The organism is Jiangella muralis, from assembly GCF_001270745.1.
GTDB classification, from domain to species: Bacteria; Actinomycetota; Actinomycetes; order Jiangellales; family Jiangellaceae; genus Jiangella; species Jiangella muralis.
Window position 1 is genome coordinate 1 of the sequence record NZ_KQ434753.1, and the last position, 113562, is coordinate 113562.

108 protein-coding genes, 1 tRNA gene and 2 pseudogenes (1 of these 111 only partly in view) are annotated in these 113562 nt (G+C 73.0%); 47 read left to right on the forward strand and 64 right to left on the reverse strand.

Going from position 1 to position 113562, the window contains the following annotated elements; genetic code table 11:
* The 3 genes from ACW62_RS05755 to ACW62_RS05765 all read left to right on the forward strand — a co-directional run.
* Positions 1-286 (forward strand): DeoR/GlpR transcriptional regulator (locus ACW62_RS05755; protein WP_169791998.1); only part of this gene is annotated, 286 nt, incomplete at its 5' end.
* Positions 287-301: 15 nt separating this feature from the next.
* The gene (locus tag ACW62_RS05760) at positions 302-1756 is read left to right on the forward strand and encodes an FGGY-family carbohydrate kinase (protein WP_053203150.1); all 1455 of its coding nucleotides are present in this window, start codon (positions 302-304) and stop codon (positions 1754-1756) included.
* Positions 1753-2787: a 2-hydroxyacid dehydrogenase gene (locus ACW62_RS05765; protein ID WP_053203151.1), complete on the forward strand. Its 1035-nt coding sequence runs from the start codon at positions 1753-1755 to the stop codon at positions 2785-2787. Before ACW62_RS05760 ends, ACW62_RS05765 begins: the two co-directional genes overlap by 4 nt.
* A 40-nt stretch (positions 2788-2827) precedes the next feature.
* Here ACW62_RS05765 and ACW62_RS05770 read toward each other — a convergent pair whose 3' ends face one another.
* The gene (locus tag ACW62_RS05770) at positions 2828-3094 is read right to left on the reverse strand and encodes a helix-turn-helix domain-containing protein (protein ID WP_053203152.1); all 267 of its coding nucleotides are present in this window, start codon (positions 3092-3094) and stop codon (positions 2828-2830) included.
* A complete protein-coding gene (locus ACW62_RS05775; protein ID WP_053203153.1) occupies positions 3084-3551 on the reverse strand; it encodes a type II toxin-antitoxin system RelE/ParE family toxin in 468 nt (155 codons plus the stop codon). Before ACW62_RS05775 ends, ACW62_RS05770 begins: the two co-directional genes overlap by 11 nt.
* 79 nt (positions 3552-3630) lie before the next feature.
* On the opposite strand from ACW62_RS05775, the gene ACW62_RS05780 reads away from it, so the two are divergent.
* A complete protein-coding gene (locus tag ACW62_RS05780) occupies positions 3631-4332 on the forward strand; it encodes a DNA alkylation repair protein (protein ID WP_053203154.1) in 702 nt (233 codons plus the stop codon).
* Between the two features lie 3 nt (positions 4333-4335).
* Here the strand turns inward: ACW62_RS05780 and ACW62_RS05785 are convergent, their stop codons facing one another.
* Entirely contained in the window at positions 4336-5178 is an 843-nt protein-coding gene (locus ACW62_RS05785) for a phosphoribosylaminoimidazolesuccinocarboxamide synthase (protein ID WP_053203155.1), read from the reverse strand.
* A gap of 81 nt (positions 5179-5259) precedes the next feature.
* On the opposite strand from ACW62_RS05785, the gene ACW62_RS05790 reads away from it, so the two are divergent.
* Genes ACW62_RS05790 through ACW62_RS05800 form a run of 3 tightly spaced genes read left to right on the forward strand, consistent with a single transcriptional unit; the run spans position 5260 to position 7484 of the window.
* On the forward strand, positions 5260-5835 hold the full coding sequence (locus ACW62_RS05790; protein ID WP_083459433.1) for an RNA polymerase sigma factor: 576 nt from the start codon (positions 5260-5262) through the stop codon (positions 5833-5835).
* Complete coding sequence (locus tag ACW62_RS05795; protein ID WP_053203156.1) at positions 5828-6664, forward strand: hypothetical protein; 837 nt, start codon at positions 5828-5830, stop codon at positions 6662-6664. Before ACW62_RS05790 ends, ACW62_RS05795 begins: the two co-directional genes overlap by 8 nt.
* 49 nt (positions 6665-6713) lie before the next feature.
* Positions 6714-7484 carry a hypothetical protein gene (locus ACW62_RS05800; protein WP_053203157.1) on the forward strand — a complete coding sequence of 257 codons (771 nt, stop codon included), beginning with the start codon at positions 6714-6716 and terminating at the stop codon, positions 7482-7484.
* 67 nt (positions 7485-7551) lie between these two features.
* On the opposite strand, the gene ACW62_RS05805 is transcribed toward ACW62_RS05800, so the two are convergent.
* The 3 genes from ACW62_RS05805 to ACW62_RS05815 form a co-directional block, all read right to left on the reverse strand.
* On the reverse strand, positions 7552-8841 hold the full coding sequence (locus tag ACW62_RS05805; protein ID WP_157574513.1) for an RNA polymerase sigma factor: 1290 nt from the start codon (positions 8839-8841) through the stop codon (positions 7552-7554).
* Positions 8838-9191, reverse strand: a complete 354-nt coding sequence (locus tag ACW62_RS33810) for a YciI family protein (RefSeq protein WP_053203159.1) — start codon at positions 9189-9191, stop codon at positions 8838-8840. The genes ACW62_RS05805 and ACW62_RS33810 overlap by 4 nt, the downstream gene beginning before the upstream one ends.
* A gap of 121 nt (positions 9192-9312) precedes the next feature.
* Positions 9313-9708 carry a cupin domain-containing protein gene (locus tag ACW62_RS05815; protein ID WP_053203160.1) on the reverse strand — a complete coding sequence of 132 codons (396 nt, stop codon included), beginning with the start codon at positions 9706-9708 and terminating at the stop codon, positions 9313-9315.
* Between the two features lie 98 nt (positions 9709-9806).
* Here ACW62_RS05815 and ACW62_RS05820 point away from each other — a divergent pair, with 98 nt between their 5' ends.
* The 3 genes from ACW62_RS05820 to ACW62_RS05830 all read left to right on the forward strand — a co-directional run bounded on the left by ACW62_RS05820 (position 9807) and on the right by ACW62_RS05830 (position 12872).
* Positions 9807-10409 (forward strand): TetR/AcrR family transcriptional regulator, encoded by a 603-nt coding sequence (locus ACW62_RS05820; protein ID WP_053203161.1) that lies wholly within the window; start codon positions 9807-9809, stop codon positions 10407-10409.
* A 185-nt stretch (positions 10410-10594) separates the two neighbouring features.
* A complete protein-coding gene (locus tag ACW62_RS05825) occupies positions 10595-12211 on the forward strand; it encodes a flavin monoamine oxidase family protein (RefSeq protein WP_053203162.1) in 1617 nt (538 codons plus the stop codon).
* A 13-nt stretch (positions 12212-12224) separates the two neighbouring features.
* Positions 12225-12872, forward strand: a complete 648-nt coding sequence (locus ACW62_RS05830; RefSeq protein WP_053203163.1) for a Rid family hydrolase — start codon at positions 12225-12227, stop codon at positions 12870-12872.
* On the opposite strand, the gene ACW62_RS05835 is transcribed toward ACW62_RS05830, so the two are convergent.
* Positions 12869-13975 (reverse strand): PP2C family protein-serine/threonine phosphatase, encoded by a 1107-nt coding sequence (locus tag ACW62_RS05835; protein WP_053203164.1) that lies wholly within the window; start codon positions 13973-13975, stop codon positions 12869-12871. The two genes, ACW62_RS05830 and ACW62_RS05835, sit on opposite strands and share 4 nt — an antisense overlap.
* A 65-nt stretch (positions 13976-14040) precedes the next feature.
* Entirely contained in the window at positions 14041-14844 is an 804-nt protein-coding gene (locus tag ACW62_RS05840) for an Fpg/Nei family DNA glycosylase (protein ID WP_053203165.1), read from the reverse strand.
* A 14-nt stretch (positions 14845-14858) separates the two neighbouring features.
* Here ACW62_RS05840 and ACW62_RS05845 point away from each other — a divergent pair, with 14 nt between their 5' ends.
* Positions 14859-15137 carry a hypothetical protein gene (locus ACW62_RS05845; protein ID WP_053203166.1) on the forward strand — a complete coding sequence of 93 codons (279 nt, stop codon included), beginning with the start codon at positions 14859-14861 and terminating at the stop codon, positions 15135-15137.
* Here ACW62_RS05845 and ACW62_RS05850 read toward each other — a convergent pair.
* Positions 15082-15561, reverse strand: coding sequence for a ribose-5-phosphate isomerase (locus ACW62_RS05850; protein ID WP_053203167.1), 480 nt, complete (start codon positions 15559-15561; stop codon positions 15082-15084). The two genes, ACW62_RS05845 and ACW62_RS05850, sit on opposite strands and share 56 nt — an antisense overlap.
* Positions 15562-15581: 20 nt before the next feature.
* Positions 15582-16190 (reverse strand): DsbA family protein, encoded by a 609-nt coding sequence (locus tag ACW62_RS05855; protein ID WP_053203168.1) that lies wholly within the window; start codon positions 16188-16190, stop codon positions 15582-15584.
* A gap of 168 nt (positions 16191-16358) precedes the next feature.
* Between ACW62_RS05855 and pepN the strand changes: the two genes are divergently transcribed.
* Together pepN and ACW62_RS05865 are read left to right on the forward strand one after the other, a co-directional pair.
* On the forward strand, positions 16359-18911 hold the full coding sequence (gene pepN, locus ACW62_RS05860; protein WP_053203169.1) for an aminopeptidase N: 2553 nt from the start codon (positions 16359-16361) through the stop codon (positions 18909-18911).
* 67 nt (positions 18912-18978) lie between these two features.
* Positions 18979-19782 carry an IclR family transcriptional regulator gene (locus ACW62_RS05865; RefSeq protein WP_053203170.1) on the forward strand — a complete coding sequence of 268 codons (804 nt, stop codon included), beginning with the start codon at positions 18979-18981 and terminating at the stop codon, positions 19780-19782.
* Here ACW62_RS05865 and ACW62_RS05870 read toward each other — a convergent pair whose 3' ends face one another.
* Positions 19783-20619 (reverse strand): LLM class flavin-dependent oxidoreductase, encoded by an 837-nt coding sequence (locus ACW62_RS05870; protein WP_053203560.1) that lies wholly within the window; start codon positions 20617-20619, stop codon positions 19783-19785.
* A complete protein-coding gene (locus ACW62_RS05875; RefSeq protein WP_053203171.1) occupies positions 20613-22046 on the reverse strand; it encodes an amidase in 1434 nt (477 codons plus the stop codon). The genes ACW62_RS05870 and ACW62_RS05875 overlap by 7 nt, the downstream gene beginning before the upstream one ends.
* Positions 22047-22164: 118 nt before the next feature.
* On the opposite strand from ACW62_RS05875, the gene ACW62_RS05880 reads away from it, so the two are divergent.
* From ACW62_RS05880 to ACW62_RS05890, 3 genes are all read left to right on the forward strand, one after another.
* Positions 22165-23274, forward strand: a complete 1110-nt coding sequence (locus ACW62_RS05880) for a M48 family metalloprotease (RefSeq protein ID WP_053203172.1) — start codon at positions 22165-22167, stop codon at positions 23272-23274.
* Between the two features lie 8 nt (positions 23275-23282).
* Positions 23283-24881 (forward strand): type IV secretory system conjugative DNA transfer family protein, encoded by a 1599-nt coding sequence (locus ACW62_RS05885; protein WP_157574439.1) that lies wholly within the window; start codon positions 23283-23285, stop codon positions 24879-24881.
* Positions 24882-25099: 218 nt separating this feature from the next.
* Positions 25100-26173, forward strand: a complete 1074-nt coding sequence (locus tag ACW62_RS05890) for a 3-deoxy-7-phosphoheptulonate synthase (RefSeq protein ID WP_053203174.1) — start codon at positions 25100-25102, stop codon at positions 26171-26173.
* Positions 26174-26362: 189 nt separating this feature from the next.
* Here the strand turns inward: ACW62_RS05890 and ACW62_RS05895 are convergent, their stop codons facing one another.
* Genes ACW62_RS05895 through ACW62_RS05905 form a run of 3 tightly spaced genes read right to left on the reverse strand, consistent with a single transcriptional unit; the run spans position 26363 to position 29042 of the window.
* Positions 26363-26956: a DUF624 domain-containing protein gene (locus ACW62_RS05895; protein WP_053203175.1), complete on the reverse strand. Its 594-nt coding sequence runs from the start codon at positions 26954-26956 to the stop codon at positions 26363-26365.
* Positions 26957-26970: 14 nt separating this feature from the next.
* Positions 26971-27876 (reverse strand): dihydrodipicolinate synthase family protein, encoded by a 906-nt coding sequence (locus ACW62_RS05900; RefSeq protein ID WP_053203176.1) that lies wholly within the window; start codon positions 27874-27876, stop codon positions 26971-26973.
* Positions 27873-29042 carry a mandelate racemase/muconate lactonizing enzyme family protein gene (locus ACW62_RS05905; RefSeq protein WP_053203177.1) on the reverse strand — a complete coding sequence of 390 codons (1170 nt, stop codon included), beginning with the start codon at positions 29040-29042 and terminating at the stop codon, positions 27873-27875. The genes ACW62_RS05900 and ACW62_RS05905 overlap by 4 nt, the downstream gene beginning before the upstream one ends.
* 86 nt (positions 29043-29128) lie before the next feature.
* On the opposite strand from ACW62_RS05905, the gene ACW62_RS05910 reads away from it, so the two are divergent.
* From ACW62_RS05910 to ACW62_RS05935, 6 genes are read left to right on the forward strand one after another with little or no spacing between them, the layout of a single operon-like run.
* Complete coding sequence (locus tag ACW62_RS05910; RefSeq protein ID WP_083459323.1) at positions 29129-29920, forward strand: IclR family transcriptional regulator; 792 nt, start codon at positions 29129-29131, stop codon at positions 29918-29920.
* Between the two features lie 34 nt (positions 29921-29954).
* Entirely contained in the window at positions 29955-31406 is a 1452-nt protein-coding gene (locus ACW62_RS05915; RefSeq protein ID WP_053203179.1) for an ABC transporter substrate-binding protein, read from the forward strand.
* Between the two features lie 3 nt (positions 31407-31409).
* Positions 31410-32366: a carbohydrate ABC transporter permease gene (locus ACW62_RS05920; RefSeq protein WP_053203180.1), complete on the forward strand. Its 957-nt coding sequence runs from the start codon at positions 31410-31412 to the stop codon at positions 32364-32366.
* A complete protein-coding gene (locus ACW62_RS05925) occupies positions 32363-33259 on the forward strand; it encodes a carbohydrate ABC transporter permease (protein WP_083459327.1) in 897 nt (298 codons plus the stop codon). The genes ACW62_RS05920 and ACW62_RS05925 overlap by 4 nt, the downstream gene beginning before the upstream one ends.
* Before the next feature lie 28 nt (positions 33260-33287).
* The gene (locus ACW62_RS05930; protein ID WP_053203181.1) at positions 33288-38006 is read left to right on the forward strand and encodes a golvesin C-terminal-like domain-containing protein; all 4719 of its coding nucleotides are present in this window, start codon (positions 33288-33290) and stop codon (positions 38004-38006) included.
* 22 nt (positions 38007-38028) lie between these two features.
* Positions 38029-39159: a mandelate racemase/muconate lactonizing enzyme family protein gene (locus ACW62_RS05935; RefSeq protein ID WP_205629166.1), complete on the forward strand. Its 1131-nt coding sequence runs from the start codon at positions 38029-38031 to the stop codon at positions 39157-39159.
* A gap of 13 nt (positions 39160-39172) precedes the next feature.
* Here the strand turns inward: ACW62_RS05935 and map (ACW62_RS05940) are convergent, their stop codons facing one another.
* Positions 39173-39937 (reverse strand): type I methionyl aminopeptidase, encoded by a 765-nt coding sequence (gene map, locus ACW62_RS05940; RefSeq protein ID WP_053203183.1) that lies wholly within the window; start codon positions 39935-39937, stop codon positions 39173-39175.
* Between the two features lie 18 nt (positions 39938-39955).
* Positions 39956-40708, reverse strand: coding sequence for an SDR family NAD(P)-dependent oxidoreductase (locus tag ACW62_RS05945; protein WP_053203184.1), 753 nt, complete (start codon positions 40706-40708; stop codon positions 39956-39958).
* Positions 40709-40763: 55 nt separating this feature from the next.
* Between ACW62_RS05945 and ACW62_RS05950 the strand changes: the two genes are divergently transcribed.
* Both ACW62_RS05950 and ACW62_RS05955 read left to right on the forward strand, forming a co-directional pair.
* Positions 40764-41924, forward strand: coding sequence for a mandelate racemase/muconate lactonizing enzyme family protein (locus ACW62_RS05950; RefSeq protein ID WP_053203185.1), 1161 nt, complete (start codon positions 40764-40766; stop codon positions 41922-41924).
* A gap of 7 nt (positions 41925-41931) precedes the next feature.
* A complete protein-coding gene (locus ACW62_RS05955) occupies positions 41932-42702 on the forward strand; it encodes an NAD-dependent epimerase/dehydratase family protein (protein ID WP_157574441.1) in 771 nt (256 codons plus the stop codon).
* Positions 42703-42733: 31 nt separating this feature from the next.
* Here ACW62_RS05955 and ACW62_RS36140 read toward each other — a convergent pair whose 3' ends face one another.
* Complete coding sequence (locus ACW62_RS36140; RefSeq protein ID WP_169792000.1) at positions 42734-45655, reverse strand: ATP-binding protein; 2922 nt, start codon at positions 45653-45655, stop codon at positions 42734-42736.
* A gap of 66 nt (positions 45656-45721) precedes the next feature.
* Complete coding sequence (locus tag ACW62_RS33815; protein WP_157574443.1) at positions 45722-45895, reverse strand: hypothetical protein; 174 nt, start codon at positions 45893-45895, stop codon at positions 45722-45724.
* Between the two features lie 671 nt (positions 45896-46566).
* On the opposite strand from ACW62_RS33815, the gene ACW62_RS05965 reads away from it, so the two are divergent.
* The 3 genes from ACW62_RS05965 to ACW62_RS05975 are packed head-to-tail and all read left to right on the forward strand — an operon-like array spanning position 46567 to position 49477.
* Positions 46567-47433: an ABC transporter ATP-binding protein gene (locus tag ACW62_RS05965; RefSeq protein WP_053203188.1), complete on the forward strand. Its 867-nt coding sequence runs from the start codon at positions 46567-46569 to the stop codon at positions 47431-47433.
* Complete coding sequence (locus ACW62_RS05970; protein WP_053203189.1) at positions 47430-48248, forward strand: ABC transporter permease; 819 nt, start codon at positions 47430-47432, stop codon at positions 48246-48248. The genes ACW62_RS05965 and ACW62_RS05970 overlap by 4 nt, the downstream gene beginning before the upstream one ends.
* Positions 48224-49477, forward strand: coding sequence for a sensor histidine kinase (locus tag ACW62_RS05975; protein ID WP_053203190.1), 1254 nt, complete (start codon positions 48224-48226; stop codon positions 49475-49477). The genes ACW62_RS05970 and ACW62_RS05975 overlap by 25 nt, the downstream gene beginning before the upstream one ends.
* A gap of 12 nt (positions 49478-49489) precedes the next feature.
* Here ACW62_RS05975 and ACW62_RS05980 read toward each other — a convergent pair whose 3' ends face one another.
* A complete protein-coding gene (locus tag ACW62_RS05980; RefSeq protein ID WP_083459331.1) occupies positions 49490-50176 on the reverse strand; it encodes an alpha/beta hydrolase in 687 nt (228 codons plus the stop codon).
* Between the two features lie 30 nt (positions 50177-50206).
* On the opposite strand from ACW62_RS05980, the gene ACW62_RS05985 reads away from it, so the two are divergent.
* A complete protein-coding gene (locus ACW62_RS05985; protein ID WP_053203563.1) occupies positions 50207-50851 on the forward strand; it encodes a response regulator in 645 nt (214 codons plus the stop codon).
* A gap of 23 nt (positions 50852-50874) precedes the next feature.
* Positions 50875-52035: an ROK family glucokinase gene (locus ACW62_RS05990; protein WP_053203564.1), complete on the forward strand. Its 1161-nt coding sequence runs from the start codon at positions 50875-50877 to the stop codon at positions 52033-52035.
* Positions 52036-52182: 147 nt separating this feature from the next.
* Here the strand turns inward: ACW62_RS05990 and ACW62_RS05995 are convergent, their stop codons facing one another.
* The 23 genes from ACW62_RS05995 to ACW62_RS06105 form a co-directional block, all read right to left on the reverse strand.
* Positions 52183-53031, reverse strand: a complete 849-nt coding sequence (locus ACW62_RS05995; RefSeq protein ID WP_053203191.1) for a 3-hydroxyacyl-CoA dehydrogenase family protein — start codon at positions 53029-53031, stop codon at positions 52183-52185.
* A gap of 5 nt (positions 53032-53036) precedes the next feature.
* Complete coding sequence (locus ACW62_RS06000; protein ID WP_083459333.1) at positions 53037-54080, reverse strand: phosphatase PAP2 family protein; 1044 nt, start codon at positions 54078-54080, stop codon at positions 53037-53039.
* Positions 54073-55347 carry a UDP-N-acetylglucosamine 1-carboxyvinyltransferase gene (gene murA, locus ACW62_RS06005; protein WP_053203192.1) on the reverse strand — a complete coding sequence of 425 codons (1275 nt, stop codon included), beginning with the start codon at positions 55345-55347 and terminating at the stop codon, positions 54073-54075. The genes ACW62_RS06000 and murA overlap by 8 nt, the downstream gene beginning before the upstream one ends.
* Positions 55348-55396: 49 nt before the next feature.
* Positions 55397-55837 (reverse strand): DUF2550 domain-containing protein, encoded by a 441-nt coding sequence (locus tag ACW62_RS06010; protein WP_205629167.1) that lies wholly within the window; start codon positions 55835-55837, stop codon positions 55397-55399.
* A 39-nt stretch (positions 55838-55876) separates the two neighbouring features.
* Positions 55877-56248 carry a F0F1 ATP synthase subunit epsilon gene (locus tag ACW62_RS06015; RefSeq protein WP_053203566.1) on the reverse strand — a complete coding sequence of 124 codons (372 nt, stop codon included), beginning with the start codon at positions 56246-56248 and terminating at the stop codon, positions 55877-55879.
* Between the two features lie 83 nt (positions 56249-56331).
* The gene (atpD, locus tag ACW62_RS06020) at positions 56332-57783 is read right to left on the reverse strand and encodes a F0F1 ATP synthase subunit beta (RefSeq protein WP_053203193.1); all 1452 of its coding nucleotides are present in this window, start codon (positions 57781-57783) and stop codon (positions 56332-56334) included.
* A 6-nt stretch (positions 57784-57789) separates the two neighbouring features.
* Positions 57790-58764: a F0F1 ATP synthase subunit gamma gene (locus tag ACW62_RS06025; RefSeq protein ID WP_053203194.1), complete on the reverse strand. Its 975-nt coding sequence runs from the start codon at positions 58762-58764 to the stop codon at positions 57790-57792.
* A gap of 49 nt (positions 58765-58813) precedes the next feature.
* Positions 58814-60493, reverse strand: coding sequence for a F0F1 ATP synthase subunit alpha (atpA, locus tag ACW62_RS06030; RefSeq protein WP_053203195.1), 1680 nt, complete (start codon positions 60491-60493; stop codon positions 58814-58816).
* Positions 60494-60548: 55 nt separating this feature from the next.
* On the reverse strand, positions 60549-61370 hold the full coding sequence (locus tag ACW62_RS06035) for a F0F1 ATP synthase subunit delta (protein WP_053203196.1): 822 nt from the start codon (positions 61368-61370) through the stop codon (positions 60549-60551).
* A gap of 2 nt (positions 61371-61372) precedes the next feature.
* Entirely contained in the window at positions 61373-61942 is a 570-nt protein-coding gene (locus ACW62_RS06040) for a F0F1 ATP synthase subunit B (RefSeq protein WP_053203567.1), read from the reverse strand.
* 14 nt (positions 61943-61956) lie between these two features.
* The gene (gene atpE / locus ACW62_RS06045; protein WP_053203197.1) at positions 61957-62160 is read right to left on the reverse strand and encodes an ATP synthase F0 subunit C; all 204 of its coding nucleotides are present in this window, start codon (positions 62158-62160) and stop codon (positions 61957-61959) included.
* A gap of 28 nt (positions 62161-62188) precedes the next feature.
* Complete coding sequence (gene atpB, locus ACW62_RS06050; protein WP_053203198.1) at positions 62189-62974, reverse strand: F0F1 ATP synthase subunit A; 786 nt, start codon at positions 62972-62974, stop codon at positions 62189-62191.
* A gap of 347 nt (positions 62975-63321) precedes the next feature.
* Complete coding sequence (locus ACW62_RS06055) at positions 63322-63771, reverse strand: hypothetical protein (RefSeq protein ID WP_053203199.1); 450 nt, start codon at positions 63769-63771, stop codon at positions 63322-63324.
* Between the two features lie 40 nt (positions 63772-63811).
* Entirely contained in the window at positions 63812-64927 is a 1116-nt protein-coding gene (locus tag ACW62_RS06060) for a glycosyltransferase family 4 protein (RefSeq protein WP_053203200.1), read from the reverse strand.
* A 14-nt stretch (positions 64928-64941) separates the two neighbouring features.
* Positions 64942-65589, reverse strand: a complete 648-nt coding sequence (locus ACW62_RS06065; protein ID WP_053203201.1) for an L-threonylcarbamoyladenylate synthase — start codon at positions 65587-65589, stop codon at positions 64942-64944.
* Between the two features lie 7 nt (positions 65590-65596).
* On the reverse strand, positions 65597-66466 hold the full coding sequence (locus tag ACW62_RS06070; protein WP_240477247.1) for a N5-glutamine methyltransferase family protein: 870 nt from the start codon (positions 66464-66466) through the stop codon (positions 65597-65599).
* Positions 66463-67554 (reverse strand): peptide chain release factor 1, encoded by a 1092-nt coding sequence (gene prfA, locus ACW62_RS06075; RefSeq protein WP_053203202.1) that lies wholly within the window; start codon positions 67552-67554, stop codon positions 66463-66465. Before prfA ends, ACW62_RS06070 begins: the two co-directional genes overlap by 4 nt.
* An 81-nt stretch (positions 67555-67635) precedes the next feature.
* Positions 67636-67857: a 50S ribosomal protein L31 gene (rpmE, locus tag ACW62_RS06080; protein WP_053203203.1), complete on the reverse strand. Its 222-nt coding sequence runs from the start codon at positions 67855-67857 to the stop codon at positions 67636-67638.
* 740 nt (positions 67858-68597) lie between these two features.
* Positions 68598-70637 (reverse strand): transcription termination factor Rho, encoded by a 2040-nt coding sequence (gene rho, locus ACW62_RS06085; protein ID WP_053203204.1) that lies wholly within the window; start codon positions 70635-70637, stop codon positions 68598-68600.
* 260 nt (positions 70638-70897) lie between these two features.
* Positions 70898-71800, reverse strand: coding sequence for a homoserine kinase (gene thrB / locus ACW62_RS06090; RefSeq protein ID WP_053203205.1), 903 nt, complete (start codon positions 71798-71800; stop codon positions 70898-70900).
* Positions 71797-72867, reverse strand: a complete 1071-nt coding sequence (thrC, locus tag ACW62_RS06095) for a threonine synthase (protein WP_240477248.1) — start codon at positions 72865-72867, stop codon at positions 71797-71799. The genes thrB and thrC overlap by 4 nt, the downstream gene beginning before the upstream one ends.
* Before the next feature lie 14 nt (positions 72868-72881).
* A complete protein-coding gene (locus ACW62_RS06100) occupies positions 72882-74174 on the reverse strand; it encodes a homoserine dehydrogenase (RefSeq protein WP_053203207.1) in 1293 nt (430 codons plus the stop codon).
* Between the two features lie 133 nt (positions 74175-74307).
* Entirely contained in the window at positions 74308-74682 is a 375-nt protein-coding gene (locus tag ACW62_RS06105; RefSeq protein WP_053203208.1) for a VOC family protein, read from the reverse strand.
* 36 nt (positions 74683-74718) lie between these two features.
* On the opposite strand from ACW62_RS06105, the gene ACW62_RS06110 reads away from it, so the two are divergent.
* Positions 74719-77001 carry an ATP-binding cassette domain-containing protein gene (locus ACW62_RS06110; RefSeq protein WP_053203209.1) on the forward strand — a complete coding sequence of 761 codons (2283 nt, stop codon included), beginning with the start codon at positions 74719-74721 and terminating at the stop codon, positions 76999-77001.
* A 32-nt stretch (positions 77002-77033) separates the two neighbouring features.
* On the opposite strand, the pseudogene ACW62_RS36355 reads toward ACW62_RS06110, so the two are convergent.
* A pseudogene (locus tag ACW62_RS36355) lies at positions 77034-77615 on the reverse strand (nitroreductase/quinone reductase family protein); the annotation flags it as partial.
* A 20-nt stretch (positions 77616-77635) separates the two neighbouring features.
* Between ACW62_RS36355 and ACW62_RS06115 the strand changes: the two are divergent.
* Entirely contained in the window at positions 77636-78217 is a 582-nt protein-coding gene (locus tag ACW62_RS06115) for a TetR/AcrR family transcriptional regulator (RefSeq protein WP_053203210.1), read from the forward strand.
* Positions 78218-78221: 4 nt separating this feature from the next.
* Here ACW62_RS06115 and ACW62_RS06120 read toward each other — a convergent pair whose 3' ends face one another.
* The 10 genes from ACW62_RS06120 to ACW62_RS06165 all read right to left on the reverse strand — a co-directional run bounded on the left by ACW62_RS06120 (position 78222) and on the right by ACW62_RS06165 (position 88332).
* The gene (locus ACW62_RS06120) at positions 78222-78809 is read right to left on the reverse strand and encodes a response regulator transcription factor (RefSeq protein ID WP_083459338.1); all 588 of its coding nucleotides are present in this window, start codon (positions 78807-78809) and stop codon (positions 78222-78224) included.
* Positions 78806-79936 (reverse strand): sensor histidine kinase, encoded by a 1131-nt coding sequence (locus ACW62_RS06125; RefSeq protein WP_053203211.1) that lies wholly within the window; start codon positions 79934-79936, stop codon positions 78806-78808. Before ACW62_RS06125 ends, ACW62_RS06120 begins: the two co-directional genes overlap by 4 nt.
* A gap of 17 nt (positions 79937-79953) precedes the next feature.
* Positions 79954-80667: an ABC transporter permease gene (locus ACW62_RS06130; RefSeq protein ID WP_053203212.1), complete on the reverse strand. Its 714-nt coding sequence runs from the start codon at positions 80665-80667 to the stop codon at positions 79954-79956.
* On the reverse strand, positions 80664-81572 hold the full coding sequence (locus ACW62_RS06135) for an ABC transporter ATP-binding protein (protein WP_053203213.1): 909 nt from the start codon (positions 81570-81572) through the stop codon (positions 80664-80666). The genes ACW62_RS06130 and ACW62_RS06135 overlap by 4 nt, the downstream gene beginning before the upstream one ends.
* Before the next feature lie 68 nt (positions 81573-81640).
* Entirely contained in the window at positions 81641-82585 is a 945-nt protein-coding gene (locus ACW62_RS06140; protein WP_053203214.1) for a S1C family serine protease, read from the reverse strand.
* Between the two features lie 418 nt (positions 82586-83003).
* Positions 83004-83996, reverse strand: coding sequence for an Abi family protein (locus ACW62_RS06145; RefSeq protein WP_053203215.1), 993 nt, complete (start codon positions 83994-83996; stop codon positions 83004-83006).
* A gap of 20 nt (positions 83997-84016) precedes the next feature.
* Positions 84017-84400, reverse strand: coding sequence for a DEAD/DEAH box helicase family protein (locus tag ACW62_RS06150; protein WP_053203216.1), 384 nt, complete (start codon positions 84398-84400; stop codon positions 84017-84019).
* 589 nt (positions 84401-84989) lie between these two features.
* The gene (lysA, locus tag ACW62_RS06155; RefSeq protein WP_053203217.1) at positions 84990-86399 is read right to left on the reverse strand and encodes a diaminopimelate decarboxylase; all 1410 of its coding nucleotides are present in this window, start codon (positions 86397-86399) and stop codon (positions 84990-84992) included.
* 2 nt (positions 86400-86401) lie between these two features.
* On the reverse strand, positions 86402-88060 hold the full coding sequence (argS, locus tag ACW62_RS06160) for an arginine--tRNA ligase (protein WP_053203218.1): 1659 nt from the start codon (positions 88058-88060) through the stop codon (positions 86402-86404).
* The gene (locus ACW62_RS06165; RefSeq protein WP_053203219.1) at positions 88057-88332 is read right to left on the reverse strand and encodes a helix-turn-helix domain-containing protein; all 276 of its coding nucleotides are present in this window, start codon (positions 88330-88332) and stop codon (positions 88057-88059) included. The genes argS and ACW62_RS06165 overlap by 4 nt, the downstream gene beginning before the upstream one ends.
* Between ACW62_RS06165 and ACW62_RS35100 the strand changes: the two genes are divergently transcribed.
* Together ACW62_RS35100 and ACW62_RS06175 are read left to right on the forward strand one after the other, a co-directional pair.
* Positions 88331-88654 (forward strand): helix-turn-helix domain-containing protein, encoded by a 324-nt coding sequence (locus ACW62_RS35100; RefSeq protein ID WP_053203220.1) that lies wholly within the window; start codon positions 88331-88333, stop codon positions 88652-88654. The two genes, ACW62_RS06165 and ACW62_RS35100, sit on opposite strands and share 2 nt — an antisense overlap.
* Before the next feature lie 69 nt (positions 88655-88723).
* On the forward strand, positions 88724-89878 hold the full coding sequence (locus ACW62_RS06175) for a DUF418 domain-containing protein (protein ID WP_053203221.1): 1155 nt from the start codon (positions 88724-88726) through the stop codon (positions 89876-89878).
* 879 nt (positions 89879-90757) lie between these two features.
* Here the strand turns inward: ACW62_RS06175 and ACW62_RS06180 are convergent.
* Positions 90758-91315 carry a dihydrofolate reductase family protein gene (locus tag ACW62_RS06180; protein ID WP_053203222.1) on the reverse strand — a complete coding sequence of 186 codons (558 nt, stop codon included), beginning with the start codon at positions 91313-91315 and terminating at the stop codon, positions 90758-90760.
* 100 nt (positions 91316-91415) lie between these two features.
* Here ACW62_RS06180 and ACW62_RS06185 point away from each other — a divergent pair, with 100 nt between their 5' ends.
* Both ACW62_RS06185 and ACW62_RS06190 read left to right on the forward strand, forming a co-directional pair.
* Positions 91416-92231 (forward strand): discoidin domain-containing protein, encoded by an 816-nt coding sequence (locus ACW62_RS06185; protein WP_053203223.1) that lies wholly within the window; start codon positions 91416-91418, stop codon positions 92229-92231.
* A 303-nt stretch (positions 92232-92534) separates the two neighbouring features.
* The gene (locus tag ACW62_RS06190; protein WP_053203224.1) at positions 92535-95354 is read left to right on the forward strand and encodes an AfsR/SARP family transcriptional regulator; all 2820 of its coding nucleotides are present in this window, start codon (positions 92535-92537) and stop codon (positions 95352-95354) included.
* Between the two features lie 6 nt (positions 95355-95360).
* Here ACW62_RS06190 and ACW62_RS06195 read toward each other — a convergent pair whose 3' ends face one another.
* Entirely contained in the window at positions 95361-95882 is a 522-nt protein-coding gene (locus ACW62_RS06195) for a hypothetical protein (RefSeq protein ID WP_053203225.1), read from the reverse strand.
* A 187-nt stretch (positions 95883-96069) separates the two neighbouring features.
* On the opposite strand from ACW62_RS06195, the gene pdxR reads away from it, so the two are divergent.
* Positions 96070-97494: a MocR-like pyridoxine biosynthesis transcription factor PdxR gene (pdxR, locus tag ACW62_RS06200; RefSeq protein WP_053203226.1), complete on the forward strand. Its 1425-nt coding sequence runs from the start codon at positions 96070-96072 to the stop codon at positions 97492-97494.
* A 256-nt stretch (positions 97495-97750) separates the two neighbouring features.
* Here pdxR and ACW62_RS06205 read toward each other — a convergent pair whose 3' ends face one another.
* Positions 97751-98305 (reverse strand): hypothetical protein, encoded by a 555-nt coding sequence (locus ACW62_RS06205; protein ID WP_053203227.1) that lies wholly within the window; start codon positions 98303-98305, stop codon positions 97751-97753.
* Between the two features lie 136 nt (positions 98306-98441).
* On the opposite strand from ACW62_RS06205, the gene map (ACW62_RS06210) reads away from it, so the two are divergent.
* Together map (ACW62_RS06210) and ACW62_RS06215 are read left to right on the forward strand one after the other, a co-directional pair.
* The gene (gene map / locus ACW62_RS06210) at positions 98442-99209 is read left to right on the forward strand and encodes a type I methionyl aminopeptidase (RefSeq protein ID WP_053203228.1); all 768 of its coding nucleotides are present in this window, start codon (positions 98442-98444) and stop codon (positions 99207-99209) included.
* Positions 99210-99262: 53 nt separating this feature from the next.
* Positions 99263-99338, forward strand: a tRNA-Arg gene (locus tag ACW62_RS06215).
* Between the two features lie 45 nt (positions 99339-99383).
* On the opposite strand, the gene ACW62_RS06220 is transcribed toward ACW62_RS06215, so the two are convergent.
* From ACW62_RS06220 to ACW62_RS36465, 5 genes and pseudogenes are all read right to left on the reverse strand, one after another.
* The gene (locus ACW62_RS06220) at positions 99384-99962 is read right to left on the reverse strand and encodes a hypothetical protein (protein WP_053203229.1); all 579 of its coding nucleotides are present in this window, start codon (positions 99960-99962) and stop codon (positions 99384-99386) included.
* A gap of 47 nt (positions 99963-100009) precedes the next feature.
* Positions 100010-100522, reverse strand: coding sequence for a hypothetical protein (locus ACW62_RS06225; protein WP_053203230.1), 513 nt, complete (start codon positions 100520-100522; stop codon positions 100010-100012).
* Positions 100519-102096 carry a C2 family cysteine protease gene (locus tag ACW62_RS06230; protein WP_053203231.1) on the reverse strand — a complete coding sequence of 526 codons (1578 nt, stop codon included), beginning with the start codon at positions 102094-102096 and terminating at the stop codon, positions 100519-100521. The genes ACW62_RS06225 and ACW62_RS06230 overlap by 4 nt, the downstream gene beginning before the upstream one ends.
* 4 nt (positions 102097-102100) lie before the next feature.
* On the reverse strand, positions 102101-102346 hold the full coding sequence (locus tag ACW62_RS06235) for a hypothetical protein (RefSeq protein WP_053203232.1): 246 nt from the start codon (positions 102344-102346) through the stop codon (positions 102101-102103).
* A gap of 103 nt (positions 102347-102449) precedes the next feature.
* Positions 102450-102878: pseudogene (locus ACW62_RS36465) on the reverse strand (LuxR C-terminal-related transcriptional regulator); the annotation flags it as partial.
* A 44-nt stretch (positions 102879-102922) separates the two neighbouring features.
* On the opposite strand from ACW62_RS36465, the gene ACW62_RS06245 reads away from it, so the two are divergent.
* The 4 genes from ACW62_RS06245 (at position 102923) to ACW62_RS06260 (ending at position 105101) form a co-directional block, all read left to right on the forward strand.
* Positions 102923-103762: an FtsX-like permease family protein gene (locus ACW62_RS06245; RefSeq protein WP_053203233.1), complete on the forward strand. Its 840-nt coding sequence runs from the start codon at positions 102923-102925 to the stop codon at positions 103760-103762.
* Positions 103763-103844: 82 nt separating this feature from the next.
* The gene (locus tag ACW62_RS06250; RefSeq protein WP_053203234.1) at positions 103845-104033 is read left to right on the forward strand and encodes a hypothetical protein; all 189 of its coding nucleotides are present in this window, start codon (positions 103845-103847) and stop codon (positions 104031-104033) included.
* Between the two features lie 52 nt (positions 104034-104085).
* Positions 104086-104553 carry a MarR family winged helix-turn-helix transcriptional regulator gene (locus ACW62_RS06255; RefSeq protein ID WP_053203235.1) on the forward strand — a complete coding sequence of 156 codons (468 nt, stop codon included), beginning with the start codon at positions 104086-104088 and terminating at the stop codon, positions 104551-104553.
* The gene (locus ACW62_RS06260) at positions 104538-105101 is read left to right on the forward strand and encodes a GNAT family N-acetyltransferase (protein ID WP_205629169.1); all 564 of its coding nucleotides are present in this window, start codon (positions 104538-104540) and stop codon (positions 105099-105101) included. Before ACW62_RS06255 ends, ACW62_RS06260 begins: the two co-directional genes overlap by 16 nt.
* Here the strand turns inward: ACW62_RS06260 and ACW62_RS06265 are convergent.
* On the reverse strand, positions 105085-106023 hold the full coding sequence (locus ACW62_RS06265; protein WP_053203236.1) for a beta-ketoacyl-ACP synthase III: 939 nt from the start codon (positions 106021-106023) through the stop codon (positions 105085-105087). The two genes, ACW62_RS06260 and ACW62_RS06265, sit on opposite strands and share 17 nt — an antisense overlap.
* Before the next feature lie 33 nt (positions 106024-106056).
* On the opposite strand from ACW62_RS06265, the gene ACW62_RS06270 reads away from it, so the two are divergent.
* The 5 genes from ACW62_RS06270 to ACW62_RS06290 all read left to right on the forward strand — a co-directional run bounded on the left by ACW62_RS06270 (position 106057) and on the right by ACW62_RS06290 (position 112907).
* Positions 106057-106524: an OsmC family protein gene (locus ACW62_RS06270; RefSeq protein ID WP_053203237.1), complete on the forward strand. Its 468-nt coding sequence runs from the start codon at positions 106057-106059 to the stop codon at positions 106522-106524.
* On the forward strand, positions 106521-107516 hold the full coding sequence (locus ACW62_RS06275; RefSeq protein WP_053203238.1) for an aminoglycoside phosphotransferase family protein: 996 nt from the start codon (positions 106521-106523) through the stop codon (positions 107514-107516). Before ACW62_RS06270 ends, ACW62_RS06275 begins: the two co-directional genes overlap by 4 nt.
* A 5-nt stretch (positions 107517-107521) precedes the next feature.
* Positions 107522-107815 carry a UBP-type zinc finger domain-containing protein gene (locus ACW62_RS06280; RefSeq protein ID WP_053203239.1) on the forward strand — a complete coding sequence of 98 codons (294 nt, stop codon included), beginning with the start codon at positions 107522-107524 and terminating at the stop codon, positions 107813-107815.
* A gap of 178 nt (positions 107816-107993) precedes the next feature.
* Positions 107994-110276 (forward strand): S1 family peptidase, encoded by a 2283-nt coding sequence (locus tag ACW62_RS06285; protein ID WP_053203240.1) that lies wholly within the window; start codon positions 107994-107996, stop codon positions 110274-110276.
* 318 nt (positions 110277-110594) lie between these two features.
* The gene (locus ACW62_RS06290) at positions 110595-112907 is read left to right on the forward strand and encodes an Ig-like domain-containing protein (RefSeq protein WP_157574445.1); all 2313 of its coding nucleotides are present in this window, start codon (positions 110595-110597) and stop codon (positions 112905-112907) included.
* 129 nt (positions 112908-113036) lie between these two features.
* Here the strand turns inward: ACW62_RS06290 and ACW62_RS06295 are convergent, their stop codons facing one another.
* Positions 113037-113562, reverse strand: the 3' end of a protein-coding gene (locus ACW62_RS06295) for an ATP-binding protein (protein ID WP_053203242.1). 746 nt of this gene lie beyond the right edge of the window; 526 of the gene's 1272 nt are visible here — the last part of the coding sequence; its start codon lies off the right edge, out of view; its stop codon occupies positions 113037-113039.

Here is a 113562-nt window from a genome sequence, read left to right on the forward strand (position 1 = left end):
GCTGCGCGCCGACGTGCTGCTGACGTCGACCTCGGCGGCGTCGGGCGGGCTGACCTACCACCAGGAGCAGGAGATCGTGCTGGTCAAGCGGGCGATGATGCGCTCGGCGACCCGCAAGGTGCTGCTCATGGACCACACCAAGCTCGGCGGCACCGCGCTGCACCAGCTGGCGCCGCTCACCGACTTCGACGACGTCGTGGTCGACGACGGCACGCCCGCGGACGTCGTCCGGGCGCTGCGCGACCGCCGGGTCAACGTCCACGTAGCACCACTCGACACCCCCTGACCGCGAGGAGGCGGCATGTACATCGGCGTCGACATCGGCACCACGCTGACCAAGGCCGTCGGCTACGGCGACGACGGCACCGAGCTGTGCGTGCACAGCGTCCCGACCGAGCTGGCGCACGGCGACGGCGGCCGGGTCGAGCAGGACGCCGACGCCGTCGTCAGTTCCGTGACCAGCGTGATCCGGGCCGTCGCCGACGAGCTGCCCGGCCCGCCGGAGCTGGTCGCGCTCACCGGCCAGGGCGACGGCTGCTGGCTGTCCGACGCCGACGGCGTCCCGGTGCGGCCGGCCGCGTCCTGGCTGGACGGCCGCGCCGCCGACGTCGTCCGCCGGTGGGACCGCGACGGTACCGCCGACGCCGTCCTCGCCCGCAACGGCGGCATGATCTTCCCCGGCGCGTCGGCCGCGATCCTGGCCGCCCTCGACCGCGACGAGCCGGACGTCCTCGACCGCGCCGCGACCGCCACGCACTGCGTCGGCACCGTGTTCCGGCGGCTCACCGGCGTCCGCGCCGTCGACCTGTCCGACGCGTCGTACCCGTTCCTCGACCCGCGGACGCGGGACTGGTCCGACGACGTCCTGCGGCTCACCGGGCTGGAGCACCGGCGCGACCTGCTGCCGCCGGTCGTCGGGCCGGGCGGTCCCGCTGCCGGGCTGACGGCGGCCGCTGCGGCGACGCTCGGGCTGCCGGCCGGGACGACGGTGAGCGCCGGGCCGTACGACCTGCTGGCGTCGGCCCGCGGCAGCGGCACAGTCGAGCCCGGCGACGGCCTGCTGATCGTCGGGACGACACTGGCCTGCCAGGTCGTGACGGCGGATCCCGGACCGATCCCGCACCGCGCCGGCCTGCTGCTGGCGACCTGGCAGCCGGACCGGTGGATCCGGGCGATGCCGGCGATGGTCGGCACCGCGTCGCTGGACTGGCTGCTGCAGCTGATCGGGGCGCCGGTGTCGGCGCTGGCCGGGCTGCTGGCCGAGTCGCCGCCGGGCGCCCGCGGCGTGACGGTGCTGCCGTACTGGTCCGCGTCGGGCGAACGGGCGCCGTTCGTCGAGGCGTCCGCGCGCGGCCGGCTCGACGGCCTGCACCTGGCGACGTCGCGGGCCGACCTCGTCCGCGGCCTGTGCGAAGGGCTGGCGTACGCGGCGCGGCACTGCTTCGACGCGGCCGGGCTGACCGGGCGGCTGGCCGTCTGCGGCGGCGGCGCCCAGAGCGCGGCGTGGACGCAGCTCTTCGCCGACGTGCTCGGCCGCCCGCTGGACGTCGTCGACGTGCCGCAGGCCGGCGCGTACGGCGCGGTGCTGTCGGCGCTGGAGGCCCGCGGCGAGACGCCCGGCTGGCCGGTCCCCGCGCACACCGTCGAGCCGTCCGCCACCCACCGCGCGCACTACGACGACGGGTTCGCCGCCTACCTCGACCGGGTCGCCGCCGCGCGAGAGACCTGGTCGCACCCATCGGAAGGGAACGCATGAGCCGGATCCTGCTGGCCGGGGACCACTTCGTCCGGAACGACCTGCTGGCGGACCGGCTGCGCGCCGCCGTCGCCGGGCCGGACCTGGACGTCCGGACGCTCGAGCTGCCCTGGCCGCTCGTCCCGTTCGGCCCGGTCGCGGAGGTCGACGAAGCCTCCGACGTCGAGGAGGAACTGGCCGGCCTGGCCGGCGACGTCGAGGTGATCGTCACGCAGATGGCGCCGGTCACCGCGCGCGTGCTGGCGGCGGCGCCGTCGCTGCGGCTGGTCGTGTGCACCCGCGGCGGCCCCGTCAACGTCAACGTCGACGCGTGCACCGAGCGCGGCGTGCTGGTCTGCAACACCCCCGGCCGGAACGCCGTCGCGGCGGCCGAGCACGCGTTGACGCTGATCCTGAGCACGGTGCGGGCGATCCCGCGCATCCACGGCACCGTCGCGGCCGGCGAGTGGCGCAGCGACCTGTACGCGTACGACGAGTGCGGGCTGGAGCTGGGCGGGTCGACGGTGGGGCTGGTCGGGTACGGCGCGATCGGGTCGCGGGTCGCCCGCATGCTGCTGGCGTTCGACGCCCAGGTGCTGGTGGCCGACCCGTTCGTCGCGGCGGACTCGCTGCCCGACGGCGTCGCGCTGGTCGGCTTCGACGAGCTGCTGGCCCGCAGCGACGTCGTCAGCCTGCACGCGCGGCTGACCGCGGAGACCGCCGGGATGATCGACGCGGCCGCGCTGGCGGCCATGCGGCCGGGCGGCTACCTCGTCAACTCCGCCCGGGGCGGCCTCGTCGACTACGACGCGCTCGCGGCGGCGCTGGCCAGCGGCCACGTGGCCGGCGCCGGCTTCGACGTGTTCCCGGCCGAGCCGCCGCCCGCGGACTGGCCGCTGCTGCGGTCGGACCGGGTCGTGATGACGCCGCACCTCGCCGGCGCGACCCGCCAGACCGCGCACCGGGCCGCCGAGCTGGGCGCCGCCGCGGTGGCCGCGTTCCTGGCCGGCGACCGGCCACCCGGCCTGGTCAACCCCGCCGCGCTGGGCTGACCGGCCGGGCCCACCGGTCGCCCGGTCGCGCGGTCGCGCGTCAGCGCAGCGGGATGGCCCGGTCGCCGAACTCGGCGATCAGGCGCAGCCGGCCGCCCAGCGCGGCGACGTAGGAGTCGATGGTCGCGACTTCGGTCCGCATCAGTTTGGCGGACTCGATGTCGGACACCCGCCGCTGCCCGACGCCCATGATCTCGGCGACCTGTGCCTGCGTCTGGTGTTGCTCGCGGCGGACCTCGGCCAGCCGCCAGGCCGCCTCCTCGGCCTCACGGGCCCGGCGAGCCCTCTCGAGCCCCTCAGGCGACACGGGCCGCTTGGCTTTGGTGTCCTCCCAGCGCACCCACTTCGGCCTGCTCTCCATGGTCGTCTCCCCTCTCGGCCGCCTTGGCCAGCCACTCGTCGAATCGTCGGTCGGCCAGCGGCACTGCCGTCCGGTACCACCGCGACCAGAGGCCGGCTTTGTCGCCGGCCACAAGCAAGACCGCTTGCCGGGCCGGATCGAACGCGAATAGCACGCGGACCGAGCCGGCTCGTAGCTCCTTCAGGTTCGGATGCCGGCTCCCTTCGATCGAGTCGACCGCCGGCCGACCAAGACCGGGTCCGACTCGCTCCAGCAACTCGATCGCCTCGGCTACTCGTTCGTACGCACGCTCGTCCAACCGCAGGACCCATTGCTCGACCTCATCGAGCAGACATACCTCCCACGTCACAACCTTGCCTCCGTAGAGTATCAGGGTTCTAGAACCCCTGCACTCTTGCGTCATGCGTTAGCCCGGAAGTTTGCCCGCCACGGCCGCAGCGGCGGCGCAGCGGTTGCCCGGTGGTCAATCGGTACGATGCGGCATGGCCGACCTCGACGCCGGGGAGTTCGAACGGCGACTCCGCGAGCACCAGTCCGACGACGAGCTGCGCAAGATCCAGCGCTACTTCAAGGACGGCACCAGCGGCGTCTTCCTCGGTGTGCGCATGGGAACGGTGTTCGCGCTGGCCAAGGAGTTCATCGAGCTGCCGCCGGCTGAACTGGAGCGGCTGCTGGAGTCCGACGTCCACGAACTGCGGGCCGGCGCGTTGAGCGTCATGGACAAGCAGGCCCGCCGAAAGCGCACCTCATCGGACCGGCGCCGCGAGCTGTACGAGCTCTACCTGCGCCGTCACGATCGCATCGACAACTGGGACCTCGTCGACCTCGCCGCCCCGTACGTCGTCGGCGGGTACCTGGCCGACAGGCCGCGCGACGTGCTCTACGAGCTGGCCCGCTCGCCGAACCGGTGGGAGCGGCGCACGGCGATCACCGCGACGGCGTACTTCATCAGGACCGGCGACGTCGGCCACACGTTCGCCATCGCGGAACTGCTGCTCGACGACCCCGAGGACCTCGTACACAAGGCGACCGGCGGCTGGCTGCGCGCGGCCGGCGACCACGACCGCGACCGGCTGCTCGCCTTCCTCGACCGGCACGCCGCGACGATGCCGCGGGTGATGCTCCGCTACGCCATGGAGCACCTCGAGCCGGCGCAGCGTGAGCACTACCGGTCGCTGCGCTAGGGCCTACGTCCAGGTCCGGCCGGTGATGCGCTCGTACATCTCGATGTAGACGGCGCGGGTCTTCTCGACGATCTCGTCCGGGACGGCCGGGCCGGGCGGGGTCTTGTCCCAGGTGCCGAGGTCCTGCGCCCAGTCGCGCACGACCTGCTTGTCGTAGGAGACCTGCCGGCGGCCCGGCGCCCACTGCGGCGCCGCCCAGAACCGGGACGAGTCGGGCGTGATCACCTCATCGGCAAGCAGCAGGGTGCCGTCGGGAGCCAGGCCGAACTCGACCTTCGTGTCGACGAGCAGGATGTCGCGCCGCTCCATCAGCTCCGCCGCCCGCCGGTACAGCGTCAGCGTGAGGTCGCGCAGTTGCGCCGCCATCGGCGCGCCGACCTGCGCCTCGACCTCGGCGTACGTCATCGGCTCGTCGTGGCCCAACTCGGGCGGCGTCTTCGTCGTCGGCGTGAAGATCGGTTCCGGCAGGCGGTCGCCCTCGACCAGGCCGGGCGGCAGCCGCACCCCGGACACCGCACCGGTCTCCTGGTACGACGTCCAGCCGGAACCGGCGAGGTAGCCGCGCGCGACGCACTCCACCGGGACGATCTCGACCTGACGGCAGCGGATGGCCCGGCCGCGCCACTCGTCCGGCACGTCGTCGGCGGAGATGACGTGGTTCGGGACGACGTCGGCGAGCTGGTCGAACCACCAGAGCGAGAGCGACGTCAGCACCTTCCCCTTGTCGGGGATCGGCGTCGGCAGCACGACGTCGTAGACCGAGACGCGGTCCGACGCCACGAGGATCACCTCGCCCGGCCGGTCGGAGTAGACGTCGCGGACCTTGCCCTTGTGAAGAAGCTGCACGGCGCCGTTCTAGCACAGCCGGGAACCGCGGCGGCCCGCGCGGTGTATGAACGGCAGAACGACGACGACAGGACCGAACCCATCGCCGACGAGACCGAACAGGCCGCCATCGCCCGCGTACGCGCCGGAGACTCCGACGCGTACGCCGTCCTCGTGCGCCGGCACGCCGCCGACGCGCGCCGGCTCGCGGTCATGGCGGGCGCCGGACCGGACGCGGACGACGTCGTCCAGCAAGCGTTCGTCAAGGCGTACCGCACTATCGGCACGTTCCGCGACGGCGCCCCGTTCCGGCCGTGGCTGCTGCGGATCGTGCTCAACGAGGCCCGCAACAACGCGCGGGCGGCCCGCCGGTACCGGGCGGCGGCGGACCGGTCGTTCCTGCTCGACGCGGCGGCCGCGGGCCTGGCCGTCGACGACCCGGCGGCGACGGCGCTGACGGGCGAGCGGCGGGCGGAGTTGGTGGCGGCGCTGCGGTCGTTGCCCGAGGCGCAGCGCCGGGTCGTCGTCTGCCGGTACCTGCTCGACCTGGACGAGGAGGAGACGGCGACGGTGCTCGGCTGGCCGCGCGGCACGGTGAAGTCGCGGCTGTACCGGGCGCTGCGCCGGTTGCGGACCGAGCTGGCGCCCACGCCGGCCCAGGAGGTGGAGCATGGATGACGCCCTCGACCGGGAGCTGCGCGCCCTCGGCCGCTCGCTCGGCTCGGCCCTCGACGACGACGGTCCGGCGCCGGCCGCGGTCGCGACCGCGGTGCTGGACCGTCTCCGGACGTCCCCGGCACCGGCCGGGCTCCCGCGGTGGCGGCGGGCCGCCGGCCGCGTCGCCCGGTGGCGGCGTGCCGCCGGCCGCGTCTTGCGGTGGCGACCGGGCGCGGGCCGCCGGTGGCGACCGGCCGCCGGCCGGGGCCGCCGGATCGCCGTCGCTGCCGTCGCCGTGCTGGTGGCGCTGGGCCTGACGGCGCCGGTGCGGGCCGCCGTCGGCGAATGGCTCGGGATCGGCGCGGTCGCCGTCCGGCCCGGTCCGTCGCAGCCGTCGGCGTCGGCGCCGCCGTCTGCTCCGGCAGGGCTCTCGCTGGACGCCGCGGCGCAGCGGACCGGGCTGACGCCGGTCGTGCCGCCGGTCCTCGGCCCGCCCGACGGCGTCGAGGTGTCGGCCGACGACCGCGTGCTGTCGCTGACCTGGGGTTCCGGCGACGACACCGTCCGGCTGGACCAGGTCGCCGACCCGTTGTCGCCGGTGTACCTGAAGACGGCGGTACTCGGCTCGACGGCGGCCACGCTCACCGTCGACGGCCGGGACGCCTGGTGGTTCGGCGTGCCGCACGACCTCGTCCTGCTGGCACCGGACGGCAGCGAGCGGACCGAGTCGGCGCGCATCGCCGGCCCGACCCTCGTGTGGGTCGACGACGGCGTGACGTTCCGGCTCGAGGGCGCCGGCGACCGCGGCCGCGCCGTCGAGATCGCCGCGTCGGCACTGGGAACCGGCTGAGCCCGGCCGGTGTAGTCGAGGTAACCACCACCGACCCACCGGAGCCGTCATGCGTCTCGCCCGCCCGGCCGCCGCTCTCCTCGTCCTCGGCGCCATGCTGTTCGCCGCCGCCCCCGCCTCGGCCGGCGGGCCGACCAGCGTGCTGCTGGTGTCGCCGTCGACCGGCCGGACCGCGTCGCTGTACGCGACGAACGAGGCGTACACGACGCTGATGTCACAGCTGGGCATGGAACCGGTGGCCGCCCCCGCCCCCGGCGTCACGCCACCCGGTGTCGGCGGCGACCAGGTCGTCGTCACCTGGATGGTCCACGACATACAGCCGTGGCGGGTCGACCGCATCACCTTCGACGACGACGGCCTGCCCGAGTGGATTCACACCACCGAGGTCATGGGCGCCGGCCCGATGTCCTTCGACGACCCCGGCGTCTCGCACCAGCCGGCCGACGCGGCGGCGCTGGCGGACCTGCTGGTCGACCTCGGATTGACGGGACGGACCGGGCTGCGGCCGGCGGAGGAGGATCCGGACGCGGCGGAGGTGGAGGCCGCGGGCGCGGGCGCCTCCGGGGCCGGCTCTTCCGGGGCCGGCTCTTCCGAGGCCGGCGCGGCCGAGGCCGGCGCGGCCGAGGCCGGCGCGGCCGAGGCCGGCGCGGCCGGGAACGTGACGTCCGGCGGCACGCTCGACGCGGCGACGTGGGCGCTGCCGGCGGTGGCCGGCGGGATCGTGGTCGGCGTCCTCGGCGATCGGTGGCTGCGCCGGCGTCGCGGCGGCGAGGATGGCGGTCGTTGGGAGCTGGTCGACGCCTCCGGGCCGTCGGTCTGACGCCCCGAGGTCGCGCGGCGGCGCCCGACCGCCGTTCCACGCACGCGGTGGCACCCGACCGCGTCGGTCAGCGATCGTCGGGTGGTCCGGCGCGTGATTCGGCGGCGGCGAGGCAGCGCAGCAGGAACGCCCGTTCAGCGTCGTTCCCGCACAGCTCGATCGCGCGCCGATAGGCCACGACCGCGTCGGCCGGGCGATCGAGCCGGTCCAGCAGCCGGGCGCAGGCGGCGTGCAGTGGGTGGAACCGGTCCAGCGCGCCACCCGCCGCCAGTTCGTCCAGCAGCGCCAGCCCGGCCGCCGGGCCGTGGGCCATCGCGACGGCGACGGCGCGGTTGAGGTCGACGACCGGGGAGGGGGCGGTCGCGCGGAGGGCGTCGTACAGGCCGACGATCTGGGGCCAGTCGGTGGCGGCGGCCGTCGGGGCCTCGTCGTGGACGGCGGCGATGGCGGCCTGCAGCGCGTAGGCCCCGGGCGGCCGGTGCCGTAGCGCGTCGAGCACCAGGGCGCGGCCCTCGGCGACCTCGGCGGGATCCCAGCGGGACCGGTCCTGGTCGTCGAGCAGCACGAGGTCACCGGCGTCGTCGACCCGGGCATCTCGGCGGGCGTCGACCAGCAGGAGCAGCGCCAGCAGCCCGGTGACCTCCGGTTCGGCCGGGAGCAGCCGGTGCAGGATGCGGGCCAGCCGGATCGCCTCGTCGGCCAGTTCGGGCCGCAGCAGCGCGGCGCCGTTGCTGGCCGCGTACGCCTCGGTGAACACGACGTACACGACGCTGAGCACGGCGGGCAGCCGCCCGGGCAGCTCCGTCGCCGACGGCACGCGGTACGGGATGCCGGCCGCGCCGATCTTCTGCTTCGCCCGCACCAGCCGCTGCGCCATCGTCCCCTCGGGCACCAGGAACGCCCGCGCCACCTGCGCCGTCGACAGCCCGGCCAGGTAGCGCAGCGTCAACGCGACCCGGGCGTCGGCGGCCAGCGCGGGATGGCAGCAGGTGAAGAACAGCCGCAGCCGGTCGTCGCCGATGACGTCGGGCCCGCCGTCGTCGGCCGGCTCCGTCAGCCGGGTCAACTCGTCGCGCTCGGCCTCGACCTTCAGCACCGCCAGCTTGGCCGCGTAGTTCTGCCGCCGCCGCAGGATGTCGACCGCTCGCCGTCGCGCCGTCGTCAGCAACCACGCACCCGGCCGCTCCGGCACGCCGTCGACCGGCCAGCGCTCGACCGCCGCCGCGATGGCGTCGGCCGCGACCTCCTCGGCCAGGTCGAAGTCGCCGACCCAGCGGACGAGCGTGGCGAGCAGCCGGCCCCACTCCTCGCGGAAGACCGCCTCGGCGGGGTCGGCCGCCCACCCGTTCACCGTCAGCCCTGATCGAACACCGTGATCGGGCGGATCTCCATGGAGCCGTACCGCGCGCCGGGGCACTTGGCGGCCCAGTCGAGCGCGGTGTCGAGGTCGGGCACGTCGACCAGGTAGTAGCCGCCGAGCACCTCGCGGGTCTCCGCGAACGGCCCGTCGGTGACCACCCGCTCGCCGTCCTTCAGCCGCAGCGTGGTGGCGGTCGCCGTCGGCTGGAGCGCGTTGCCGTCGACATAGACGCCGGACTTGCGGATGGCCTCGTCGTACGCGAACCACTCGGCCATCTCGGCGTCCATCTGACTCTGGGCCGATGCCTCGGTGGCCGGCTCGCTGTAGATCAGCAGCAGGTACTGCATCACTCGGTCCCCCTTCGCGGGTCGTCGCGGGCGGCCCGGTGCCGCCCTTACCATGACGACGAACGGCGACTGCCTTCATATACAACACCTCCCCACCGACAACGGGAACGCCGTCGGGCCGTCAGCTCGCCGTTGGCTGGAACTCGGCCAGGCGATCGGCGTGCGGCGAGCTCTCGGTGGCCGCGAGCCAGTGCGGATGCGAGACGTAGACCACCTCGCTCTCCTCGACGGCGCGGTAGACCAGGTCGGTGCCGGCGCGTAGGTAGATCACCTCGCCGGCGGCCGCCGTGGTGACCGTGCCGCCGCTCTCGACGCTGAACCGGCCGCGGGTGACGACCAGCGCTTCGTCGTACGAGACCGTCCAGGGATTCGACTCCCCCGCGCCGTAGCGGGCGAAGCCGACGGTCATCGCGGCGTCGTGGCGCTGGTCGATCGCGTCGGCCAGCTGCAGGTTCTGATCGAGACGGCGGAACCATTCGAGGTCGTCGCCGCTGGTCGCCTTCGTCACGCCGGACATCTCGCGCTCCTTTTCTGTAGTGGTTGCTACACAATAAAGCAGTGGCGGAGGGTGGCGTCAAGTGGTTAATGTAGTGATCGACACAGAAAGGAGACTGGATGGGGCGCGGGCGACCACGCGGCTTCGACCGCGAGGTGGCACTCGACGACGCCATGCGGCTGTTCTGGACCCGCGGCTACCAGGACACGTCGATCGCCGACCTCACGGACGTGCTGGGCATCGGCTCGCCGAGCCTGTACGCGGCGTTCGGATCCAAGGCGTCGCTGTTCTGCGCGGCGGCCGACCGCTACCAGGACGGCGACGGCGGCCGGCCGGGCGTGGCGATGGCCGAGGCGCCGACCGCACGCGGCGGCGTCGAGGCGTTGCTGCGCGAGAACGTCACGCTGTTCACCCGGCGCGGCGGTCCCCGCGGCTGCCTGCTCACCCGGGCGACGCTGAGCTGCCCGCCGACCGACTCGACGGTGCTCGCGTACCTGGATCGCAGCCGGCGGGACCGGCTGACGGTGCTGCGAACGAGGCTCCGGACCGCCGCGGCCGACGGCGAACCGTTGCCGTCGGATGACGTCGACACGCTGGCGCAGTTCTACGACGCGCAGGTACAGGGGCTCGCGGTCCGGGCGCTGGAGGGGGCGAGCCGGGCGGCGCTGCTGCGGACGGTCGACCTGACGATGGCGGGGTGGGACGCGCTGGCCGCACACTGACCACGGCGCAGGATGCCGGCGCCGTGAGTGCACGGTCGAACAGCACCTGGCCGCCGGCCCGCACGCCGCGGCGCGGCAGCAGTGATCATGCGCTAACCCATCCGAAACCAGGACATAACCACCACTCCCAAGACTGCCTCTGCGCCCGGCACCCCCGCCCGGGCGGACCGACCAGGAGGCCAGTCATGACCACCACCGCCGGTACACCGCACGCCCATTCCAGGCGCAGCTTCCTCACCCGCGTCGGCGCCGTCGGCGGCGCCTCCGCGCTCTACGGCAGCATGGAGGCCCTCGGCCTGTTCGCGTCGCCCGCCGAAGCCGCTACCAGCGACTTCGCCCCGCCCAGGGCCGCCGACCTCCCCGACTCGGCCCGCAGCCGCGGCACGAAGGTGGTCATCCTCGGTGCGGGCACCGCCGGGCTTGCGGCGGCATACGAGCTGGGCAAGGCCGGCTACGACTGCACGGTCCTGGAGGCGCGCGACCGTCCCGGTGGCCGGGCCAAGACGATCCGGCGCGGCGACCGGCTGACCGACACCGACGGGGTGTCGCAGACGTGCGGGTTCGACGACGGGCTGTATTTCAACGCGGGCCCGGCGCGCATCCCGAACCACCATGTGACCCTCGACTACTGCCGGGAGCTGGGCGTCGCGATCGAGGCGCTGGTGAACGCGAACGCCGAGAGCCTCTACTACCACGAGAACACCAGCGGCACCGACTACGGCGAGCTGGCCGGCACCTCCGTCACGCACCGGCAGGCCAAGGCCGACGTGTACGGCTACATCTCCGAACTGCTCGCCCAGGCGACGAATCAAGGTGCACTCGACGAGACCCTCAGCACCGACGACGCCGAGCGAGTCATCGAGCTGGCGAACAGCCTCGGCGGGCTCACCGGCGGCAGGTACGTCGGCAACAGCCGGCGCGGCTACGTCGACGCGCCGGGGGCGGGGCACGACGCGGGCGTCGCCGGGACGCCGCCGTCGATGTCGGCGATCCTGCAGAGCCGGTTCGGGACCCGCTTCGCGTTCGAATTCGGCTTCGACCAGGCGATGATGATGTGGCAGCCGGTCGGCGGCATGGACCGCATCAGCTCCGCACTCGCCGCGGCCATCGGTGGCAAGCGCCGCATCACCTACAACGCCCCGGTCACCCAGATCCAGAACCTGCCCGACGGCGTGCGTGTCAGCTACCGCCTGAACGGCCGTACCCGGACCGTCGAAGCGGACTACTGCATCGCCACCATCCCGCCGATGGTGCTCAAGGGCATCCCGGCGAACTTCACCCAGGCGACGAAGGACGCGCTCACCGTCCCGACCGGCGCGAACACCGGCAAGATCGGCCTGCAGTACGGCCGCCGCTGGTGGGAGGAGGACGACAAGATCTTCGGCGGCATCACGGCGACGAACATGGACATCTCCGGGATCTGGTACCCGTCGTCCGGCTTCCTCGGCCGCAAGGGCGTGGTCGTCGGCTACTACTCCGGCTCCTACACCGACCTCCCGGTGGCGGGACGATCGGAGCGCGCCGTCGAACAGGGCGTGAAGATCCACGGCGACAGGTACCGCGACGAACTGGAGACGTCGATCTCGATCGCCTGGCCGAAGGAGCCGTACAGCCTCGGCGGCTGGGTGAACTGGCCCGGCGGCCGCGGCCCCGCCTACGACCAGTTGCTGCGCCCGGACGGCCGGACGTACTTCGCCGGCGACCACCTCAGCTACCTCATCGCCTGGCAGGCCGGCGCCTTCGAGTCCGCCCGCCAGGTCGTCACCGCCCTGCACGAGCGCGTCGCCGCTACCGCGGCCTGAGAGGAGACCAACCATGCGCAAGCCCACCCGCCGCCTCACCGCCGTCGCCGCCGCGTCCAGTCTCGCCACGCTCGCCATCACCGGCAGCGTCGTCGCCGTCACCGGCATCGGCGCACCCCGGCCACAGGAGGTCCGCTTCAACATCGCGGCGCCCACCCAGGCACCGGACCCGTTCATCGCCAACGGAGTCGCCGTCGGCAACCAGGTGCCGCTGTACTTCTCCAGCGGCATCGGCCCGGGCGCGCTCAACCCGGCGGCGCCGGCCGGGACGCCGGAGCGCTACATCGACCCGGCCCAGTTCCCTGGCGGCGTGCTGCCCGCCGGCGTCACCGTCACCGAGGCGCAGGGCATGAACGCGATGGCCCGCATCAGGGAGAACCTGGAGTCGCAGGGCCTCTCGCTGAGCAACGTCATCAGCATGCGGATCTACCTGGAGGCGCCGCCCGGCACCGAGCGGGCCGACTACAACGGCTGGAACCGCGCCTATCGGAAGTGGATGGCCAACGTGAACCGGGTGACCGGCGAGGTGATCCCCGCCTACACGCCGGTCGAGTTCGCCAACGACACCCGGCCGTCACGCACGAACCTCGAGGTCGACACGCTGCCGGTGGCCGGCTGGCTGGTCGAGATCGAGGTGGTCGCGGCGTACACGAAACGCTAGAACGTGCGCCACAACAGCAGCAGGGCGCGGTCGTCGGCGTCGGACGAGGCGACGGCGTTGATGAGCTTCTGAGCGCCGCCCTCGAAGCCGCGCGCCACCAGGCGCTCGGCCTCGCCCTGGAGCTTGTCGATGCCGTCCGAGAGGTCGCGCCGTGGCGCCTCGACCAGCCCGTCGGTGTAGAGCATGAGCGCGTCGCCGGGCCGCAGGCGCCCCTTGACCGGCTCGTAGTGTTTCTGCTCGTAGACGCCGAGCAGGCCACCCTCGGTGTCGAGGGTGGCCCAGCGGCCGGAGCCGGCGTGGAAGTGGATGGCGGGCGGATGGCCGGCCGAGCGGACCTCGTACTCGCCGGTGGTGAGGTCGACGACGAGATGGACGGCGGTGGCGAAGCCCTCGGGCCAGCGCTGCCGCAGCAGGTAGGCGTTGGCGGCGGGCAGGAACTGGTCGGGCGGCAGCGAGCCGAGCAGCCCGCCGAACGCGCCGGACAGCAGGAGGGCACGGGTGCCGGCGTTGTGCCCCTTGCCGGACACGTCGACGAGGGCCAGCTCGAGCATGCGGCCGTCGGTGGAGCGGGAGGCGACGGCGAAGTCGCCGGAGAAGCTGGACCGTTCGGCGGCATGGTGCTTGAGATCGATCTGCCAGCCGCGCCCCAGCGGCGGCATGCGGCCCTGGGCGGCCAGCCGGTCGCGCAGGTCGACGAGCATCGACTCGCCCATGGTGCCCTGCAGGCCGAGCCGCGCCCGCGACCGCGCCAGGCCGAGCGAGACGACGGCGGTGATGCCGACGACGACGGTGACGGCGAGGAAGGTCTGCCCGCCGCCGATGACGACCCCGCCGGCGATGAGGCAGAACGCGACGGCGCCGACCAGCCAGGCCAGCGCCCGCGGCTGCACGAACAGCCCGCCGAACAGCAGCGGCAGCACCAAGGCGATGGCCGGGACGATCGACTCCCACTGCACCATCGACAACCCGAGCAGCAGGGTGGAGGCGAGGAGGACCGCCATGACGACGGGCTCGCGGAGGAGTCGTCGCGTCAGCGCGCTGGCCGGACGCCCGCCGAAGAACGCCCCGGCAAGCCCGAGCACGCCAGCCGATCGGGTCGTCACACCAGGACCCTAGCGGCAAAGAGAGCGTGGGAGGAAGATCACACAGAATTGCCCGTCAGGGTGCGTCAATGCTGGCAGTTCGGGCACCAGAACAGGTTCCGGGCCGCCGCTCTTCCAGCCGCGACCGGCGTTCCGCAGACGAGGCACGGCTGCCCCGTCCGCCGGTAGACGTACACCTCGCCGCCATGATCGTCGACGCGCGGTGGACGGCCCATCGCCTCGGGCTCGTGCTCCGGCCGGACGGTGTCGATGCGGCCGGTCTCGACACCCCGTTCCATCAGCCCGACGAGGTCGGCCCAGATGGACCGCAGGACGGACCCCGGCACGGACGCGCCAGGACGGGCGGGGTCAAGGCCCGCCCGGAACAGCGACTCCGCGCGGTACACGTTGCCGACGCCGGCGACGACGGACTGGTCCATCAGCAGCACGCCGATCGGCGCCCGGCTGCGTCCGATCCGCTCCAGCGCCCGCCCGGGATCGTCACCGCGCAGCGGGTCCGGTCCGAGCCGGGCGGCGACGGCGTCCTTCTCGGGGTCGCCGACGACCTCGCACCGGGTCGGCCCGCGCAGGTCCGCGTGAGCGGAATCGGCGACCAGCCGCATCCGCACCGCACCCCACACGGGGCCGGCGGGCACCGCCGCGACGTCGAACTTCCCGTACAACCCGAGGTGCACGTGCACCCACCGCCGCCCGGCGAACCCGATGAACAGGTGCTTCCCGTGCGCCTCCGCCCGCACGAGCCGCACGCCGGTGACGACGGCGGCGCCGGCCGCGAACCGCCCCTGCGGACTGGACACGCCGACGACCCGCCCACCGAAGGCACGGCACAGTTCACCGGCCAGACGGTGGATCGTGTGGCCCTCGGGCACGTACCGTCCTTCCTGTGAACGATCGCGAGAAGGGTGTCCGCAAGCTCGACCAGGTCGACCGGCGCTCCCAGGTCGGCGTGTCGCGGGCCATGCGGGCCCGCGACGTGTCGCGCCCGGCTCCCGGCGACATCGAGGCCGCGCTGGAGCGCATCGGGAAGTCCCCGCTGCCGCCGCGGCCCAGCCCGAGGGCCGACCGCGAGGTCGCCGGCGGCAGCGAGTCGCAGCAGGCAAAGGGAATCAGTCGGCCGGCGCCGGCAGCGGAGGAAGCTCGCCGTCCGCCTCGTAACGGCTGAGCATGGCGATGCGGCGGGCATGCCGCTCGCTGCCGGAGAACGGGGTGTCGAGGAACGTCCGCACGAACGTCGCGATGTCGTCGAACGGGTGCATGCGGGCGCCGACGGCCAGCACGCGGGCGTCGTTGTGCTCGCGGGCCAGCCGGGCGGTCTCCTCGGACCACGCCAGCGCCGACCGGATGCCCTTGACCTTGTTCGCGGCCATCTGCTCACCGTTGCCGGAGCCCCCGATGACGATGCCCAGGCTGCCGTCGTCGGAGGCCACGCCCGCACCCGCCCGCAGGCAGAACGTCGGGTAGTCGTCCAGCTCGTCGAAGACGAACGGGCCGTGGTCGACGACCTCGTGGCCGCCGTCGCGGAGCAACTCGACAAGGCGGTTCTTGACCTCGTATCCGGCATGGTCGGAGCCGACGTGGACGCGCATGGGCGTCAGTCTGCCGTACGTCAGCCGAAGACGGGCTCGCGGGTGCGCGTCCGCTTGAGCTCGAAGAATCCGTCGTACGAGGCCAGCGCCCGCACGCCGTCCCACAGGCGGCCGGCCTCGTCGCCGCGCGGCGCCGGCGACAGGACGGGGCCGAAGAACGCGTAGCCGTCGACCGCGAGGACCGGCGTGCCGACCTCGTCGCCGACCTGGTCCATCCCGGCGTGGTGGGTCTCCTTCAGCGCGGCGTCGTACTCGTCGGTGCCGGCGTACGCGGCCAGCGACGCCGGCAGGCCGACCTCGGCCAGCGCCTCGGCGATGACGACCGAGCGGTCCTTCTGGCCGCCCGGGTGGAACCGGGTGCCCATGGCGTCGTAGAGCGGCTTCACCCAGCGCTGGCCGTGCAGTTCCTTCGCCGCCGTGATGACGCGCACCGGGCCCCAGCTGCCGGCCATCAGCCGGTTGTACGACTCACCCAGGTCGCGCCCGGCGTTGAGGTACGACAGCGACATCACGTGCCACGTCACCTCGACCGGCCGGACCCGCTCGACCTCCATCATCCAGCGCGACGTCATCCACGCCCACGGGCAGATCGGGTCGAACCAGAAATCGACGGGGGTGGTCTCACTCATGGGGGTGCCCTTCATAACAGGGGTGCTAGCTGACCGCAGGGTCTGACGCAGTCGGCAGCAAATTGACGTGTCAAGGAGGTCTCAAATCTGGCCAACCGCGCGACGGCGCGGTCGATTCCCGCGCCCCACGGCCAGCGCGACGGCGGATGTTCTGCCAGGATCGAGGCCATGTCTGGCACGAACCTGACCCGCGACGAGGCACGCGAGCGCGCCTCCGTCGTCGACCCCGCGTCGGTGCGCTACACCGTCGAACTTGATCTCACCCGCGACGACACCACGTTCGGGTCGACGACGACGGCGACCTTCGCCGCCACCGAGGGCGCCGAGACCTGGCTCGACCTCATCGCGCCCACGGTGCACGAGGTCGTCCTCAACGGCACCGCGCTCGACCCGGCCGAGGCCTACGACGGCTCCAGGGTCCGGCTCACCGGCCTGGCCAGCGAGAACGAGGTCAAGGTCGTCGCCGACGCCGCCTACATGCACACCGGCGAGGGGCTGCACCGGTTCGTCGACCCGGTCGACGACGAGGTGTACCTCTACTCGCAGTTCGAGGTGGCCGACGCCCGCCGCGTCTACGCCTGCTTCGAGCAGCCCGACCTCAAGGCCGAGGTGACGTTCCTGGTCGACGCGCCGTCCGGCTGGCAGGTCGTATCGAACTCGCCGGGCAAGGCCGGGAAGGCCAGCCACGGCAAGAAGCGGTGGACGTTCGAGCCGACGCCGCGGCTGTCGACGTACGTGACGGCGATCGTCGCAGGTCCGTACCACGTCGAGCGGTCCGAGCACGTCGGCAAGGAGAAGACCTTGCCGCTGGCGCTGTACTGCCGCAAGTCGCTGGCCGAGCACCTCGACGCCGACGAACTGTTCGACGTCACCAGCCGCGGCTTCACGTTCTTCGAGGACGTATTCGGGCTGGCCTACCCGTTCGCGAAGTACGACCAGCTGTTCGTCCCGGAGTTCAACGCGGGCGCCATGGAGAACGCCGGCGCCGTCACCCACCACGAGGACTACGTCTTCCGCAGCCGCGTCACCGACGCCGCCTACGAGCGCCGGGCCGAGACGATCCTGCACGAGATGGCGCACATGTGGTTCGGCGACCTCGTCACCATGCGCTGGTGGGACGACCTGTGGCTGAACGAGTCGTTCGCCACGTGGGCGTCGGTGCTGTCGCTGTCCGAGGCGACCCGGTGGACCGACGGCTGGACGACGTTCGCCGTCACCGAGAAGCTGTGGGCGCTGCGCCAGGACCAGCTGCCGTCCACGCACCCGATCTCCGCCGACATCCGCGATCTCGAGGACGTCGAGGTCAACTTCGACGGCATCACCTATGCCAAGGGCGCCAGCGTGCTGAAGCAGCTGGTCGCCTGGGTCGGCCGCGACGCGTTCCTCGAGGGCGTGCGGGCGTACTTCGCCGAGCACGCGTGGGGCAACACCTCGCTCGGTGACCTGTTCGCGCACCTCGAGCGGACCAGCGGCCGCGACCTGTCGGCGTGGAACGAGCAGTGGCTGCGCACGGCCGGCGTCAACACGCTGCGCCCGGTGGTCACCGTCGACAACGCCGGCACGTACACGTCGGTGGTCGTCGAGCAGACCGCCGCGTCCGAGCACCCGGCCATCCGGTCGCACCGGGCGGCGATCGGCCTCTACGACTACGACGACGACGGCGCGCTGGTGCGGCGGCGCCGGATCGAGCTGGACGTCGACGGCCCGCGCACCGAGGTGGCGGAGCTGCGCGGCGAGACCCAGCCCGACCTGTTGCTGGTCAACGACGACGACCTCACCTTCGCGAAGGTGCGCCTCGACGACCGCTCGCTGGCGACGGTGGTGCACTCGATCGGCTCGCTGGACCCGCTGCCGCGAGCGCTGTGCTGGACGGCGGCGACGGACATGCTGCGCGACGCCGAGATGTCGGCCAGCTCGTTCGTCGAGCTGGTGCTCGGCGGCATCGAGCGCGAGACGTCGATGGGCGTGGTGCAGCACGTGCTCGCGTCCGCGCGAGCGGCCATCGAGCTGTACGCGTGGCCGGCCAACCGGACGGTGCTGTCGTCGCGCTGGGCGGCCGCACTGCGGCAGTCGGCCGGGTCGGCCGAGGCCGGCAGCGACCGTCAGCTCGCCTTCACCCGGGCCTGGGTGTCGGCCGCGGCCAGCGACGAGCACGTCGCGGAGATCAGGGCGCTGCTCGACGGCGACGACGAGTTGCTGCCGGGCCTGGTGGTCGACACCGACCTGCGATGGACGCTGCTGCAGCGGCTGGTCGTGCTGGGCGCGGCCGGCGACGACGCCGTCGACGCCGAGCTCGAGCGCGACAACACCGCCGCTGGGCAGCGGCAGGCCGCGTACGCCCGCGCGGCGGTCCCGTCCTACGCCGCCAAGGCAGCCGCGTGGCAGGCCGTCGTCGAGTCCGACGAGCTGCCGAACGCGCTGCTGTCGGCGACGGTGCGCGGTTTCGCCCACCCGGAGCAGCGCGAGCTGGTGCGTGCGTACGTCCAGCCGTATCTCGACGCCGTCCCGCGAGTGTGGGCGGAGCGGACCAACGAGAGCGCGCAGGCCATCGTGGTCGGGCTGTTTCCGCGGCTGCTCGCCGACGCCGCCACGGCGACGACGGTGCGCGGCTGGCTGGAGACGGCCGAGCTGCCCGACGCCGCCCGCCGGCTGGTCGTCGAGGGCCTGGCCGACCTCGACCGCGCGCTGCGGGCCCAGGACCGCGACAGCCAGGCAGGTTGACGGGTTCTGTGCGGGGTCTCATCTACGATGTAGATGACGGTTCCGAGCATGGTGGGGGAGCAACGACGTGCCACGAGTACCAGCCCGCGAGTCCGCCGGCGGCACCCAGAGCGTCGAACGGGCGCTCTCGCTGCTGTCCGCGTTCACCGAGGAGCAACCCGAGCGGCGCATCTCCGAGCTGGTGGCCGCCACCGGGCTGGGCCAGTCGACGGTGTCGCGGCTGGTCGGCGCGCTGGTCAACCTGGGGTACCTGACGCACCACGGGCGTAGCGGGCTGTACGGCGTCGGCCCGCGGGTCATCACACTGGCCGGCATCGGGCTGAACCAGTCGCCGGTGCACCAGCAGTCCCGTCAGCTCGCGCAGAACCTCGCCGCCACGCTGGGCCTCGGCGTCAACGTCGCCGAACGCCACGGCGCCAGCCTGTTCTACCTGTGCCACTTCGAGGGCGCCAACGCGCCGCGGCCGTCCACGCTGATCGGCCGCGGCGGGCCGCTGCACGCCACCGCCATGGGCAAGGCGCTGACCAGCGAGCTTCCGCCTGACGACCTGCGCGGCCTGATCGGCGCCGAGTACGCCCGCTACACCCCGCACACCATCACGTCGTACGACGAGCTGGCCGCGGCGCTGCGCGACGTCCGCTCCCGCGGCTTCGCGACCGAGCTGGAGGAGCTGGCGTTCGGCCGGGCCTGCGTGGCGGCGCCGATCCGCGACCGGTCCGGCCAGGTCGTCGCGGCGCTGTCGGTGTCGGGCCCGCTGTCGGCGATGAACCTGCCGGCCCGGCAGGACGAGCTGGCGATGATCGCCATCGAGCACGCCGACCAGATCTCGTCCAACCTCGGCTACCACGCCACGGTGACCGCGCTCCCCTGATCACCGGAGGGCGGGCATGACCTCCTCGGCAAACGTGCGCAACTGGCCGGGCGGGCCGCCGAACACCAGGACGTCGGCGCGGTGCTCGGTGACGAGCACGCTCAGCTCGTCGATCCACTGCGACACCGGACCGGCGAGGTAGCCCTCCGAGACGCCGTCGGTGATGGCGCCGCCGACGTTGAAGACGCGGCGGACGGCGGACGGGTCGCGGCCGGCGGCGACGGCAGCGCCGTCGACCCGATCGTTGAGCTCGGGCAGCCGGCGCAGCACGTCGGCGTTGATGGACGGCACCCAGCCATCGGCCAGCCGGCCGGTCAGGGCCAGCGCCCGCGGGCCGTACGCGCCGACCCAGATGCCGATGTCGTGCGCCGGCAACGGCCCGGAGTGCACCCCGCGCAGGTGGTAGTGGTCGCCCTCGAAGCGGAGCCCGCGCTCGCCGCTCCACAGCAGCCGGATCACCTCGATCGCCTCGCCGAGCGCCGCCAGCGCCTCCCCCGGCGTCCGCCGCACGCCCCCGTAGCCCTCGATCGCGTCCCAGAACGCGCCCGCGCCCAGCCCCAGCTCGAACCGTCCGCCGGACAGCACGTCCAGCGACGCCGCCGTCTTGGCCAGCACGCCGGGCGGACGCAGCGGCAGGCAGGCGACGTCGGGGAAGACCCGCAGCGTGGACGTGGCGGTGAGGATGGCGCTCGACAACGCGATGGTGTCGGCGAACCGGCGCTGGTACGGGTGGTCCTGGATGCCGGCGTACTCGAACCCGAGCGACTCGGCCAGCACAGCGGTCTCCAGCAGCGGCTCGGACGCGTCAGGCACCAGGAAGTAGCCGAAGCTCACCATGTGGCCGGCCTCCGATCGCGCCACGGCCGGGCCGCCTCCAGCTGCGCGGCCAGCGACAACAGCGTCTCCTCCGCGCCGTGGCGGCCGCCGAGCATGACGCCGACCGGCAGCGTGACGCCGTCGGCCTCGGTCGTCTCGAGCGGGAGGCTGACGGCCGGCCAGCCGGTGAGGTTCCAGATGCTGGTCCACGGCGTGAACGCCATCTGCGCGGCGAAGTCGGCGGCGGGGTCGGCGTCGTCGCGCTGCGAGCCGACCGGCGCCGGCAGCCGCGCCAGCGTCGGGCTCAGGATGACGTCGTAGGCCGCCCAGGTGGCCGCCGTCTCGCGCGTCGTCGTCTGGATCAGCCCGAGCGCCGACGCGTACTCGATGCCGCTGACCGACCGGCCCTTCTCCCGCAGCCAGCGGGTCAGCGGCAGCAGCAGGTGCTCGTCCTCGGGCGGCACCGGCGCGCTCAGCGCCAGCACCGACCAGACGGCCTCGAAGGAGTCCCAGCGCTGCGCCGCGAACGGCACCGGCGCCGGCTCGACCTGGTGGCCGAGGTCCTCCAGCAGCCGGGCGGTGCGGACGACCGCGGCCAGGCAGGCGTCGTCGACGGGTGCGTCGTCGACGATGACCGGAGTGGTCAGCAGGCCGACGCGCAGTCGCCCGGGCTCGCGCTCGCAGGCGTCGAGGAAGGTGGTGCGCGGCGGCGCGAGCACGTAGAGGTCGCCGGGCCACTGGTGCGACAGCACGTCGAGCAGCGCCGCGGTGTCGCGGACGTCGCGGGTGAGCACGCCGTTGGACGCCAGGCCGGCGCCCTCGGGGTGGTACGGGCCGGGGCTGACGCGGCCGCGGGTGGGCTTGAGGCCGACCAGCCCGCAGGCGCTGGCCGGGATGCGGAGGGAGCCGCCGCCGTCGCTGCCGTGTGCGATGGGCGCGATGCCGGCCGCGACCGCCGCCGCCGACCCGCCGCTGGACCCACCGGCCGACCGCGTGGTGTCCCAGGGCGTGCGGGCCGGCGGCGCGATGTCGGGCTCGGTGTACGGCGGCAGGCCGAACTCGGGCGTGTTCGTCTTGCCGAGCATCAGCGTGCCGGCCTGGCGCAGCAGGGTGACGACGCCGTCGTCGGCGGGCGCCACGAAGTCGCCGAGGGCGGCGCTGCCGAACCGGAACGGCACGCCGGCCACCATCGCGAGGTCCTTGACGGGGCACGGCACGCCCAGGAACGGCGGCAGCTCATCGCCGGAGCGGGTCTCCCGGAGCAGGATCTCGGCCTCGGCGGCCTGCTCGCGGGCGAGGTCGGGGGTCAGGGTGACGAAGGCGCCGACGGACGGGTCCAGCCGATCGGCCCGTTCGAGCGCGTGGTCGGCCACCTCGGACGGCGACACCTCACGCTTGCGAACGGCTGTGGCCAGCTCCAACCCGGTCAGCTCATGGATCTCGCTCACGTCTTCGACCCTACGGTGCCCAGCCGTCCAGCGCTCACGATCTTGCCTGACGTTGTCACAGCCAGCGGTTATGGTGACTTTCACAAGCAGTGACACCCCTGGGTCATCGGAGGCGGCGATGAGCGACGACGGCCGGACGTCCGGCGTGCGGCCCAGCGGGCCCCCGGGCGGCTTCGACGACCCCGATCCACCGGCGGCCACCGGTCTCACCGGGCTGCGGCAACGCCTCGGCACACCGTCCGGCAGCACGGCACCGCGACCGCTGCGCACCCGGCGCCGCGCCGACCTCTCCACGCTGGCCTCGCTGGTGCTGGCGCTGCCGTGGTTCGTGTTCAGCCTCACCGTAGTCGGCATGGTCGGGCTGGGCATCGGCGCGCTGGTGGGCAACACCACCGTCGTGCCCATCCTGTGCATGGTGCTGTGGCTGGCCAGCGGCGTGCTGATCTTCTACCGGCCGGTCGAGGTCGCGGTCGCCCGGTTCTTCCTGCGCGCCCGCCGGCCCACGCCCAGCGAGCGCGAGCGGCTGGAGCACGCCTGGATCGAGGTCAGCCAGTCCGCCGGGCGCGACGGCGGCAAGTACCAGCTGTTCATCGAAGACAGCGACGCGCTCAACGCCTACGCCGCGTCCGGGCACATCGTCACCGTCACCCGCAAGACGCTCGAGGCCATGCCGCACCACCACCTGGCCGCGGTGCTGGCGCACGAGCTCGGCCACCACCTCGGCGGCCACCCGTGGAGCAACCTGCTGGCCTACTGGTACTCGGTGCCGGCGCGGCTGCTCACCCGCATCCTGCGGCTGGTGCTGCGGGTGGTCGTCACGCTGTTCTCCATGCTGTTCGCGGTGGTCGCCCGCATGCCGGGGCTGGCGTCGTTCGTCGCGAAGGTCATCACCTGGTCGCTGCTGCTGTTCGTGCTGTTCTTCGTGACGGTGCTCATGTGGGCGGCGGTCCAGTCCGGCCAGACGTGGGCGCCGCCGACCGTCGCGCTGATCGTGCTGACGCCGCTGATCCTGCCGTGGCTGGCCCGGCGCAGCGAGTACCGCGCCGACCGCATCGCCGCCAACCTCGGCTACGGGCACGCGCTGATCGAGGTGTTCGAGGACTGGCTGCGCCAGGGCATGGACGACGACCGCCGCACCTTCGTGCTGCGGGCCCGGCTGTTCAGCACCCACCCGGCGCTGGCCGCGCGCATCAAGCGACTCGACGCCTACCTGCGGAAGAACGCTTAGGGGCCCCCATGCTCAGTCGACGACGCCGCGGCAACACCCCCTGGGACGTGCTGCGCGACGACCACCCCGACGCCGCCGTGGCCATGGACCGGCTGGTCCAGGACGGCCGGCTGTCCGACGTCGACACCGCCCGCATCGCCGGCGCGCTCGACGCCCGGTCCGGCGACGCCACGGCGCTGGCCCAGCTGGCCGACGAGATCGTCCGGTACGGCCCGGCCGCGCTGGCGCACCCGTCGGCGCTGCACGACCTCCCGGTGCCGCGGCTGGCCAAGCACAACCTGGCAGCCGGGCAGGTCCGGCTCGGCCGCACCGTCCAGGACCCGCACGCCGACACCGTCCTCGCCCAGGACTTCGGCGTCGACCAGGACGTCCTGCGCACGTCGCTGCTGGTCATCGGGCCGCCGGGGTCGGGCAAGACGCGCGGGTTCGCGCTGCCCATCGTCGAGCACCTGTCGCTGTCGGCGCTGGCCGGGCAGTCCAGCGTGGTCGTCGTCGATCCTAAGGGCGACGACTTCGCGCACCAGGGCTGGTTCGACGTCACCATCGACCCCCTCAACCCCACCACCGGGTTCGACCTCTACGGCGGCACCCACCACCCCGACACCGCGGCCGACCGGCTGGCCAGCGCCATGCTGCCGCCGTACGTCACCGACGACATGGCCTACTTCATGGACGGCTCGCGCAACGCGCTGTACGCGTGCCTGGCGCCGTTCCACCTGGCGTTCGGGCGGTGGCCGAAGATCCGCGAGATGCTGGCGCTGCTGCGCTCCGAGCAGGGCATGACCGACCAGGTGAAGGCGAACCTGCGCGGGTCGGAGGGCAAGGAGGCCAAGGCGCTGCTCGACAGCCGCCGCGACCAAGCCAACCGCAACGCCGACCCGGCCGCGTCGCTGGTCGAACGGTTCCAGCTGCTGGCCCGGCCGCGGCTGATGGAGCTGTTCGACCGCGAGAAGACCTTCCGCATGCACGACATCAACAAGCCGACGCGGGTGCGGGTGTCGCTGCCCGAGGCCGAGTTCCCCGACGCCACCCGCATCCTGGCCCGGCTGGTGGTGTCGCAGTTCGTGCAGGTCACGTCCGCGCCCGACACCAACCGCGGCATCTTCAAGGCGCTCGCCATCGACGAGGCCGGCCGTTTCGTCGACGACTACGTCGCGCGCGGCGTGCAGAAGCTGCGCTCCAACAACGCCGGGCTCATCCTGCTGGCGCAGACCATCAGCGACTTCCCGGTGCAGGTCCGGGCCACGGTGTTCGGGTCGGTCGGCTGCAAGGCGGTGTTCGGCGGCATCGACCCGGTCGACGCCAAGGTGTTCTCCGACTGGTTCGGCGACCACTGGGTGTCCGAGGTCAGCTACAGCCAGGGCGAGGCGACCGGCCTGGCCCACACCAGCGGCAGCTCCCGCGACAGCCGCGGCGGCTGGAACCGCTCCGACGGCGAGACCCGCAACTGGGGCGTCACCAAGGGCACCAACCTGCGCCGGGTCGAGCGACCGCGCTGGACCGTGTCCGACATCGTCACCCGCATCCCGGCCGGCCACTGCGTCGTCGCACTGTCCCGCTCCGACGGCACCCGCACCGGCCCGACGCTGATCAACCTGCGCGCCTGAGCGCACGGTCGGCTATAGTTCGATCCGTGATCGCGGTCCGTCGGTATCCGTATTTTGCGCAGGCTCCGGGTGGAGCCGGGCGTGTCATGCGCTGACCGACGAACCACCCGGAGCCAGCTGGGCAGAGACGTCTCGTCTCTGCCCTTCGTCATGAGACGGGCCGGCTCGGTGGTGATCCGACGGGACGTCCCGCTCGTCGCAGAGGAGACGTAGTACCCATGTCCGAGCCCCAGTCCCCCACCGGCGACCTGCGCGTCACCGGGTTCCAGCCGCTCGTCCCGCCGGCCCGCATGCTGGCCGAGCTGCCGATGGACGAGGAGCACGCCGCGCTGGTCCGCGACAGCCGGGCCGAGGTCCGCCGCATCATGGCCGGCGAGGACGACCGCCTGCTGGTGGTCGTCGGCCCGTGTTCGGTGCACGACCCGGTGGCGGCGCTCGACTACGCCCGGCGGCTCCGGCCGGTGGCCGACGAGCTGCGCGACGACCTCGCCATCGTCATGCGGGTGTACTTCGAGAAGCCGCGCACGACGGTCGGCTGGAAGGGGCTGATCAACGACCCCGGGCTGGACGAGACGTTCGACGTACGGCGTGGGCTGCGCATCGCCCGCGAGCTGCTGTTCGAGGTGCTCGGCGCGGGGCTGCCGGTGGGCTGCGAGTTCCTCGAGCCGATCAGCCCGCAGTACATCGCCGACACCGTGTCCTGGGGCGCCATCGGCGCGCGCACCCCGGAGAGCCAGGTGCACCGCCAGCTCGCCTCCGGCCTGTCCATGCCGGTCGGCTTCAAGAACGCCACCAGCGGTGACGTCCAGGCGGCCATCGACGGCTGCACGGCGGCGGCGCACGGCCACGTGTTCTTCGGCGTCGACCACGACGGCCGCGCGGCCGCCGTCAGCACCGCCGGCAACCCCGACTGCCACGTCATCCTGCGCGGCGGCAGCGCCGGCCCGAACTACGGCCCGGACCACGTCCGCGACGCGCTCGCGCTGCTGCACAAGGCGCAGCTGCCGGAGCGGCTGGTCATCGACGCCAGCCACGGCAACAGCGGCAAGGACCACGAGCGGCAGGCGGTCGTCACCCGCGAGATCGCGCAGCAGATCGCGGGCGGCCAGCGCGGCATCGCCGGCGTCATGCTGGAGAGCTTCCTGGTGGCCGGCCGGCAGGACATCGGCGCGACGCCGCTGGTCTACGGCCAGAGCGTCACCGACGCCTGCATGAGCTGGGAGACGACGACGGACCTGCTCAGCGAGCTGGCGGCGGCCGTCCGCGCCCGCCGCACCACCGTCCCAGCCTGATCGACGCCAGGGCTCAGCCGAGCGGAGGCGTCCGTGGGCAGGGGTGCGTCCTGGGTGTGACGCGTGCTGGCCTCGTGTCACGTCCTGGTTCTGCGTCACGCGGGACGCTCGGTAAGCGTTTGCCGGCGAGACGGTGGACAAGCACGTGACGCCAGACCAGCCTGAGCGACCACTGTTGATCCGCGGCAGTCAGTCAGCCAGGCCGCGCTGGACGGTGAGCGTCGCGAGCAGCGCGGGCAGGGCGGGGAAGAACAGCGGGACGGCGGCGGGCGTCGTGAGCCAGCCGCCCACCGCCAGCCCGATCACGAGCACGGCCACAGCCAGCGTGGCCAGCGGCCGCCGCCACGCCACCTCGGCCGTGACCTGCCACGACCGCAGCACCGGCAGGTCGAGGTGGGCCACGACGGCGGGCAGCTGGAGCAGCGTCGCCAGGTACCCCGCCGCCAGCACCGCCATGCCCGCGACGAACGGCGTCGACCGCGCCAGCAGCAGGTAGAACACCACGACCCAGACGGTGAGGATGGGCAGGCCGAGCACCAGCTGCGACGAGCGCAGCGACGCGCGCCAGGTGGCCCAGAAGTCGTGCCACAGCCGCGGCGACCGGTCCAGCAGGTAGCCCCGCAGGACGGCGTACAGCGCGGCCGTGGCCGGTGCCAGCCCGAACAGCACCAGCCCGGCCAGCACGCCGAGCAGCCACAGCAGGTTGAGGGCGGCCAGCCGCCAGGGCCAGTCGAGATACCCGTACAGCCGGCCGAACCGCCCGCCGACCTCGATGTCCGCCATGGTCCTCCCGTGCGTCACAGGTCCAACGCGGTCAGGATCTCATCCAGCAGGGCCCGGCCGCCCGCGTCCAGCGGCTTGGCCGGCAGCCGGACGGCCGTGTGCCCGATGATGCCGCGGCGCACCAGCACCTCCTTGTGCACCGCCCAGGCGATGCCCTGCTGTAGGCCGTGCACGATCAGCGGCAGCAGCCGGCTGAACGCCGCCCGTGCCTCGGCCCGCTCGCCGGCGGTCCACGACGCCAGGATCGGCGCGAGCAGGTCGGGGAACTCGCAGGCCGGCATGGTGCCGATCGAGCCGCGCGCGTACTCGTCCAGCACGAACTGCGCGTTCTGCCCGCCCAGGACGGCGAACCCGGCGCCCTCGTCCGCGACGGCGTCCGCGACGGCGCCGACCTTGGGCACCGTGGGCGGCGCCTCGACCTTCACCGACGTGACGCCGTCGAGCTTGCTCAGCTCGACGATCAGCGACGGTGACATCGCGACGCCGGTGACGCCGGGCGCGTCCTGCACCATGACCTCGGTGCCGGCGGAGACGGCGAACTCACCGATGCCGCCGTAGAACTCGACCAGCTGGTCCGGTCCCGGCTTCACCATGAACGGCGGCAGCACCATGAGTGCGTCGGCGCCGCCGGTCGCCGCCTCGCGGGCCTGCTCCAGCGCCGTCACCGACGACGTCCCGTTCACCCCGGCGACGACGGGGACGGCGCTCCCCACGACGGCGCGCACGTCGTGGAGGATCTGCTGCCGCTCCTCCAGCGTCAGCGCGAACCCCTCGCTGGCCATCCCGAACACCGCGACGCCGTCGACGCCGGAGGCCAGCTGGAACTCGACCAGCCGGCGCAGGCCCGGCCGGTCCAGGGCGCCGTCGGGGAGAAAGGGGGTGGCCAGGATCGGGACCAGGCCGTGGACGGTATGGCTCATACGGTTCGACTCTCCTCGGCGATCATGCGGACGGCTTCCTCGTCGACGTCGACCCCGAGACCGGGGCCGGTGGGCAGGGGGATGCGGGCCGGGCCGGCGGCCAGCGGCGTGCGCACGATCCGCTGCCCGACGTCGGTGGACAGCGGCTGGTACTCGAACGCCGTCAGCAGCTCGACGGCGGCGGCGACGTGCAGGCCGGCGGCCAGCGCCACGGCCAGGCCGGTGGAGTGGTGCGGCGCGACCGGGACGTGCCGGGCGGCGGCCAGCTCGGCGATCACCATGGCCTCGGTGATGCCGGTACGGCCGACGTCGGGCTGGGCGATGGCCATGGCGCCGGCGTCGAGCCACTGCCGGAACTCGTAGCGATGCCGCAGCGACTCGCCCGCGGCGATCGGCACCGGCGACCGGGCGGCCAGTTCGGCGTGGCCGGCGAGGTCCTCCGGCGCCAGCGGCGCCTCCAGGAACCAGCCGGACCGCTCGGCCAGGCCCGCGGCCAGCCGCAGCGCCTCGGTGAGCGAGTACGCCCAGTGCGCGTCGACGGCGATCCGCAGGGCCGGCGCGGCACTGCGGACCGCGTCGACGGTGCCGAGGTCGGCGTCGACGCCGTACCCGAGGTGCAGCTTCACCGCGGTGGCGCCGCGGTTCGCCCAGTCGCGGGCCAGCCAGGCCCGGGCGGCGTCGGACGGGCGCGGCAGCCCGGACACGTACACCGGCAGCTCGTCCCGGAACGCGCCGCCGAGCAGGTCGGCGACGGGGCGCCCGGCCAGTTTCCCGGCGAGGTCCCACAGCGCGATGTCGACGGCGGCCAGCGCGTCGGCCTGGTGCCCGGCGAGGTGGCCGCGCTCGCGCATGAGGTCGCGCAGCCGGGACCACGCCGGACGCGGCCGGGTCGCGTCCATGCCCCGCAGTACCGGCGCGAGCAGCAGGTCGACGATCGAGCCGGGCACTTCGGGGGCCACCGGCGCCAGCGCCTCGCCCCAGCCGGCGGTGCCGTCGTCGGCCGTCACCTTGACCAGCAGCGTCTCGAACCGGTCGGAGTACAGGCTGCGCCAGGGCTCGCGCACGGTATAGCCGGGGCCGATCGCGCTGCCGTCACGCAATGCCCCCAGGTAGGCGTCGTCGGCGGCGACCTTCAGGATGAAGGTCTCCACATCACGAATCACCATCAGGTATCCGAGGAGGGCTTGACGCGATGCAACATATGCGTAACTCTCCCACATAGTGCACGCAACCTTCAATATCGGGAGCGACAGTGGCGTCGGAGCAGAGCACGAACCAGAGCGTCGAGAAGGCGGCGAGCGTTCTCGCGGCCTTCCTCGACGGGCGTGCGCTGCGGGTCTCCGACGTCGCGAAGTACGCCGGGCTGGGTCAGTCGACCGCGTCGCGGCTGCTGGCCACGCTGGAGTCGCTGGAGTACGTCGAGCGTGACCCGGCCAGCAGCCTGTACCGGCTCGGCCCGGCCCTGCTCACGCTGGCCGGCGTCGCGATCAACCAGCACCCGGTGCACCGCGAGGCCCGGCCGGCGGCCCAGCTGCTGGCCGGAACGCTGGGCCTCGGCGTCAACGTGGCGGTCCGGCACGGCTCGTCGCTGTTCTACCTGTGCAACTTCGAGGGCCGGCTGGCGCCGAAGTCGTTCACGCTGATGGGGCAGCGCAACCCGCTGCACGCCACCGGCATCGGCAAGTGCCTGCTGCTCGCCCTCACCCCGGCCCAGCGCCGCGACCTGGTCCCCGACCTGCACCGCTACACGCCACGGACGATCTGCGACCACGGCGAGCTCGACACCGCGCTCGACCTGGCGTCGCTCCGCGGCTATTCCACCGAGGTCGAGGAGCTTGCGCTGGGGCGCGCCTGCGTGGCGGCCCCGATCCTCGACCAGTCCGGCGAGATCGTCGCCGCGCTCTCGATCTCCGGCCCGCTCTCCGCGCTGGGACTCGCCGGCGGCGATCCCGAGCTGGCCAGCACCGTCATCGAAGTGGCCGACTCGATCAGCGTCGGCCTCGGCTATCTCGGTCCCCGGCATGCGCCGGCGGAGCGACACTGACCCACGTTCACCGACAAAGGAGTCCGCGAGAACCATGTCTCGAACCCGACGCACGCTGCGCTGGGCGGCCGCCGCATCGGCCGTCGCCCTGACGGCCACCGGCTGCAACCTCGTCGGCAGTAGCGAGGACGACAGCGGCAACGACGACGCCTCCGGCGAGAACGTCACCATCACCGTCGCGCTGGTCCCGGACCCGCCCGGCGCCAGCGAGTTCTACCGCGCCCAGTTCGACCAGTTCGAGGAGGAGAACCCGGGCATCACCGTCGAGGTGGTCGAGAACCCCTCGGACCAGCAGCTCAATGCCGTCGAGCTGATGTTCCAGCAGGGCGACCCGCCGGACGTCTTCCGGGCCCAGGCCGACGGCTTCGACCGCATGTACGAGCGCGGCTGGACGCACTCGCTGGAGGAGTTCGTCACCGACGAGTTCATCGACCGGTTCCCCGAGGGGACGATGAACCCCGCGACGTCAGGCCTGCACCGCGACGGCGAGCTGTACACGCTGCCGCTGGTCACCGGGAAGTGGGACGTACGCGTGCTGATCTACAACGAGGCAGTGCTGCGCGAGAACGGCTTCGACGCGCCGCCGGAGACGTGGGGCGAGCTGGAGGAGATGGCCACCACCATCACGCAGAACGGCGGCGGCTCCGTCTTCGGCTATGCGCCCACGGACGGCAAGGCCATCGCGGTCGAGATCCTCGCGCAGACCGCGGCACCGTCGTCGGTGGTCAGCGACGGCATCGACTTCCGCACCGGCCAGCCGGCCACCGCGTCGCCGGGCCTGGTCGAGGCGGTCGAGCTGCACCGGCGCATGCAGGCCAACGGCGCCATGGTGACGGGCTGGGAGAGCTGGGACGGCGCCCGCGCGTTCACCGAGTTCGCCGCCGGCACCATCGCGATGTACCCGAGCGCACCATGGCACGTCGCGGAGGTCCGCAAGCTCAACCCGGAGATCGAGATGGGCATCGCGCCACTGCCGGTGCCGGACGACGGGCGAGGCGGCTACACCCCGATGAAGCAGTCGTTCCAGCCGATCTGGTCGATGTCCGCGGAGACCGAGAACCCCGAGCAGTCGTGGGCGGTCATGGACTTCCTCGCCTCGGAGGACTTCCACCGGGCGTACTACGAGGAGTTCGGCACGCTGACGGCGGTCGAGAGCGCCTGGGAGGATCAGGCCGCCGAAAACCCGGATCAGTCGGCGATCCTCGCGGCCGCCGAGGAGGGCATGCGGCTGGTGCCCAATCCGATCCTCACCGGCGGTGGAGGTGCGGCGATCCTGCAGGCCCGGGCGCAGCGGCCGGAGCTCAAGCACACCGACGCCGCGGTCGACGCGATCATCAACAACAAGCCGTTCCAGCCGATCGCCGAGGCCCTCGACGCCCAGATCCAGGCCTTCCTCGACGGGGAGGTCGCGGCCGGCACGGGCACGCTCGATGACATCACCTTCCCCGACTGGGATCCGCTCGAGAACTTCACCCCGGAGCAGTAGTCCATGGCCTCGTTGCACGCCACCGCCCGGCGGCCACCCGCCGCCGGGCGGCCCCGGGCCGCGCGCTTGCGCCGGCACGCCTGGAGCTACGTGTTCCTGGTCCCCGGGATCCTCCTGTTCGGCGGCTTCTCGCTGTGGCCGCTCATCGCCAGCTGGTGGTACGCGTTCTTCGACTGGGACGGCGTCGGCACCCCGACCGACTGGATCGGGCTCGACAACTTCCGCGAGGTGCTCGGTTCCGGCGCGTTCTGGGACGCGTTCTGGCACTCGTTCGCGTTCTCCTTCGCCGCGCTGGTGATCGAGCTGCCGTTGGCGCTGGTGCTGGCGATCCTGCTGAACAACGCCTGGCTGCGCGGGCGCAACGTGTACCGGCTGGCGCTGTTCCTGCCGGTCGTCACGACCACCGCGGTCATCGGCATCGTGTTCGCGATCTTGCTCGACCCGATCCGCGGCGTGGTGAACACCGCGCTCACCGACATCGGGCTGGCCGACTCGCCGATCAACTTCCTCGGCTCGACCACGAGCGCGCTGCCCACGCTGATCGGCATCGACGTCTGGAAGGGCTTCGGCATCACGCTGATCTACTGGCTGGCGGCGCTGCAGACGATCCCCAAGGACATCCACGAGGCGGCGTTGATCGACGGCGCCAACTCGCGGCAGTCGCTGCGCTTCGTCGTGCTGCCGATGCTGGTGCCGCTGGCGATCGTCATCCTGCTGCTGGTCTTCCAGCGCAGCCTCAACACCTTCGACCTGGTGCAGGCCACCACGCAGGGCGGGCCGAACTACTCGACCGACGTGGTGCCGACCTACATCTACCGGTTCGCGTTCGATCCGTTCCTGCAGGCGCCGAGATACGGCTTCGCCTGCGCGGCCGGCGCGGTCTTCGGCCTGATGACCCTGCTGATCAGTCTGATGCAGGCGCCGCTGCTGCGGGGCCGGTACAAGGCGGGAGCGCCATGAGCACCACCGAACTCGTCCGTGAGACGCCGGCGCCGGCCGCGCCGGACCGCCCGGACCGGCGCAACCGCTGGTACCGGCACCGGCGGAAGCTGTGGCACCTGTTCCTGATCCCGTTCTGCCTGCTCTGGGTCTACCCGTTCATCTGGATGATCTCGGCGGCGTTCAAGTCGCAGCGCGAGATGCTGCTGGGCGGGCTGTCGCTGATCCCGGACGAGTGGACGTTCGACAACTTCGACCGGGCCTGGACGACGGCGAAGTTCGGCGACTACACCATCAACACGATCACGTTCTCGATCACCGTGGTGCTGCTGGTGCTGGTCGCATCGTCGACGATGGGCTACGCGCTGTCCAAGCCGGGCCTGCCGGGCAAGAAGGTGATCATCGGCATCCTCGTGGTGACCATGTTCATCCCGCACAGCTACACGATCATCCCGGTGTTCCTGCTGATCAACGACCTGGGCCTGAACAACGGCCTGCTCGGCGCCGCGCTGGCGCAGGCCAGCCCCGGCCTGGTCGTGCCGATCCTGCTGTTCATGGGGTTCTTCGCCGGCATCCCCCGGGACCTGGAGGACGCCGCCCGGGTGGACGGCGCCGGCTACCTGCGCACGTTCGCCCGGGTGCTGCTGCCGCTGGCCCGGCCGGTGATCGGCACGGTCGCGCTGATGAACTTCGTCTTCGCCTGGAACGCGTTCTTCGTGCCGCTGGTGTTCACGCTCGGCGCGCCGGAGCTGCGCACGCTGGGCGTCGGCATGTTCAGCTTCTTCGGCCAGGAGGGCACCGACTGGACCGGCCTCGCGGCCGGCGCCTGCATCAGCACCGTCCCGATCGTGATCGTCTTCCTGTTCCTGCAGCGCACGTTCGTCGAAGGCATCGCCGGCGCGGTCAAGAGCTGACCGCGCCCCTTCACGGAAGGTCTGGCCCATGCACGAGGTACCCCGGGCGGCAGCCTGCCCGAATCCGAGTCTGTCCCGCCGCACCGCGATCCGCCTGCTGGTCGGCGCGGCCGTCCTGCCACCGGTGGTGAACGCGTTCGGCATCCGCACCGCGTCCGCCACGACGGCCGCCGCGGACGGTCAGGCGCCGCTGCCGGACGCGCTGCGCCGGCTGCCGATGCCGAACCTGGCCACCGAGCCCGCCGCGACCATCACCGGCGACCGGCACCGGGTGACGTTCCACCGCGCCACCTGGGACGGCGGCCACACGTTCGTCCGCGAGCTGGAGGTCCGCACGCCCGGCGGCTGGCTGCGCGTCACCGATCCCGCCGCGCGGTTCGACGAGCAGTGGATCGTGCTGACCGGCGACGAGGGCAACCCCACCGACTACTACACGTCGATGACGCCGAACTGGGTGGCGTTCGACTCGCTCGCCCAGATCGACGCGCACACCGTCGAGCTGCGCAGCACCCCGCCGGACGGCTACGACCTCACCGTCCGCTGGTCGCTGGCCGGCGCCAACCCGGAGCTGCAGTGGACGCTCACCGCGGGCGCGGCCGGCCAGTACGTCGTCGGCTACCAGTCGGTCGACGCCGTCACCCCGGACGACGTCGACGAGGTGCTCTGCGGGTCGTGGCAGCACGCCCGGGTGATCGGCGGAGCTCAGTCGCTGGGCGCGTGGGAGCTGTTCGCGCCGATGTCGCTGACGCAGCGCCGCATCGGCGATCAGGACGTCACGCTGGGCGTCTATACACCCGGCGAGGTGCTGCTGTTCGAGCACGAGCGGGAGCCGGGCCCGGACGGCCAGCCGTTCGGGATGAGCCTGCGCAACGACGACCGCGACGTGCAGCCGGTGGTGTTCGCGCCGCAGGCCGGCCGCCGGGCGCCGCTCGCCGCCGGTGAGAGCCGCGGGTACGCGTTCGGGCTCTACGCCGGCTCGGCCACCGTCTACGAGGCCTACACGGACCTCGTCCGCAACGAATACGGCTACACCGACTACCGGCGCAACGCCTATGACACGTCGCTGACCGACACCGTCCACAACCTCATCGACCTGGTGCTGGTCGAGCCGGACGGCGACGACAGCGAGTCGTTCGTGCCGTCGTTCAGCGGCTGGTGGAACCGGGCCAAGGGCTTCGTCGACATCGAGAACGACCAGGCCGTGCGGACACCCATCGCCGGTGTCCTGCTGTCGGCGTACCACCTGACCGGCGCCGCCGGGCTGTACGAGCGGCGGGCCCGGCCGCTGGTGGAGTACCACCTGTCCCGCGCCAACCACGGCAGCACGCCGGTGAAGGGCGCGCTGGTGTACGGCAACCCCGACCTCTACCGCATCGGGCGGATCCCCGGCGACGCGTCGACGCTGGTCCCGCTGTACGAGCAGACCCGCGGGCAGAACGCCGGCATCCACGCGCTGGCGAAGGAGCTGATCCGCCAGCGGCCCGGGCGCGACGCCCGCACCCCGATGAGCACCCCGCTGCAGGCCTACGTCCTCACCGGCAACGAGGCCTACCTCGCCGAGGCCCGGGCCGAGGCGCGACGGCTGATCCGCGACCAGATCATGCGGGCGTACACGACGAACGCCGCCGAGAACGAGTTCGGCTACCACTACGTGAAGGCCTGGACCGAACTGCTGGTGCTGTTCGAGCTGACCGGTGAGCAGGAGTTCCTCGACGGCTCGTACCGCGAGGCGCAGCGCTATCTCGGCGTGATGAACGTGCGGCCGGTCCCGGACACCACGGTCACGGTGCCGAACCAGCCGTTCATCGACAACCAGATCGACTGGTGGAAGACGCCGCTGCTGCCCGACTACCCGCAGACGACGGTGCCGAGCGAAGAGGTGCCGGCGTGGATGGTGTCGTCCTCCGGCGTCACGTTCGAGCAGTTGTCGACGTTCAAGGTCTCCGCGGGCGCGGTGAACCCGGGCGGCGGCTTCACCTGGATTCCGGCGTGGGCGCCGTTCTTCCTGCGCCTCGCCCATCACACCGGCGACGACCTGTTCCGCGACGTCGCGCACAACCTGGTGGTCGGCCGGTTCACCAACTACCCCGGCTACTACAACCGGCAGTTCAGCGTCGCGCACATGAAGCCGGACTTCCCGTACCAGGGACCGCCCGGGGCCGGCGGCATCTACTTCCACCACATCCCCGGCCAGCTCGGCCTGGCGCTGGACTACCTGATCACCGAGCATCAGACCCGGTCCGGCGGCGCGATCGACTTCCCGCGCCAGTTCGAGACCAACTACGTGTTCTTCAAGTACGCGACCTACGGGCACGCGCCCGGCACCTTCCACGGCGAGGACGGCGTCTGGCCGTACTTCCCGAAGGGACTGGTCGTGCTCGACAACCCGCAGGTCAACTGGCTGACGGCGGTCGGAAACGGCAGCCTCTACGTCAGCCTGACGAACGAGAGCGAGACCGCCGAGCGGGTCACCGTCGACGTCGCCACCGCGGGCACCGGGTTGTCCCGGCGGGCCCGCAACCAGGTCGAGGTGCTCAGCGGTGACGGCGTCCGCGCGGCGGCGACGCTGCGCGGCGGCCAGGTCACGACGACGGTGCCGGCGAAGGGGCACGCGGCGCTGGTGGTGCGCGACGTCGACATCGACGTGCCGTGGCACTGGACCAGCGACACCGCCGACCAGAGCGCGGACAGCCACCACGACGAGTACCTCGACCCGGCCACGAACGACGGCCTGGTGCGCGCGCTGCTGCTGGTCCGGCCGGACCGCTCCGGCTACGACGCCTACGTGCAGGTCGACGTCGAGGAGCCGGCGACGGCAGCGCTGACCTACGCGCTCGGCGACGCGCCGTCGCAGCAGGCGCCGGCCAAGGTGTTCCCGTACGAGTGGAGCATCCCGGTCGACGGCCTGACCACGCCGTTCACGTACCAGGTCGGCTCCGGGTCGCGGACGACGGCCGAGCACACGTTGCGGCTGCCGGTCGCCGTGACCGGCGTGCTGCCGGACGGGACGGCGGCCGCCGGCGAGCTGAGCGCGGCGCCGGACACCACGCCGGGCGACGTCGTCCGGGTCCGGGCGCGGGTGCGGGCCGGTTCGGCCGAGCTGGCCGGCGCCGCGGTGGCGCTGAACGTGCCGTCCGGGTGGACGGCGGCGCCGGTGGGCGACGTACCGGCGACGGTGCCGGCCGGCGGCTTCGCGGACTGGACGTTCGACGTCACCGCGCCCGCGGCGGCGACTGGGACGGTCGCGCTGGCGGGCACGGCGACCTGGACCGGCGGGAGCGCCGAGCTGGCGCCGTCCGCCGTCGAGGTGCTGGCGCCGCTGAAGCTCCCCGTGGCGACCGCCGTGCCAGCGCAGCTGGCGGCGCCCGGCGACGCGACCGAACTGACCGTCGCCGTGCTGAACGTCGGGCCGCTGCCACGGTCGGGCACGCTGCGGGTGACGGTGCCGGCCGGCTGGCAGGCATCGGCGACGGAGATCGAGTTCGACGTGCCGGGACGCGAGGAGCGCGAGTACACCGTCACGGTCACCTCCGCCGCGGGCGCGGCGCCCGGCACCGCGCACCGCGTCACCGTCGCCGTGGACGGAGCGGCGCAGCAGGCGGCCACCGTCCGGATCGCCGGCACCGACATCATCATCGACAACGCCGACGAGTGGCCCCGCTACGTCGAGACCGGCTGGTGGCTGCCCAGCACGCTGGCCGGCTGGAACCGCACCGCGTCCCGGTTCAGCGAGGAGGGGCGGCTCGGCGGCGCGGCCACCTGGAACCCGGAGCTGCCCGCCGACGGGGCCTACGACGTGGCCGTCTGGTACCCGTCGAACGAGGCCACCACGAGAGAAGCCGTCTACGTCGTCCACCACGCCGACGGCGAGGACGAGGTCGTCGTCGACCAGCAGCAGGACGCCAACGGCTGGCGCACGCTCGGCCGGTACCGGTTCACGGCCGGCACCGGCGGCTACGTGCGCATCGAGGTCCGCAACCCCGGCTTCCACCGGGTCGACGCGGCCCGGTTCCTGCCCGTCGACGCGGCCGGCCTGCTGCCGGTGCTGTCCGGCCTGACCGGCGCGGACGTCGCGGCGCCCGGCGGCAGCACGACGGTGACGGCGACGTTGCGCGCCCAGGACGGCACCCCGGCGCGGGGCTCCGCGCGGCTGGCCACCCCGGCCGGCTGGACGGTCACTCCCGCGGAGATCCCGGTCGACCTGGCCGGCGGCGCGACCACGACCCTGGAGTTCCAGCTGACCGCGCCGGCCGACGCCGTCGCCGGGACGCTGCACGAGCTCGCGCTGTCGGCGGCCGGCGCCGAGGCGGCGATCGCCGTGGCCGTCGGGACGCCCGATCCCGCCGCCGCCATCGTCGTCGATGACGAGGACGCCGGGTACGCCGATACCGGCGGCTGGAGCGCCAGCAGCCTGGCCGGCCACGACGGCAGCCGGTCGCGGTTCGCCGGCGGCGGCAGCGGCGCGGTCGCCACCTGGTCCCCGGAGCTGGCGGCGGCCGGCCGCTACCGAGTGAGCGTCTGGTACCCGACCAACTCGACCACCACCCGGGCGGCCGTTTACACCGTGGTCGGCGCCGGCGGCGAGGAAACCGTCGTCGTCGACCAGCAAGAGGGTGGCGCCAACTGGCGTCCACTGGCCATCGTTGACCTGGACCCCGCGACCGCGGCGGTCCGGCTGACCGCACAGAACAGCGGCCACCATCGTGCCGACGCGGCCCGGTTCGAGCCCGTCGTGCCCGCGCAGTGAGGACGGACAACAGGTGAAGAGCATGGTGATCGCGGCGGTCGAGGCGTTCCCGCTCCGGCTCGCGCTGGACGGCACGCCCGGCCGCGGCGGCCCCGACTACCAGGCGCCGCACGATCGGCCGACCATCTACTCGCCCAGCCGCGAGACGGTGTTCGTCCGCATCGAGACGACGGACGGGCTGGTCGGCTGGGGCGAGGCGCTGGTGCCGGTCGGGCCGCGGGTGGTCGCCGCGATCGTCGAGGACCTGCTCACCCCGGCGCTGCTCGGCGCCGACGCGGCCGACGTGCGGCCGCTGCGGTACCGGCTGGGCGAGCTGATGCGCGAGCGCGGCCACCTCGGCGGCCACCAGGCCGACGCGCTGGCCGCCGTCGACATCGCGCTGTGGGACCTGCTCGGGCGGGCGACGGGGCTGCCGGTCGCGTCGCTGCTCGGCGGGGCGTTCCAGCGGCGGATCCCCAGCTACCTCACCGCCACCGGCACGGCGACCACGCCGGAGGAGTTCCGGCGGCACTGGTCCGACGGCGTGCGCCGGTTCAAGCTGCACCTCGGGCCGGACGTCGACGAGGCGCTGGAGGTGTTCGACCGCGCGGCCGCCGTGCTGCCGGACGCCGCGTTCGCCGTCGACGTGCACTGCCGGCTCGACGGCGCCTCCGGGCTGCGGCTGGCCCGCGAGCTGGCGGCCCGCGGCGCGTGGTTCCTCGAGTCGGCGCTGCCGGCCGAGCACGCCCGCGGGTACGCCGCGCTCGCGGCCGCCGCCGACCTGCCGATCGCGGCCGGCGAGGCGCACCGGCACCGCTACGAGGTGGCCGACTGGCTGGCCGTCGACGCGCTGGACCTCTACCAGCCCGACATCGGCCGCACCGGCATCACGGAGGGCAACGCCATCGCGACGCTGGTCAACACGGCGTACCGGCCGATCCTGCCGCACCACTCGGCGGCGCTCGGGCTGGCGCTGGCGGCCGGCCTGCACGTCGCGGCGGCGGCGGACAACGCGCCGTACTTCGAGTACGCGCCGGCGACGGTCGAGCTGGCCAACGCGCTGCTGGCCGAGCCGATCGTCGCCGAGCCCGACGCGTACGTGCTGCCCGACGGGCCCGGCCTCGGCGTGGTGGTCGACGAGGACAAGGTCCGTGCCGCCGTCGTCGAACGCTGACCGGCCGGTGCCGTCAGGGCGCCGTCAGCACCTCGACCCCGTCCGGCGTGATGGCGATGGTGTGCTCGCTGTGCGCCGTCCGCGACCCGTCGGCGGACCGGATGGTCCAGCCGTCCGGGTCGTAGACGATGCGGCTGGAGCCGGCGGCGAACCAGGGCTCGACGGCGAAGGTGAGGCCCGGGCGCAGCGGGTAGCCGCGGCCGGGCCGCCCGCTGTTGGGCACGGCCAGGTCCTCGTGCATGGTGCGGCCGATGCCGTGGCCGCCGAACTCCCCGTTCGGCGTGTAGCCGTAGGCCCGGGCCACCTCGGCGATGGCGTGCGAGACGTCGCCCAGCCGGCCACCGGGCCGGGCCGCCGCGATGGCCGCGGCCAGCGCCTCCTCCGTCGACCGGATCAGCCGCAGGTCGGCCTCGCGCGGCGTGCCCGCGATGACGCTGATCGCGCTGTCGCCGGCCCAGCCGTCCAACTCGACCGCGAGGTCGAGGCTGAGCAGGTCGCCGTCGCGCAGCGTGGCGTCGTGCGGCAGGCCGTGCAGGACGGCGTCGTTCAACGACAGGCAGATCACGTTGCGGAACGGCCCGTTGCCGAACGACGGCGCGTAGTCCCAATAGCAGGAGACGCCGCCGCCGGCCGCGATCAGCTCACGCGCGCGGTGCTCGATGTCGAGCAGGTTCACACCGGGCCGGACCATGCTGCGCAGCTCGGCCAGGATCTCTGCGACGAGCCGGCCGGCCGCGCGCATCTTCGCGATCTCGGCCGGCGTCTTCAGTTCGATCATCACGTACCTCCGGTATTATCATACCGGTGGCAGGAATCGGGCCCTCATCTCGGGCCGGGCGAACGCCGACGGGCTGGAGATCGTCAGCCCGCCGTCGACCGGCAGCGCGACGCCGGTGACGAACGAGGCGGCCGCACTGGCCAGGAAGTGCACCACCTCGGCCACCTCGGCCGGACGGCCGGTGCGGCACAGCGGGTAGCCCTCCTCGAGCCCCGGCCGGTCGTCGGCGTCGGTCGTGATCAGGCCGGGCACCACGGCGTTGACCCGCACCCCGCGCGGGCCGTAGTCCAGCGCGAGCTGGCGGACCAGCCCTTCCAGCCCCGCCTTCGCGGCGGCGTACGCGGGCAGCCACGGCGACGCGACCCGTCCGTTCACCGACGACACCGCGACGATCGACGAGCCACGGCCGAGGTGCGGAAGTCCCTGCTTGCAGACCTGGAACGCCGTCGTCAGGACGGCGCCGAGGGCGGCCTGCCACTGCTCGTCGGTGGTGTCGGTGAGCGGCGCGGTCGGCTGGGCCGCGGCCGCCGGCACGATGACGTCGAGGCGCCCGGCCCGCTCCAGCACCGCGTCGACGACGTGGCGGGCGCCGGTGGCAGTGGTGCAGTCGGCCTCGAGGTGGGCGGCCAGCGACGGATGCTCGAGCGGCTGGACACTGACGCCGACGACGGTGTCGCCGGAGGCGGCGAACCGGTCGGCGATGGCCCGGCCGATCTCGGACGACGCACCGATCAGCAGGACACCGCGTCCGGACACCCCGACCTCCCCCATGCCTGCCTCCCATACCTGCACAACTAGTGCACTATTAGCATGACACTATCACCATATGGATAACGAGCTGGGGCTGCCGATGAGGATCACCGAGGTCGAACCGCTGGTCATCGCCACCGGGACCGGGACGTACCTGCTGGTCGTCGTGCACACGGACGCCGGCCTGCACGGGCTGGGCGAGGTCGGCATGCGGTCGCGGCCGCGCGCGGTGCTCGGCGCGCTGGCCGACTTCGCCGACCTCGCCGTCGGCACCGAGGCGCACCGCATCGAGGAGCTGTCGCAGCTGTTCCTGCGCGGCGGCTTCTTCCCCGCCGTCGGCGACGTCGCGGCGGCCGCGGCCGGCATCGACCTCGCGCTGTGGGACCTGCGCGGCAAGGCGCTCGGCGTCCCCGTCCACGAGCTGCTCGGCGGCGCCGTCCGCGAACACGTCCCCGCCTACGTGCACGTGCAGGGGCGCGGGCTGGCGGAGTACCTCGACCACGCGCACCAGCTGGTCGGGCAGGGCTGGCGGCACCTGCGGATCGGGCTGCAGCCGCCGGCCGAGCCGGTGCTGGAGCCGCGGGCGACACTGCGCGCGAACATCGCCGACTTCCACGGCCTGCGCGACGCCCTCGGCGACGACGTCGAGCTGCTGGTCGACGTGCACACCCGGCTGGACCCGGCCGAGGCGGCCGTCTTCTGCCGCGAGATCGAGCCGGCCCGGCCGTTCTTCGTCGAGGACCCGCTGCGGGCGGAGAACCTGGACGCCTACCGGACGCTGCGGGCGCGGACCGCGGTACCTCTGGCGGCCGGCGAACAACTGACGACCCTGTGGGAGTTCCGGCCGCTGCTCGAGGGCGACCTCGTCGACCACGCCCGCATCGACCTCGCCAACACCGGGCTCACCCAGGGCCGGAAGATCGCCGCGCTGGCCGAGGCGCACCACATCCAGATCGCGACGCACAACCCGCTCGGCCCGGTCTGCACGGCGGCGTCGGCCCACTTCAACGTCACGCTGCCGAACGTCAGCGTGCAGGAGCAGGGCCACCCGCACGGCTGGGCCGACGACCCGCTGGTGCCGGCCGGTCCGCTGGTCTCCGCCGGCGCCGTCCGTCCGGGCGACGGTCCCGGGTTCGGCGTGGAGATCGACCTGGCGGCGGCACGCCGGGCGGCGGCCGGCGAGCTGGGCCCGCCGCCCCGCTACCGTCGTCCCGACGGATCGCTGACGAACTGGTGAGGTGCGCATGACCGCGGTGCTCGTGACCGGCGCGGCCGGGAACGTCGCCGGGATGCTCCGGCCCGGCCTGGACGGCCTCGACCTGCGCGCCGTCGACACCCGCGACGTGACCGGCTGGCCCGGCGCCGACGTCCGCGTCGGCGACCTCGCCGACCCCGCCTTCACCGCCGCGGCGGTCGAGGGGATGGACGCGGTCGTACACCTGGCCGCGAACCCGTCGCCCGGCGCATCGTGGCCGCAGCTGCGCGGGCCCAACGCTGACGCCGTCGTGACGCTGCTGGACGCGGCCTGGCGGGCGGGGGTGCGGCGGGTGGTGCTGGCCAGCTCGGTGCACGCGATGGGCGGCTACGTCGCGGCCGGCCTGCCCGGCGGGGTGCTCGTCGACCCGGCGTGGCCGGTGCGGCCGTGCTGCACGTACGGCGCGAGCAAGGCGTTCGCGGAGGCGTACGCCCGCACCGTCGCCGACGGCGGCGGGCCGTCGGTGCTGTGCCTGCGCCTGGGCGGCGTGCTGCCGCTGCCCTTGGACACCGGCAACCTGCTGGCCTGGCTCTCCCCCGGCGACCTGCGGCTGCTGGTGCGGTCGGCGCTGGCGGCGGACGTCAGGTACGGCTGCTACTTCGGGGTGTCGGCCAACACTCGCGGTGTCTTCTCCTACGCCAACGCGGCGGCCGAGCTGGGCTACCGGCCGGAGTCCGATGCCGAGACCTACGCCGCCTCCGTTGCCCCCGGCGACGGCGGCTTCTGCCGCTGGCGCGACGAGGAGGCGCCGACGGCCTGACCCGGCGGATCTTCCTCCCCGCCCCCCTGCTTCAGGAGGCGGCGGTGTCGAGCAGGCCGTCGCGATGGGCGATGGCGGCCGCCTCGCCGCGGCCGGACGCGCCGAGCTTGGCCAGGATGTTCGACACGTGCACGCTGGCCGTCTTGGCGCTGATGAACAGCTCTTCACCGATCTCGCGGTTGCTCCGCCCCGCCGCCACCAGCCGCAGCACCTCGTGCTCGCGCACCGTCAGCCCGGACGGCGCCGCGGGGGCGGGCACGCCGGAGACCAGCGGCAGCTGGGCCCGCCGCGAGAACGCGTCGATCCAGCCGCGGTACAGCCCGGCGCCCACGGAGTCGGCTTCGGCGGCCGCCTGCCGCAGCGCGTCGAGGGCGTCGTCGCGCCGGCCCGCCCCGACCAGCGCCTGGCCGAGCCGGAACCCGGCGTACACGACGAGGTGCACCGGCCCTTCGGCCGCCCGCAACGCCGTCAGCGCCCGCTCCCACGCCAGCACATCGGTGCCGCCGGCGCCCGCCAGCTCGGCGTCGACCAGCACCGTCCACAGGACGACCGGCCAGCCGCGGGACGCCTGGGCGACGAGCGCCCGCAGCCATGCGGCGTCGGCCGCGAACCCGTCCGCGGCGCCGCCGGCCGCCGCCTCGCCGGCGGCGCGGACCCGGGCCCCCAGCGCCTGCGCCCCGGCGAACGCCAGCGGCAGGTCGTACCCGGGCACCGCGACCTCGGCCGACCGCCCGACTTCGGTGGCGACGGCGGACCAGGCCCGCTCGGCATCGCCCTGGGCGAGGGCGACGTCGGCTTCGAGGCGAGCGACCAGGCGGCTGTCCTGCGGCAGCACGACACGGCGGGTCATGCCGGCCCGCAGCCGGTCTGCGGCGGCGGCCGCGGCGGTGACGTCGCCGCGCCAGAGGAGGAGCCAGGCCTGCAGGCCGATCATGTGCCGCTCGTGGTTGGGCGGCGGCACCAGTTCGAGGCCGCGCTCGATCATCCGCTCGGCCCGCTCCCAGTCGCCCAGCGCCATCATCGGCTCGGCGGCGTTGCCGGCCAGCACGACGCCGGAGGTGCGCTTGCGGCCACGCTTGCGGGCGTGCTCGTAGCCCTCGGTGGCGACGTCGACGGCGTCGCGGTAGCGGCCGAGCAGGAAGTAGGCGTCGGATAGGTTGACGAAGTAGCGGTGCAGGTGGTCGGGGCCGGCGGTGGCCGTGGGCCCGGCCCGGCGCAGCTCGTCGAGCGCCTTCTCGACGTCGCCCAGGTGCATCCAGGCGGAGCCTCGGGTGATCTGCGCGGACGCCACGACGCGGTCGAGCCCGATGGCGGTGGCGACCCGCTCGGTCTCGTCGGCGACCTCCAGCGACTCGGCGAAGCGCCAGTCGAGCATGAGCATGGTGGCCAGCCAGTCGAGCGCCTCGGCCCGCTGCACCGACGGCTCGGCCGGGATCAGCTCGCGCGCCTCCATGAGCGCTTCGATGGCGCCGGGCCGGCCCAGCCGGTTCTTCACGCTGCCGAGGTGCGCCAGCAGCCAGCCGGCCCGAACCGGGTCGGCGGACCGGTCGACCAGCCGCAGCCCCTCTTTCACCAGCGACAGCGTGCGCTCGGTCTCGCCCGCCGCGTAGGCCTCGGTGGCCGCCCGGATGAGGAGGTCGAGGCGGTCGCTGCCGGCCACCCGCTCGGGCTCGGCGACCTGGTCCCACAGTTCCAGTGCCCGTTCGAGCAGCTGCTGCGCGGTGGCGTGAGCGTAGCTGCGGACCAGCTCGTCGGCCGCCGTGATCGACCACGCGAACGCTCGCTCGACGTCGTGGGCGGAGTACCAGTGGTGCGCGATCTCGGCCGCGGTGGGCGTGCTGGGCATCAGCTCGGGGTGTGCCTCGAGCGCCTGCGCGTACCGGGCGTGCTTGCGTGCGTGCTCGCCCGGCAGCATGTCGGCGTGCAGGGCCTCGCGCAGCAGCGCGTGCCGGAACGCGTAGCCGTCGCCGTCGACCACGATGACGCCGGCCGAGACGGCCTCGCGCAGCGCGGTCTCCAGCGGCCCGGACTCCTCGCCGGCGACGAACTCGAGGACGGAATGGTCGACGCGGTTGCCAGCCGCCGACATCAGCCGCAGCAGCCGCTGGGTGTACTCGGAAAGCGGCTCGACCCGGACCAGCAGGAGGTCGCGCAGCGACCCGGGGAGGTCGCCGCAGTCGTCGGCGTAGGCCAGCTCCTCGACGAAGAACGGGATGCCCTCGCTGCGCCGGACGATGCGGTCGACATGGGACCGCTCCGGCGGCCGGCCCAGCAGCTCGCGCAACTGCTGGACGACCTCGTCGGCGTCGAGCCGGGGCAGCTCGATGCGGTGCACCTGGCGCAGGCGGTCGAGCTCGGCCAGCAGCGGCCGCAGCGGATGGCCGCGATGCAGTTCGTCGGAGCGGTACGTGGCGACGATCAGCAGCTGGGCGTCGCGCACCCCGCGGATGAGGAAGCGCAGGAGGTCGCGGGTGGCGCTGTCGGCCCACTGGAGGTCCTCGAGCACCACCACCAGCGGACGTTCGGCCGCGACCCGTTCGAACAGCGACGTGACCACCTCGTACAGCCGGCCGCGGCCCTCGGGCCCTTCGGCCGGCGCGACGCCCACCTCGGGCACCAGCCCGGCCAGCACGTCGCCGCCGGGGCCGGCCAGCTCGAGCAGCCGCTGCGCCCCGAACTCGGCGTGCAGCCCGCGCAGCGCGCCCACCAGCGGCGCGAACGCCGGACCCTCGCCGTCGAGCGGGACCGACTGGCCGGCGACGGTGCGGGTGCCACCGGCGACCACCTCGGCCACGAACTCCTCAGTCAGCCGCGTCTTCCCGATGCCGGCCTCGCCGCCCAGCAGGACGGTGACCGGCTCGCCCGCACACGCGGTGGCGTAGGCCTCTCGGAGGTCGGCGAGCTGCCGTTCCCTCCCGACCAGGCCCACGGTGCGGGTGACGTGAATGACCACGCCGTTCATCCTGCCACCCGCCACCGACAGCCCCATACGAATTTCCCTCCAGCAGACCGCGCCCGCTCAGGCGGTGCGCGCCCGGCCGCGCGCCGTGGCGCCGCCGGCCTTGCGGGCGCTGCCCCGCCGCAGAGCGGACAGCGCCTGGCGGGCCAGCCCGTCCCGGCGCGCCTCCGCCTGCAGCTCGCGCGACCGCTGGTCGTGGACGATCCGTGCCGCGTAGTCCCCGTTGATGCTCATGATGCTCGGCTCCTGCCCCTACTCGTTTCTTCCTGATATCGAGCATGGTTCTGAGGCGCCGTGTGACGCATCGGGAGACTGCCGCATTGTGGCCGGACGGAACCGTCTAAGGCGGTCTGAGGTGGCGTCTAAGGTGGCCCGGAAGACCTAGGCGTGGCCGGGTCTGCCGCGTTCACCGCCTTGCGGCAGTGCGCTGGGGTCCGGGGGCAGTCTGGGCACGCCTCACTTCACCCGCGCCGAGTGCACCTCACCCGCGCAAGGACCGCATGACCACCGATGACGACCGTCATCCGGTGCTGCGGCGGGTGACGTGCTCCCCACGCGAGTGACGTCGACGCCCTGGGCCGTGGACGACCAAACGGTGCACCCGGGCGGGCTCTGCCCGCACTTCCCCCGTCCCCCTGATAGCTGCCCGTTCTTGGCCGCGGTGCCGGGGGTCAAGCGGTGCTTCGCCCGCGCGAAGCGCCGTTGGGCTCCGCTTGAGGCGCGGTGCCGCGGCTAAGAAAATGGGCAGCAGGGGGACGGCCCACGTGCCGCAAAGCGGCGAACGCGGCGGGCACCCCGGCGAACCAGACGCGACAGCCCAGGACAACGGATCCACCGTTCGGTGGACCCCGCGGCCCACCACGCGGTGCTCGCCGCGGCCATCGTCCCGGGCGCATCGTGGTGGCATGACGACTTCCGCCATCCGGGTACGCGGCCTGCGCAAGGCCTACGCCGGTGTCACCGCCGTCAGCGGGCTGGACCTCGACGTCGCGCACGGGGAGGTCTTCGCGCTGCTGGGACCGAACGGCGCCGGCAAGACCACCACCGTGGAGATCCTCGAGGGGTACCGCCGCCGCGACGCCGGTGAGGTGAGCGTGCTGGGCGCGGACCCGGCGCGGCCGGACGCCGGCTGGCGGGCTCGCATCGGCATCGTGCTGCAGAGTTCCGGCGGCCACGACGAGCTGACCGTGCAGGAGTTGGTGCACCACTTCGCCGGCTACTACCCCGGCGCCCGCGACCCGGACGATGTCATCGCGGCCGTCGGGCTGGACGAGAAGCGCGCGACCCGGGCGCGGCACCTGTCCGGCGGGCAGCGCCGCCGGCTGGACGTCGCGCTGGGCATCCTGGGCAACCCGGAGCTGCTGTTCCTGGACGAGCCCACGACGGGGTTCGACCCGGAGGCGCGGCGGGAGTTCTGGGCGCTCATCACGTCGCTGGCCGACGGCGGCACGACGATCGTCCTCACCACCCACTATCTCGACGAGGCCGAGCAGCTGGCCGGACGCGTCGGCGTCATCGCCGGCGGGCGCATCGTCGCGCTGGACACCCCGGACCGCCTCGGCGGCCGCGACCACGACCTCGCGGTCGTCCGGTGGAGTGAGGACGGGCGCCAGCGCACCGAGCGGACGGCCGAGCCGACGGCACTGGTCGCCCAGCTGGCCGGCCGGCTGGGCGGCGAGGTCCCCGGCCTCATCGTCAGCCGCGCGACGCTGGAGGACGTGTACCTGCGGCTGATCGGCCAGCCGGAACAGACCCTGGAGGTCGTGTCATGAGCACCGCCGTGAGCCCGGCCCGCATCGCGATGTCGCGCGCCTCGCTGGAGACCCGCAGCTACTTCCGTGAACGCGACTCCGTCATCTTCTCGTTCCTGTTCCCGGTCATCATGCTGGGCATCTTCGCCGTCGTGTTCGGCGGCGAGGACGTCGGGCCGAGCAGCGGCGCCCCGGTCGACTTCGCGCAGTACTTCCTGCCCGGCATGGTCGCCTCGGGCATCATGCTGGTCAGCTTCCAGACGCTGGCGATCAGCCTGGCCATCGAGCGCGAGGACGGCACGCTGAAGCGGCTGCGCGGCACGCCGATGCCGCCGGTGTCGTACTTCCTCGGCAAGGTCGGCATGATCCTGGTCGTCGGGCTGAGTCAGATCGCGTTGCTGCTGGCGGTCGCCGCGGTGGCCTTCGGCGTCGAGCTGCCCACCGAGCCGTCGAAGTGGCTGACGTTCGCCTGGTGCTACGTGCTCGGCACGGCCGGCGGCGCCGTCCTGGGCATCGCGTACTCGTCGGTGCCGCGGTCGGCGAAGAGCGCGTCCGCCGTCGTCGTGGGGCCGCTGCTGGTATTGCAATTCATCTCGGGTGTGTTCTTCGTCTTCAACGACCTGCCAAGCTGGCTGCAGAACGTCGCCTCGGTGTTCCCGCTGAAATGGCTGGCCCAGGGCATGCGTTCGGTGTTCCTACCCGACCGCCTCGAGACGCTGGAGGTATCCGCATCATGGCAGCACGGCCCGACGGCGCTGATCCTGTCGCTGTGGCTGATCGCGGGTCTGGTGATCTGCGTCCGGACGTTCCGGTGGCAGCGCAGGGACGACGGCTGACGGCGGCCGGCGGCGACCCGGTGCGCAGCAGCGTCGCCGAGCTGGACGCGTTCTGGCAGCGCACCACCGTCGCCTGGCACGGCGTCTACCTGGGGCTGCTGGGGCTGCTCGCGCTGATCATCGGCAGCTCCGGCAACCTCTCCAGCGACGACCGCCTGACCGGCCTGCTCGCGGTGACGGCGATGGTCGTCGTCTACCTGCTGCTCGGGCGGCGGCTGCTGGGCACCGACGGGATCGGCTGGCAGGTGGTGGTCCAGCTGGTGGTCAGCTGGGGCTGCCTCTACCTGCTGCTCGGCACCGGCATCTTCGACGCGTACTTCCTGCTGTTCGCCCTGATCCCGCACATCTGGGTGTACCTGCCGACGCGGTGGGCCATCGGCGCGACGTTCGTGTTCCTGTCCGGCCTGGCCGTCATCGAGGTCGGCCGCGACGGCTGGACCGCGGCGGCCGTGCGCGACGTCGCGCCGCAGATAACGCTGCAGATCGGCGTGTCGCTGCTGATGGGGCTGTTCATCACGCACGTGTTCTTCCAGGCGGAGAAGCGGGCCGAGCTGATCGACGAGTTGGAGCGCACCCGCACCGAGCTGGCCCAATTGGAGCACTCGCGCGGCGTGCTGGCCGAGCGGGAGCGGCTCTCGCACGAGATCCACGACACGCTGGCGCAGGGCTTCACCAGCATCCTCACGCTGGCGCAGGCCATCGAGGTGGTGCTGGACCGCGACCCCGGCGCCGTCCGCGACCGGCTGGCGCTGCTGGAGCAGACCGCCCGCGACAACCTCGCCGAGGCGCGTGCGCTGGTCAGCTCGCTGGCGCCGGTCAGCCTGCAGGACGCGACGCTGCCTGAGGCGATCGAACGCCTGGCCGCCCGGTTCGCCGACGAGACCGGGCTGGAGATCAGCCTGCAGATCGACGAGGCCGGCCCGCCGTTGCCGGCGAACGTCGAGGTCGTGCTGCTGCGCGCGACCCAGGAGGCACTGACGAACGTGCGCAAGCACGCCGGCGCCCGCCGGGTCATCGTCGCGCTGCGGTTCCGGTCCGGCCCGCCCGGCGCGGCCACGGTCGCCGTCGTCGACGACGGGCGCGGGTTCCGGCCGGGCGGGGCGCACGACGGGTACGGGCTGCGCGGCATGCGGGCGCGGGTCGAGCAGGTCGGCGGGCTGCTCGAGGTCGTCAGCGCGCCGGCCGCCGGTACCACCGTCCGTGCGACCGTCGGGCTGGCGCCGGCGTAGCGGCGCACTCCATCAGCGCTGGAATGCCCAGGACACCATCAAGGGGAACTCGGCTTGCCAGAAGGGGTCGCCGTGATCGCCGAGCCGCTCGGCCATGACGACGTCCACGCCGGCGTCGAGCAGCGCGGCCGCCCATCGAGTCGCGTTCTCGAGGAACCACGGCTCCAGCGTCCCGGCGACGAGGTACGTGCGCGGCAGCGGGCGCGGCATCACGGCGGGCGGGCGGAAGCCGCCGCCCGGTGACGCGCAGAAGACCGCACCGTAGATGTCCGGGTGGCGAAGCCCCATGGCGAGGGCGAGCTCACCACCGGCTGACGCGCCGCACACCGCGGTGCGGTCGGAGGGCAGGTCGAGGCTGAAACGTGACCGTACCCAGCCACGGACCTCCTCGACGAAGAACCGCTCGTGTGCCGCGAACCGTTCCTCATCGAAGGACGGTGAGTACTCGCCGATCCGGATCATCTCGTCCGGGTCGTCCGTCCGGTGGGTACCGACGATCATGGTGGGCGGCACGTCGGCCGCCTCGAGGTGTCCGCCCCACTGCGAGATGAGCTGGCCATCGCCTGCGAACACGACAGCTTCCGGTGGATCCGGCGGCACGTACACGGTCACCTGCCGCCCGCCGTCGTAGTCGAACGTCTCGGTGACCAGCTCGCCTGCGATCGGATCGGCGCGCGCCGGCTCCGGCTTCTTGCGCACGACATCAGGGTAGCGTGGACGGCCGTGACGATGTTGCGGCTGCTGCTGGTCGACGACCACCCGGTCGTGCGCACCGGGCTGGCCGGCATGCTGGGCGCCGAGGACGACTTCGAGGTGGTCGGCGAGGCCGGTGACGGCGAGGAGGCCCTGGTGCTGGCCCGCCGGCTGCGTCCGGACGTCATCCTGATGGACCTGCGGATGCCCCGGCTGGACGGCGCCGAGGCGACTGCGCGCATCCTGGCCGAGCTGCCCGGCACCCGGATCCTGGTGCTGACCACGTACGACACCGACTCCGACATCGTCCGCGCGGTCGAGGCGGGCGCCACCGGCTACCTGCTCAAGGACACCCCACGGATCGACCTCGCCGCGGCCGTCCGGGCGGCGCACCGGGGCGAGACGATCCTGGCGCCGCCGGTGGCCGCGCGCCTGGTCAGCCGCATGCGGGCGCCGTCGGTGCCGCCGTTGACGCCGCGTGAGCGGGAGGTGCTGGCCGCCGTCGCCACGGGGCTGTCGAACGCCGAGGTCGGGCGGGCACTGCACATCGGCGAGGCGACGGTGAAGACGCATCTGCTGCGCGTCTTCGCGAAGCTCGGGGTGGACGACCGGACGGCGGCCGTGACGACGGCGTACGCTCAGGGCATCCTCGCGCCGCCGGGGTCGTCCCTGCCGTCCTGAGCCCGCCCGGCAATACTATGGGCATGGCTCAAACCCGTACGCGGGTGTCCCGACTGGCGCGGCCCACCATCGGCATCGACATCGGCGGCACCAAGGTCGCCGCCGGCGTCGTCGACGCCGAGGGCACCATCGTCGAGCGCACCCGCCGCGAGACGCCGAGCAAGAGCAAGAGCCCCCGCGTCGTCGAGGACACCATCGCCGACATCGTGGCCGAGCTCGGCGCCCGCCACCACGTGCTGGCGGTCGGCATCGGCGCCGCCGGCTTCGTCGACGGCACCCAGTCCTCCGTGCTGTTCGCTCCGCACCTCGCCTGGCGCAACGAACCGCTGCGCGACGCCGTCCAGCGGCGCGTCGGGCTGCCCGTGGTCGTCGACAACGACGCCAACGCGGCGCTGTGGGCCGAGTGCCGGTTCGGGGCGGCCCAGGGCGAGTCGCACGTCGTGTGCGTCAACCTCGGCACCGGCATCGGCGGCGGCGTGGTCCTCGACGGTGTGCTGCACCGCGGCCGGTTCGGCGTGGCCGGCGAGTTCGGCCACATGATCGTCGTGCCGGGCGGGCACCGCTGCGAGTGCGGTAACCGCGGCTGCTGGGAGCAGTACGCCAGCGGCAACGTGCTGGTCCGCGAGGCGCGCGAGCTGGTGCTGAACGGCTCCCCCGTCGCCTACCGCATCGCCGAGACGTGCGAGGGCGACCCGTCGCGCATCACCGGCCCGATGATCAGCGCGCTGGCCGCGCAGGGCGACCCGGCCGCGCTGGAGCTGCTCGAGGACATCGGCCACTGGCTGGGCGTCGGCCTGGCGAATCTCGCCGCCGCGTTCGACCCCGGCCTGTTCGTGATCGGCGGCGGCGTCTCCGACGTCGGCGACCTGCTGCTGCAGCCGGCCCGCACGACGTTCCGGCGGACGCTGACGGGGCGCGGCTTCCGGCCCGAGGCGAAGGTCGTCCGGGCGGCGCTGGGCAACGACGCCGGGCTGATCGGCGCCGCCGACCTCGCCCGCCGCGAGCGGTCCCGCCGCCGCGACCGCGCCAAGCTGGTCACCACCCGGCTGCTGCTGCCGAGGCGGCGCGACGTCGGCGGCAACGGCACGCCCATCCAGCGCCGGGTCAAGCGCGCCGGCGGCACCGGGACGGCGATCGAGCCGACCCGCTACACGGCGAGCGCGTGGCGGCGTGGGGGTGCCTGACGGATATTGGTGGATGCGGGCGGCGTCCAGTCGTCGGTCCAGCAAGGCGGAGGAGGAGGCCGATGCGGAGCCATCGGCCGACGACGACAACGCCGCTGGACGGCGTCTGGGCGTCGCCCGCGCCGCCGAAGACCCGTCAGGCACCCCCTAGTACGAGTAGAAGCCGCGGCCGGACTTGCGGCCGTGCTCACCGGCGTCGACCATGCGGCGCAGCAGCTCGGGCGGGAAGAATTTGGTGTCGGCGGTCTCGTCCCAGATGTTCGACGTGGCGTGGTGTAGGACGTCGACGCCGGTGAGGTCGGTGGTGGCGAGCGGGCCCATGGCGTGGCCGAAGCCGAGCCGGCAGGCGATGTCGATGTCCTCGGCCGACGCGACGCCGGACTCGTAGAGCTTCACCGCCTCGACGACGAGAGCGCTGATCAGCCGCGTGGTGACGAACCCGGCGACGTCGCGGTTGACGACGATGCAGGTCTTGCCGGACGACTCGGCCAGCTCGCGGGCCGCCGCCAGTGTGTCGTCGGACGTGTGCAGGCCCCGGACCAGCTCGCACAGCGCCATCATCGGGACCGGCGAGAAGAAGTGCGTGCCGACCACCGATTCGGGCCGCTCGGTGACGGCGGCGATCTTGGTGATCGGGATCGCGCTGGTGTTGGTGGCCAGGACGGCGCCGTCGCGGCACAGGCGGTCCAGCTGCGCGAACAGCTCCCGCTTGACGTCGACGTTCTCGAACACCGCCTCGACGACGATGTCGGCCTCGGCGACGGCGTCGAGGTCGGTCGTGGTGGTGATGCGGGCCAGTGCGGCGTCGCGGGCGCCGGCGGTGAGCTTGCCCTTCTCGACGAACTTCGCGGTGCTGGCCTCGATGGCGGCCCGGCCGCGGCCGACGGCGGCGGCGTCGAGGTCGCGCAGCACGACGTTCCAGCCGCCGGTGGCGGCCACCTGGGCGATGCCCGATCCCATCAGGCCGGCTCCGATGACGGCCACACTGCGTCCCATGCTCGCTACCTTCCGGCTCGCTCGTTCGGTTCCTGGGTGATGCCGGGTTCGGCGCGCAGTGCCGGCTCGACCGGCGCGGGCGTGCCGGCCGTCAGCACGGGCGCCATCGGCGGACGGTGCTGCTCGCGCCAGCGCTCCCACCAGTGCGCGCCGACCATGATGGCGGCGACGTAGAGCCAGCCGAGCAGGACGTCGACGACGTAGTGCTCGCCGCCGTAGACCAGCGTGAACGCCATCGCCAGCGGGTACGCGACGATCGGCACCTTCAGCCACCAGCGCTTGGCCAGCGGCCACAGGGTGACCGCGACCAGCATGGAGAAACCGGCGTGCAGCGACGGCAACGCGGCCACCTCGTTGGCGCCGCCCTGGGCGTCGGACAGCCACGCCTGGGCGCTGCGCATTCCCAGCTCGTTCCAGCCGCGGCCGACGAGGCGGTAGACCGGCTCGGCGATGTCGCCGGTGCGTGCCGACGCGTACCACGGCGGCGCGGCCGGCAGCAGCACGTACGTCAGCAGGCCGGTGTAGGTGAGCAGCAGCACCCGCCGGATGTAGGACACCCACATCGGCCGCGACCACATGTAGAACACCGCCGCCAGCACCCACGGCACGACGAAGTGGCTGAAGTAGACGATCGCGGCGCCGACGTCCCACCAGCGCACCGTCGACTCGAACAGGTGCTCCTGCAGCCACACCGTCGGGATGGTGCCGCCGAACAGCCAGCTCTCGATGTCGACGACCTGGCCGACCCGCAGCGGCATGCCCAGGGTGTCGGCGATGCCGCGGGTGTGGTCGTACAGGATCAGCGCCGCCAGCAGTGGCAGCCAGTCGACGAACGTGCGCAGGTGCTCGCGCCACGGCCGGCCGATCTTGACCGCGATCATCCCGGCGATGATCCAGCCGGACTGCCCGACGCGGTCCATCGGGATGCCCTCGACACCGCTGTAGACGACCAGCACGACCAGGTAGACGGCCAGGCAGACGCGGCCTGGCGTCACCCGGCCGCGCCAGCTGTCCCCGAGGCCGGCCGCGGCCTCCGGTTCGTCAGTCATCGAAGTGGTCCGGATCGGGCTCACGGACCACATCGGCGCCCAGGGCCTGCAACTGCCCGACGAGGTCGGGATAGCCGCGGTCGATGTGGTGGACGGCCGACACCAGCGTCTCGCCCTCGGCCAGCAGGCCGGCCAGCACGAGGCCGGCGCCGGCCCGGATGTCGGTGGCGACGACCGGCGCGCCGGACAGCCCGGGCCGGCCGCGGACGACCGCGTGGTGGCCGTCGATGCGGACCTCGGCGCCCAGGCGGACCAGCTCGTTGACGAACATGAACCGGGCCTCGTACACGTTCTCGGTGATCATCGCGGTGCCGTCGGCCACGGCGTCGAGCGCGACGATCATCGGCTGCAGGTCGGTCGGGAAGCCGGGATACGGGAGCGTGACGACGTCGATGGCGCGCGGCCGCCCGGACATCGCCACCCGCAGCCCGGCCGGCCCGGACTCGACGGTGGCGCCGGCGGCGGCCAGCTTGTCGAGGACGATCTCGAGGTGCTCGGCGCGGCCGTTGCGGATGGTGATGTCGCCGCGGGTCATGACGGCCGCGACGCCCCAGGTGCCGGTGACGATGCGATCCGGGATGGTGGTGTGCGTCGTCGGGTTCATGGAGTCGACGCCCTCGACCCGCAGCGTGGACGTGCCGGCGCCGTCGATCTTCGCGCCCATGTCGCCGAGCATGCGGCAGATGTCGACGATCTCCGGCTCGCGGGCGACGTTGTCGATGACCGTGGTGCCCTTGGCCAGCACGGCGGCCATGAGGATGTTCTCGGTGGCGCCGACGCTCGGGAAGTCGAGCCAGATGCTGGTGCCGTGCAGGCCGTGCGGCGCCCGGGCCACCACGAAACCGTGCTCGATCTCGACCTGCGCGCCCAGCTTCTCCAGCCCGGACATGTGCATGTCGAGGCCGCGCGAGCCGATGGCGTCGCCGCCGGGCAGCGCCACGTTCGCCGCGCCGCAGCGGGCCACCAGCGGGCCGAGCACGCAGATCGACGCGCGCAGCCGGCGCACCAGGTGATACGGCGCCTCGTGCGCGATGTCGGCCGGGACGTCGATGACCACGGCGCCGCCGTCGCGGTGGACGTCGCCGCCGAGCTGGCGCAGCAACTCGCCCATGTAGTCGACGTCGGTGATGGCGGGGACGTCGCGCAGCACGGTGCGTCCCTCGGCCAACAGCGCCGCCGCCATCAGCTTGAGTGCGCTGTTCTTCGCGCCGCTGACCCGGACCTCACCCCGCAGGGAGCTCCCCCCGGTGACCCGAAATCTCTCCACGCCCGCTGTACCCTTCCGCCGTTCCGATGAACGGTACGCCTCGGAGGCGTCAACCGGCGAACTGCCCCCCGGGCGGCGCCGCCTCCAGCCAGGTCACGAAAGCCGTGGCCGCAGGCTCGGTCATGGACACCTCGACGCTGCTCCCGTTCGACCGGCAGATCAGCACGACGTGACCGGCGGGCAGCTCGTAGCTCTCCTCCGCGTCGGGCTGGCGCCGTCCGTCGACGAGCAGCACGCCGCGCCGGAACGACCGCCTGGGCCACGTGGTGAAACTGAACGTGCGGAACCACTCCAGGGTGTCGTCGCGGTAGCGCCCGATGCCGAACGCCCAGCCGCCGGACCAGCCGTCGTGGCTGTCGCCGCGCACGCACATGTCGAAGCCACCGTCACGCTGCAGGATGCCCCGGCGGACGTACAGGGCCAGGAGGACCAGCACAGCGGCGAGCGCAAGCGCACCCAGCACCAGCAGGGTCCACGACACCAGCGCCACCGATCACCTCCCCCGAGCGTGGTACCGATGCTCTCAGATCTATCGGCTCGCCGCGACGTCGAGTCTGGCCTGCGCCCACCGGGCCGCGCCGTCGCCGTCCTCATCGAGCGCGTCCAGATCTGCCTGAGCTGCGGCGACGTCGATCTCGCCGGCCAGTTCGGCTTGTTCGGCGAGGATCGCGATCTGGTTCTCCGACACGGACAGGAATCCGCCGGAGACCGCGACCACGACCGCTTCGCCGCCGGTCGAGCGCACCGTCACCGGTCCGGCCACCAGCAGGCCGAGCACGGGCTCGTGACCGGGCATGATGCCGATCTCACCCTCGGGCGTGCGTGCGATGACGATCGAGGCCGCGCCGGACCACACCTTGCGGTCGGCGGCGACCACCTCGACGTTCAGATCTTCGGCCACGATCATTTCCTCTCTCCCCGTGACCGGAAGGGAGCCGCCACCCGTACGGGCGCGACTCCCTGCCGATCAGCGCGGAATGTCTCTCAGGAGGCGAGCTCGCGCGCCTTCTTCTCGGCGTCCTCGATGTTGCCGACGTAGCTGAACGCCTGCTCGGGCAGGTGGTCGTACTCGCCCTTGGTGATGGCGTCGAACGACTCCAGCGACTCCGACAGCGGGACGAACACGCCCGGCTGGCCGGTGAACGACTCGGCCACGAACATGTTCTGCGACAGGAACCGCTGCAGCCGGCGGGCGCGATTGACCGTGACGCGGTCCTCCTCGGTCAGCTCGTCCACACCGAGGATGGCGATGATGTCCTGCAGCTCCTTGTACTTCTGCAGGATCTCCTTCACCCGGGTGGCGATGCGGTAGTGGTCCTCGCCGAGGTACGCGGCGTCGAGGATCCGGCTCGAGGAGTCGAGCGGGTCGACGGCCGGGTAGATGCCCAGCTGCGAGATCGGCCGCGACAGCACCGTCCTGGCGTCGAGGTGCGCGAACGCGGTGTGCGGCGCGGGGTCGGTGATGTCGTCGGCCGGGACGTAGATGGCCTGCATCGACGTGATGGAGTGACCACGCGTCGAGGTGATGCGCTCCTGCAGCTCGCCCATCTCGTCGGCCAGCGTCGGCTGGTAGCCGACGGCCGACGGCATGCGGCCCAGCAGCGTGGAGACCTCGGAGCCGGCCTGCGTGAACCGGAAGATGTTGTCGATGAACAGCAGCACGTCCTGCTTCTGGACGTCGCGGAAGTACTCGGCCATGGTCAGCGCCGACAGCGCGACCCGCATGCGGGTGCCCGGCGGCTCGTCCATCTGGCCGAACACCAGCGCGGTGTCCTTGAGGACGTTGGCCTCGCCCATCTCGACCCAGAGGTCGTTGCCCTCACGGGTGCGCTCGCCGACGCCGGCGAACACCGAGGTGCCACCGAAGTTCCGGGCGACACGGGTGATCATCTCCTGGATGAGCACCGTCTTGCCGACACCGGCGCCACCGAACAGGCCGATCTTCCCACCCTGGATGTACGGGCTCAGGAGGTCGAGGACCTTGATGCCGGTCTCCAGCATCTGCGTGCTGCCCTCGAGGTCGGCGAACGGCGGCGGGTCGCGGTGGATCTCCCAGCGCTCGCTGACCTCGATCTTCGACTCGTCGACGTCGAGCGGCTTGCCGAGGGCGTTGAACACGTGGCCCTTGACGCCGTCGCCGACCGGCACCGAGATGCCCTGGCCGGTGTCGCGGACGACCGCGCCGCGGGTGAGGCCGTCGGTCGGCTGCATCGAGATGGCCTTGACCAGGCCGTCGCCGATGTGCTGCTCGACCTCGAGCGTCAGCGTGCGGTCGCCGCCGGCCTCGGCGGCCAGCTTCACGTCGACCTCGAGCGCGTTGTAGATGCCGGGCATGTGGCCGCCGCCGAACTCGACGTCGACGACAGGTCCGATGACCCGGACCACCCGGCCAGTAGCAGCGGTGGTCTCTGCTGGGGTTTCGATGGTGGCAGTCATGAGGTCCTACTCGCTCCCTGCGGCCGCCAGCGCATCCGCGCCGCCGACGATCTCGCTGATCTCCTGGGTGATCTCGGCCTGGCGTGCCGAGTTGGACTGCCGGGTGAGCGTCTCTTGCAGCTCACCGGCGTTGTCCGTGGCGTTCTTCATGGCCCGGCGCCGGGCCGCCCACTCCGACGCGGCCGCGTCGAGCAGGGCGGTGTAGACCAGGTTGCCGGCGTACTGCGGGAGCAGCGCGTCCAGCACCTCGTCGGCCGACGGCTCGAACTCGTAGAGCGGCAGCACGTCGGTGCGCGCCGGCCGCCCGTTGGAGGAGCCGGCGGAGCCGCCGTTGTCGGTCCGCGCCGCGCCGGCCTCGGCCTGGTGCAGTTCCTCGGGCACGTCCTCGACCATGATCGGGAACAGCCGGCGGGCCCGGACCTGCTGCGTGACCATGTTGCGGAAGTGCGTCGACACGATGTGGATCTCGTCGACGCCGCCTTCCTCGGTCGGGGTGTTAATGGCCTCGAGGAGGTCGTCGGCGATGCCCCGGGCGTCGGCGTAGGACGGCCGGCCGGTGAAGCCCAGGTACTGCCCGCCGAGCTCGCGGCCGCGGAACGTGAACCAGCTGACGCCCTTGCGGCCGACGACGTAGGGCACGGTCTCCTGGCCCTGCTCGCGCAGCAGCCCTGCCAGCGCCTCGCTCTGCCGGATGACGTTGGCGGAGTAGGCGCCGGCGAAACCGCCGTCGCTGGTGACGACCAGGATGGCCGAGCGGCGCGGGTTCTCGACGCCCTCGAGCAGCGGGTTGTCCAGCCGGGCCCGCTCGGCCGCGGCCTCCATGGCCCGCACCAGCGCCTGGCTGTAGGGCCGTGCGGCCTCGGCGTACTGCTGTGCCCGCGCGATCCGCGAGGTCGCGATGAGTTCCTGGGCGCGGGTGATCTTCTTGATCGACTCGACGGAGCGGATGCGCTGCCGCAGCTCGCGAATTTGAGCTCCCATTACGCGTGCGACCTCCCTTCAGGGCCTCGGTACCACATGACGGTCACGCTCACTCGCCGGCGTCGGGACGAGCGGCCTCCTGGATGTCCTGCGCGTCGCGCTTGCGCCGGCGCAGCACCGTCAGGTCCTCCTCGCCCTCGCCCAGGGCCGAGACGGGCTCGTCCTTGACCAGTGGCTGGCCCGAGACGGTGACGTAGATCTGCTTGAAGTCGTCGACCGCCTGCTCGAGCGTCTTGATGTCGTCGTCGGACAGCTTGCCGCTGGCCTCGATGCTCTCCAGGACGGCGCTGTGCTCGCGCACCACGGTGTCGAGGAACTCGCCCTCGAACCGGCGGATGTCCTCGACCGGGACGTCGTCGAGCTTGCCGGTGGTGCCCGACCAGATCGACACGACCTCGCGGCCGACCGACAGGGGCGCCGACTGCGGCTGCTTGAGCAGCTCGGTGAGCCGCTCGCCGCGGTTCAGCTGCGCCTTGCTGGTGGGGTCGAGGTCGGACGCGAACGCCGCGAACGCCTTCAGCTCGTTGTACTGGGCGAGGTCGAGGCGCAGCGTGCCGGCGACCGACTTCATCGCCTTGATCTGCGCGTCGCCACCGACGCGGGAGACCGAGATACCGACGTTGATGGCCGGGCGCACACCCGAGTGGAACAGGTCCGACTCGAGGAAGCACTGGCCGTCGGTGATCGAGATGACGTTCGTCGGGATGAACGCCGACACGTCGTTGGCCTTGGTCTCGATGATCGGCAGGCCGGTCATCGAGCCGCCGCCGAGGTCGTCGGAGAGCTTCGCGCAGCGCTCGAGCAGCCGCGAGTGCAGGTAGAAGACGTCGCCGGGGTACGCCTCGCGGCCCGGCGGGCGGCGCAGCAGCAGCGACACCGCGCGGTACGCCTCGGCCTGCTTCGACAGGTCGTCGAAGACGATGAGGACGTGGTAGCCCTGGTACATCCAGTGCTGGCCGAGGGCCGAGCCGGTGTACGGCGACAGGTACTTGAAGCCGGCGGCGTCGGACGCCGGCGAGGCCACGATGGTGGTGTACTCGAGCGCGCCCGCCTCCTCCAGCTGCTGCCGGATGCCGGCGATCGTCGAGCCCTTCTGGCCGGTCGCGACGTAGATGCAGCGGACCTGCTTCTTCTTGTCGCCACTCTTCCAGTTGTCCAGCTGGTTCAGGATGGTGTCGACGGCGACCGTGGTCTTGCCGGTCTGCCGGTCACCGATGATCAGCTGCCGCTGGCCCCGGCCGATCGGGGTCATGGCGTCGATGGCCTTGATGCCGGTCTGCAGCGGCTCGGCGACCTTCTGCCGCTGCACGACGGTGGGAGCCTGCAGCTCCAGCGCGCGGCGGGTCTCGGCCTTGACCTCGCCCAGGCCGTCGAGCGGCGCGCCCAGCGGGTCGACCACGCGGCCGAGGAAGGCGTCGCCGACCGGCACCGACAGCACCTCGCCGGTGCGGCGGACCGTCTGGCCCTCCTCGATGCCGGCGTAGGCGCCGAGCACGACGACACCGATCTCGCGCACGTCCAGGTTCAGAGCCAGTCCGAGGGTCCCGTCCTCGAACTCCAGCAGCTCGTTGGCCATGGCCGACGGCAGGCCCTCGACCCGGGCGATGCCGTCACCGGCGATGGTGACATGGCCGACCTCTTCGCGGACGGCGGCCGCCGGCTGGTAGGACTCGACGAAGGCGTCGAGCGCCTCGCGAATCTCCTCGGGACGGATAGTCAGCTCCGCCATCGTTGCTCCTGCTCTCTCGCTCTCGAACGGTGGTCTCAAGTCTGGGTAGTGCCGGTCAGCTCACCACGAGCTGACGGCGGGCGGCATCGAGGCGGCTGGTGACGGTTCCGTCGACGACCTCGTCGCCGAGTTCGACCCGGATGCCACCGACGACGTCAGGCTCGACGACGACGTTCAGCAGGACCGGGCCGCCGGCGCGGACCGCGAGCGCCCGTTCCAGCCGCTCGCGGTGCTCGACGGCGAGCGGGGCGGCGACGTGCACCACGGCCACCCGGCGCTGGCGCAGCCGCGCGGCGAACTCCGCGACGCGGGCCAGTTCCGCTTCCAGGCTACGCGCCCGGCGGTCCAGGACCGCGTGCTCGAGCAGCGCGACGGTCTCGGGCGCCGCCTTGTCCTGCAGCAGCGTCCGCACCAGCTGCCGCCGTGCGTCGGCGGGAGCGGCGCGGTCGATCAGGGCCGAGCGGAGGTCGCGGTTGTCGCGCACGACCAGCCCGAACCGGAAGATCTCTGCCTCGACGGCGTCGAGGCGGCCTTCCGACCGGGCGGCCAGCAGGACCGCCTGCAGGCCGAACTCCTCGACCACGGCGGTGAGCTCGCCCGGATTCGCCCAGCGCTCCCGGACGGCCGCCGCGAGGACGTCCGTCGCGGCCGGCTCGAGGCGGTCGCCGGCCAGGCGGCGCAGCAGCGTCTCCCGGTCGTCCGGCGCCCGGCCGGTGTCGGTGAGCGCGCGGCGCACCGACGGACGGGAGTCGAGCAGGTTCGCGAACGCGAACAGCGCCTCGCCCACCGCCGGCGCGCGGCCGGTTGCGGCGTCGACGATGCTCTCGAACCGCAACCGCAGCTCGCCGTGGCTCTCGCCGAGGTTGGCGTCAGGCATACTCACGAGTCCCCTGCGGCCGGCGTGACCGCGTCGGAGGCCTGAGCGGTCTCGAGGTCGGCCAGGAACCGCTCGACGACCCGGCGGGACCGGTCGTCGTCCTGCAGCGACTCACCGACCACCTTGCCGGCCAGCGTGGTCGCCAGGGTGCCGACCTCGCCGCGCAGCTCGCGCAGCACCTGCTCGCGCTCGGCCTGCAGCTGCGCCTCGGCCCGGGCGGCGACCCGCTTGGCCTCGGTCTCGGCGTCCTCGCGTGCCTGCGCCACGATGGCCGCCCCCTGCTGCTTGGCGTCCTCGCGGATGCGAGCCGCCTCGCCGCGGGCGTCGGCCAGCTGGGCGCGGTACTCCTCGAGCAGCTGGTTGGCCTCGGCCTGCGCCTGCTCGGCCTTCTCGGCTCCGCCCTGGATCGCAGCGGACCGCTCCGCGTAGGTCTTCTCGAAGATCGGGTAGACCTTCGCGCGGAGGAAGAAGAACAGCAGGGCGAAGGCGACCAGGCCGACGATCAGCTCGGAGGTGTGCGGCATCAGCGGACTGGGCGCGTCCTCCGCCGCTATCACCGCGATCGGTGCCATCGAGATCGCCATGGCTACTGGGCGAACGACAGACCGATGGCGATGATGAACAGCGCCTCGGCGAGGGCGAAGCCGAGGATCGCGATGCCCTGGAGCACGCTGCGAGCCTCGGGCTGGCGGGCCACACCATTGATGTAGGCGGCAAAGATCAGTCCGATGCCGACGCCCGGGCCGATGGCCGCGAGGCCGAGACCGACCATGTTGAGCGAGCCGTCCATCTTTGTTCCTTTCCCTTTTTGTGAAAGCTCAGTGCTCGTGGGTGAGAGCGCCGCCGATGTAAATGGCGGAGAGCAGAACGAAAACGTACGCCTGAAGAATCTGGACGAAACCTTCGAAGAAGGTCAGTACGATGCTGAACAGGATCGAGATGCTGCCCGCGGTGAAACCGACGAAACCCTGGTATTCGACGAGCAGGTACTCACCGCCGAGGATCGTCAACAGCAGGACCAGGTGGCCCGCGAACATGTTGAAGGTAAGACGGAGAGTGAGCGTGACCGGCCGGACGATGACGGTGGAGAAGAACTCCAGCGGCGCCAGCAGCGGATAGATCCACTTCGGCACGCCGGGCGGGAACATCATGTTCTTGAAGTACCCGCCGAAGCCCTGCCGCTTGATGCCCACGTAGTTGAAGATGACCCACGAGATCAGCGCCAGCACCAGCGGGATCGCGATCTTCGAGGTGGCGGGCAGCTGGAGGACCGGGATGATGCCCGAGACGTTCAGCACCGCGATGAAAGCGAACAGCGTCACCAGATAGGGGACGTACTTGATGCCCTCGCGGCCGATGGTGTCGCGGGCGATTCCGTCGCGCACGAAACCGTAGACGGCCTCACCGGCGAACTGCAGCTTTCCCGGAACCAGGGTGCTGCGTCGCGCGGCGAAATAGAAGAATGCGCCGATGGCAATCGTGCCGAGCACGACAACCAGCATCGGCTTGGTGAAGAACGTGCCCTCGCCGAACAACGGCGGGAAGTCGAAGTCGGCCGGCCCGGGAGTGTGGAATCCCGACTCGGCCACGATCCGAGTGCTCACGTGGTCCTTTCTTCAGCGCGCTCGCGACACGCCCGACGAGGAGGGCCAGGTCAGGGCTTACCGTATCTGACCCATACGAGGTACAGAGCGGCACCCATCCCTACCAGGAGCCCCAGTACGAGGAACACGCGGCTGTTGAGCCACTCGGAGACGAGCCAGCCGACGCCACCCCATACTGCTACTCCGGACACGACCAGCGCGAAGGCATCCCACGCGTTGTTCTGTTCCCGTCGACGTACGTCATCGGGTTCGTCCGGGCTCATGGCGCCTCGAATACTACTGGGTGCCCTTGCCGGTAACGAAATCGGGTCCCACTAAGCGCGCCCGGGGCGCTGTCGAGGCGAAGGTCATTCCGGCTCACCGGCCGGCACCGCGGACCGGGTGCCGCGGCTGTTCTCGCGGAACATCGTCACCGCGTAGGTGAGCGTGTAGACCAGCGCGCAGACCATCAGCGACAGCCCCAGCGCGCGCTCGTCGAGGCCGTCAATGCTGGTCAGGACGCCGAGACCCAGGAAGATCAGGGCCAGCCGCAGGCTGTACGTCACGATCAGCACGCCCGCGCCGGCCATGCCGCTGGCCGGCAGGTAGCGGGCCAGCAGCACGGGCAGCGCGCCGCTGGCGAAGAACGCGATGACCAGCACCGCGGCGACGGCGGCGGACCACAGCGCGGCGCTGCCGGCGGCGAACGCGGCCGTGACGGCGCAGGCGACGCCGACGGCGGCGGTGAGCAGCAGGGCGGGCCGGGCGGCCGCGGCCGGGCTACGCCGGCGCGGCGGCGGGGAAACGGGTGCATTCATGGCGGCCTCAGCCTACCTGGCCGCTCCGACGTGCTGTTTCTCACACGGTGGACGGGTGGCCGCGGCGGAAGAGACGGCGCGGGTGGCCGGTCGTGAACGCGATCATGATGGCGACGGCGAGCGCCAGCAGCACGTAGGTGGTCCAGCCGCCGACCAGCGCGATGACCACCAGGCCGCCGGAGACGAGCGCCGCCCACACCCACATGATCGCGACCGCGCGCCACTGCGAGTGGCCGATCTCCAGCAGCCGGTGGTGCAGGTGCATCTTGTCCGGCGCGAACGGCGACTTCCCGGCTCTGGCGCGGCGGACGACGGCCAGCATCATGTCGAGGAACGGCAGCAGGATGACCGCCAGCGGCAGCACCAGCGGCAGCAGCGTCAGCAGGAAGCTGGAGGTGTCGACGTCCTGGCTGGGCAGCCGGCCGGTGAGGCTGATCGACCCGGCCGCGAGCAGCAGGCCGATCAGCATGGCGCCGGAGTCGCCCATGAAGATCTTCGCCGGGTGCGCGTTGTGCGGCAGCAGCCCGGCGCAGATGCCCACCACCACCACCGAGACCAGCGCCGACGTCGTCATGTACGACGTGTTGTTGTTCTCGACGGACAGCAGGTAGGCGTAGGCGAAGAACGCCGCGGCGCCGATGCCCACCACGCCGGCGGCCAGGCCGTCGAGACCGTCGACGAAGTTCACCGCGTTGGACGCGCCGACCACCAGGACGACCGTCATGATCGCGCCCTGGGTCTGGTCGAGCACGAAGGTGCCGCCGGGCAGCGGCAGCCAGACCAGCTGCACGCCGAGCGCCACCAGCAGGCCGGCCGCAACGACCTGGCCGGCGAACTTGGCCAGCGCGGAGAGGTCCCAGATGTCGTCGGCGACGCCGATGAGGCAGATGACGACCGCAGCGAGGATCAGCGCCCACGCGTCGCTGGACTCGGTGAACACGTCGCGCATGCGGGGCAGGTAGCTGGCCACCAGCATCGCGACCAGCATGCCGGCCAGCATCGCGATACCGCCCAGCCGCGGCACCGGCTCGCGGTGGACGTCGCGGTCGCGGGTGGGCGGGACGGCGCCGACCCAGTAGGCGAACCGGCCCGCCAGCCCCACCACCAGATACGTGACCGAGGCCGCGATGAAGAAGGTCAGAAGATACTCGCGCACCGGCGGACCGTTCCTTACGCTTCCGGGCCCTGCAGCTCGGGGACGACGGCCTGCAGCTCGGCGAGGCCGAGCGCGCCCTGCCGCAGCACCCGCGGGACCTCGCCGGAGACGTCGACGATGGTCGACGGCGTGTCGTTCTCGGTGTCGCCGGCCTCGAGGTAGACGGCGACGGAGTCGCCGAGCTGGTCGCGAGCGTCGCCCGCGGACCGCGCCGGCGGCTGCCCGCTGAGGTTGGCGCTGCTGACGGCCAACGGGCCGGTGGTCTTCAGCACTTCGACGGCGACCTCGTGGTCGGGCATCCGGACCGCGACGGTGTCGCCGGTGTCGCCGAGGTCCCAGCGCAGCGACGGCTGCTGGCGGCAGATCAGCGTCAGCCCGCCCGGCCAGAACGCCTCGACCAGCGCGTCGATGGTCTTGCCGGTGACGGCGACGCCGCCCAGCGTGGCCGGCGAGCCGACCAGCACCGGCACCGGCATGTCCCGGCCACGGCCTTTGGCCTGCAGCAACGCCTCCACCGCCGCGGGCGTGAACGCGTCGGCGCCGATGCCGTAGACGGTGTCGGTGGGCAGCACGATGAGCTTGCCGTTGCGGATGGCGCGGGCCGCGGCGGCGACGCCGCGCTGCCGCTTGGTCTCGTCGGAGCAGTCGTACAGCGGACTCACGCGGACATCATCCCGCACGTCGCGCGGTGACGTACCGCGGGCGTCCGGTGAGATCGAGATGATCGGCCACCTCGGCCCAGCCGCCGTGCCTGTGGAACACGTCCGGGGCGGCCTCGCCCTGCACGTCGGCGTGCTCGGCCACCAGCAGCCCGCCGGGGCGCAGCAGCCGGGCGCCGACGTCGGCGAGCACCCGCATGGCGTCGAGGCCGTCGGCGCCGGACCACAGCGCGGCCGGCGGGTCGTACTCCGCCACCTCGGGGTCGCGGATGGTGGCCTCGGCCGGGATGTACGGCGGGTTCGCGGCCACGACGTCGACCTGTCCGAGCAGCATCGACAGGCTGCGCTCGGCGACCAGCGCGACGTCGTCGCGGTGCACGATGACGGAGTTGCCGGCGGCGTTGCGGCGCAGCCAGGCGACCGCGTCGTCCTCGCGCTCGACGGCGTGCACCATGACCGGGCGCACCTCGGTGGCGACGGAGACCGCGATGGCGCCGGACCCGGAGAACAGGTCGACGACGACCGGCACCCGGCCGGCCGCGACGACCGCCCGCGCCTCGTCGACGGCGGCGCCGGCGGTCAGCTCGGTCTCCGGCCGCGGGATGAACACGCCCGGGCCGACCTGCAGCACCAGGTGCCGGAACGGCGCCTGGCCGGTGAGGTGCTGCAGCGGCTCGCGGCCGGCGCGGCGGCGGACCAGCTCGTCGAACCGGGGCCCGAACGAGTCGTCCGGGTCGGGCTGGGTCAGCAGCGCGCCGCGCTCGACCCCGAGCACGTGCGCGGCCAGCGCCTCGGCGTCGTGCCGCGGCGACGGCACCTCGGCGGCAGCCAGCACACCGGCCGCCGTGCGGAGCTGTTCGAGCAGCGGCGCCGTGCTCACGCGCCGTCACCGCGCTCGGCGGTGGCCGTCAGCGCCGCCTCGGCGTCGGCGTCGACCAGCGACTGCACGACCGGGCCGAGCTCGCCGTCGAGCACGACGTCGAGGTTGTAGGCCTTGTAGCCGGTGCGGTGGTCGGAGATGCGGTTCTCCGGGAAGTTGTAGGTACGCACCCGCTCGGAGCGGTCGACGGTGCGCACCTGGCTGCGCCGCGCGTCCGACGCCTCGCGCTGGGCCTCCTCCTGCGCCGCCGCGAGCATGCGCGCGCGCAGGATGCGCATGGCCTGCTCCTTGTTCTGCAGCTGGCTCTTCTCGTTCTGGCAGGAGACGACGATGCCGGTGGGCAGGTGGGTGATGCGCACCGCGGAGTCGGTGGTGTTGACGCTCTGCCCGCCCGGGCCGGACGATCGGAACACGTCGATGCGCAGGTCGTTCGGGTTGATCTCGACCTCACCCTCGTCCTCGGCCTCCGGCAGCACCAGCACCCCGGCGGCGGACGTGTGGATGCGGCCCTGGCTCTCGGTGACGGGGACCCGCTGGACGCGGTGGACGCCGCCCTCGTACTTGAGCCGGGCGAACGGCGCGGTGCCGGGCTCGGGCGCGCCGCGCGCCTTCACCGCGACGGAGACGTCCTTGTAGCCGCCGAGGTCGGATTCCTCGGCGTCGAGCACCTGGGTGCTCCAGCCGGCCCGCTCGGCGAAGCGCAGGTACATGCGCAGCAGGTCGCCGGCGAACAGCGCCGACTCGGCGCCGCCCTCCCCCGCCTTGATCTCCAGGATCGCGTCGCGGTCGTCGTTGGGGTCGCGCGGCAGCAGCAGCATGCGCAACCGCTCGGCGAGCTCGTCCTGCTTCGCCGCCAGCTCGGCCGCCTCGGCGGCGAACGCGGAGTCGTCGGCGGCCAGCTCCAGCGCGGCGGCGCGGTCGTCGCCGGCCTGCCGCCACGCGCGGTACGCCGCGACGATGGCCGTCAGCTCGGCATAGCGCCGGTTCAGCCGCTTGGCCAGCGACGGCTCGGCGTGCACCGACGGGTCGGCCAGGCGCTGTTCGAGCTCGGCGTGCTCGGACACCAGCGCCTCGACACCTTCGAACACTGGTCGGCTCCCTTCCGAGGACGCGGGCACAAAGGGGGCGGGGCGTGCGAGGAGAACCTCGCACGCCCCGCCCACGAAAAGCTACTTGGCGTCGGCCTTCTTCTTGCCGTACCGCGACTCGAAGCGCGCCACCCGGCCGCCGGTGTCGAGGATCTTCTGCTTGCCCGTGTAGAACGGGTGGCAGGCGGAGCACACGTCGGCGTGGATGACGCCGTTGGCCGCCGTGCTGCGGGTGGTGAACGTGTTGCCACAGGTGCAGGTGACCGTGGTCTCCACGTAAACCGGGTGGATGTCGGACTTCATGCTGCGCACTCCTGGCGTGTCGTGGGCCGCCGGGTCAGCACGACGGGGCGTCGCACCGTGAACCGGAGCCAGCAGATCAGTATTCCAGGTGCGGGCCGCCGCAGCCAAACCGCCACGTGGCCGCCGCGTTCGCCGCTGTGCTGCTGTGCGCCGTCTGGCCGCACGTTGGCAGTCTGGGCACACCTCACTTCACCCGCGCCGGGGGCACCTCGAGACGAGTGACGTCGACGATCTGAGCTGTGAGTCGAGGACACCCAACGGCGCACCGACAGGAACGACGATAGGGGTCCGAGTACGTGAGTACTCGTGCCGCCATACACGCTGGCCAGGGAGAATGCCGCCGGCCGCTCGCTGGCCGCTCGTGGTTGGCAGTTTGGTGGGCCCAGGGCGCCAGTAATCCGCCAACCATCGGTGGCCGCGCACGGCCAGGGTCGGTGGGGACGGCAGCCAGGCAAACGGCGCACGGCGCACCGGGCGGGCTCTGCCCGCACTTCCCCCGTCCCCCTGATAGCTGCCCGTTCTTGGCCGCGGTGCCGCGGGTCAAGCGGTGCTTCGCCCGCGCGAAGCGCCACTGGGCTCCGCTTGAGGCGCGGTGCCGCGGCTAAGAAAATGGGCAGCAGGGGGACGGCCCACTGCCGCAAACGGCGACCTGCGGGACAACGGCGCACCGCCCGGACGTAGCGCTGCCCCGGCCGCTCGTGAGCGATCGGGGCAGCGCGGGACTCAGCGGGCGAGGCGGGTCAGTCGGCGTCCTTGGAGCCGTTGCCGCCGATGGCCGGCGTCGTCTTCTGGACCGTGAGCATGAACTCGGCGTTGCTCTTGGACTTCTTGAGCCGGTCGAGCAGCAGCTCGATGGCCTGCTGCGGGTCGAGCGCGGACATGACCCGGCGCAGCTGCCACATGATGGCCAGCTCGTCGCGGGAGACCAGGATCTCCTCGCGCCGGGTGCTCGACGCGTCGACGTCGATGGCCGGGAAGAGGCGCTTGTCGGCGAGGTCGCGGCGCAGCCGCAGCTCCATGTTGCCGGTGCCCTTGAACTCCTCGAAGATGACCTCGTCCATCTTGGACCCGGTCTCCACCAGCGCGGTGGCGAGGATGGTCAGCGAGCCGCCGTTCTCGATGTTGCGCGCCGCGCCGAAGAACCGCTTCGGCGGGTACAGCGCGCTGGAGTCGACGCCACCGGACAGGATGCGGCCGCTGGCGGGGGCCGCCAGGTTGTAGGCCCGGCCCAGGCGGGTGATGCCGTCGAGCAGGATGACGACGTCGTGGCCCAGCTCGACCAGCCGCTTGGCCCGCTCGATGGCGAGCTCGGCGACCATGGTGTGGTCGATCGGCGGGCGGTCGAACGTCGACGCGATGACCTCGCCCTTGACGGTGCGCTGGAAGTCGGTGACCTCTTCGGGCCGCTCGTCGACCAGCACCACCATGAGGTGGGTCTCGGGGTTGTTCTGCGTGATCGCGTGCGCCAGCGCCTGCATGATCAGCGTCTTGCCGGCCTTGGGCGGCGACACGATGAGACCGCGCTGGCCCTTGCCGATGGGCGCGATGAGATCGATGATGCGCGTCGCCATGGTGGTGGCGTCGGTCTCGAGACGCAGCCGGTCCTGCGGGTAGAGCGGGGTCAGCCGCGAGAACTCCGGACGCTGCTTGGCGGCCTCGGGGTCGGCGCCGTTGATGGTGTCGACCCGGACCAGCGCGTTGAACTTCTGCTGCTTCTCGCCCTCGCGCGGCTGCCGGACGGCGCCGGTGACGGCGTCGCCCTTGCGCAGGCCGTAGCGGCGGACCATGGCCAGCGACACGTACACGTCGTTGGGGCCGGGCAGGTAGCCCGACGTGCGCACGAACGCGTAGTTGTCGAGGATGTCGAGGATGCCGGCGACCGGGATGAGGACGTCGTCCTCGGAGACGGTCGGCTCCTCGATGCGCTCGCGGGCGCCGCCACCGCGGCGATCACGGTCGCGGTCGCTGCGGTCGCTCCGGTCGCTGCGGTCATTGCGATCGTTGCGGCTGTTGCCGCGGCGGTCGCGACGGCGGCGCCGGCGGCCACGGTCGTCGTCATCGTCCTGGGCGTCGTCGCGGTTGCCGCCGCCCTGGCGGGCGCCGTCAGTGTCTTGCCGGTTGTCCTGACGGTCGTTGCGGTCGGCCCGGTCGGCGCGGTCGCGGTTGCCGCCGCGCTCGTTGCCCTGACGGTCGTTCTGGCGGTCGCCGTCGCGGCCGCCCTGGCGGTTGCGGCGGTTGTCCTGCCGCTCGGAGCGGCGCTCGGACGACTCGTCGTCGGTGGCCGGGGCGTCCGTGGCGGGCGCCTCGCTGGCCGGCGCGTCGCTGGCCGGCGCCTCGGTGGCCGGGGCCTCCGCGGCGGGCGCGTCCGCGACGACCACGACTTCGTCGGGACGGTTCTCCGTGGCGGCCTGCGGCCGCTCGGCCCGGCGGCGGGTGCGCCCACGGGCGGGAGCCGCGTCGGCGGCGGGTGCCGCGGCCTCGGCCGCGGGGGTGTCGGTGACGGCCGGTGCGGCGGCGGGCGCCGCGGCCTCGACCGGGATGGTGTTGGCAGCGGCCGGCGCCGAGCCGCCGGACTGAGCCGCCTTGATGGCCGCGACCAGCTCGCCCTTGCGCATGCGGCCGGTGCCCTTCAGCCCGAGGCCGCCGGCGAGCTGCTGCAGCTCGGCCAGAACCATGCCCTCGAGGCCGGCAGCGCGGCGGCGCGCGGGGCGCTTCGCCGCGGTGGCGTCAGTAGACGCGTCCGGCGTCGCGGTGACGCCGGGGATCTCGGTATTAGTCACTCAGGGTCCTTCCCTGGACCGGCATCGGTTCAGACAAGCCGATGCATCGAACACCTCGGGTGGTTCCCGAGGAAAGGCACCACGCGAACTGATGGGCCGCCCCGCTGCCATAGTTCGCATGAGCGAACGGTGGGAGATGGGCGAAGACCACGGCCTTCGGCGACGAACGTCACCACCATGGGGATACCGACCAGCAGAACGTCGGTGCACAGCGAGCGTAGCACGCCGTGGGCCGTTTGACCCACCCCCGTGTGCACCGCTCATACAGTGGCGTACTCCACAACGGCACCCCGCGTGTCCACTTGCAACGAGCGGACGTCCCACCCTTCGGCGAGCGTCTCGACGCGGCTCAGGTCGTCGCCGGCGCCGAGCACCAGCACGGTCGGGCCGGCGCCGGACACGACGGCCGCCAGGCCGTCCGCCCGCAACGCCGTGACCAGCGCGTACGTGGCCGGCATGGCGGGCTCGCGGTAGTGCTGGTGCAGGCGGTCCGCGGTGGCGTCGAGCAGCAGGTCCGGCCGCCGCGCCAGCGCATGGACGAGCAGCGCAGCGCGACCCGCGTTGGCGGCGGCGTCGGCGTGCGGGACGGTGTCGGGCAGCAGGCCGCGCGCCTTCTCCGTCGACACCGCGAAGGACGGGACGCACACCACCGGCGCGACGTCGGGGTGGACGTCGACGCGGGTCGCGCGGGCGGCGCCGGCGTCGTCGCGCCACGCCACCGTCAGGCCGCCGAGCAGGCAGGCGGCGACGTTGTCCGGGTGGCCCTCGATGCGGTCGGCCGCGGCGAGCGCGTCGTCGTGCGCCGTCAGGCCGGTCAGCGCGCGGGCCGCGACGACACCGCCGACGATGGCGGCCGCCGACGAGCCCAGCCCGCGGCCGTGCGGCAGCGCGTTGCGGCAGCGCAACCGCAGCGCCGACGGCTGCTCGCCCAGCTCGGCGAACGCGGCGCGCAGCGACCGGACCACGAGGTGCCGCTCGTCCAGCGGCACCGATCCGGCGCCCTCGCCGTCGACCGTCACCTCGACCGGCGCGCGCGGCCCGCCGAACTCCGCCGTCACCTCGACCTCGTCGTGCAGTGACAGGGCGAGGCCGAGCGCGTCGAAGCCGGGACCGAGGTTGGCGCTGGTGGCGGGGGTGCGGACGCGGACGGTGGCCGTGCTCACGCCAGGCCCAGCGCCTTCGCGGCGGCGGCGGCCTGTGCCGGGACCACGTAGGGGCGGATTTCGCCGTAGTAGGCGCTGGCGGTGTCGACGTCCTTGAGGCCGTGCCCGGTGACGGTGACGACGATGCGCTGGCCGGCGTCGAGGCGTCCCGTGCGCGCGTAGTGCAGCAGGCCGGCCACCCCGGCCGCCGACGCGGGCTCGACGAACAGGCCCTCGCGGCCGGACAACTCCTGCTGCGCGGCCAGGATCTGCTCATCAGTGACGGCATCGATGAGGCCGCCGGAGTCGTCGCGCGCGGCGATGGCGAGGTCCCACGAGGCCGGGTTGCCGATGCGGATGGCGCTGGCCACCGTCTCGGGCGCGGACACCGGGCCGCCGTGCACGAACGGCGCGGCGCCGGCGGCCTGGAAGCCCCACATGCGCGGGCGCCGCCGCGCCGGGCCGTCGGCCGCGTACTCGGCGTAGCCGAGCCAGTAGGCGGAGATGTTGCCGGCGTTGCCGACCGGCAGGACGTGCAGGTCGGGCGCGTCGCCGAGGTCGTCGACCACCTCGAACGCGGCGGTCTTCTGCCCGGCCAGCCGGTACGGGTTGACGGAGTTGACCAGCGCGACGGGGTACGTCTCGGCCAGCTCGCGGGCCAGCCGCAGGCAGTCGTCGAAGTTGCCCTGCACCGACGCGATGACCCCGCCGTGCACGACGGCCTGGGCCAGCTTCGGCCCGCTGATCTTGCCGTCTGGCAGCAGCACCACCGGGCGCATGCCGGCGCGGACGGCGTACGCGGCGGCCGACGCGCTGGTGTTGCCGGTGGACGCGCAGACGACGGCCTCGGCGCCCTCCTCGGCGGCCTTCGAGATGGCCACCGTCATGCCGCGGTCCTTGAACGAGCCGGTCGGGTTGACGCCCTCGACCTTGAGGTACACCTCGCAGGACGTCTGCTCGGACAGCCACGGCGCGGGGACCAGCGGCGTGCCGCCCTCGCGCAGCGTCACCACCGGCGTGGCCGCCGTGACCGGCAGCCGGTCGCGGTACTCCTCGATCACTCCACGCCACAGCCGAGACTGGGTCACGACAGCCATGGTGGTCAGTCCCCCTCCACCCGCATCACCGAAAGGACAGCACGAACGGTATCGAGTCGCGTCAACCCGTCGACAGTCGCGGCCAGTGCGTCGTCGGTGGCCTGATGGGTGACGACGACCAGCTCGGCGTCGTCGGGGCCCTCGGCACGCTGCCGGACGGTCTCGATGGACACGTCGTGCTCGGCGAACACCGCGGCGACGGCGGCGAGCACGCCCGGACGGTCGTCGACGTCGAGGCTGATGTGGTACCTCGTGACGGTCTCGCCCATCGGACGGACCGGGCGGTCGGCGTACCAGGAGCCGCGCGGCCCGACAGCGTCGCCGAGGCGGTTGCGGGCGGCGGTGACGAGGTCGCCGAGGACGGCGCTCGCGGTGGGCACGCCGCCGGCGCCGGGGCCGTAGAACATCAGCCGGCCGGCCGCCTCGGCCTCGACGAACACCGCGTTGTAGGCGCCGCGGACGCTGGCCAGCGGGTGGGTGCGCGGCAGCATGGCCGGGTGGACGCGGACGCCGACGCCCCGCCCGTCGGGCGACAGCTCGCAGATGGCCAGCAGCTTCACGACGGCGTTCATCGCCGCCGCCGACGCGACGTCGGCCGAGGTGACGTCCGCGATGCCCTCGCGGTGCACGTCGGCGGCCACCACCGGCGAGTGGAACGCGATGCCGGCCAGGATGGCGGCCTTGGCGGCGGCGTCGAAGCCCTCGATGTCGGCGGTGGGGTCGGCCTCGGCGTACCCGAGCGACTGCGCCTCCTCGAGCGCCTCGGCGAAGCTGCTGCCCTCGCTGTCCATGCGGTCGAGGACGTAGTTCGTGGTGCCGTTGACGATGCCGAGGACGCGCTTGATGCGGTCGCCGGCCAGCGACTCGCGCAGCGGGCGCAGCAGCGGGATGGCCCCGGCGACGGCGGCCTCGTAGTAGAGGTCGACGCCGTGCTTCTCGGCGGCGGTGTGCAGCGTGACGCCGTCCTCGGCCAGCAGCGCCTTGTTCGCCGTGACGACGGAGGCGCCGCGCTGCATGGCGGCCAGCAGCAGCCCGCGGGCCGGCTCGATGCCGCCGATGACCTCGACCACCAGGTCGATGTCGTCGCGCTCGACGAGAGCGCGCGCGTCGGTCGTGAACAAGGCGGGGTCGACACCGGTGATGGAGCGGTCGCGGCCGATGCGCCGGACGGCGATGCCGGCGAGCTCGAGCCGGGCCCCCGCCCGCGCGGCGAGGTCGTCGGCGTGCTCGTGCAGGAGGCGGGCGACCTCCGTGCCGACGACACCGCATCCGAGCAGTGCCACGCGCAGGCTGGCCATCAGTCCCCCTTCTTCGCCCCGGTGAAACGTACGGGCACCAGTCTCCGGGAGGTCCGGACGATCTCGTGCCGTGCATCCATGATGCGAGACATCCGTCTCACCATACGCAGGTCGGCCGGAAGACCTGCACCCGTCAGTCGAGACAGAACTCATTGCCCTCGACGTCCTGCATGACGAGGCACGACTCGTTCTCCTCGTCGGCCAGCAGCAGCTGGAAGCGGCTGGCGCCGAGCGGGATCAGCCGGGCGCACTCGGCCTCGAGCGCGGCGAGGCGCTCGTCGCCCACCAGCCCAGTGCCGACCCGGACGCACAGATGCACGCGGTTCTTCACCACCTTGCCCTCGGGAACGCGCTGGAAGTACAGCCGCGGCCCCACCCCGGTGGGGTCGATGGCCACGTTCTTGTACTCCGGCGGCGTGACGTAGCCCAGCACCTCGCACCAGAAGGCGGCCACGCGCTCGGGCTCCGCGCAGTCGAAGGTGACCTGGAACTGCTTGACCGATGTCATCGGTCCACCCTAGGCGCGGCACGTATCATTCCGCGCGTGAGCGTGCTGCGGGTCACCGTCGGCGGGGTGACGCAGCACTTCCCTCCGTCGGCCGGTGAGGTCATGATCGGCCGGTCGGCGGCCTCGAACGTCGTCGTGCCGGAGTCGAGGGTGTCGCGACGGCACCTGCTCGTCTCGTTCGACGAGGGCTGGGTCGTGCGTGACCAGGGCAGTTCCGGCGGCACCTGGCGCGACGGCGTCCAGGTCGGCGAGGTGCCCGTCGACGGCCCGGTGGAACTGGCGCTGGGCGGACCGTCCGGGCCGGTGGTGTCGCTGACGGCGCCGCAGGCCGCGCCGCCGCGGCCGCCGGGGACGATCACCGTGGGCCGTGCGCCCGGCAACGACATCGTCATCGACGACCTGCTGACCGCCCGCCACCACGCGCGGCTCACGCCGAACGCCGGCGGCTGGTTCCTGGAGGACCTCGACAAGCACCACCAGACGTTCGTCCGCGGCGCCGACGTCGAGACCGCGCAGCTGCGCGAGGGCGACGTCGTCACGTTCGGGAAGGTGCGCTTCGTCGTCACCGGCGACGGCGTGCTGCCGGTGCCGGACTCCCCGTCCAGCGGCGGCCTCGACGTCAGCGACGTGCACTACGCGCTGCCCGGCGGGAAGGTGCTGACGGCGGACGTCTCGCTGGACGTCGCCGGGCCGCGGCTGGTCGCGCTGATCGGCCCGTCGGGATCGGGGAAGTCGACGCTGCTACGGCTGATCAGCGGCGAGCTGGAGCCGTCGCAGGGGTCGGTGCGCTACCAGGGCATCGACCCGCACCACCAGCAGGAGGAGGTGCACGGCCGCATCGGCGTGGTGCCGCAGCACACCATCGCGCACGCCCAGCTGACCGCCCGCCAGGCACTGCAGTACGCCGCCGAGCTGCGGCTGTCGCAGGACACCACGGCGGACGAGCGGCGGCAGCGGGTCGACGACGTGCTGGCCGAGCTGTCGCTGTCCGAGCACGCCGACATCCCGGTGCGGCGGATGTCCGGCGGCCAGCAGCGCCGGCTGGCGATCGCGTTCGAGCTGCTGACGAGCCCGTCGCTGCTGATCCTCGACGAGCCGACGGCCGGGCTGGACCCCGCGCTGGTCCGCCAGATCATGACCGGGCTGCGCGAGCTGGCCGACGGCGGCCGGCAGATCGTCGTCACCACACACGACCTCGCCCACCTGGACCTGTGCGACGACGTGCTGATCATGCTCCCGGGCGGCCGGGTCGAGTACTTCGGCCCGCCGGGCGGCATCGAGGAGCACTTCGGCACCGGCGACTGGGCGGACATCTTCGAGCGGCTCAACGCCGCGACGCCGCCACCACCACCGCCGGCCGCCGCGGGCCCCGACCTGGGCGACCGGCTGCGCCGCCTGAACCCGCAGACCTGGCTGGACCGCCTCAGCGGCTTCGGCCGCCCGGACGCGGCCCCGGCCGCCGCGAAGATCGTCGGGCCGGCGCCGGAGCTCGTCGGCCCGCAGGCCATCGACCAGCGCCGCCGCCGCCAGCAGACGTGGGTGCTGATCCGCCGTCAGCTCCGCCTCATCTGGGCCGACCGCGGGTACGCCGGGTTCCTGCTGGCGCTGCCGATGGTGCTGGCACTGCTGACCTTCGCGATCCCGGACGAGACCGGGCTGGGCCGGCCGGTGAACCCGGCCAGCACCGAGGCGATGCGGCTGCTGGTCGTCCTCGTCGTCGGCGCCGCGTTCATGGGCATGGCCGCGACCGTCCGCGACCTCGTCGCCGAGCGGCGCATCTTCCGGCACGAGCGCGCCGCCGGCCTGATGCCCGACGCCTACCTGGCGGCCAAGATCGTGGTGTTCTGCGGGGTCGTCGTGGTGCAGACGCTGATCCTGCTGCGGCTGGTCTACTGGTTCCGGGCCGGCCCCGGGGACGGCGTGCTGTTCGGCACCGGCAAGGTCGAGGTCGGCATCGCGCTGGCGGCGACGGCGATCGTGTCGGCGCTGCTCGGGCTGCTGATCTCGGCGCTGGTGTCCACGCCCGAGCAGACGATGCCGCCGCTGGTGGTGGCGATCATGGCGCAGCTGGTGCTGTGCGGCGGCCTGATCGAGGTGACGGGTCAGGCGGTGGTGTCGCAGCTGTCCTGGCTGGTGCCGTCGCGCTGGGGATACGCCGCTGCCGCGTCCACCGTCGACATCACCGAGCTGGTCCGTAGCGCACCGGACGACGCGCTCTGGAGCCACAATCCGGCCGCCTGGCTGGGCTCACTGCTGGCGCTCGCGGTGCTGGGGACGGCGTACGCCTGGCTGGCCCGCCGCCGGCTGCGCGCCACCTGACGCCCGTCCGGCAGCAGCCGCACGCGCACCGTCAGCAGATCGGCGCCGAGGACGCGGACGTTCATGGCGTTGAACATCCGCAGCGGGTGCCAGCGGATGATCGCGCGCTGCCGTGCCAGCACGTCGTCGCCGGGCAGCGGCTCGGCGACGCCATCGACCCACCGGTACCGCCAGCCGACACGCAGCCGGATCCGCACCCGCGGGTCGGCGAGGAGGTTGCGGACGTAGCCGGCCCGCAGGCCGTGCTCGGCGATGATCCAGAAGTCGTCGCCCGTCCGGCCGTTGCCGACCGGGGTGCGACGGGGCAGGCCGGTGGTCCGGCCGCGGGTCTCCAGGATCGCCAGGCCCAACGGGTTGAGCCCGAGCCGGAACAGCAGTCGGACCAGCGGGTTGATCACCCACCGCTGCATCGCCCGCACGACGGCGATCTTCGTCCGCCGGCTGCGCGCGGTCACGACGAGGTTCGCCAGGAACAGCGCGGTCTGCGTGAGCGCGCCGGGCAGCCCGGGCCAGGCTCCGGGGTCCAGCGCGTACAGGCCCCACACCACCGCGAGGGCGACGGCCGTGCCCGTCACCAGGCCACGCGGGACTGTCATACGATCGTATGGTCTCATACGACTGTATGATGGCACGCATGGCGCAGCTGTCAACCCCCCGGCCGACGAAGGACGTCATCACCGACGCGCTGCTCGACATCACGGCCGAGCGCGGGCTCGACCACGTCAGCGTCCGGCACGTCGCCGCGGCCGCCGGGGTCGCCATCGGCACCGTCCAGCACTACTTCCCCACCAAGGACGCCATGCTGACGGCGGCCTTCACCGAGGTGGTCCGCCGCATCCGCGAACGCGTCGCGGCGACCGTCCTCGGGCCGGACGTCCGGCGCAACCTCGCCGCCGTACTGCGCGAGCTGCTGCCGCTGGACGAGCGCCGGGCCGCCGAGGTGCGCGTCCAGGTCGCGTTCGCCGCCCGCGCCGCGACGATGCCGGCGCTGGCCGAGCTGCAGGGCGTCATCCTCGGCGAGGTCACCGACGCCATCGCGGCGGCGCTCGCCCACGTGGACGGCGACCCGCCGGAGCGGAGCCAGGCGCGGGCCAGGGTCGTCCTCGCCACCGTCGACGGGCTGGCGCTGCACGCCGTCAGCTCCCGCGACTGGGTCACCCCTGAGTCGCTGACGGCGGCGCTGGAGGACGCGCTCGACGCGCTGCTGCCCGGGTGAGCCGTCAGAGCCAGCCGTTGCGCTCGGCCACCCGCACCGCCTCGACCCGGTTGCGGGTGCCGGTCTTGCCGATCGCGCTGGACAGGTAGTTCCGCACCGTCCCATCGGACAGGTAGAGCCGGCCCGCGACGTCGGCGACGCTGGAGCCGTCGCGAGAGGCGCGCGGGGTGAGCGGCGACGGCCCGGCGGCCAGCGACTCCACGGCCAGCGCGGGGTCGACGACGCGCAGGCCGGCGTGGATGCGGCGGATCGCGTCGGCCAGCTGCTCGGCCGGGCTGTCCTTGACGACGAAGCCGCCGGCCCCCGCCTCGACGGCCCGGCGCAGGTAGCCGGGCCGTCCGAACGTCGTGACGATGAGGACGCGGCACGACGGCAGCTGCTCGCGCAGGACCGCCGTCGCCGCGATGCCGTCGAGGCCGGGCATCTCGACGTCCAGCAGCGCGACGTCCGGGCGGTGCTCGAGCGCGGCGGCCACGACCTCGTCGCCGCGCTCGACCTGGGCGACCACCTCGAGGTCGGACTCCAGCGACAGCAGCGCGGCCATCGCGCCGCGCACCAGCGCCTGGTCGTCGGCGAGCAGCAGGCGGATCACGACACCATCATCGCGGTCGTGGTCCACCCGCCCGTCCCGTCGGGCCCGGCCTGCAGCGTGCCGCCGGCCGCCTCGACCCGTTCGCGCAGCCCGACCAGCCCGGACGACACCGGGCCGGGCCGGGTGCCGTCGGCGCCGTCGTTCCAGACCTCGATCGCGCCGGGTGTGACGGTGACCCGGGCGTGCTGGGCGTGGCTGTGCCGGACGACGTTGGTGACGGCCTCGCGCAGCACCCAGCCGAAGAGCTCGCGCCGTCCGGCCGGTACGTCGTCGACGGCGCCGGGCAGCTCGGCCGCGATGCCGGCCGCCTCGAGCACCGTCGCGGCGCGCACCAGCTCGGACGTCAGCGTGACGTCGCGGTAGCCGGCGACGGTGCCGCGGACGTCCTTGAGCCCCTGGCGGAGCAGTTCCTCGACCTCGCGCAGTTCGGTCCGGGCGCGGTCGTCGTCGGCGCCGACCATGCGGCGGGCCAGCTGCGTCTTCACCGTCGCCGCGGTGAGGCTGTGGCCGACGACGTCGTGCAGGTCGCGGGCGAAGCGCAGCCGTTCCTGCTCGACCGCCATGGACGCGATCTGCTCCTGCGCCCGGGTGAGCCGCAGGTTGGTCTCGCGCAACCGGAAGATCGCGTCCGTCGCCCAGGACGACCCGAGGATCGCCACCACGAACCAGACGCTGACCTGCCAGTCCAGCCCCAGCGACCACGGCACGAACAGCACGGCCACGCAGATGCTGCCGATGCTGGACCACGCTTTGCGCCGCGGCATCACCATCAGCGAGACCTGGCTCAGCGCGAACCACACCACCACGCCGGACTCGCCGGCGAACCCGACCACGAGGCCGCCCAGCAGGCACAGTCCGACGAAGCCGAACCGGCGGATCGGGGCCGGCACCGGCTCGTCGCGCCGCCGGGCCGACCGGGCCTGGGCGAACACGTAGTAGAACCCGGCCAGGAACGCCACCAGCGACAGGTAGCCGAGCACGGTCCAACCCGGCGGGTAGTGCTGCTGGTAGACGCCCACCGCGGTGGGGATCAGGATGACGATCCACACCAGGGCGGCGACCAGCGGCAGCCGCCGTTCGTCGTCCCGGGCCGGCGGCGCGGCCGTCTCGACCGGTGTGGGTGTCATCGGCGCCAACCTAGCGCTCACCGCTCCGCCCGGCCGTAGCGCCAGCGGACCAGCCCGGCCAGCACCAGCGTCCACGCCGCCAGCGTGATCGCGGCCCGGACGACGTCGACGGGCTCGCCGAACGGCGCCTGCGCGAGCGCGTTGAGCCAGTACGACGGGTACCACTGCGCGACCGACTCAAGGCCGCTGGGCAGTTGGTCGATCGGCACGAACACGCCGCCGAGGAACGCGCTGCCGAGCAGCACGACCATGCCGCGCGGCTGCGCCGAGTTCGCCGAGCCGGCCTGACCGAGCAGCGCGCCGAGCAGCGCGAACGGGATGCTGCCCAGCCACAGCAGGAACAGCGACTCGGCCATCGCCGGCAGGTCCGCGCCGCCGCCCTGCGCGGCCAGCCCGACGGCGAACACCAGCGTCCCGGCCAGCATGCCGAGCACCAGCGCGACCACGCTCTTGGACAGCGCGTACGACAGCGGCCGCAGCGGCGACAGCCGCAGCTGGCGGGTCCAGCCGGCGTGCCGCTCCAGCGCGACGCGGCCGCCGGCCGAGATCGTCGCGGCCAGCCCGGCGAACACGCCCATCATCACCATCAGCGACGTCGTGGCGCCGGTGTCGTCGCCCCACATCGCGTTGTACAGCAGGAACAGCCCGGCCGGCAGGCCGGCGGTGAGGACCAGCGCAGCGCGGTCGCGCAGCAGCCTTCGCACCTCCAGAAGGGTGTAGGTGGTGTTCACCGGGCACTCCCCTCCGTGATCGACAGGAACGCCTCTTCCAGGTCGGCGCCGGTCACCTCGATGTCGTGAGCCTCGGGCGAGCGGGCGAGCAGCGCGCGCAGGACGCCGTCGCCGTCGGCGGTGCGGATCCGTACGTCGGCGCCGTCGACGGTGACGGCGTCGTTGCCGAACAGCGCGTGGAGGGTCGCCTCGTCGAGGTCCGGCACGGTCGCGCGGACGGTGCGGACGGCGACGATGGACTTGACGTGGCGCGGTGTGCCGTCGGCGACGACGCGGCCGTCGCGGAGGAGGACGACGCGGTCGGCGAACCCGTCCGCCTCGTCGAGATAGTGGGTGGCGAACAGCACGGTCCGGCCGGCGGCGACGAACCGGCGCATGGCGGCCCAGAACTCGCGGCGGGTGGCGACGTCCATCGCGACGGTCGGCTCGTCGAGGACGACGAGGTCCGGGTCCGGAACCAGCGCGAGGGCGAACCGGACCCGTTGGGTCTGGCCGCCCGACAACTCGGTGGCGCGGCGGCCGGCCAGGTCGGCGAGGCCGGCCCGCTGGAGCACCTCGGCGACGGCGAGTGGGTGCCGGTGCACGGCCGCGAACAGCGCGACCAGCTCGGCGACGGTCGCGTCCTCGAGCATGGCGCCGTCCTGTAGCATCGCGCCGACCAGGCCGGCGTCGACGGCGTCGCGCGGGCTGCGGCCGAACACGGCGACGGTGCCCGCGTCGGGGCGGCTCAGGCCGAGGACGAGGTCGACGACGGTGGACTTCCCGGCGCCATTCGGGCCGAGCAGGGCGACGATCTCACCGGGAGCGACCTCCAGGTCGACGCCGTCGACGGCGGTGAGGGGGCCGTAGGACTTGCGCAGCCCGGTCAGCCGGACCGCGTGCGGTGCGAGGGTTCGTTCGGTCATGTCTCCAGCGTCCGCCGGTGACGGCGGACGCGGAGGTCACGGGCGTCCGGTCCTGGACATGACAGTTGTCATGCCTGGTCGGCGAGCTCCACCGGCCGGGCGATGACGTCGACCATGGCGCCGTTGCGGAACGTGGTGATCGGCAGCGGCACGTCGATGGCGTCGGCGAACATCCGCCGCTGCAGCGCCTGCGCGTCGTCGACCGGCTGGCCGCCGATGGTGACGACGAGGTCGCCCTGCCGCAGGCCGGCCACTTCGGCCGGACTGCCCGGCTCGACGTGCACGATGCGGACGCCCCTGGTGCGGCCGATGCGCTCGGCCAGCGCCGGCGGCACCGGGGCGGGCGCCGTCGCGACACCGAGGAAGGCGCGGCGCACCCGGCCGTCGCGCAGCAGCGTGGTGACGATGCGGTTCGTGGTGGTGTTGATCGGCACCGCCAGCCCCAGCCCGACCCCGGCGACGGCGGTGTTGATGCCGACCACGCGCGCGTTCGCGTCGGCCAGCGCGCCGCCGGAGTTGCCCGGGTTCAGCGCGGCGTCGGTCTGGATGACGTCCTCGATGATGCGCACCGTGCGCCCGCTCTGCGCCGGCATCGACCGGCCCAGCGCGCTGACCACGCCCGCCGTCACCGACCCGGACAGCCCCAGCGGGCTGCCGACGGCGACCACCAGCTGCCCGACGGTCAGCCCGTCGGCGTCGCCCAGTTCCGCCGGCGGCGGGGTATCGCCGTCGGCGCGGACGACGGCGAGGTCGGACAGCCGGTCCCGTCCGATGACGGTGTACCCGACCTCCGTGCCGTCGGCGAACGCCGCCGTCCCCCTGGACGTCGCGCCCACGACGTGCGCGTTCGTCAGCAGGAACCCGTCGCCGGTGAACACCACCGCCGACCCCGTGCCGACGACGCCGGTGCGGCCGCGCCGCTCCCCCTGCACCACCAGGCTGGCGACGGACGGCAGCAGCGTGCCGGCCACCCGGGTGACCACCTGCGAATACGCGTCGAGCTCGTCTGCCACGGCGCACCTCCAGACCGCGAAGATGCAGGCTCAACGTCGGGCGGCCGCGCCGCTACTCCCGTGTCCGCCCTGGGCGGACAGCTCCGCCGGTCGCCGTGAGCCGGAAGTGCGTGGCCAGGTCCGCGGCGAGCGCGGCGGCCTCCCGGGTGCCGTCCACCTCGACGAGGGTTCCAGCAGCAGCGGTGCGACGTCGCGCGGCAGACTGCCGAACCAGTCACGAGCACGGGGCCGGCCGGCGGGCAGCGCCAGCAGGGCCTGCGTCACGAACCCGATCGTCTCGCCGTGTGGTGGATCCGTGCCGGCACGTCACGCGCGCATCTCGTTGAGAGACGAGACCCTGGCTCATCGCCGGAGATCGGGCCCCAGAAGATGTCGCCATCGGCGAGTTCCGAGAAGCCAGTTCCCGCGAGGGCCACGGTCAGGAACGCCAGAGGTCGAGCGACTCCCAGCCTTGGGGAACCCCCAGCGACTCGATCGTCAGTGGGTGCGAGGCAGGGAACTCCTGCAGCAGCGCGACGAGGCGTTGGTTCCACACCGTCTCAGTTTCGATCGAGGGGAGGAGGTAGGCGATCACCGCGAGGGCGTTGTAGGTGCCGAAGACGCCCTTGGCGGTCTCCGTGGCACGGAGATGGTCAAGGGCGGGCACCTGTCCGACCTTGGGCCGCGCTGGGGCATGCTGGAGCTTCCGGTTGAACAGCCGGGCGTGGTGAGCGGCCACGTTCCGCACATAGTTCAGGCTGGCGAGCCAACTGACCATGATCTTCTTCGTCGGGACCCCGAACGCTGTGGCGATCTCCTGCGCGTCCTGCTGGCGCAGCGCCCTGTAGAGGACGGAGACCTGACCGAGCTCTAGGATCTCGGTGAGCGTCCAGACCGGTATCCGATTGTCGTACTTCTCCCGGAAGTGGGCGACGAACTGCTCATCCGACTTTGCCCGCCGCTCGTCGACCCGCCGCAACCACCTCGCGTGGGAGCTGGGAGTCGGCTTCCCGGTGTCGGGGTCTGTGCCCGCTTCGGTGAACGTCTCGGTGAAGCTTGCGGGGTCCTGGTGCGCGAAGGCCGAGGCGCGCCCGAGCACGTACCCGACCCGCATCCGCACCGCGACCTCGATGCGCTCGACCCCGTCCATGACGAGCATTCTCAGCCGCCGGTCGAAGTCGATGACCGACTCGATATGGCGCAGCATCGTGCCCGGCCGGTAGCCGCTGAGCACCCTGGTGCGTTCTCGGCCCTCGTCGTCGACGAACTGCTCGGACTCCCTGAACGGGTAGAGGTAGCCGGTCAAGCGGTAGTAGCCGACCGCTTTCAGGAGCGCGGCCGCGCGGTCCCGGTCACCCACGTCGGCTCCGCGGCTTGCCAGGCGCTCGACCTGCTGCTCAAGAGACAGCCAGGGCTTCGTGTACTCCACCATGAAGATCCTTGGACAGAAAATCAGCCCGCGCCTTGTGGCAACGGGCTGATCATGATGTGGTCAATGCTACCACGGTCAGCTGACGGATCTTCCGAGGCTGCCTGTGCCGCCCGATCCCAGTAGTTCGTCGCTAGGCGACCCTGGCACAGGCCGACACGTCGCACCGCCCGACCCGGGAGCCGGCTCCGCCACGCGCCGGCCGGACCGGCGTGGATCATGGCATGGAACCGGGGATGCTCCTGCGCGGTGGCCCGGCCCGCCCAGCCGTGCTCGGCCCGGTCGCCGTCGTACACCCGCGCCTCGTGAGCATCGGCCAACGCCCGGGCGACGGTGCTCTTGCCCGCACCGGTGCCGCCGCCGATCCAGCGCACGTGTGCGAGCCTCCGGGCAAGGTCGTCAGCCACGGCGGCCAGGCTACCCGGGCGCGCGCGAGAGGATCGGCGCCATGTGCCTCATGCGCTCACGCTGCGCCGATGATCTTGAGCGGCCCAGGCGCACGTCGGCCCAGCGAGGGCTGGGCCGGGTGCGATCACGGAGGACTCGCCGCCGCCGGGTCGGGGCGGCAGGCGGTGTCTCCGGATCGAGGAGCCGGCTATCCGCTCACCTCCATGGCGAGCGACACCGCGAGGCACAGCACCAGGCCGAGTGCCAGACCGGCGACCTGATACTGACCACGCGGGCTCACCAGCCACCTGCGCAGGCGAGCTGGTGCGCGTCGCGTTCCGGAGCAATACACCACCGGGTTCCTGCCCTTCTGAACGAGGGCTCCCAGGGGTGAAACCGCTGCTACGGCCGACCGGGAGCCAATTGCTGGCGGTCCCGGCCGGGACTCCAGTTATTGAGTTGTGCCCATATGGTCGGCGCGCATCGACAACCGGTCAACCCCCGAGTTACGCTCGAAATCGCGCCGGGTGAGGTGCTGCTACACCGTCGACCCCGGTAGCGGCGGGTCGCGGCGCGCCTTTCGGACCACCGGGATTCCCGCGCCGCGGCTCAGCCGACGTCGAGGGCCAGGAGGTCGTCCTCGGTCTCGCGGCGCATGATCAGCCGGGCGTCGCCGGCGCGGACGGCGACGACCGCTGCGCGCGGGACGTGGTTGTAGGTGCTGGCCATGCTGCGGCAGTAGGCGCCGGTGCCGGGGACGGCGATGAGGTCGCCCGCCGCGACGTCGCCGGGGAGGAACTCGTCCTTGACGACGATGTCGCCGCTCTCGCAGTGCTTGCCGACGACCCGCGACAGCACCGGCGCCGCCGACGAGCCGCGCGAGGCGAGCGTGCACGAGTAGTCGGCGTCGTACAGGGCGGTGCGGATGTTGTCGCTCATGCCGCCGTCGACGGCCACGTAGCGGCGCGACGCCCCACCGTCGAGCGGGACGGACTTGACGGTGCCGGCCTCGTAGAGCGTGAACGTCGACGGGCCGGCGATGGCGCGGCCGGGCTCGACGCTCAGGCGCGGGACGGCCAGGCCGTAGCCGGCGCATTCGTGCTCGATGATCTCGGCCAACCCGGCGGCCAGGGCGGCCGGCGGCTGCGGGTCGTCCTGGCTGGTGTAGGCGATGCCGAAGCCGCCGCCGAGGTCCAGCTCGGGCAGCTCGAGCCGGTGCTCGTCGCGGACGGCGGCCTGCAGGCCCAGCACCCGGCGGGCGGCCACCTCGAAGCCGGCGGTGTCGTAGATCTGCGACCCGATGTGCGAGTGCAGCCCGAGCAGCCGCAGCGACGGCGACCTCAGCACCGCCCGCACGGCCTCGGCCGCCTCACCGGAGGCGATGGAGAAGCCGAACTTCTGGTCCTCGTGCGCCGTGGCGATGTACTCGTGCGTGTGCGCCTCGACGCCGACCTTGGTGCGGACGAGGACGGCGGCCCGGACGTCGCGGGCGGCGGCCAGCGTGGCCAGCCGGTCGATCTCCTCGAAGGAGTCGACGATGATCCGGCCGACCCCGGCGTCGAGGGCGCGGACCAGCTCGGCCACTGACTTGTTGTTGCCGTGCAGGCCGATACGCGCGGCCGGGAACCCGGCCCGCAGCGCCACGGCCAGCTCGCCGCCGGAGCAGACGTCGAGGTTGAGGCCCTCGTCGGCGACCCAGCGGGCGGTCGCGACGGACAGGAACGCCTTCCCGGCGTAGTAGACGTCGGCGCCGCCGAGGACGGCGCCGAACGCGGACCGGAACGCCCGCGCGCGGGCGCGGAAGTCGTCCTCGTCGATGACGTAGAGCGGAGTGCCGAACTCGGTCGCCAGCTCTTTGACGGACACGCCGGCGACCCGCAGCACGCCGTCGTCGTCGCGGGCGACGCCGGCCGACCACAGGCCCGGGTAGAGGGCGTTGACGTCGTCGGGTTCGCGCAGCCAGGACGGGCCGCGGTGGCCGGCCTCCGCGTGCAGGGCGCCGGCTTCGTGTGCGCGCATGGTTACATCCGATCTGGTGCGACGACGCCGAGCAGGCCCAGGCCGTTGGCGAACACGACCTTGGTGGCCTCGACCAGCCAGAGCCGGGCGCGGTGCACGTCGGTGACCTCTTCGTCACCCATGGGCAGCACCCGGCAGGCGTCGTAGAACTTGTGGAAGGTGGAGGCGGTTTCCTCCAGGTACCGGGCCACGCGGTGCGGCTCGCGCAGCTCGGCCGCCGCCGCGACCAGCCGCGGGAACTCCGCCAGTGCGGCCAGCAGCAGCGACTCGCGCTCGTGGTCGAGCAGCTCGGGCCGCAGCTCGCCCCTGTCGATGCCGAGCTCGGCCGCGTTGCGCTGGATGGACGCCAGCCGCGAGTGCGCGTACTGCACGTAGAAGACCGGGTTCTCCGGCGCGTGCTTGGTGATCTGGGCGACGTCGAGGGTCAGCGGGGAGTCGGCCGGGTAGCGGCACAGCGAGTAGCGCAGCGCGTCGACGCCGGCCGCCTCGACCACCTGGCCGAGCGTCAGCATGGTGCCCGCGCGCTTGGACAGCCGCAGCTCCTGGCCGTCCTGCACGATCTTGACCAGCTGGCCGATCGGGATCTCGATGTTCTTCTCGGGGTCGTCGCCCGCGCACGCCGCCAGCGCCTTGAGCCGGCCGATGTAGCCGTGGTGGTCGGCGCCGAGCAGGTAGACGCAGATGTCGAAGCCGCGCTCGCGCTTGTCGACGTAGTAGGCGGCGTCGGCGGCGAAGTAGGTGAACTCGCCGTTGCTGCGGCGCAGCACGCGGTCCTTGTCGTCGCCGAAGTCGGTGGTGCGCATCCACAGCGCGCCGTCGGCCTCGAACAGGTGGCCCTGCTGGCGCAGGACGTCGAGCGCGTGCTCGACCCGGCCGTTCTCGTGCAGGCTGCGCTCGGAGTACCAGACGTCGAAGTGGGTGCGGAACTGCTCCAGCTGGGACTGCTGCTCGGCCAGCTGCAGGCGGTAGCCCTCGTCGCGGAACACGACGAGCTGCTCGTCGCGCGGGCGGTCGAGCAGGCCGGGGTGGTCCTCGACGATGGCGGCGGCGAGGTCGGCGACGTACTCGCCGTGGTAGCCGTCCTCGGGCACGGCCTCGCCGTGCGCCCGGGCCATGATGGACGCGCCGAACTTGTCCATCTGGGCGCCGCGGTCGTTGATGTAGAACTCGCGGGTGACGGCGGCGCCGGCGGCCTCGAGCACCCGGGCCAGCGCGTCGCCGACGGCGGCCCAGCGGACGTGGCCGAGGTGCAGCGGGCCGGTCGGGTTGGCCGAGATGAACTCGACGTTCACGGTGGTGCCGGCCAGCGCGTCGCCGCGGCCGTAGGACTCGCCCGCCTCGACGACGGTGCGGGCCAGTTCACCCTGCGCGGCGGCGGAGACGGTGATGTTGAGGAACCCCGGCCCGGCGATGTCGACCGACTCGACGCCGCCGACCTCGCGCAGGCGGGCGGCCAGCAGTTCGGCCAGCGCCTTCGGGTTGGTGCCCGCCTTCTTCGCCAGCTGCAACGCGACGTTCGTGGCGTAGTCGCCGTGGTCGCGGATGCGCGGTCGCTCGACGGTCACCTGGGCAGGCACGCCGTCGGGCAGGGCGAGGTCGCCCGCGTCGACGGCGGCGGTGAGGACGTCACGTACCGCGGCGGAGAGCTGTTCGGGGGTCACCGGCCAAGCGTAGCCATTTCGGCGGCGTCACCGACGGCCAGCCCGGAGAGCAGGCCGTCGAGCGACATGCCGAGCACGTCGGCGACCGCCACGACGGTGAAGAAGGCCGGCGTGGGGATGCGGCCGCGCTCGATCTTGCGCAGCGTCTCGGGCGAGATGCCGGCCTGCGTGGCGACGTCGGCGATGCTGCGCTCGCCCCGCGCGGTGCGCAGCGCCAGGCCCAGCCGCTCGCCGCGTTCGCGCTCGGAGATCGTCAACGGGACTCGCACCATGGCACCGATAGTAATACCGGCACCGGGCGGTCGCGGCCTGCTGACGGCCTACGAGACCGTCTCCTCGTCCGCCGGCGGTCCGCCGCGCGTCGAGTACGAGTTGACCGACGCGGGCGAGCGTGAGTACCTCACGCTGCTGGGCCGGGCGCTCGCCGCACCCGACGCCGCCATGGACGTGCTCGCCGCCGCCGTCGGCCTGATCGAGGACCTGCCGCGCGACGAGGCGCTGCGGCTGCTCCGCGAGCTGCCGCTCACCGACGCCGAGACCGACGCGCTGGCCGGCCTCGACGATCTCGAGGCGGTCCTGCGGCAGCCGACGTAGCCGATGGTCGCGGCGGCCTCGACTTTGGTCCGATGCGCGACGCGGCCGCCACCCGCGAGGCTCGTCACCATGGCCACGACTCCGCAGGCCCGCCCCGCCGGTCCCACCGCCACGTCCGAGCGTGCGCTGGGCCCCGACCTCGCGCGCGGCTTCATGCTGCTGTTCATCGCGCTGGCCAACTCGCACTACTTCCTGCGCGGCGACGTCGTGCGCGGCGGGTTCCCGATGGACGGGTCGCGGCTGGACTCCGCGGTCACCTGGCTGATCGCCACGTTCGTCGACGGCCGGGCGTTCCCGATGTTCGGCCTGCTGTTCGGCTACGGCGTGGCGCACATCGTCCGGCGCAACGAGGCACTCGGCCCGCGCGGCGTGCGGCGGCTGCTGTGGCGGCGCAGCCTGGTGCTGATCGTGGTCGGCTTCCTGCACGCCATGCTGCTCTTCGTCGGCGACATCCTGGCCGCGTACGGCGTCCTGCTGCTGCTCGGCGCATGGACGGTGCGCTGGCGGGCCCGCTGGCTGGCGCTGCTGGCCGCCGCGTTCTTCGCGCTGGGGCTGCTGCCGTCTGCCGACTCGCTGTCGATCTCCACCGATCCACCCGACGCATCGATGCTGTCGCCCGACCTCGTCACCATGTTCTCCGAGCGCCTCGTGGTGCAGCCGCTCATCATACTGCTGGGCCCCATCGGCTTCGCCTGCCCGTTCCTCGTCGGGCTGCTGGCCGGGCGGGCGCGCGTCCTGGAACGGCCGGCCGAGCACCGCCGGCTGCTCACCGTCACAGCGGTCGTGGGCATCACGGTCGCCGTGCTCGGCGCCCAGCCGGTGGCGCTCATGCTGGCCGGCGTCACCGACGTGCCCAGCCAGTCGACGCTGGAGCTGATCGGCTCGCTGCACGACTGGTCCGGCGTGCTGGGCGGGTTCGGCTACGCGGCGCTGATCACGCTGGTGGCGGCCCGGCTGACCGGGCGGACCGGCCGGATCATCGAGGCGATCCGGGCCACCGGGCAGCGCTCCATGACCTGCTACCTGCTGCAGTCGGTGGTGTGGACGGCGGTGTTCACGCCGTTCCTGCTCGACCTGTCCGGCACGCTGACCGTGACCACGACCGCCCTACTGGCGACGGCGACATGGGCGGCCACCGTCGTCGTCGCCGACCAACTGCGGCAGCACGGCCGGCGCGGCCCGTTCGAGGTACTGGTCCGCCGCGTGACCTACGGGCGGCGCTAGGGATCCTTCTATGTTCGTCAAGTCGGGTTGGTGGTTGTGGCGGTGCCTTGGCACTGCTGATCGTGCTGGATTTCGGGACGAACGGGACGTTCGGGCGGCGGTCAGCCTAGCCAAGGTGATGGCCGGTGACCGGGTGAGGTGACTGTCGCCGGGCGACCGTGGCCTCACTGATCAAGGGTGCGTGCCCAACCGCGGCCGGTGCTGCTGGGAGGGGCCGCTGCCGACCGTGCGCCGGCGGCCGCACGTTGGCCGTCTGGGCACACCTCGCCGCCGGCTGCCGTGGCCCCGGGTCCGCCACGGCACACCCACCCGCCGAGTTGATCATGGTGAAATCGGGGTTCCCGGTCGCTGGGAACCCCGATGTGCCCATGATCAACAGCCACCCCCGGGATGGGGGCGGCCACTTCACGCGCGGCGGGAGCACCTCACCCGCGCAAGGACCGCATGACCGCCGGCGACGACGCTCATCCGGTGCTGCGGCGGGTGACGTGCCCACCACGCGAGTGACGTCGACGATCTGAGCCGTGGACAAACGGTGCACCGGCAGGAACGGCGAACGCCAGCCAACGGCGAACGGTGCACCCGGGCGGGCTCTGCCCGCACTTCCCCCGTCCCCCTGATAGCGCCCGGGGCCGCGGTGCCGCGGGTCAAGCGGTGCTTCGCTCGCGCGAAGCGCCATCAGTCCGCTTGAGGCGCGGTGCCGCGGCTGAGAAAAAGGGGCAGCAGGGGGACGGCCCACTGCCGCACGGCGGCGAACGGCAGCAAAGCGGCCAACGCGGCACGATCGCCGGCGCGGTTCCGGTGGCTCCTCGTGCACAGGGTGACGGCAACGGAGTCGGCGGCCGGCCCGCGATCGGTCGCCGGGCCGGCCGGGCCGCGTCAGGTGCGCGGAATGTCGGTGCCGGTGGGCCGGTACTCGGTGAGCACGATGCGCCCGTCGAGGATCCGGCTGCTGGTCAGCTCCAGCTCGGTGGCGGCGATGTCGGCGAAGAACGGGTCGCGGCCGGAGTCGCCCACGACCAGTGGGAACGTCATCAGCCGCAGGCGGTCGACCAGGCCGGCGTCGATCAGCTGCCGGGCCAGCGAGACGCTGCCCATGGTGCGCAGCTCGACGTCGCCCTCCTTCAGCCGCCGGATGTCGCCCTCGAGGTCGTGACACAGCCGGGTGTTCGGCCAGTCGGTCTGGGTCAGCGTCCGGGTGAAGACCACCTTCGGCAACTCGGTCCACTGCTGCCAGCCGTCGTCGCGGGCCTCCGGCGGGATGGAGGCGAGCGCCTCGTAGGTGACCCGGCCGAGCACCACCAGTTGCGGCGCCGCGGCCTCCGAATTGATCCATTCATCCAGGTCAGGACCCATATATCCGAAGTATCCCGGCGAGGTCTCGCCGCGGGCGAACCCGTCGGCCGAGAGGAAGATGTCCACCGTCAGTGTGCTCATACCGGGGTTGACCGGCGCGGCAGCGAAAACTCATCGACTCGACGACCGGCGGCGGCGTCGCGTAGCGTCTCTCGGCGCAGCGATGAGGAGGGCAGCGAGAATGGCCGTCTGCGGCTCGTGTGGGAACCGCGTCTCCGAGCTGGCGCTGGAGTGCGCCAGGTGCCGCGCCCCCATCGGGGCGACGCCGGAGCCGGAGACGGCGGCGGCCGCGCTCCCGCCCCCGCCGCCGCGCGCCGTGGTGACGCCGGTGGCCGTGGCGCTCGCGCCACCACCCGCACCGCCGGCGCCGACGCCGCCACCACCCCCGCCGGCCCGCGAGCGTGAGGCAGTGTCGCGCACCGTCCTGATCATCGCCGCCGCGGCGGCCCTGATCGTCGTCGCGATGATCACGGTGGCGCTGATCGCCCAGGACCCGTCCGGCGACGACGACGCCGGCGGCGAGGCGGCGGCCGCGGGTGAGGTCGCCGCGACCGCGGAGGTCGAGGTGCCGGGCACCGCGCCGGACGGCGTCGACAGCACCGGCGCGACCGTCGGCTACTCCGCCGCCCAGCTGGTCGACGGCGACCCGAGCACCGCCTGGCGGGTCGAGGGCGACGCCGAGGGCGACGAGATCGTGCTGACGCTGCCGGACGCGCGCACCATCACCGCGGTCGGCATCGTCAACGGCTACGCGAAGGTCGACGAGGAGAGCGGCGACCGCCGCTACGGCCAGAACCGCCGGGTGCTGGCCGCGACCTGGGTCTTCGACGACGGCACCGAGGCGACCTTCGAGCTGGAGGAGACGGTCGAGCCGCAGGTGTTCACGCTCGACGCACCGGTCGAGACGACGACGGTGCGGATCCGCCTCGACGAGGTGTCCGGCCCCGGCGGCCGCGACTTCACCGCGATCAGCGAGCTCAGCTTGACCGGCCGCTGACCGGTCACCCCGTGCGGGAGCCGGACCCGGAAACCGAGGTCGTACGCCGTGGCGATCAGGGACGCCACCAGCAGCATCGCGCGGCGACTAGCACCTTGACCCGACGTGACGACGCTTTGTACAGCGTTCCCCGTTCAACGTGACATTCACGACCGCTGACTGCGTTCGCCGGAAATTCACACATTCGAATCCGGCCGACGACCGATGGCTCGGCGTCCCGGTGGCCGGGAACCCGCGCCGCTTCGTCCGGCGACGTCCGCGTAGCGAGTCGACACGCCGGGTCCGACCCGCAATGCTGTGCCGGTGGGTTCGCAGGTGCGCATCGGTTTGCTAGGCCCGTTCGAGTTGCTCGTCGGCGGGCGGCCGGTGCACCTGGCCGGTGACCGCCAGCGCGCCGTGCTGGCCGCGCTGGCGTCGTCCGCGGGTACCGCGATCTCGGCCGACACCCTCGGCGACCTCGTGTGGGGCGATGACCCGCCGCAGTCGGTGCGGCGCACGGTGCAGACGCTGGTGCTGCGGCTGCGCCGCCAGCTGGGCACCGCGTCGATCGTCAGCCGGCCGCCCGGCTACGCGCTGACCATCGACCCCGACCACGTCGACGTGCTCCGGTTCGACCGCCTGCTGAACCGGACCGGCGGCCTTGCCGATCCGGTCGCCGAACTGCGCACCATCGCCGAGGCGCTGCGGCTGTGGCGCGGTCGCCCGTACGGCGACGCCGCGGCCGGCCGGCTGGAGGAGATCGAGGCGCCGCGCCTCACCGAGCGGTACCTGCAGGCGCTGGAACGCGCCACCGACCTGCTGCTCGACTGCAACGCCGGTCCGGACGCCGGGCTGGCCGGCAGCATCGCCGAACGGGTCCGCGCCGAGACCGAGCGGCACCCGCTGCGCGAGTCGCTGTGGGCCCGGCACCTGCGGCTGCTCGAGGCGGCCGACCGCGGCGCCGAGGCGCTCACCACGTACGAGGCCGTCCGGGTCCGGCTGGCCGACGAGCTGGGCGTCGACCCCGGGCCGGAGCTGCGCCGGCTGCACGCGGGGTTGCTGCGCCAGCCCGCTCCCGCGGCGTCCCCCGCCGCCACCGCCGCCCCCGCCGCACCGGCCGCGCCGCCGCTGATCCGTCAGCTCCCCGGCGACCTCGAGCTGGTCGGCCGGGAGCGCGAGCTGGCCCAGCTCGACGACGCCATGGGAGTCGGCCACCCGGCGGCCGCGGGTGCGCGGCTGGCCACCCTGACCGGTCCGGGCGGCGCCGGCAAGACCGCGCTGGCCGTGCACTGGGCACACCGCACGCAGTCGGCGTTCCCGGACGGCCAGCTCTTCCTCGACCTGCGCGGCTTCTCCGCCGACGCGCCGCTGGAGCCCGGTGCGGCGCTGCGCTCGCTGCTGAGCAGCCTCGGCGTGCCGCCGGAGCAGCAGCCCGACGACGTCGACGCGCGGGCCGGGCTGTACCGCTCGCTGGTCGCCGACCGCCGCATCCTGGTCGTGCTCGACAACGCCCGCGACTCCGCGCAGGTCCGGCCGCTGCTCCCCGGCGGCGCCGGCCGGGCCATCATCACCAGCCGCGGCGCGCTGCGCGGGCTGTCCGCGCGCGAGGGCGCCCGCGGCGTGCTCGTCGACCAGGTGACGGTCGCCGACGCCACGTCGCTGCTGCGGGTGCGACTGCGCCGGCACCGCGTCACGCTCCCCGAGCCGGTCCTCGCCGAGCTGGCGGAGCTGTGCGGACGGCTGCCGCTCGCGCTGGTCATCGCGGCCGAATACGTCGCCGCCCACCACGAGCAAGGCGCCGAGCGGCTGATCCCGCGGCTACGCGAGGAACGCAGCCGCCTCGACGCGCTGGACGAGGACGGCGACGACCCGCTGATCAGCATGCGCTCGGTGTTCTCGTGGTCGTACGCCGCACTCGATCCCGGCACCGCCCGCACCTTCCGGACGATGGCCTGGCTGCTGCCGGTGGACTTCGGGCCCGAGCTGGTGGCCGCCGTGACCAGGCGTCCGCTGCCGCGGGCCACCCGCGTCCTCGACCGGCTGGCCGATCTCCACCTCGCCACGGCCTCCGGCGGCCGGTACCGGTGCCACGACCTCATGCGCAGCTACGCCGCCGAACGGGCCGAGATCGAGGACGACCAACGCGACCTGGACGCGGCCGAGGCCCGCTGCGTCGACTGGTACCTGTACTCGCTGCGCAACGCGATGGACGTCGTCAAGCCGATCGACCACCGCGCCGCCACGCTCTACTTCCCCGCGCCGGCCGTCCCGCCGCTGCGCTTCGACGACCCGGTCGTCGCGCGGGCCTGGTGCGCGGCCGAGGCCCGGACGCTGGCATTCCTCGCCCGCCGCGCCCACGACACCGGCCGCTACGGCGATGCCTGGCGGATGGCCTGGCAGCTCGGCCGGTTCCTGCTGCTGGCTGCGCACAGCGACGACCACGTCGAGCTGGCCCGGCTCGCCGTCGACGCCGCCGCCCACGTCGACCCCGCCGCCCTGTACATCGCCGAGAACGGGCTCGGCACCGCGCTCAGGCAGTCGTGGCGGCCGGAGGCGACCGTCTGGTTCGAGCGGGCCCTGGACGGCTGCCGCGCGGCCGGCGACCCCGGCACGGAGTCCGTCGTCCGGATGAACCTCGCCGTCGCCGTCCACCACAGCGGCGACGTCGAGGGCGCCGTCGAGCAGTTCACCGCCGCCCTGAACGCGGCCCGGCACTGGGAGGCCACCGACCCGCAACGGTCGATGCTGTCGCCCAACCTGGCGGCGCTGCACCTCAATCTCGGCAACTCGCTGACCGCGCTGGAGCGCCACCCCGAGGGGATCGAGCACACCGCGCAGGCGCTCGCGCTGGCCCGGTCCGGCGGCAACCGGATCATCGAGGGCATGTCGCTGGGCAACCTCGCCGAGAGCTACTCGGCCCTCGGCGACTACGCCGCGGCCGAGGACCACTGCCGGCGCGCCGCCGCCGTGCTGCGGTCGATATCCGCGTCCGACGGCCTGGTCGACGTGCTGCTCACCACCGTCGAGGTGATGACGGCGACCGGCCGCCCCGACGACGCCCGCGCGGCCTACGACGAGGCCATGGCGATCCTGCGCGACACCGACGACCCGCGGGCGGGCGCGCTGGCCGCCGCGCTGCGCTGAGCTCCGTCAGTTGCCGGGACGGAACACATTGCAGGTGCCGCTCCCGGTGCCGCCGTACCAGTTGGCGAGAGTGCCGCCGTACGGGCTCCGGAAGTCCCTCCAGTACGACTCGGGGCCGGTCGCGAGGTAGTAGTCGCCGATCATCACCCGGTGCTGCTGGCCGTCCGAGCTGGTCCAGTAGGCCTGCCAGACGTAGGGGTCGCCGTTGACACCACACAGGCCCGAGGTATCGCGGTACCAGTAGCGGATGTACACGGTGTTGCCGTTGTAGAGCGTGTAGGTGCGGCCGGTGATGCGGTCGTAGACCTTGACGCCCGACGCCGGCGCGCTGGTGACGCGGGTGCACGTCTCCGTGGTGGTGGTGCCCTGGCAGTGCCAGAGGCTGGCGGCGTCGGCTGGTCCCGCGGCGGCCACGAGCGAGGCGGCGGCGCAGCCGGCCGCGGCCAGGACTCCGGCGGCGCGGCGGCGCAGGCGGGTGGTGACGGACATGACGGTCTCCTCGGGTGCGGTGACGGTGCCGGTCGGCACGGCACGAGTCCACGGCCGGCGCCCGGCGGCCACCAAGGGCCAATCGCGCCGGTCGAGCGGCGGACGGTCACGGACCGGACACGTGGCCCGCGCCGACGCCAGGGGTGAAGTCGTCGCGACGCCGCCGCGACGCCACACGCGAGTTGGCTGCTGCCGTCAGACCACTCGTAGCCGATGGGACCGCTCCTTGCCACGCCGGATCAACCTCCACGTCCCCCTGGCCGGCGACCGCGACCTCAGCGGCCAGATCCACCGGCGTATCCGGCAGGCGATCCTGGACGGCCTGCTGGAACACGGCCAGCTGCTGCCGTCGACCCGCGACCTCGCCGCCCAGCTGTGCGTGTCCCGCACCACGGTGGGGACGGCGTACGACCGGCTGCTCGCCGAGGGACTGGTGAAGGGGCGGGTCGGGGTGGGGACGTTCGTGACGGCGAGCCCGGCGAGACGGTCGCGGGCGGCGCCGCCGGAGTCGCCGCTGCGGCCGGCCCGGCTGTGGGCCACGCTGCCGGCGTCGCGCAGCGTCGCGACCGCCGACGTCCGGTTCGACCTGCGCCCGGGCCGCCCGGACCCGCGGCAGTTCCCGTTCGCGACGTGGCGCTCGGAGCTGTCGCGGCACACGAACGCCGACGCGCTCCGGACGGCGGCCGGGCCGGGTGGACCCGCGGCGCTGCGCTCGGCGCTGGCCCGGCACCTCGGCGTCGTCCACGGGATCGACGCCGAGCCGGAGGACGTCGTCGTCACCACCGGGTCGCGGCAGGCGGTCCAGCTGGCCGCGCGGGTGCTGCTGGAGCCCGGCGAGCTGGTCGCCGTCGAGGACCCCGGGCACCGCGACGTCGCGGCGCTGTTCACCAGCCTCGGGCTGCGGGTGATCCCGGTCCCGGCCGACGGCGACGGGCTGGTGGTGGACGCGATCCCGTCAGGCGTGCGCTGCGTCTACACCCGGCCGGCCCGGCACTTCCCGCTCGGCCTGACGCTGTCCGACGGCCGGCGGCGGGCGCTGCTCGACTGGGCCGTGCGGGCCGACGGCATCATCGTCGAGGACGGCCACGACGGCGAGTTCCGCCACATCGGACGCCCGCTCGACCCGCTCCGCGCGCTGGACCCGTCCGGCCGCGTGCTCTACGTCGGCTCGCTGGCCCGGCTGCTGCGCCCCGACGTGCGCGTCGGCTACCTCGTCGCGCCCCCTCCCCTGCACGCCGCGCTGCACAAGGCGCAGCGGGTGCTGGACCCGGGGCCGCCGACGCCGGTGCAGCTGGCGGCCGCCGCCTTCGTCCGCGACGGGCAGCTGTCCCGGCACGTCCGGCGGATGCGGGCCGTCTACGCCGAACGACGGGAGCGGATGATCGCCGAGGCGACGCGGCGCCTGGGCGAGCACATCGTCGTCCACCCCACCCCGGCCGGCCTCGACGTCCCCGCCCTGTTCCGCGACCCCCGCCTCGACGACGTCCAGGTCGCCCGGCGCGCGGCCGCGGCCGGCGTCAGCGTCGCCGCGATCTCCGACCTCACGCTGACCGGCCGGTACCGCGGCCTGCTGCTCGGCTTCGGCGCCCTCCCCGCCGACCACGTCGACGAGGCCGTCGCGCTGCTCCGCACCGCCGTCGAGGCCACCTAGATGCAGCTGCCGGGTCTCGGCCGTAGCGAGCACCGCCCAGGTGGATGACTCGCAAGGTGCGAGGACGGACGACTGACGAAACGATCAGGTGACGAAACCGCCCGGCATTCGCGCGTTTATGTCACCTGATCATCTCCACGATGCGGACACAAAACGATCAAGTGACAAAGCCGCGGCGAACCTGAGCGATACGTCACCTGATCATCGGCATCCACCTGGACGCCGCTCGCTACGGCCGAGACTTGGGCGATTCACCCTAGAGCTGGAACACCAGCCCGGCCGCCACCGCGACGTCGACGACGGCGCACCACTCGGCGAACGAGCGGGCCACCACCCGGTTCAGCTTCAGGTGCACGACGTCCCAGACGCCGTGGAACAACCACCCGGCCGCCACCAGATACCGTCCCAGCTCCGGGTCGACGACCAGCCCGGCCAGGCCGATACCGCCGAACACCAGCATGCCCACCGCCTGCAGTTGCAGCGTCCCGTCCCGCCACAACCGCCCGCCGATGGCGTTCCACACCAGCACGACCAGCGCGACCGCCCAGAACACGACGCCGGACGAGATCAGGTCGAGCGCGCGGAGCAGGAAGATCACCGCGAACCCGGCGGCCAGCAACGGCCACGTCGCGCGCCGTCGCTCCAACGTCGCGACAACCAGGTACAGAAGTGGCAGCAGCGGCAGGATCCCGGCGAACATCCACGTCCCGTCGTCGGTGCCGGCGCCGCCGGCCATCAGGGTGGACATGCCGAGGGCGAGCGCGGTGGGCCAGCGTGCGGCAATCCGCCGGTACCAGGGTGTCGTTGTCATGTCCCCAGGCTCCGGCCGATCCGCGCGGCGCCGTAGATGCACGGCGTCACCTCCGTGCCATGCGTTCCGCACGGCCGGACCATGCGCCGACCGGTATAGTTATCGCGACCAGGCTCCACGACCGCGAGGAAGCCGCATGATCGAGTTGAAGACCGCCGCCCAGATCGAGGCGATGCGGGCCGCCGGCCGCGTCGTCGCCGCCGTGCACGCGGAGGTGCGGGCACAGGCCGCGCCCGGGGTGTCACTGGCGGAGCTGGACGAGCTGGCCCGCAAGGTCATCGACGGCGCCGGCGCGGGGTCGTCGTTCCTCGGCTACCACCCGAGGTTCGGCGCCACGCCGTACCCGGGCGTCATCTGCACGTCGGTGAACGAGGTCATGCTGCACGGCCTGCCGACGTCGTACCGCCTGCGCGACGGCGACCTGCTCAGCGTCGACTGCGGCGCCCACGTCGACGGCTGGCACGCCGACGGCGCCGTCAGCTTCGTCGTCGGCACCGCGTCGGTCGCGGACGCCGCGCTGATCGAGACCGCCGAGCGCACCCTCGCCGCCGGCATCGCCGCGGCCCAGCCGGGCGGCCACATGGGTGACATCGGTCACGCCATGTCCGCCGTCGGCCGGGGCGCCGGCTACGGCATGCAGAACGACTTCGGTGGTCACGGCATCGGCCGGGCCATGCACGAGGAGCCGTTCGTGCCCAACGAGGGCCGCGCCGGCCGCGGCCTGGACCTGCGGCCCGGGCTGGTCATCGCCATCGAGCCCAGCCTCCTGGCCGGCGGCCGCGACGGCTACCACATGGCCGACGACGGATGGTCCCTGGTGACCAACGACGGCAGCCGCAGCGTGCACGTCGAGCACACCGTCGCCATCACCGACGACGGGCCGCGCATCCTCACCCTGCCGTGACGGCGACGCGTTCGCTCGGCGCCGTCCGCTGCTGATACCCTTCTCAAGCCCGAGCCCGCGTAGCTCAGGGGATAGAGCGTCTGCCTCCGGAGCAGAAGGCCGTAGGTTCGATTCCTACCGCGGGCACCAGCAGGTATCAGCTGTTTCCGCCGCCCGGCCCCGCGTCGGGCGGCGTCACTCCAGCGGGACGGCCGGGTCGAACGTGACGGCGAGGTCGAGGTGGCTGGTCTCCGGGTCTCCGGTGTCGGTGACGCCGAGGACCTCGTAGCTGAGCGGGCCGTGGGTGACGGTGTCGCCCGCGGCGACCTCGTCGGCGAAGTCGCGTTCGACCCGGGTCTCGGTGGTGGCGCCCTCGGCGTACCAGAACAGCGTGTACTCGAACGTCGCGGTATCGCCGTCGATGACCGTGACGCCGGTGCCGACGTCGGGCCAGAGGCCTGTCGCCTGCAGGGTGACCCGCGGCGTCGCGTCGCCGGCGGCGGAGCGGGCCTGGACGGCGACGTCCTGGCCGGCCGGCGGGGTGACGTGGACGATGGAGAGGTTGCTGCCGGCCGGCGCGTCGCAGGCGACCAGCGCGAAGTCGGACCGGTCGCCGATGGTGTCGCCCTCGACGTCGGGCTCGCACAGGTCGATCGCGACCGTCGGCTCCGTCGGCTCGCCGTCGGGGATCTCGCCCTCGCCCAGCGTCGGGCTCGCCGACGCGCCGGTGTCGCCCGCGTCGTCGCCGCAGCCGGCGAGGCCGAGCGCGAGCACCGCGGCGGCGGCCGCGGCCGCGGCGAGCGTCCGTCCGCGACGGGTGGTCAGGGCGTGTCCTCGGTGAGCGGGACCGACGGGTCGAAGCGGACCGCGAGGTCGACGTGGCTGGTGGCGACGTCGCCGGTGTCGGTGATGCCCAGCACCTCATAGCTGAGCGGCCCGTGCGTGACGGTGTCGCCGACCGCGACGTCGTCGGTGTAGACGACGGCGACCTTGGTCCCGCGCTGCAGCGACCGCTTCGGCGTCGGGCTCCAGGCCAGCCGGTAGGTGAGCGTGGCGCGGTCACCGGCGACGGTGACGTCCTTCCACAGTCCCGACGTGGTGAGGTGCGCCCACGGCGCGGTCTCGCGGTCCGGCGCCGAACCGACCTGGATCGACGGACGCTGGCTGACCGGCGCCGTGATGTGGATGATCGAGAGGTTGGTCCCCGCGGGAGCACCGGCGACGACGCGCGCCTTGGCCGTGCGCGTGTGCACGGTGGGGTCGTCGGCCGGCGGGTCGACGAGGTCGACGGCCACCGTGGCGAGCCCGCCGCCCTCGCGCGGTCGTGCGCTCATTTCGTCACCGCCACATAGGTGAACTCGGGCCAGTCGTCGGCCGGCTCCGGGAACTGACCGGAGTTGAATTCGTCGGGGGTCATCGCGACGACGCTACCCTCACCGCCCCAGGGGTTCATCACCAGAACGTTGCCGTCGTCGTCGAACCCGACGACGGAGTACGCGTGGCCACCGCCGCCCAGGACGATCGGCTTGCCGTCCTCGAACGCCTCCTGCATCTGCTGGAACTTGAGCTCGGGCGGGAGGAAGAAGGGCAACGGCAGTTCGGTCTTGTCGCTGCCGGTGCCGGTGGTCGTCTCCAGCCGGTCCGGGGTGTAGGCGCCGTCGATCTCGACGTAGTTGCCGCCCTGGTACTGCGCCATGGCCTTCTCGTAGATGGACGCCCAGGTGATCTCGCCGTCGAGCTCGTCGCCGTTGTAGGCCGGATTGCCGCCGTCGGCCGGGACGAAGCCGTTGACGGTGACCTGCACGGGGCTGCCGTTCTCGTCGTACACCGTGACCGTGTAGGTGCCGTTCGGGTTCTCCTGGATGTGCCGGTCCAGGAACGTCGGGTCGGCGGCCTGGGCGGCGGCGATGGAGGTCAGTGTGGCGCAGTCGCCGATGCCGCCCTGGTCGATGTCGGTGAAACCGTTGCCGCCGTCGGTGAAGTCGGTGTCGGGTGACATGTCGACGTCGCCGTCGACCCAGCCGTCGGCGTCGCCGTGCAGCGTCGGCTCGAGGTTGGGGACGTCGTTGTGGAACTCCTGGACCTGCTCAGCGCTCATGTTGCGCATGAGGAACGAGCTGAGGCCGAGGGACGGCTGGCCGGGATCGGGCTGCTCGTTGTCGGGGTCGCCCTTGTTGTCGCCCAGCCACTGGTTGAGCGCCGCGCGCTCCTCGTCGTCGAGGTTGTCGAGGGCCGCCTGGACCTCGTCGGCGGAGTAGCCGTTGGTCACCGCCCACTCGTCCCAGTTCGACGGCGGGTCCTCGCCGTCGGAGACCCCGGTGATGGTGTCCTCGATCGCCTGGACCTGGGCCGGGTCGATCAGCTTGCCGGTCTCGAAGTATTCCTGGGCGGCGTCCTGGTCGAGCTGTTCGCCCATGTCGGGCATGCCGGGCGCCTGGATGGGGCTGAACAGGTAGTCGAGCGGGTCACCGACGTTGATGACCGGCTGCATCGACTGCGCGAGCAGGTCGAGGTCGCCGCGCGCGCCGGAGGTCCGCTCGGCGAACTGGCCGCGGATGTCGTCGGCCTCGCCCTCGGACCCCATGCGGTCGAACAGCGTGCCCTCGTCCCATTCCTTGCGCAGCTCGTCGATGGCGGTCTTCGCGGTCTCGGCCTCGTCGCTGATGGTCCGGCAGGCGGAGGCCATCTGGCCCAGGTAGTCGGCCATCTGCGTGGCGTCCTTCGCCTGCTGGAGCATGCGGTTGAGGCGCTCTTCGGGCATCGGCCCCTTCCAGACCGCCTCGGTGGCCGCGGTGGAGGTGTCGTCGGCGATGGCCTGGGCGGCCTCGGCGGCCTTGTCGAACCCCGTCGCCTGCTCGGCCCACACGTCGGCGTCGTGCTCGAACGGGTCGGGCTTCTCGAACCACACGGCGTCAGATGTCCTTGTACTCGTCGTAGGCGGCCAGATCGAGCCGGCCCTGATGGTCGGCGCGGCTGTGCAGCACCTGGAGCACCTCGACCGCCTTGACCCGCGCCTCGGTGACCGAGTCGTCGTTGCGCATGGCGGAGAGGTCGGGCCCGTAGACGTCGGGCTGGGCGTAGTCGGCGTCGGGGGCGACCGCGACGAGGCGATTGCCCGCGGCTTCCACGGACGGCGGGTCGATCTCGTTCGGCGGCACGAGCAGATCGTACGGGGACGAATCCCGGCAATTCAATGCCGTGTGTCGCGCAGTCACACGAACGGCCACGACCGGCGAGCCCGGCGGACGGGGCAGCGCCGGCTCAGCCGCCGGCGCCGTCGAGCCAGGCCAGCACGGCGAGCACCCGGCGGTTGTCGTCGGGCGCCTGCGGGAGGTCGAGCTTGGTGAAGATGCTGTTGATGTGCTTGGTGACCGCGCCCTCCGACACGTGCAGGCGGGCGCTGATGGCGGCGTTGGAGCGGCCCTGCGCCATCAGCGTCAGCACCTCGCGCTCGCGGTCGGTGAGGCGATCGACCGGGTCGGGGCGGTTCGCCAGCAGGCCGGCGACGACCTCGGGGTCGAGGACGGTGCCGCCGGCGGCGACCTGCCGGACCGCGGCGAGGAAGCCGTCGATGTCCGCGACGCGGTCCTTGAGCAGGTAGCCGATGGAGCCCTGGCCGTCGGCGAGCAGGTCGCGCGCGTAGATCGGCTCGACGTGCTGGCTGAGGACGAGAACGGGCAGCGCCGGGCGGGCGGGCGATCCCGCTGCTGGCCACGGTCGTCGCGGTCGTCTTCGTGACCCGCCCGGCCGCGTCGTTCGCCGTCGCCAAGGCCAGCCGGGCCCCGGTGCGCGAGGCGCGGGCCGAGCAGGTGGGCGCCACCCGGCTGCCGCGCTGGCGGCTGATCCTCGCCGCGGCGCTGGTGCTGTACGGCGTGGGCTTCGGCGTCGTGACGATGACCGTCACCGCCCACTCCGACGACCCCTACGACGCGATGATGACGGCCGGCAACGCCTGCGTGCTGGTCAGCATCGGGCTGGCGGTGGCCGCGCCGGTGCTGCTGCGGCGGGTCGCCGGGCTGTTCCGCGGCCGCGGCGCGGCGGCCGAGCTGGCGCTGTCGAACGCGGCCCGCCGGTCGCAGCTGCTCAGCGCCACCATGGCGCCGGTGATCGTGCTGACCGGCGCCTCGGTGGGCACCCTGATGCTGGTCGACGTCGACGTGCGCACCATGGCCGGCACCGGCGGCGCCGACGACGTGACCGCCCTGCTCAACGTCGTGGTCGTGGTGATGATCTCGCTGTTCGCCACCATCATGGTGGTCAACGCCTGGGCCGCCGCGGTGGCGCACCGCCGCGCCGAGCTGCGGCGGCTCTGGCTGGTCGGCGCACGGCCGCGCACGGTGCGCGCGTCCGTCGTCGTCGAGGCGCTGGTGACGGGCGGCCTGGGCGCCGGTCTCGGGGTGCTGGCCGCGCTGACCACCGTCGTGCCGTTCTCCTGGGCGCGCGGCGAGGGCCTCGTCCCCGACGGCGGCCTGTGGCTGGCGCCGGCGCTGGCCGCCGCCGCGATCGCCGTCGCCGTGGTGTCCGCCACGGTGGCCGTGCGACGGGTCCGGTTCGGTAGCGGTCCGGCGTCCTGACACGTTCAGAACGAAAACGTCGTCTCACCCATTGAGCCGTTCCGCGCGCGAGGTGGCGCCGCCGCCGCTAACGTCTTGGTGCGTGGACGCCGCTCGATACCGTGCTCACTGTCCCACCTGCCCGTGGACCAGCCGCGATTTCTCCCGCTACTCGACCGCCGAGAACGCGGCACGCACGCACGCGGAGGAGAAGGACCACACGTGCCACGTCATCGACCAGTACGGGTTGCGGGTCACGGGGTCGACGGTCCGGCCCGGCGAGCAGTTCTGAGGCGCATCCGCAGGTCAGGTCATCTCTCCGACCCCTCGCCTACGCTGGGACGATGGCCGCTACGCGCACGGCCGGCCAAGACCTCGCCGGCCTGGTGCTTCCACTCGCCAAGGCGCTCGCCGCGTTGGAGTCCTCCGTCGCGCGCCGCCACGGAATGACATCGTGGCAGTGCGCCGTCCTGCGCGCCGCCGCCGAGCCGCCGGGCCGCACGCAACGCGAGATCGTCGGCGCCATCGGCTACGACCGCAACCGCATCGTCGCCGACCTCGACGACCTCGAACGGCGGGCGCTGCTGTTCCGCCGCGTCGACGACCTCGACCGGCGCTCCAACCGCATCGAGGTCACGGCGGCCGGGCGGCGGCTGGCCCGGGCCGTCGGCCGCGACCTGCGGGCCGGCGCCGACGACCTGCTGGCGGCGGTCGGTCCGGGCGACGACCGCGAGACGATGCTCCGGGCGCTCGCCGCGCTGCGCGACCGGTGCGCCGACGACGCCTGGAGCACGGCGTGGCTGCGCTCGTGACGTTCACGTTCCGGCCGGTCACCCGGGCCGACCTCCCGCTGCTGGGCCGCTGGCTCGAGCAGCCGCACGTCGCCCGCTGGTGGAACCACGACACCGGTCCCGAGGACCTCGAGCGCGACTTCGGCGGCACCGCCGACGGCGCCGAGCCGGGTGAGGACCTGCTGGCCCTCGACGACGGCGTGCCGATCGGGTTGGTGCAGCGGTCGCGGCTGGCCGACTTCGCCGAGTACCGCGACGAGTTCGCCGCGCTCACCGACGTCCCCGAGGGCGCGGCCACGATCGACTACCTCGTCGGCGATCAGGACCGCGTCGGCCGCGGCGTCGGCACGGCGATGATCCGCGACGTCGTCGACGACACCTGGCGGACGCAGCCCGGCGTGCCCGCGCTGCTGGTCGCCGTCGTCGCCGCGAACAGGCGGTCGTGGCGGGCGCTGGAGCGGGCCGGGTTCCGCCGGGTCGCCGAAGGGCCGATGGAGCCGGACAACCCCGTCGACGACCCGCTGCACTACGTCTACCGGCTGGACCGGCCGGTCACGGACAGCGGATGACCAGCCCCGCGTAGGACAGCCCGCCGCCGAAGCCGAACAGCAGCACCGGCGCGCCGACCGGCAGCTCGCGCCGCTCGACCAGCTTCGACAGCGCGATCGGGATGCTCGCCGCCGACGTGTTGCCGGACTCGACGACGTCGCGGGCGACGACGGCGTTCACCGCGCCGAGGCGCTTGGCCAGCGGTTCGATGATGCGCAGGTTGGCCTGGTGCAGCACGACACCGCCGAGGTCCTCCGGCGCGACGCCGCTGCGCTCGCACACCTGCCGGGCGATGCGCGGCAGCTCGGTGGTGGCCCAGCGGAACACCGCCTGGCCCTCCTGCCCGAACGTGCCGGGACGGCCCTCGATGCGCACCGCGTTCGCCATCTCCGGCACCGAGCCCCACGTCACCGGCCCGACCTCCGGCTCGTCGGCGGCCACCAGCACCACCGCGCCCGCGCCGTCGCCGACCAGCACGCAGGTGGAGCGGTCGGTCCAGTCGGTGAAGTCGGTCAGCTTCTCCGACCCGATCACCAGCGCCTTCGACGCCGCGCCCGCGCGGATCGCGTGGTCGGCGGTCGCCAGCGCGTGGGTGAACCCGGAACAGGCGGTGTTGACGTCGATGGCGGCCGGCGTCGTCATGCCCAGCCGCGCCGCGACCCGGGCGGCCATGTTCGGCGACCGGTCGATGGCGGTGCAGGTGGCGACCACGAGGTAGTCGATGTCCGTGGCCGTCAGGCCGGCGTTGGCCAGCGCCTTCGCGGCGGCGTTCGCGGCCATGGCGTCGACGGTCTCGTCGGCGGCGGCGACGCGGCGGGTCTCGATGCCGACCCGGGAGCGGATCCACTCGTCGCTGGTGTCGACCATGGTGGCCAGCTCGGCGTTGGTGAGCACGCGCTCGGGCTGGTGGTGGCCGACGGCGACCACACGGGAGCCTGTCATGCTCGCAGCGTAGCCACCCGGGGAGGAGCGCCGATGACGAGGCACCAATACACGACGACGGTCCGCTGGACCGGCGACCAGGGCGCCGGCACCGCGTCGTACCGCGGCTACTCCCGCGCGCACGACGTCACCGCCGACGGCCGGCCGGTGCTGGCGGCCAGCTCGGACCCGGCGTTCCGCGGCGAGGCGGACCGCTGGAACCCGGAGCTGCTGTTCGTCGCCGCGCTCTCGGAATGCCACCTGTTGCAGTACCTGCACCTGTGCGCGGTGGCCGGCGTGGTCGTCACCGGCTACGAGGACACCGCCGGCGGGACCTTGGAGCTGACGCCCGACGGCGGCGGCGCGTTCACCGAGGTCGTGCTCCGCCCGGTCGTCACCGTCGCCGACGCGTCGATGGTGGAGCAGGCCGTGGCGCTGCACGAGCGGGCGCACGAGCTGTGCTTCCTGGCGTCGTCGGTGCGGATGCCGGTGCGGCACGAGCCCACGGTCACGGCCGGATGACGCCCGGAGAGCTACGTGAGCGGGTCCGCGCCGACTTCGGCGTCGTTCTCGACGAGGTGACGCCGATCGGCCACGGCGCCGACGCGGCGGCCGCGGTGTGGATGGCGCGAGCCGGCGACGCACGGTACGCGGTGAAGTGGACCGGCGGCGGGTCGGCGGCCGGGCTGCTGCTGCCGTCGCGGCTGGCCGAGCTGGGCGTCGGCGGCGTCCCGGCGCCGGTCCCGACGCTGGACGGCGGGCTGTGGTCCGAGCGCGGCGGGCGGCGGCTGTCGCTGCAGCCGTGGGTCGGCGACGCGCGGGCGGTCGACGCCGGCCTGACGCCGGAGCAGTGGACGGCGTACGGCGCGCTGCTCGCGCGGGTGCACGCGGTGCCGCCGGACGACGCCGTCGCGCGGCAGCTGCCGGTCGAGGAGCACCGGCCCGACGCGGTGCTGACGGCGACGGCGCACGTGACCGCGCGGCTGGCCGCCGGGGACGGCGGGCCGGGCGGCGCCGGCGACGACCTCGTGCGCGGGCTGGCCGCGGCGTGGCGCGACGGTGCGGAGCTGCTCGGCGCGCTGACGGCGCGGGCGGCCGTGCTGGGCGCCCGGCTGCGCGAGCGTCCGGCCCGTGCGGTGATCTGTCACACCGACTGCCACCTGGGCAACGTGCTTCTCGGCGCCGACGGCGCCGTCTGGCTGATCGACTGGGACGATGCGGCGCTGGCCCCGCCGGAGCGCGACCTGATGTTCGTCGTCGGCGGGCTGCCGGGGTACGCACCGGTCGGCGAACGCGAGCTGGGCTGGTTCACCGCGGGCTACGGCCCGGCCGGCGTCGACCCGGACCGGCTGGCCTACTACCGGGCGGTCCGCGCGCTGGGCGACCTCACCGAGTTCGCGGCCGAGCTGCTCGACCCGCCCGGCGACCGCGCCGGCCGTGAGTTCGCGCTCTCCGTCGTCCGTACCGAGCTGGCCGGCGCCGGGCTGGCCGCCCTCGCCGTCGTGAGAGCATGACGGCCATGAGGACCTGCACGCACCTCGACACCGTCGCCGAGGTGACGCCGTCGGGCACCGGCTGCGAAGAGTGCCTGCGCGTCGGCGGCCGCTGGGTGCACCTGCGCATGTGCATGGCCTGCGGGCACGTGGGCTGCTGCAACAGCTCGCCGGGCAAGCACGCCACGGCGCACGCGAACGAGCACTCCGACCACCCGATCATCCGGTCGTTCGAGCCGGGCGAGGACTGGTGGTACTGCTACGCCGACGAGCTCACCTTCGAGGTCGAGGGCCAGGCGCCGGCGCCGTCGCACCCGTGATGTCACCACCGGACGATGGCGGGTCGCCCATACGGGTGATTCCTGACACATCAACGGTTGGGCCGGCCTAGGCATTGGGTAGCCTCGGTCGGCGGAGCGGCCGGCCGGGCCGCTGATCAGCGATTCGACCGGTACATCCGGTTCGGGGGACTTCGGTCAGAGGGGAAACGGGACGCCGGTGGACGCAACGTCGCTCGGCCGCCGGTTGCTCGGCGTCGCCGCCGCCTTCGTCGTCGCCGGCGGTGTGCTGGCCACGGCCGGTCCCGCCACGGCCCTCGAGGTCGACACCACGCCGGCCGCGCCCGAGGTCCGGATGCGCGCCTATGACGCCGCCGACTTCGCCGACCAGGCCGTGCAGTTGCCGGCCGGGCTGACCGAGGCGATCCGGCGCGACCTCGGCCAGTCGCCCGAGGAGTACCTGGCGACGGCGGCGGCCGCGCGGCAGGCCGGCCGGGTCGTCGACTCGCTCGGCGACACCGTCCGGTCGGCGTGGCTGGACGGCCAGACGCTGCACGTCGCCGTCACCGGGCGCGGCGCCACGATCGCCGCCCGCAACGCCGGCGCGGAGGTGCAGGTCGGCGACGTCCTGGCCGACGCGCTCGCCGCGGCCCGTGCGCAGAACAAACTCGCCTACATCGACCGAGCGGCCGAGCGGGTCGTCGCCGTCGGCGCGGGCGTCCGGGGCGAACCGGTCCGCCAGGTGCGGCTGTCCGCGCGCTCGGACGAGCACGTCGGCGGCACCGGCGTCGCCGTCCGCGCCCCGCTGGCCGACTACCACTGCTCCGCCGCGTTCGCCGGCGCCGACGCCCACGGCTCGCCGCGGCTGCTGACCGCCGGTCACTGCGGCGTCGGCGCCGACGGCCCGTTCACCACCGGCGTCGACGCGGTGACGCCGGACGCGCCGCTGTCCACCGTCGAGCCGCTCGAATGGCCCGGCCTGATCGGCGACCCACTCGGCGAGTACGTCCAGGACAGCGTCACGTTCGGCGACGGCCACGACGCCGCCCTCATCTCCGTCGACGGCGACGTGCTGCCCGAGGTGGCCGGCTGGGGCCGGGACGCCGACGACACCGCGCTCGCCGTCCACGACTCCGCCCGCGCCCTGGCCGGTGCGCCGGTCTGCGCGGCCGGCGTCGCGTCCGGCTGGAACTGCGGGCGCATCCTCGACGCACGGACGACCGTGCCGGTGAGCGGCCAGGACGTCACCGGCTTCCTGTTCGACGCGTGCGTGCTGCCCGGCGACAGCGGTGGCGCGATCACCGCCGGGACGTACGCGCTCGGCCTGAGCTCGGGCTCGACCTGGCCCGGATCGACCTGCGCCGACGGCGACCCCGTCGCGGGCGGCGACGACCTCAGCGTCGGCTACGCCCTCACCGACGTCGAGGCGCTCTACGGCGCGGACTGGGACCTCGCGGTGCGCGTCGGCGCGCCCGAGGTCGCCGCGCCCGCCGACGACGCCCCCGCCGGACCGACGCCCACGTTCACCGGGACCGCCGACGCCGCCGCGGGCGCCGTCGTCACCGTCGAGATCGAGGACGGGCCGGAGCTGGAGGCGGAGGTCGGCGCGACCGGCCGGTGGAGCGCGCCGGTCGGCGGCGCGCTGGAGCCGGGCACGTACTCCTACACCGCGCGCACCACGCTGCGCCCCGCGACCGGCGACGACCCCGTCACGTCCGCGGAGACGACCGGCGAGTTCGAGGTCGCGGAGCGGGCCGGGCTCGGCGTGAGCTGGCCCGCACCCGGCCACGTCAGCCCGGACGGGCGGCTCGCCTTCGAGGGCACCGGCCAGTCCGGCGCCGCCGTGATCCTGACCGTCGGCGGCGAGGAGCTGGCCCGCACCACCGTCGGCGCCGACGGCACCTGGTCGCTGCGGGCCGACTCCGCCCGCCCGGCCGGCCGGTTCGACGCCGTGCTGACGCAGGAGGCGGACGACGCGGCCGCGGTGCAGCCGGGCGCGGGGACCACGGAGCCCGCCGCCGCCTCGGTCACCGTCGCCGGCGTCGGCGTCGCACCGGGCGCGCCGGTGGTGAGCACGCCGCGAGGCCGGATCGCCGCCACCGACGCGGGCGCCCTCAGCGGCGCCGGCGTCCCGGGCGCCGCCGTGTCCGTGCGCGTCGCCGACGCCGCCGCCGACGTGGCGGACGCGCCGGAGCTGACCACCGAGGCCGGCGCCGACGGCGCGTGGACGGTCCAGCTGGATGCCACGCTGCCCGCCGGGCGGCACGTCGTCGTCGCCACCCAGTCCGTCGACGACCTCACCTCCGAGCCGTCCGCCCCCGTCACCGTCGACGTGACGGCGACCGCCCGGTCGGCGGGCGGCCTCGACGGCCCCGCCGACCCCGCCTCCGACGGCGACGACGGACTGCCCGGTAGCGTGCTCGCCGCGGCAGCCGGAATCGTCCTCGCCGGTGTCGCCGTCGCCGGCGCCCTCGCCTGGCGCCGTCGCCGAACCGCCGGCTGACGCGGCCGCCACACCGCACCCGCCTCAGAGCGTCTGCCAACACACCCGCGACACGCGGGGCGACCTGCGCATCTCCTCGTGACACCAACGGTCAACGCGGTGGTTGTGCCCGAATTGCGACATTCACCACTTGAGCATTCAAATTTCTCGTCACACAGCGTGATGTCGGACATTCACCCTGATAGGTGCCGAGTACTTGAATATGCGGCAGAACGGTGCTGTAGGGTGACACAGGCTCCGGGGTGCCGTCGGCAGTTCCACCTCGCCGGCGGAGCACCGGTGCATTCCATGTCAATGACATTTCATTTTGGAGTTACTGTGAGCACAGCCCTGCTGCGCCGTCGTGGCGTCGCGAGGGTCTCCGGTGTGATGGGCGTCTGCGCTCTCGTGAGCGCGGGCGTCGTCATCACCTCCACGGCCGCATCGGCCGAGGAGGAGTCCGTCACCGGGACTCTGCAGACGTTCGCCACGGAGGCGTTCGCCCCCCAGGCCGATGAGCTCCCCACCGGCCTCGTGGAGGCCATCCAGCGCGACCTCGGCATCTCCGCCGAGGAGTACCTCGCCAACGCGGCGGCCGCCAAGGTCGCCGCTGACGTCGTCGCGGAGCTCGAGGCCGCCGGCGTGAACATCAACGCTTCTGCCATCAGCGGCCAGGACGTCACCATCTACGTCGAGGCCGAGGCCGATGTCGCCGCCGCCGAGGCGGTCGGCGCCACCGTCAAGGTCGGCGTCCCCGAGGTCCCCGACGGCCTTGAGCAGCAGGAGCTCTACGCCCAGGACGACTTCAAGGGCGGCTACGGCTACGCCACCGCCGACGACCCCGAGGCTCCGAGCGCGCTCTACCGCTGCTCGGCCGGCCTCAACGGCACCTCGGGCGGCAACCCCGTCAACTTCACCGCGGGCCACTGCGGCTACGAGTTCGACGAGGGCCACCCGATGTTCCACCTGCCGCTCGACGGCCCGCTGTTCGACAGCGACTCGTGGGTCGGCACCCCGGGCAACATGCCGCCGTTCCTCAGCGAGCCGCTGGGTGAGAACGGGCCGATGCACTTCGGCGCCGGCGAGGACGGCAACGACGGTGGTCTGCTCAACATCACCGAGCCGAGCTGGACCCCGGTCCCCCAGGTCGCGACCTGGGGCGGCGGCACGGAGGCTCCCGACGCCGGCGAGTCCGTGAACGTCTACGACTCCACCGACGCCATCGCGGGCCAGCCGGCCTGCAAGTCCGGCGCCACGTCGGGCTGGACCTGCGGCGAGGTCCTCTACGCCGAGGACACCGTCCAGCTGAGCACCGAAGAGACCGTCACGGCGTTCATCTTCACCGCCTGCATGCTGTCCGGTGACAGCGGTGGCGCGATCGTCTCGGGCAACTACGCCCTGGGCGTCGACTCGTTCTCCACCGCGGCCACCACGGCCACCTGCGACTCCAGCAACTGGGACCCGGCGACGGACTACGACCCGGCCGAAGGCTTCGACGGTGACATCGGCGGCGGCTTCGCCGTCACCAGCGGCTCGGCCAACGCCGAGACCCTGTTCGGCGACGCCTACAGCCTGTCGATCCACGTCGGCACGCCGGCCGTCACCTCGCCGGAGGACGGCGCCACCACCGGCCAGACGCCGACCATCTCGGGTTCGATCGACGCCGCCGAGGGCGCCACGGTCACCGTGGCGATCGAGGACGGCCCGACCGTCGAGGGCACCGTCGGCGCCGATGGCGCCTGGAGCGCCAAGGTCGACGAGGCGCTCGCGCCTGGCACGTACAACTACACCGCCACCGCTTCGCACACCGCGAACGGTGCGTCCGACGTCACCACCGGTGGCGAGACGACGGGCAGCTTCGAGGTCGTCGAGAAGCAGGTCGAGGACCTCGCGGTCGACGCCCCGACCGAGGGCCAGACCACCGGCGACGCCCGTCCGCCCTTCTCCGGCACCGGCCAGCCCGGCGCCACCGTCGCCCTGACGGTCGGCGACGCCGAGTTCGGCTCCGCCGAGGTCGGCGAGGACGGCTCCTGGACGATCGCCCCGGAGAGCGACCTGCCGGTCGGCGTGCGCTTCGACGCCGTCGTCACGCAGACCTTCGAGGACGACACCCAGAAGGTCACGGTCGCCGGCCTCGGCATCGAGGCCGCCGCCGTCACCGTCACGGCTCCGGAGGACGGCTCGACCGTCGCCGGTGACGTGAACTTCGAGGGCACCTCGTTCGCCGGCGCCGACATCGGCCTGCTGCTCGAGGAGGCTGCCGACGCCGCTGGCGACGACGCGCAGCCGCGCCTGGGCCTGCGTGCCGAGGGCCAGGACGACGTCGAGGAGTGGGCCGGCGAGTTCGCGACCGACGACGCCGGCAACTGGACGTTCGACCCCGCCGAGGACCTGCCGGAGGGTGAGTACACCATCACCGCTCAGGCGAGCCTCGAGGGCGGCGACCCCGAGCTGTCCAGCTCCGAGGCCGTGGCCTCCTTCACCGTGTCCAACGGTGACGGCGGCGACAACGGCAACGGCGAGGACGGTGACGAGGACCTCCCCGACACCGGTTCGTCCGGCACCACCTGGATGGTCGTCGGCGGCATCGCGCTGCTGCTGGCCGGCGGCGCCGCGGTGGCCGTTCGCGCCCGCCGCAACACCACCGCCTGATCACCAGGTAGCTAGCACCAGCTGAACCGAGTGGCCCCGGCCCCCGCCTCGTGCGGGGGCCGGGGCCACTCGTTGTTACGGCATCGTGATGTGACCCGCCTCGGTCACGCTGGGTGACGGCGACCCTTCTCAGGGACCGAGCAACGACGCGGGCACCACCGCGATGCCATCGGGCCGACGGTAGGCGTGGCCTCCCGTCGTGACGACGGCGGCATCGGCGACGGTGGCCCCCAATACCGACCGGAGCCAGTTCAGATGGACGACATCTCGGTCGTCGACCGTGCGGGCGACCTTGGCCTCCAACGCCACGATGCGACCGTCCGGCCCGACGATGACGAAGTCCACCTCGTGGTCACCGTTGCGGGTCCGCAGATGGTGGACGCGCGCCTCGGCGGCCTGGGCATACACCCGCAGGCTGAGCGCCACCAGCGACTCGAACAGCGGACCGGTCATGGCCCGGCGCAGGCCGGCCGAGCCGACGGGCGTCGCGGACAGCAGGGCCGTTTCGTCGAGGTCGAGCAGCCGTGCCGCCAGCGCAGGATCGGCGAGGTGGTGTTTCGGCGCCTGCGCCAGCCGGGTCGCCGGGTTGTCGACCGGCAACCATGCCGGCAGCGGATCCAGCAACCACAGCTGCTCGAGCACGTCCCGGTACACG

What these genes read in the sequence shown, in the direction of transcription:
- ACW62_RS05815 (WP_053203160.1), bottom strand. Translation starts at nt 9,708, where the DNA reads ATGTCCGGCGTGACGAAGGCGACCAGCGGCGACGACCTCGAATGGTTC.
- ACW62_RS05970 (WP_053203189.1), top strand. Translation starts at nt 47,430, where the DNA reads ATGAGCACCGCCGTGAGCCCGGCCCGCATCGCGATGTCGCGCGCCTCG.
- ACW62_RS05930 (WP_053203181.1), top strand. Translation starts at nt 33,288, where the DNA reads ATGCACGAGGTACCCCGGGCGGCAGCCTGCCCGAATCCGAGTCTGTCC.
- ACW62_RS06035 (WP_053203196.1), bottom strand. Translation starts at nt 61,370, where the DNA reads ATGCCTGACGCCAACCTCGGCGAGAGCCACGGCGAGCTGCGGTTGCGG.
- ACW62_RS06145 (WP_053203215.1), bottom strand. Translation starts at nt 83,996, where the DNA reads ATGGTGGAGTACACGAAGCCCTGGCTGTCTCTTGAGCAGCAGGTCGAG.
- ACW62_RS05765 (WP_053203151.1), top strand. Translation starts at nt 1,753, where the DNA reads ATGAGCCGGATCCTGCTGGCCGGGGACCACTTCGTCCGGAACGACCTG.
- ACW62_RS05775 (WP_053203153.1), bottom strand. Translation starts at nt 3,551, where the DNA reads ATGACGCAAGAGTGCAGGGGTTCTAGAACCCTGATACTCTACGGAGGC.
- ACW62_RS06055 (WP_053203199.1), bottom strand. Translation starts at nt 63,771, where the DNA reads ATGAATGCACCCGTTTCCCCGCCGCCGCGCCGGCGTAGCCCGGCCGCG.
- ACW62_RS05855 (WP_053203168.1), bottom strand. Translation starts at nt 16,190, where the DNA reads ATGAGTGAGACCACCCCCGTCGATTTCTGGTTCGACCCGATCTGCCCG.
- map (WP_053203228.1), top strand. Translation starts at nt 98,442, where the DNA reads ATGATCGAGTTGAAGACCGCCGCCCAGATCGAGGCGATGCGGGCCGCC.
- ACW62_RS06135 (WP_053203213.1), bottom strand. Translation starts at nt 81,572, where the DNA reads ATGACCGAACGAACCCTCGCACCGCACGCGGTCCGGCTGACCGGGCTG.
- ACW62_RS06180 (WP_053203222.1), bottom strand. Translation starts at nt 91,315, where the DNA reads ATGAGCACACTGACGGTGGACATCTTCCTCTCGGCCGACGGGTTCGCC.
- ACW62_RS05780 (WP_053203154.1), top strand. Translation starts at nt 3,631, where the DNA reads ATGGCCGACCTCGACGCCGGGGAGTTCGAACGGCGACTCCGCGAGCAC.
- ACW62_RS05760 (WP_053203150.1), top strand. Translation starts at nt 302, where the DNA reads ATGTACATCGGCGTCGACATCGGCACCACGCTGACCAAGGCCGTCGGC.
- ACW62_RS05825 (WP_053203162.1), top strand. Translation starts at nt 10,595, where the DNA reads ATGACCACCACCGCCGGTACACCGCACGCCCATTCCAGGCGCAGCTTC.
- map (WP_053203183.1), bottom strand. Translation starts at nt 39,937, where the DNA reads ATGATCGAACTGAAGACGCCGGCCGAGATCGCGAAGATGCGCGCGGCC.
- ACW62_RS05885 (WP_157574439.1), top strand. Translation starts at nt 23,283, where the DNA reads ATGCTCAGTCGACGACGCCGCGGCAACACCCCCTGGGACGTGCTGCGC.
- ACW62_RS05965 (WP_053203188.1), top strand. Translation starts at nt 46,567, where the DNA reads ATGACGACTTCCGCCATCCGGGTACGCGGCCTGCGCAAGGCCTACGCC.
- ACW62_RS05905 (WP_053203177.1), bottom strand. Translation starts at nt 29,042, where the DNA reads ATGGTGATTCGTGATGTGGAGACCTTCATCCTGAAGGTCGCCGCCGAC.
- ACW62_RS05900 (WP_053203176.1), bottom strand. Translation starts at nt 27,876, where the DNA reads ATGAGCCATACCGTCCACGGCCTGGTCCCGATCCTGGCCACCCCCTTT.
- ACW62_RS05820 (WP_053203161.1), top strand. Translation starts at nt 9,807, where the DNA reads ATGGGGCGCGGGCGACCACGCGGCTTCGACCGCGAGGTGGCACTCGAC.
- ACW62_RS05915 (WP_053203179.1), top strand. Translation starts at nt 29,955, where the DNA reads ATGTCTCGAACCCGACGCACGCTGCGCTGGGCGGCCGCCGCATCGGCC.
- ACW62_RS05935 (WP_205629166.1), top strand. Translation starts at nt 38,029, where the DNA reads ATGGTGATCGCGGCGGTCGAGGCGTTCCCGCTCCGGCTCGCGCTGGAC.
- ACW62_RS06125 (WP_053203211.1), bottom strand. Translation starts at nt 79,936, where the DNA reads ATGACACCCACACCGGTCGAGACGGCCGCGCCGCCGGCCCGGGACGAC.
- ACW62_RS05945 (WP_053203184.1), bottom strand. Translation starts at nt 40,708, where the DNA reads ATGGGGGAGGTCGGGGTGTCCGGACGCGGTGTCCTGCTGATCGGTGCG.
- ACW62_RS06040 (WP_053203567.1), bottom strand. Translation starts at nt 61,942, where the DNA reads ATGGCACCGATCGCGGTGATAGCGGCGGAGGACGCGCCCAGTCCGCTG.
- atpA (WP_053203195.1), bottom strand. Translation starts at nt 60,493, where the DNA reads ATGGCGGAGCTGACTATCCGTCCCGAGGAGATTCGCGAGGCGCTCGAC.
- ACW62_RS06185 (WP_053203223.1), top strand. Translation starts at nt 91,416, where the DNA reads ATGGCCGTCTGCGGCTCGTGTGGGAACCGCGTCTCCGAGCTGGCGCTG.
- ACW62_RS05950 (WP_053203185.1), top strand. Translation starts at nt 40,764, where the DNA reads ATGGATAACGAGCTGGGGCTGCCGATGAGGATCACCGAGGTCGAACCG.
- ACW62_RS05925 (WP_083459327.1), top strand. Translation starts at nt 32,363, where the DNA reads ATGAGCACCACCGAACTCGTCCGTGAGACGCCGGCGCCGGCCGCGCCG.
- ACW62_RS05870 (WP_053203560.1), bottom strand. Translation starts at nt 20,619, where the DNA reads ATGGTGAGCTTCGGCTACTTCCTGGTGCCTGACGCGTCCGAGCCGCTG.
- ACW62_RS06225 (WP_053203230.1), bottom strand. Translation starts at nt 100,522, where the DNA reads ATGAGCGCACGACCGCGCGAGGGCGGCGGGCTCGCCACGGTGGCCGTC.
- ACW62_RS05985 (WP_053203563.1), top strand. Translation starts at nt 50,207, where the DNA reads ATGTTGCGGCTGCTGCTGGTCGACGACCACCCGGTCGTGCGCACCGGG.
- ACW62_RS05990 (WP_053203564.1), top strand. Translation starts at nt 50,875, where the DNA reads ATGGCTCAAACCCGTACGCGGGTGTCCCGACTGGCGCGGCCCACCATC.
- ACW62_RS06100 (WP_053203207.1), bottom strand. Translation starts at nt 74,174, where the DNA reads ATGGCCAGCCTGCGCGTGGCACTGCTCGGATGCGGTGTCGTCGGCACG.
- ACW62_RS06115 (WP_053203210.1), top strand. Translation starts at nt 77,636, where the DNA reads ATGGCGCAGCTGTCAACCCCCCGGCCGACGAAGGACGTCATCACCGAC.
- lysA (WP_053203217.1), bottom strand. Translation starts at nt 86,399, where the DNA reads ATGCGCGCACACGAAGCCGGCGCCCTGCACGCGGAGGCCGGCCACCGC.
- ACW62_RS06265 (WP_053203236.1), bottom strand. Translation starts at nt 106,023, where the DNA reads ATGACAGGCTCCCGTGTGGTCGCCGTCGGCCACCACCAGCCCGAGCGC.
- ACW62_RS35100 (WP_053203220.1), top strand. Translation starts at nt 88,331, where the DNA reads ATGGCACCGATAGTAATACCGGCACCGGGCGGTCGCGGCCTGCTGACG.
- ACW62_RS06000 (WP_083459333.1), bottom strand. Translation starts at nt 54,080, where the DNA reads ATGACTGACGAACCGGAGGCCGCGGCCGGCCTCGGGGACAGCTGGCGC.
- ACW62_RS06165 (WP_053203219.1), bottom strand. Translation starts at nt 88,332, where the DNA reads ATGGTGCGAGTCCCGTTGACGATCTCCGAGCGCGAACGCGGCGAGCGG.
- ACW62_RS05995 (WP_053203191.1), bottom strand. Translation starts at nt 53,031, where the DNA reads ATGGGACGCAGTGTGGCCGTCATCGGAGCCGGCCTGATGGGATCGGGC.
- ACW62_RS05795 (WP_053203156.1), top strand. Translation starts at nt 5,828, where the DNA reads ATGGATGACGCCCTCGACCGGGAGCTGCGCGCCCTCGGCCGCTCGCTC.
- ACW62_RS05880 (WP_053203172.1), top strand. Translation starts at nt 22,165, where the DNA reads ATGAGCGACGACGGCCGGACGTCCGGCGTGCGGCCCAGCGGGCCCCCG.
- ACW62_RS06275 (WP_053203238.1), top strand. Translation starts at nt 106,521, where the DNA reads ATGACGCCCGGAGAGCTACGTGAGCGGGTCCGCGCCGACTTCGGCGTC.
- rpmE (WP_053203203.1), bottom strand. Translation starts at nt 67,857, where the DNA reads ATGAAGTCCGACATCCACCCGGTTTACGTGGAGACCACGGTCACCTGC.
- ACW62_RS06280 (WP_053203239.1), top strand. Translation starts at nt 107,522, where the DNA reads ATGAGGACCTGCACGCACCTCGACACCGTCGCCGAGGTGACGCCGTCG.
- ACW62_RS06255 (WP_053203235.1), top strand. Translation starts at nt 104,086, where the DNA reads ATGGCCGCTACGCGCACGGCCGGCCAAGACCTCGCCGGCCTGGTGCTT.
- ACW62_RS05890 (WP_053203174.1), top strand. Translation starts at nt 25,100, where the DNA reads ATGTCCGAGCCCCAGTCCCCCACCGGCGACCTGCGCGTCACCGGGTTC.
- ACW62_RS33815 (WP_157574443.1), bottom strand. Translation starts at nt 45,895, where the DNA reads ATGAGCATCAACGGGGACTACGCGGCACGGATCGTCCACGACCAGCGG.
- ACW62_RS05895 (WP_053203175.1), bottom strand. Translation starts at nt 26,956, where the DNA reads ATGGCGGACATCGAGGTCGGCGGGCGGTTCGGCCGGCTGTACGGGTAT.
- ACW62_RS06025 (WP_053203194.1), bottom strand. Translation starts at nt 58,764, where the DNA reads ATGGGAGCTCAAATTCGCGAGCTGCGGCAGCGCATCCGCTCCGTCGAG.
- ACW62_RS05920 (WP_053203180.1), top strand. Translation starts at nt 31,410, where the DNA reads ATGGCCTCGTTGCACGCCACCGCCCGGCGGCCACCCGCCGCCGGGCGG.
- atpE (WP_053203197.1), bottom strand. Translation starts at nt 62,160, where the DNA reads ATGGACGGCTCGCTCAACATGGTCGGTCTCGGCCTCGCGGCCATCGGC.
- ACW62_RS05830 (WP_053203163.1), top strand. Translation starts at nt 12,225, where the DNA reads ATGCGCAAGCCCACCCGCCGCCTCACCGCCGTCGCCGCCGCGTCCAGT.
- ACW62_RS33810 (WP_053203159.1), bottom strand. Translation starts at nt 9,191, where the DNA reads ATGCAGTACCTGCTGCTGATCTACAGCGAGCCGGCCACCGAGGCATCG.
- ACW62_RS05800 (WP_053203157.1), top strand. Translation starts at nt 6,714, where the DNA reads ATGCGTCTCGCCCGCCCGGCCGCCGCTCTCCTCGTCCTCGGCGCCATG.
- ACW62_RS06205 (WP_053203227.1), bottom strand. Translation starts at nt 98,305, where the DNA reads ATGACAACGACACCCTGGTACCGGCGGATTGCCGCACGCTGGCCCACC.
- pepN (WP_053203169.1), top strand. Translation starts at nt 16,359, where the DNA reads ATGTCTGGCACGAACCTGACCCGCGACGAGGCACGCGAGCGCGCCTCC.
- ACW62_RS06270 (WP_053203237.1), top strand. Translation starts at nt 106,057, where the DNA reads ATGACGAGGCACCAATACACGACGACGGTCCGCTGGACCGGCGACCAG.
- ACW62_RS06175 (WP_053203221.1), top strand. Translation starts at nt 88,724, where the DNA reads ATGGCCACGACTCCGCAGGCCCGCCCCGCCGGTCCCACCGCCACGTCC.
- atpD (WP_053203193.1), bottom strand. Translation starts at nt 57,783, where the DNA reads ATGACTGCCACCATCGAAACCCCAGCAGAGACCACCGCTGCTACTGGC.
- ACW62_RS05850 (WP_053203167.1), bottom strand. Translation starts at nt 15,561, where the DNA reads ATGCGCGTCCACGTCGGCTCCGACCATGCCGGATACGAGGTCAAGAAC.
- ACW62_RS05955 (WP_157574441.1), top strand. Translation starts at nt 41,932, where the DNA reads ATGACCGCGGTGCTCGTGACCGGCGCGGCCGGGAACGTCGCCGGGATG.
- ACW62_RS06105 (WP_053203208.1), bottom strand. Translation starts at nt 74,682, where the DNA reads ATGACATCGGTCAAGCAGTTCCAGGTCACCTTCGACTGCGCGGAGCCC.